Source organism: Lysinibacillus sphaericus (assembly GCF_000600105.1).
In the GTDB taxonomy this organism is placed as follows: domain Bacteria; phylum Bacillota; class Bacilli; order Bacillales_A; family Planococcaceae; genus Lysinibacillus; species Lysinibacillus sphaericus.
In genome coordinates this window covers 3114262-3229604 of record NZ_CP006837.1, presented here as the reverse complement: position 1 = coordinate 3229604, position 115343 = coordinate 3114262, and the positions used below count along the sequence as shown (strand labels likewise).

The 115343-nt window shown below is 38.2% G+C and carries 126 protein-coding genes, 1 other RNA gene, 1 pseudogene and 3 other annotated features (2 of these 131 only partly in view); of the genes and pseudogenes, 113 read left to right on the top strand and 15 right to left on the bottom strand.

Features of this window, described 5'->3' with window-relative positions; translation table 11 throughout:
• From T479_RS15580 to T479_RS15445, 30 genes are all read left to right on the top strand, one after another.
• A protein-coding gene (locus T479_RS15580; protein ID WP_025220154.1) for a class I SAM-dependent methyltransferase crosses the window boundary here: on the top strand, positions 1-370 show its 3' portion. Its footprint begins 86 nt before the window's first position; 370 of the gene's 456 nt are visible here — the last part of the coding sequence; the start codon falls outside the window, past its left edge; its stop codon occupies positions 368-370.
• Between the two features lie 25 nt (positions 371-395).
• Complete coding sequence (locus T479_RS23950) at positions 396-569, top strand: hypothetical protein (protein ID WP_167331269.1); 174 nt, start codon at positions 396-398, stop codon at positions 567-569.
• A 30-nt stretch (positions 570-599) separates the two neighbouring features.
• Entirely contained in the window at positions 600-1001 is a 402-nt protein-coding gene (locus tag T479_RS15575) for a hypothetical protein (RefSeq protein ID WP_038509846.1), read from the top strand.
• 36 nt (positions 1002-1037) lie between these two features.
• Positions 1038-1424, top strand: coding sequence for a hypothetical protein (locus T479_RS15570; protein WP_025220152.1), 387 nt, complete (start codon positions 1038-1040; stop codon positions 1422-1424).
• A gap of 323 nt (positions 1425-1747) precedes the next feature.
• Positions 1748-2386 carry a hypothetical protein gene (locus T479_RS15565; RefSeq protein ID WP_025220151.1) on the top strand — a complete coding sequence of 213 codons (639 nt, stop codon included), beginning with the start codon at positions 1748-1750 and terminating at the stop codon, positions 2384-2386.
• Between the two features lie 111 nt (positions 2387-2497).
• A complete protein-coding gene (locus T479_RS15560; RefSeq protein ID WP_025220150.1) occupies positions 2498-2797 on the top strand; it encodes a hypothetical protein in 300 nt (99 codons plus the stop codon).
• 4 nt (positions 2798-2801) lie between these two features.
• Complete coding sequence (locus tag T479_RS15555; protein WP_025220149.1) at positions 2802-3251, top strand: hypothetical protein; 450 nt, start codon at positions 2802-2804, stop codon at positions 3249-3251.
• A gap of 3 nt (positions 3252-3254) precedes the next feature.
• A complete protein-coding gene (locus tag T479_RS15550) occupies positions 3255-3572 on the top strand; it encodes a hypothetical protein (protein WP_025220148.1) in 318 nt (105 codons plus the stop codon).
• Positions 3562-3933 (top strand): HNH endonuclease, encoded by a 372-nt coding sequence (locus tag T479_RS15545; protein WP_025220147.1) that lies wholly within the window; start codon positions 3562-3564, stop codon positions 3931-3933. Before T479_RS15550 ends, T479_RS15545 begins: the two co-directional genes overlap by 11 nt.
• 125 nt (positions 3934-4058) lie before the next feature.
• Positions 4059-4577, top strand: coding sequence for a phage terminase small subunit P27 family (locus T479_RS15540; protein WP_025220146.1), 519 nt, complete (start codon positions 4059-4061; stop codon positions 4575-4577).
• The gene (locus T479_RS15535; RefSeq protein ID WP_025220145.1) at positions 4574-6277 is read left to right on the top strand and encodes a terminase large subunit; all 1704 of its coding nucleotides are present in this window, start codon (positions 4574-4576) and stop codon (positions 6275-6277) included. The genes T479_RS15540 and T479_RS15535 overlap by 4 nt, the downstream gene beginning before the upstream one ends.
• A gap of 16 nt (positions 6278-6293) precedes the next feature.
• Positions 6294-7535 carry a phage portal protein gene (locus T479_RS15530; RefSeq protein ID WP_025220144.1) on the top strand — a complete coding sequence of 414 codons (1242 nt, stop codon included), beginning with the start codon at positions 6294-6296 and terminating at the stop codon, positions 7533-7535.
• Positions 7528-8259 (top strand): head maturation protease, ClpP-related, encoded by a 732-nt coding sequence (locus T479_RS15525; protein WP_052599515.1) that lies wholly within the window; start codon positions 7528-7530, stop codon positions 8257-8259. The genes T479_RS15530 and T479_RS15525 overlap by 8 nt, the downstream gene beginning before the upstream one ends.
• A 14-nt stretch (positions 8260-8273) precedes the next feature.
• On the top strand, positions 8274-9416 hold the full coding sequence (locus tag T479_RS15520; RefSeq protein ID WP_025220142.1) for a phage major capsid protein: 1143 nt from the start codon (positions 8274-8276) through the stop codon (positions 9414-9416).
• 45 nt (positions 9417-9461) lie between these two features.
• Positions 9462-9698: a hypothetical protein gene (locus T479_RS15515; RefSeq protein WP_025220141.1), complete on the top strand. Its 237-nt coding sequence runs from the start codon at positions 9462-9464 to the stop codon at positions 9696-9698.
• The gene (locus T479_RS22940; protein WP_025220140.1) at positions 9698-10030 is read left to right on the top strand and encodes a head-tail connector protein; all 333 of its coding nucleotides are present in this window, start codon (positions 9698-9700) and stop codon (positions 10028-10030) included. Before T479_RS15515 ends, T479_RS22940 begins: the two co-directional genes overlap by 1 nt.
• Positions 10008-10340 (top strand): phage head closure protein, encoded by a 333-nt coding sequence (locus tag T479_RS22935; protein ID WP_025220139.1) that lies wholly within the window; start codon positions 10008-10010, stop codon positions 10338-10340. Before T479_RS22940 ends, T479_RS22935 begins: the two co-directional genes overlap by 23 nt.
• Positions 10341-10745 carry an HK97-gp10 family putative phage morphogenesis protein gene (locus T479_RS15500; protein ID WP_025220138.1) on the top strand — a complete coding sequence of 135 codons (405 nt, stop codon included), beginning with the start codon at positions 10341-10343 and terminating at the stop codon, positions 10743-10745.
• Positions 10742-11086, top strand: a complete 345-nt coding sequence (locus T479_RS15495; protein WP_052599513.1) for a hypothetical protein — start codon at positions 10742-10744, stop codon at positions 11084-11086. The genes T479_RS15500 and T479_RS15495 overlap by 4 nt, the downstream gene beginning before the upstream one ends.
• A 20-nt stretch (positions 11087-11106) precedes the next feature.
• Positions 11107-11691, top strand: a complete 585-nt coding sequence (locus T479_RS15490; protein ID WP_025220136.1) for a major tail protein — start codon at positions 11107-11109, stop codon at positions 11689-11691.
• Positions 11692-11763: 72 nt separating this feature from the next.
• Positions 11764-12075 carry a phage tail assembly chaperone G gene (gpG, locus tag T479_RS15485; protein ID WP_025220135.1) on the top strand — a complete coding sequence of 104 codons (312 nt, stop codon included), beginning with the start codon at positions 11764-11766 and terminating at the stop codon, positions 12073-12075.
• A gap of 195 nt (positions 12076-12270) precedes the next feature.
• A complete protein-coding gene (locus T479_RS22930) occupies positions 12271-17268 on the top strand; it encodes a phage tail tape measure protein (RefSeq protein WP_025220134.1) in 4998 nt (1665 codons plus the stop codon).
• Between the two features lie 15 nt (positions 17269-17283).
• Positions 17284-18162 carry a phage tail domain-containing protein gene (locus T479_RS15475; protein WP_025220133.1) on the top strand — a complete coding sequence of 293 codons (879 nt, stop codon included), beginning with the start codon at positions 17284-17286 and terminating at the stop codon, positions 18160-18162.
• Positions 18163-18164: 2 nt separating this feature from the next.
• The gene (locus T479_RS15470) at positions 18165-19262 is read left to right on the top strand and encodes a siphovirus ReqiPepy6 Gp37-like family protein (protein ID WP_025220132.1); all 1098 of its coding nucleotides are present in this window, start codon (positions 18165-18167) and stop codon (positions 19260-19262) included.
• Positions 19263-19264: 2 nt separating this feature from the next.
• Positions 19265-20164: a hypothetical protein gene (locus tag T479_RS15465; RefSeq protein WP_025220131.1), complete on the top strand. Its 900-nt coding sequence runs from the start codon at positions 19265-19267 to the stop codon at positions 20162-20164.
• The gene (locus T479_RS23775; protein ID WP_025220130.1) at positions 20164-21153 is read left to right on the top strand and encodes a hypothetical protein; all 990 of its coding nucleotides are present in this window, start codon (positions 20164-20166) and stop codon (positions 21151-21153) included. Before T479_RS15465 ends, T479_RS23775 begins: the two co-directional genes overlap by 1 nt.
• A gap of 5 nt (positions 21154-21158) precedes the next feature.
• On the top strand, positions 21159-21530 hold the full coding sequence (locus T479_RS15455) for a hypothetical protein (RefSeq protein ID WP_025220129.1): 372 nt from the start codon (positions 21159-21161) through the stop codon (positions 21528-21530).
• 49 nt (positions 21531-21579) lie between these two features.
• Positions 21580-21747: a hypothetical protein gene (locus tag T479_RS23770; RefSeq protein ID WP_158497895.1), complete on the top strand. Its 168-nt coding sequence runs from the start codon at positions 21580-21582 to the stop codon at positions 21745-21747.
• Between the two features lie 198 nt (positions 21748-21945).
• Positions 21946-22362: a phage holin family protein gene (locus tag T479_RS15450; RefSeq protein ID WP_025220128.1), complete on the top strand. Its 417-nt coding sequence runs from the start codon at positions 21946-21948 to the stop codon at positions 22360-22362.
• On the top strand, positions 22359-23027 hold the full coding sequence (locus tag T479_RS15445) for a M15 family metallopeptidase (RefSeq protein ID WP_025220127.1): 669 nt from the start codon (positions 22359-22361) through the stop codon (positions 23025-23027). The genes T479_RS15450 and T479_RS15445 overlap by 4 nt, the downstream gene beginning before the upstream one ends.
• A gap of 127 nt (positions 23028-23154) precedes the next feature.
• Here T479_RS15445 and T479_RS15440 read toward each other — a convergent pair whose 3' ends face one another.
• Together T479_RS15440 and T479_RS23765 are read right to left on the bottom strand one after the other, a co-directional pair.
• On the bottom strand, positions 23155-23394 hold the full coding sequence (locus T479_RS15440; RefSeq protein WP_024364127.1) for a helix-turn-helix domain-containing protein: 240 nt from the start codon (positions 23392-23394) through the stop codon (positions 23155-23157).
• A 256-nt stretch (positions 23395-23650) separates the two neighbouring features.
• The gene (locus T479_RS23765; protein WP_158497894.1) at positions 23651-23800 is read right to left on the bottom strand and encodes a hypothetical protein; all 150 of its coding nucleotides are present in this window, start codon (positions 23798-23800) and stop codon (positions 23651-23653) included.
• 167 nt (positions 23801-23967) lie between these two features.
• Here T479_RS23765 and T479_RS15435 point away from each other — a divergent pair, with 167 nt between their 5' ends.
• Together T479_RS15435 and T479_RS15430 are read left to right on the top strand one after the other, a co-directional pair.
• Positions 23968-24192, top strand: a complete 225-nt coding sequence (locus T479_RS15435; protein WP_052599509.1) for a transcriptional regulator — start codon at positions 23968-23970, stop codon at positions 24190-24192.
• Complete coding sequence (locus tag T479_RS15430; protein ID WP_025220126.1) at positions 24185-24544, top strand: YhjD family protein; 360 nt, start codon at positions 24185-24187, stop codon at positions 24542-24544. Before T479_RS15435 ends, T479_RS15430 begins: the two co-directional genes overlap by 8 nt.
• Before the next feature lie 21 nt (positions 24545-24565).
• On the opposite strand, the gene T479_RS15425 is transcribed toward T479_RS15430, so the two are convergent.
• From T479_RS15425 to T479_RS15410, 4 genes are all read right to left on the bottom strand, one after another.
• Positions 24566-24979, bottom strand: coding sequence for a type II toxin-antitoxin system HicB family antitoxin (locus tag T479_RS15425; RefSeq protein WP_025220125.1), 414 nt, complete (start codon positions 24977-24979; stop codon positions 24566-24568).
• A gap of 26 nt (positions 24980-25005) precedes the next feature.
• Complete coding sequence (locus tag T479_RS15420; protein WP_174412978.1) at positions 25006-25197, bottom strand: type II toxin-antitoxin system HicA family toxin; 192 nt, start codon at positions 25195-25197, stop codon at positions 25006-25008.
• A gap of 113 nt (positions 25198-25310) precedes the next feature.
• The gene (locus T479_RS23575) at positions 25311-26183 is read right to left on the bottom strand and encodes a hypothetical protein (protein WP_025220123.1); all 873 of its coding nucleotides are present in this window, start codon (positions 26181-26183) and stop codon (positions 25311-25313) included.
• Between the two features lie 76 nt (positions 26184-26259).
• A complete protein-coding gene (locus T479_RS15410; protein ID WP_025220122.1) occupies positions 26260-26481 on the bottom strand; it encodes a helix-turn-helix domain-containing protein in 222 nt (73 codons plus the stop codon).
• A 191-nt stretch (positions 26482-26672) separates the two neighbouring features.
• Between T479_RS15410 and T479_RS23760 the strand changes: the two genes are divergently transcribed.
• The 19 genes and pseudogenes from T479_RS23760 to T479_RS15325 all read left to right on the top strand — a co-directional run bounded on the left by T479_RS23760 (position 26673) and on the right by T479_RS15325 (position 39590).
• Positions 26673-26849, top strand: a complete 177-nt coding sequence (locus T479_RS23760) for a hypothetical protein (RefSeq protein WP_158497893.1) — start codon at positions 26673-26675, stop codon at positions 26847-26849.
• Positions 26850-26871: 22 nt separating this feature from the next.
• Entirely contained in the window at positions 26872-27768 is an 897-nt protein-coding gene (locus T479_RS15405) for a helix-turn-helix domain-containing protein (protein WP_025220121.1), read from the top strand.
• Between the two features lie 165 nt (positions 27769-27933).
• Entirely contained in the window at positions 27934-28101 is a 168-nt protein-coding gene (locus T479_RS23755; protein ID WP_158497892.1) for a hypothetical protein, read from the top strand.
• Between the two features lie 53 nt (positions 28102-28154).
• Positions 28155-28457: pseudogene (gene radC, locus T479_RS15400) on the top strand (RadC family protein); the annotation flags it as partial.
• A 689-nt stretch (positions 28458-29146) separates the two neighbouring features.
• Complete coding sequence (locus T479_RS15395; protein WP_024363189.1) at positions 29147-30166, top strand: rod shape-determining protein; 1020 nt, start codon at positions 29147-29149, stop codon at positions 30164-30166.
• Positions 30167-30179: 13 nt separating this feature from the next.
• On the top strand, positions 30180-31091 hold the full coding sequence (gene mreC / locus T479_RS15390; RefSeq protein ID WP_024363188.1) for a rod shape-determining protein MreC: 912 nt from the start codon (positions 30180-30182) through the stop codon (positions 31089-31091).
• A complete protein-coding gene (gene mreD, locus T479_RS15385) occupies positions 31091-31615 on the top strand; it encodes a rod shape-determining protein MreD (protein WP_024363187.1) in 525 nt (174 codons plus the stop codon). Before mreC ends, mreD begins: the two co-directional genes overlap by 1 nt.
• A gap of 29 nt (positions 31616-31644) precedes the next feature.
• Positions 31645-32313, top strand: coding sequence for a septum site-determining protein MinC (gene minC, locus T479_RS15380; RefSeq protein WP_025220120.1), 669 nt, complete (start codon positions 31645-31647; stop codon positions 32311-32313).
• A gap of 1 nt (position 32314) precedes the next feature.
• Entirely contained in the window at positions 32315-33112 is a 798-nt protein-coding gene (gene minD, locus T479_RS15375; RefSeq protein WP_024363185.1) for a septum site-determining protein MinD, read from the top strand.
• 127 nt (positions 33113-33239) lie between these two features.
• The gene (locus tag T479_RS15370) at positions 33240-33794 is read left to right on the top strand and encodes a M23 family metallopeptidase (protein ID WP_025220119.1); all 555 of its coding nucleotides are present in this window, start codon (positions 33240-33242) and stop codon (positions 33792-33794) included.
• The gene (locus T479_RS15365; protein WP_025220118.1) at positions 33784-34395 is read left to right on the top strand and encodes a site-2 protease family protein; all 612 of its coding nucleotides are present in this window, start codon (positions 33784-33786) and stop codon (positions 34393-34395) included. The genes T479_RS15370 and T479_RS15365 overlap by 11 nt, the downstream gene beginning before the upstream one ends.
• 45 nt (positions 34396-34440) lie before the next feature.
• Positions 34441-34516 (top strand) — a sequence feature (ribosomal protein L21 leader region).
• A 14-nt stretch (positions 34517-34530) separates the two neighbouring features.
• Positions 34531-34839 (top strand): 50S ribosomal protein L21, encoded by a 309-nt coding sequence (gene rplU, locus T479_RS15360; RefSeq protein WP_010860053.1) that lies wholly within the window; start codon positions 34531-34533, stop codon positions 34837-34839.
• 14 nt (positions 34840-34853) lie between these two features.
• A complete protein-coding gene (locus T479_RS15355; protein ID WP_024363182.1) occupies positions 34854-35210 on the top strand; it encodes a ribosomal-processing cysteine protease Prp in 357 nt (118 codons plus the stop codon).
• On the top strand, positions 35207-35506 hold the full coding sequence (gene rpmA / locus T479_RS15350) for a 50S ribosomal protein L27 (protein ID WP_024363181.1): 300 nt from the start codon (positions 35207-35209) through the stop codon (positions 35504-35506). Before T479_RS15355 ends, rpmA begins: the two co-directional genes overlap by 4 nt.
• A 137-nt stretch (positions 35507-35643) precedes the next feature.
• The gene (locus T479_RS15345) at positions 35644-36171 is read left to right on the top strand and encodes a Spo0B domain-containing protein (RefSeq protein WP_025220117.1); all 528 of its coding nucleotides are present in this window, start codon (positions 35644-35646) and stop codon (positions 36169-36171) included.
• A 5-nt stretch (positions 36172-36176) separates the two neighbouring features.
• Positions 36177-37466: a GTPase ObgE gene (gene obgE, locus T479_RS15340; protein WP_025220116.1), complete on the top strand. Its 1290-nt coding sequence runs from the start codon at positions 36177-36179 to the stop codon at positions 37464-37466.
• A gap of 24 nt (positions 37467-37490) precedes the next feature.
• Positions 37491-37946, top strand: coding sequence for a transcriptional regulator ThrR (locus T479_RS15335; protein ID WP_024363178.1), 456 nt, complete (start codon positions 37491-37493; stop codon positions 37944-37946).
• A 341-nt stretch (positions 37947-38287) separates the two neighbouring features.
• On the top strand, positions 38288-39169 hold the full coding sequence (gene pheA, locus T479_RS15330; RefSeq protein ID WP_025220115.1) for a prephenate dehydratase: 882 nt from the start codon (positions 38288-38290) through the stop codon (positions 39167-39169).
• A 22-nt stretch (positions 39170-39191) separates the two neighbouring features.
• Positions 39192-39590 (top strand): thiol-disulfide oxidoreductase DCC family protein, encoded by a 399-nt coding sequence (locus tag T479_RS15325; protein ID WP_024363176.1) that lies wholly within the window; start codon positions 39192-39194, stop codon positions 39588-39590.
• Positions 39591-39738: 148 nt separating this feature from the next.
• Here the strand turns inward: T479_RS15325 and T479_RS15320 are convergent, their stop codons facing one another.
• Positions 39739-40272, bottom strand: coding sequence for a transcription repressor NadR (locus tag T479_RS15320; protein ID WP_024363175.1), 534 nt, complete (start codon positions 40270-40272; stop codon positions 39739-39741).
• Between the two features lie 143 nt (positions 40273-40415).
• Here T479_RS15320 and T479_RS15315 point away from each other — a divergent pair, with 143 nt between their 5' ends.
• The 8 genes from T479_RS15315 (at position 40416) to T479_RS15280 (ending at position 47572) form a co-directional block, all read left to right on the top strand.
• Positions 40416-41429: a LysM peptidoglycan-binding domain-containing protein gene (locus tag T479_RS15315; protein WP_025220114.1), complete on the top strand. Its 1014-nt coding sequence runs from the start codon at positions 40416-40418 to the stop codon at positions 41427-41429.
• Positions 41419-42297, top strand: a complete 879-nt coding sequence (locus T479_RS15310; protein ID WP_320407259.1) for a phosphotransferase — start codon at positions 41419-41421, stop codon at positions 42295-42297. The genes T479_RS15315 and T479_RS15310 overlap by 11 nt, the downstream gene beginning before the upstream one ends.
• Before the next feature lie 113 nt (positions 42298-42410).
• Entirely contained in the window at positions 42411-43031 is a 621-nt protein-coding gene (gene ruvA / locus T479_RS15305) for a Holliday junction branch migration protein RuvA (RefSeq protein ID WP_025220113.1), read from the top strand.
• 18 nt (positions 43032-43049) lie between these two features.
• Positions 43050-44054 carry a Holliday junction branch migration DNA helicase RuvB gene (gene ruvB / locus T479_RS15300; RefSeq protein ID WP_024363171.1) on the top strand — a complete coding sequence of 335 codons (1005 nt, stop codon included), beginning with the start codon at positions 43050-43052 and terminating at the stop codon, positions 44052-44054.
• Positions 44055-44072: 18 nt separating this feature from the next.
• Entirely contained in the window at positions 44073-45116 is a 1044-nt protein-coding gene (gene queA, locus T479_RS15295) for a tRNA preQ1(34) S-adenosylmethionine ribosyltransferase-isomerase QueA (RefSeq protein ID WP_025220112.1), read from the top strand.
• A 118-nt stretch (positions 45117-45234) separates the two neighbouring features.
• A complete protein-coding gene (gene tgt, locus T479_RS15290; RefSeq protein WP_024363169.1) occupies positions 45235-46380 on the top strand; it encodes a tRNA guanosine(34) transglycosylase Tgt in 1146 nt (381 codons plus the stop codon).
• Positions 46381-46527: 147 nt separating this feature from the next.
• Positions 46528-46794 (top strand): preprotein translocase subunit YajC, encoded by a 267-nt coding sequence (yajC, locus tag T479_RS15285; RefSeq protein ID WP_024363168.1) that lies wholly within the window; start codon positions 46528-46530, stop codon positions 46792-46794.
• Positions 46795-46936: 142 nt separating this feature from the next.
• On the top strand, positions 46937-47572 hold the full coding sequence (locus tag T479_RS15280) for a DUF421 domain-containing protein (protein WP_024363167.1): 636 nt from the start codon (positions 46937-46939) through the stop codon (positions 47570-47572).
• Here T479_RS15280 and T479_RS15275 read toward each other — a convergent pair.
• A complete protein-coding gene (locus T479_RS15275; protein ID WP_024363166.1) occupies positions 47569-49086 on the bottom strand; it encodes a putative polysaccharide biosynthesis protein in 1518 nt (505 codons plus the stop codon). The genes T479_RS15280 and T479_RS15275 overlap by 4 nt on opposite strands.
• Before the next feature lie 93 nt (positions 49087-49179).
• Here T479_RS15275 and T479_RS15270 point away from each other — a divergent pair, with 93 nt between their 5' ends.
• From T479_RS15270 to T479_RS15205, 13 genes are all read left to right on the top strand, one after another.
• The gene (locus T479_RS15270) at positions 49180-49518 is read left to right on the top strand and encodes a post-transcriptional regulator (RefSeq protein ID WP_024363165.1); all 339 of its coding nucleotides are present in this window, start codon (positions 49180-49182) and stop codon (positions 49516-49518) included.
• 356 nt (positions 49519-49874) lie between these two features.
• Complete coding sequence (gene secDF / locus T479_RS15265) at positions 49875-52142, top strand: protein translocase subunit SecDF (protein WP_025220111.1); 2268 nt, start codon at positions 49875-49877, stop codon at positions 52140-52142.
• A gap of 209 nt (positions 52143-52351) precedes the next feature.
• A complete protein-coding gene (locus tag T479_RS15260; protein WP_025220110.1) occupies positions 52352-52912 on the top strand; it encodes a hypothetical protein in 561 nt (186 codons plus the stop codon).
• An 806-nt stretch (positions 52913-53718) separates the two neighbouring features.
• Positions 53719-54033 (top strand) — a binding site (T-box leader).
• Positions 54034-54134: 101 nt separating this feature from the next.
• Positions 54135-55499, top strand: coding sequence for a chorismate-binding protein (locus T479_RS15250; protein ID WP_025220108.1), 1365 nt, complete (start codon positions 54135-54137; stop codon positions 55497-55499).
• Positions 55499-56530 carry an anthranilate phosphoribosyltransferase gene (trpD, locus tag T479_RS15245; protein ID WP_025220107.1) on the top strand — a complete coding sequence of 344 codons (1032 nt, stop codon included), beginning with the start codon at positions 55499-55501 and terminating at the stop codon, positions 56528-56530. Before T479_RS15250 ends, trpD begins: the two co-directional genes overlap by 1 nt.
• On the top strand, positions 56527-57318 hold the full coding sequence (gene trpC / locus T479_RS15240) for an indole-3-glycerol phosphate synthase TrpC (RefSeq protein ID WP_025220106.1): 792 nt from the start codon (positions 56527-56529) through the stop codon (positions 57316-57318). The genes trpD and trpC overlap by 4 nt, the downstream gene beginning before the upstream one ends.
• Positions 57315-57929: a phosphoribosylanthranilate isomerase gene (locus T479_RS15235; RefSeq protein ID WP_025220105.1), complete on the top strand. Its 615-nt coding sequence runs from the start codon at positions 57315-57317 to the stop codon at positions 57927-57929. The genes trpC and T479_RS15235 overlap by 4 nt, the downstream gene beginning before the upstream one ends.
• Positions 57929-59137 carry a tryptophan synthase subunit beta gene (gene trpB, locus T479_RS15230; protein ID WP_025220104.1) on the top strand — a complete coding sequence of 403 codons (1209 nt, stop codon included), beginning with the start codon at positions 57929-57931 and terminating at the stop codon, positions 59135-59137. Before T479_RS15235 ends, trpB begins: the two co-directional genes overlap by 1 nt.
• Complete coding sequence (trpA, locus tag T479_RS15225) at positions 59134-59928, top strand: tryptophan synthase subunit alpha (RefSeq protein ID WP_025220103.1); 795 nt, start codon at positions 59134-59136, stop codon at positions 59926-59928. Before trpB ends, trpA begins: the two co-directional genes overlap by 4 nt.
• Before the next feature lie 157 nt (positions 59929-60085).
• Positions 60086-62425 (top strand): single-stranded-DNA-specific exonuclease RecJ, encoded by a 2340-nt coding sequence (gene recJ, locus T479_RS15220; RefSeq protein ID WP_038509834.1) that lies wholly within the window; start codon positions 60086-60088, stop codon positions 62423-62425.
• Positions 62426-62439: 14 nt separating this feature from the next.
• A complete protein-coding gene (locus T479_RS15215; RefSeq protein ID WP_024363155.1) occupies positions 62440-62952 on the top strand; it encodes an adenine phosphoribosyltransferase in 513 nt (170 codons plus the stop codon).
• A gap of 257 nt (positions 62953-63209) precedes the next feature.
• Positions 63210-63878, top strand: coding sequence for a hypothetical protein (locus tag T479_RS15210; RefSeq protein ID WP_025220102.1), 669 nt, complete (start codon positions 63210-63212; stop codon positions 63876-63878).
• A 26-nt stretch (positions 63879-63904) separates the two neighbouring features.
• The gene (locus T479_RS15205; RefSeq protein WP_025220101.1) at positions 63905-64255 is read left to right on the top strand and encodes a DUF3139 domain-containing protein; all 351 of its coding nucleotides are present in this window, start codon (positions 63905-63907) and stop codon (positions 64253-64255) included.
• A 193-nt stretch (positions 64256-64448) separates the two neighbouring features.
• Here the strand turns inward: T479_RS15205 and T479_RS15200 are convergent, their stop codons facing one another.
• Positions 64449-64901, bottom strand: coding sequence for a MarR family winged helix-turn-helix transcriptional regulator (locus T479_RS15200; RefSeq protein WP_025220100.1), 453 nt, complete (start codon positions 64899-64901; stop codon positions 64449-64451).
• A gap of 173 nt (positions 64902-65074) precedes the next feature.
• Here T479_RS15200 and T479_RS15195 point away from each other — a divergent pair, with 173 nt between their 5' ends.
• The 6 genes from T479_RS15195 to T479_RS15170 all read left to right on the top strand — a co-directional run bounded on the left by T479_RS15195 (position 65075) and on the right by T479_RS15170 (position 71724).
• Positions 65075-66343: an MFS transporter gene (locus tag T479_RS15195; protein ID WP_025220099.1), complete on the top strand. Its 1269-nt coding sequence runs from the start codon at positions 65075-65077 to the stop codon at positions 66341-66343.
• Positions 66344-66538: 195 nt separating this feature from the next.
• Entirely contained in the window at positions 66539-67630 is a 1092-nt protein-coding gene (locus T479_RS15190) for a carbohydrate kinase (RefSeq protein WP_038509830.1), read from the top strand.
• Between the two features lie 4 nt (positions 67631-67634).
• The gene (locus tag T479_RS15185; RefSeq protein ID WP_025220097.1) at positions 67635-68549 is read left to right on the top strand and encodes a pseudouridine-5'-phosphate glycosidase; all 915 of its coding nucleotides are present in this window, start codon (positions 67635-67637) and stop codon (positions 68547-68549) included.
• 206 nt (positions 68550-68755) lie between these two features.
• A complete protein-coding gene (locus T479_RS15180; RefSeq protein WP_024363150.1) occupies positions 68756-70951 on the top strand; it encodes a RelA/SpoT family protein in 2196 nt (731 codons plus the stop codon).
• Between the two features lie 52 nt (positions 70952-71003).
• Complete coding sequence (dtd, locus tag T479_RS15175) at positions 71004-71444, top strand: D-aminoacyl-tRNA deacylase (RefSeq protein WP_024363149.1); 441 nt, start codon at positions 71004-71006, stop codon at positions 71442-71444.
• A gap of 70 nt (positions 71445-71514) precedes the next feature.
• Complete coding sequence (locus T479_RS15170; protein WP_024363148.1) at positions 71515-71724, top strand: DUF2642 domain-containing protein; 210 nt, start codon at positions 71515-71517, stop codon at positions 71722-71724.
• Positions 71725-71778: 54 nt separating this feature from the next.
• On the opposite strand, the gene T479_RS15165 is transcribed toward T479_RS15170, so the two are convergent.
• Entirely contained in the window at positions 71779-73359 is a 1581-nt protein-coding gene (locus T479_RS15165; RefSeq protein ID WP_025220096.1) for an N-acetylmuramoyl-L-alanine amidase family protein, read from the bottom strand.
• Positions 73360-73522: 163 nt separating this feature from the next.
• Positions 73523-73765: a binding site (T-box leader), on the top strand.
• Positions 73766-73890: 125 nt separating this feature from the next.
• Between T479_RS15165 and hisS the strand changes: the two genes are divergently transcribed.
• From hisS to T479_RS15085, 17 genes are all read left to right on the top strand, one after another.
• Positions 73891-75153, top strand: coding sequence for a histidine--tRNA ligase (gene hisS, locus T479_RS15160; protein ID WP_025220095.1), 1263 nt, complete (start codon positions 73891-73893; stop codon positions 75151-75153).
• Positions 75154-75181: 28 nt separating this feature from the next.
• Complete coding sequence (aspS, locus tag T479_RS15155) at positions 75182-76951, top strand: aspartate--tRNA ligase (protein WP_024363145.1); 1770 nt, start codon at positions 75182-75184, stop codon at positions 76949-76951.
• Positions 76952-77088: 137 nt separating this feature from the next.
• A non-coding RNA gene (ssrS, locus tag T479_RS23300) (6S RNA) lies at positions 77089-77291 on the top strand.
• A gap of 347 nt (positions 77292-77638) precedes the next feature.
• Positions 77639-78799: an N-acetylglucosamine-6-phosphate deacetylase gene (gene nagA / locus T479_RS15150; protein WP_025220094.1), complete on the top strand. Its 1161-nt coding sequence runs from the start codon at positions 77639-77641 to the stop codon at positions 78797-78799.
• Positions 78800-78825: 26 nt separating this feature from the next.
• Entirely contained in the window at positions 78826-79548 is a 723-nt protein-coding gene (locus tag T479_RS15145) for a GntR family transcriptional regulator (protein WP_024363143.1), read from the top strand.
• A gap of 4 nt (positions 79549-79552) precedes the next feature.
• Positions 79553-80272 (top strand): sugar isomerase domain-containing protein, encoded by a 720-nt coding sequence (locus T479_RS15140; protein ID WP_025220093.1) that lies wholly within the window; start codon positions 79553-79555, stop codon positions 80270-80272.
• Positions 80273-80289: 17 nt separating this feature from the next.
• Entirely contained in the window at positions 80290-80559 is a 270-nt protein-coding gene (locus T479_RS15135) for an HPr family phosphocarrier protein (protein ID WP_025220092.1), read from the top strand.
• Positions 80553-82265 (top strand): phosphoenolpyruvate--protein phosphotransferase, encoded by a 1713-nt coding sequence (gene ptsP / locus T479_RS15130; RefSeq protein ID WP_025220091.1) that lies wholly within the window; start codon positions 80553-80555, stop codon positions 82263-82265. Before T479_RS15135 ends, ptsP begins: the two co-directional genes overlap by 7 nt.
• 39 nt (positions 82266-82304) lie before the next feature.
• Positions 82305-83480 carry a GNAT family N-acetyltransferase gene (locus T479_RS15125; protein WP_025220090.1) on the top strand — a complete coding sequence of 392 codons (1176 nt, stop codon included), beginning with the start codon at positions 82305-82307 and terminating at the stop codon, positions 83478-83480.
• A 300-nt stretch (positions 83481-83780) separates the two neighbouring features.
• Complete coding sequence (locus T479_RS15120) at positions 83781-84092, top strand: PTS sugar transporter subunit IIB (RefSeq protein ID WP_038509826.1); 312 nt, start codon at positions 83781-83783, stop codon at positions 84090-84092.
• 13 nt (positions 84093-84105) lie between these two features.
• Positions 84106-84426 (top strand): PTS lactose/cellobiose transporter subunit IIA, encoded by a 321-nt coding sequence (locus T479_RS15115; RefSeq protein ID WP_025220088.1) that lies wholly within the window; start codon positions 84106-84108, stop codon positions 84424-84426.
• Positions 84427-84472: 46 nt separating this feature from the next.
• Positions 84473-85801 (top strand): PTS sugar transporter subunit IIC, encoded by a 1329-nt coding sequence (locus T479_RS15110; RefSeq protein WP_025220087.1) that lies wholly within the window; start codon positions 84473-84475, stop codon positions 85799-85801.
• Positions 85802-85827: 26 nt separating this feature from the next.
• Positions 85828-86910, top strand: a complete 1083-nt coding sequence (locus tag T479_RS15105; protein WP_025220086.1) for a DUF871 domain-containing protein — start codon at positions 85828-85830, stop codon at positions 86908-86910.
• A 72-nt stretch (positions 86911-86982) separates the two neighbouring features.
• Positions 86983-87966 (top strand): N-acetylglucosamine kinase, encoded by a 984-nt coding sequence (locus tag T479_RS15100; RefSeq protein WP_025220085.1) that lies wholly within the window; start codon positions 86983-86985, stop codon positions 87964-87966.
• A 178-nt stretch (positions 87967-88144) separates the two neighbouring features.
• The gene (locus T479_RS15095; RefSeq protein WP_024363133.1) at positions 88145-88906 is read left to right on the top strand and encodes a tRNA threonylcarbamoyladenosine dehydratase; all 762 of its coding nucleotides are present in this window, start codon (positions 88145-88147) and stop codon (positions 88904-88906) included.
• Between the two features lie 295 nt (positions 88907-89201).
• Positions 89202-89588, top strand: a complete 387-nt coding sequence (locus T479_RS15090) for a hypothetical protein (protein WP_024363132.1) — start codon at positions 89202-89204, stop codon at positions 89586-89588.
• Positions 89589-89766: 178 nt separating this feature from the next.
• Positions 89767-90324: a hypothetical protein gene (locus T479_RS15085; RefSeq protein WP_227665366.1), complete on the top strand. Its 558-nt coding sequence runs from the start codon at positions 89767-89769 to the stop codon at positions 90322-90324.
• 221 nt (positions 90325-90545) lie between these two features.
• Here the strand turns inward: T479_RS15085 and T479_RS15080 are convergent, their stop codons facing one another.
• Positions 90546-91826 carry a replication-associated recombination protein A gene (locus T479_RS15080; RefSeq protein ID WP_024363130.1) on the bottom strand — a complete coding sequence of 427 codons (1281 nt, stop codon included), beginning with the start codon at positions 91824-91826 and terminating at the stop codon, positions 90546-90548.
• Positions 91827-91961: 135 nt separating this feature from the next.
• Here T479_RS15080 and cymR point away from each other — a divergent pair, with 135 nt between their 5' ends.
• The 4 genes from cymR to T479_RS15060 all read left to right on the top strand — a co-directional run bounded on the left by cymR (position 91962) and on the right by T479_RS15060 (position 95682).
• Positions 91962-92381 (top strand): cysteine metabolism transcriptional regulator CymR, encoded by a 420-nt coding sequence (gene cymR / locus T479_RS15075; protein WP_024363129.1) that lies wholly within the window; start codon positions 91962-91964, stop codon positions 92379-92381.
• A 152-nt stretch (positions 92382-92533) separates the two neighbouring features.
• Positions 92534-93679 (top strand): cysteine desulfurase family protein, encoded by a 1146-nt coding sequence (locus T479_RS15070; protein ID WP_024363128.1) that lies wholly within the window; start codon positions 92534-92536, stop codon positions 93677-93679.
• Between the two features lie 105 nt (positions 93680-93784).
• A complete protein-coding gene (mnmA, locus tag T479_RS15065) occupies positions 93785-94909 on the top strand; it encodes a tRNA 2-thiouridine(34) synthase MnmA (RefSeq protein WP_024363127.1) in 1125 nt (374 codons plus the stop codon).
• Positions 94910-95022: 113 nt separating this feature from the next.
• Entirely contained in the window at positions 95023-95682 is a 660-nt protein-coding gene (locus T479_RS15060) for a tetratricopeptide repeat protein (protein ID WP_024363126.1), read from the top strand.
• Positions 95683-95926: 244 nt separating this feature from the next.
• Here T479_RS15060 and T479_RS15055 read toward each other — a convergent pair whose 3' ends face one another.
• From T479_RS15055 to hisA, 3 genes are all read right to left on the bottom strand, one after another.
• Positions 95927-96667: a GTP pyrophosphokinase gene (locus tag T479_RS15055; protein WP_024363125.1), complete on the bottom strand. Its 741-nt coding sequence runs from the start codon at positions 96665-96667 to the stop codon at positions 95927-95929.
• Between the two features lie 248 nt (positions 96668-96915).
• Positions 96916-97203 (bottom strand): hypothetical protein, encoded by a 288-nt coding sequence (locus T479_RS15050; protein ID WP_024363124.1) that lies wholly within the window; start codon positions 97201-97203, stop codon positions 96916-96918.
• Complete coding sequence (gene hisA / locus T479_RS15045; protein WP_025220083.1) at positions 97200-97967, bottom strand: phosphoribosylformimino-5-aminoimidazole carboxamide ribotide isomerase; 768 nt, start codon at positions 97965-97967, stop codon at positions 97200-97202. The genes T479_RS15050 and hisA overlap by 4 nt, the downstream gene beginning before the upstream one ends.
• Positions 97968-98160: 193 nt before the next feature.
• Between hisA and recD2 the strand changes: the two genes are divergently transcribed.
• Together recD2 and T479_RS15035 are read left to right on the top strand one after the other, a co-directional pair.
• Entirely contained in the window at positions 98161-100605 is a 2445-nt protein-coding gene (gene recD2, locus T479_RS15040; protein WP_025220082.1) for an SF1B family DNA helicase RecD2, read from the top strand.
• A gap of 28 nt (positions 100606-100633) precedes the next feature.
• The gene (locus T479_RS15035; protein WP_025220081.1) at positions 100634-102343 is read left to right on the top strand and encodes a polysaccharide deacetylase family protein; all 1710 of its coding nucleotides are present in this window, start codon (positions 100634-100636) and stop codon (positions 102341-102343) included.
• A gap of 120 nt (positions 102344-102463) precedes the next feature.
• On the opposite strand, the gene T479_RS15030 is transcribed toward T479_RS15035, so the two are convergent.
• On the bottom strand, positions 102464-102652 hold the full coding sequence (locus tag T479_RS15030; RefSeq protein WP_024363120.1) for a hypothetical protein: 189 nt from the start codon (positions 102650-102652) through the stop codon (positions 102464-102466).
• Positions 102653-103002: 350 nt separating this feature from the next.
• Between T479_RS15030 and hpaB the strand changes: the two genes are divergently transcribed.
• The 12 genes from hpaB to T479_RS14970 form a co-directional block, all read left to right on the top strand.
• Positions 103003-104439: a 4-hydroxyphenylacetate 3-monooxygenase, oxygenase component gene (hpaB, locus tag T479_RS15025; protein WP_024363119.1), complete on the top strand. Its 1437-nt coding sequence runs from the start codon at positions 103003-103005 to the stop codon at positions 104437-104439.
• Positions 104440-104872: 433 nt separating this feature from the next.
• A complete protein-coding gene (alaS, locus tag T479_RS15020) occupies positions 104873-107533 on the top strand; it encodes an alanine--tRNA ligase (protein ID WP_025220080.1) in 2661 nt (886 codons plus the stop codon).
• 87 nt (positions 107534-107620) lie between these two features.
• Complete coding sequence (locus T479_RS15015; RefSeq protein WP_024363117.1) at positions 107621-107887, top strand: IreB family regulatory phosphoprotein; 267 nt, start codon at positions 107621-107623, stop codon at positions 107885-107887.
• A gap of 2 nt (positions 107888-107889) precedes the next feature.
• A complete protein-coding gene (gene ruvX / locus T479_RS15010) occupies positions 107890-108306 on the top strand; it encodes a Holliday junction resolvase RuvX (RefSeq protein ID WP_024363116.1) in 417 nt (138 codons plus the stop codon).
• Between the two features lie 17 nt (positions 108307-108323).
• Positions 108324-108632: a DUF1292 domain-containing protein gene (locus T479_RS15005; RefSeq protein ID WP_024363115.1), complete on the top strand. Its 309-nt coding sequence runs from the start codon at positions 108324-108326 to the stop codon at positions 108630-108632.
• Between the two features lie 129 nt (positions 108633-108761).
• Positions 108762-109289, top strand: coding sequence for a DUF1292 domain-containing protein (locus T479_RS15000; protein ID WP_025220079.1), 528 nt, complete (start codon positions 108762-108764; stop codon positions 109287-109289).
• Positions 109290-109723: 434 nt separating this feature from the next.
• A complete protein-coding gene (locus T479_RS14995) occupies positions 109724-110530 on the top strand; it encodes a MetQ/NlpA family ABC transporter substrate-binding protein (RefSeq protein WP_024363113.1) in 807 nt (268 codons plus the stop codon).
• 48 nt (positions 110531-110578) lie between these two features.
• Complete coding sequence (locus T479_RS14990; RefSeq protein ID WP_025220078.1) at positions 110579-111658, top strand: methionine ABC transporter ATP-binding protein; 1080 nt, start codon at positions 110579-110581, stop codon at positions 111656-111658.
• Positions 111600-112253: a methionine ABC transporter permease gene (locus T479_RS14985; RefSeq protein ID WP_025220077.1), complete on the top strand. Its 654-nt coding sequence runs from the start codon at positions 111600-111602 to the stop codon at positions 112251-112253. Before T479_RS14990 ends, T479_RS14985 begins: the two co-directional genes overlap by 59 nt.
• Before the next feature lie 14 nt (positions 112254-112267).
• On the top strand, positions 112268-113104 hold the full coding sequence (locus T479_RS14980; protein WP_025220076.1) for a MetQ/NlpA family ABC transporter substrate-binding protein: 837 nt from the start codon (positions 112268-112270) through the stop codon (positions 113102-113104).
• A gap of 18 nt (positions 113105-113122) precedes the next feature.
• On the top strand, positions 113123-114466 hold the full coding sequence (locus tag T479_RS14975; protein ID WP_025220075.1) for an LLM class flavin-dependent oxidoreductase: 1344 nt from the start codon (positions 113123-113125) through the stop codon (positions 114464-114466).
• Positions 114466-115343: the 5' portion of an acyl-CoA dehydrogenase family protein gene (locus T479_RS14970; protein ID WP_025220074.1), read on the top strand. Its footprint extends 313 nt past the window's final position; 878 of the gene's 1191 nt are visible here — the first part of the coding sequence; it begins with the start codon at positions 114466-114468; its stop codon lies off the right edge, out of view. The genes T479_RS14975 and T479_RS14970 overlap by 1 nt, the downstream gene beginning before the upstream one ends.

Here is a 115343-nt window from a genome sequence, read left to right as displayed (position 1 = left end):
TGAAGAAGAAGCTACATTGTGTGATGGTCGCCGATTAGTTGTGAAACCAGATATTGTCGCTGATTTCCGTAACATGCCGTTTGAAGATGACAGTTTTCACATGGTGGTATTTGATCCGCCGCACTTAGTACGTGCTGGAGATAATTCGTGGCTAGTTAAAAAATACGGCAAATTGAATGAAGCTTCTTGGAGAATGGATTTGATGCAAGGTTTTGATGAATGTATGCGTGTACTAAAACCAAATGGCACATTGATATTCAAATGGAACGAAGACCAAATTTCTTTACGAGAGGTTTTGGACTGCTTTGGCCACAAACCGTTATTCGGGGATAAACGCAGTAAGACACATTGGGTAGTGTTTATGAAATAAATTTATAGAGGAAAGTGGTGATTCCATGGCAACTGAATACGCATTGTACAAAGGTGATGAACTACTATCAGTTGGAACTATTAAGGAGTTAGCAGAACAATTTAAAGTTGGTGAAAGGACAATTTTTTTTTACATGTCACCAACTTATAAAAAGCGTACTAGTGATAGAAAAGGAAGACGATTAGTAAAGCTTGATTAATGAAATAAACAAACAAGGTAGGTGCTGCACATGCATTACGAGTGGTTAAAAAACTATCAAAAATTAGAGGATGAAATTGCAGGCATCGAATTTAATTTAGAACGTAATAAGAAGGAATTGAAGCGCTGGGTACATGGTGATTTAACAAAAGTAAAATTAACTTCGGAAAGCCATGGTGCTCAATTAGAGGAAATTATTGAAGCCGCTGAACAAGAATTAGCGCATAAAATGAATGATTTAGAAGAAATGAAAAATCTGATTAGCTCATTCAGAGGGTTGGATAATCAGATACTGTACAAGCATCATGTGGAAGGCAAAACGCTCATTTCCATTGCTGATGAGTTAGATAAAAGTCCGAATTATATTTACAACAAGCATGCACAGATTATGAAGATGGTTAAGTATAAATATGCTGAGAGTGTAAATGGATGATTGAAAGAAAATAATTAATAGAAAAGGAGAATGGAAATGGCTAACATTAATGAGTTTACAGTTGAGGAAAAGCAAAATGCACTGAACGATGCTTTTAAAATAATGAATATGAAAGTGTTCCGCATGGACGATTATCAATGGATAGCTCACTATTCAAAGGACGAAGCCCTAGCTTTTTATCATGAACAATCTGGAGTTCCTATGGATGATTTAAAAGAAGCTTTTAATGATTGGGGAGAAGTTCCACTGACAGATACGATGTATTGGGAAGCAACTGACATTACAGATGACGAAGCCAATATGGCTGGCGTGGACTATGTAGGGCAAACTGATTTTGGAGACTGTTATCAAGTTACATTTGATTGGGTAATCCAAAATCGAACACATAAGTATCCTGGATACATTGCATGTACAGAATGTTAAGTTACTGAATAGAATGATTATACTATCCCAAACCTAACTTAATGTAATGTTAAGTTGTAATTAAATTATAGAACCTATTGATTAATCGAGATATTATAGGAGTATCAAAAAGCGCACGGAAATGCGTTAAAAAATATTATCTACAATAATAAACACGTTCGCTTGTACGTGTGTTGCTAATAACAAGCATTTAACTTAATAAGACGATTGCGGAGTCGTCAACACTAGAGAATGAGAGACTGCTAAATTTGGTAGTCTCTTTTTATAATGACAATCCATTCCATTTACATTATCATTTAGATAATTAGGAAGGGGAATAAAATATGGGAATACCTTTTGGAAAAGCAAGAGAACTAGAAATTATAGGATTTTCTTTAGTCGAAAATGGTACAGACTCAATAAAAAAAGCGCATGAATGTATTGAAAAAATAGATGAACTTGTTAAAGGGGTTGACCACACATTAAAAGACGCTGTAATTTTCTTGAATCATGGTATTGAAATTTTATTGAAAGTGATGTTGGAAGAGAAAAATTCGTTTTTAATGTTTAGCGATATTGACAAGTATCAAAATGCAAAAGTAAAAATGAAAAAAGAAAATAAAAAAGATATCTTTGAAGCAAATCCGAATCTACAGACCGTTTCATTAAAAGAAGCGTTAAGACGTCTAGAGTATTTATGCGATATAGAAATAGATGTCAATATGAATCATGCTATTTTAAATCTAAATACTACTAGAAATAAACTAATGCATTCTAATTTGAAACTAAATGAAGAAGAACTTACTAAACTAATTACAGAATTAAAGTTTTGTTATAATGCAGTGGATATTTTCTTTAATAGACATATAAAATCTTATAATATTTATATCGCTGAGGCTAGATTTGAATTTACTAAAGAAGAAGAAAGAGAACATAACGAAGCATGGGCAGAAGCTTATGATTTAGGTTTACTTGATTATTAGAAATATATATAAGAAGTCACATCTAATATGGTGTGGCTTTTTATTATGCTTTGTGAAGGTCTGGTACATGATGTACCAAAGCTATAACTATGAATTGTGGAGGGTGAGGAAATGAACAATAAAGAGTTGTTTGAATCATGTGGTAAAGCAATTGTAGGAAGGTTCGTTAAAGGAATTACCGAAATAGCCCAAGTATTTAAAAGAAAAGAAACACTGAACTGTGGATACATTAAACAATTTGAGAAACGAGAATTATATTCTCAGATAAATATTACATTCAGTTCACCAATCATTAAGAAACGGTATGACGATATCTGTACAGCTCTTAAATATACCAAGCATAGCAAGAAAAGAGAACGATTATTAAAAGCTAAAAGAATGTATGAAAAGCATTTAATTGTGGAGGGATGATTGTATGTTTTACATCAAACCAGAAGACTTTACAGTCGAAAAATTAAAAGCACGAAATGAGTTAATAAAAACACGAATCGAGGAGTGCCAAGTAAAACTCGAAGAAGGGGCATTTCATTATTTCGGTGGATATGATTTGGAAATTAAATTGTTGCAAGAAGAGTATCAACTTAATCGAGAAACGATTCAAGCGCTAGAACGTAGATATAAAGAATTTAAGACATTGTTTACGAACTTAATGGCAAACGAAATTACCATTGAGATGAGTTCAGCCAACAAACCACCGAAGATTAAATTGAATGGTAAAGATATTGATGCCATCATTGACCTTCAATACAATTATGAAACTAAAGATTGCAAATCATCAGGACAACATAATTTTACAGTGAAGTATTTCGATAAAGATTCAGAATGTATTCGCACTGTATCAACAAACAAAATACGGGAGGGCTGAACGATGGAACCAATCTTTGCTAAGTGCAACAAGTCATGCGGTCACAAGTTCTATGTGCAACACTTCAAAGTAGACAAACTTCATAACTCAATTGAGAAGACATACTTCACCTGTCCTAACTGTGGACGTGAGTATGTCTGTTTTTATACTGACGAATCAATACGCAAGCTTCAATCAAAGATGCGAGAGCTACACCGCAAGATGAAGTGGGCTGATGGCGACAAGCTAGAGCAGTTGAAGCATGAGGAGTCCAAGCTAAAGGCAGACATCAAGAACCGCATGGACATCATCAAGCAAGAGATGACAACACATGAACAGTAAACCTTTACGACCATGTAACAAGCCTGCTTGTGGACAGCTAACTCGAGATGGCTACTGTGACCAACATAAGACAGCCAAAGCAGAAAACAATCGTTATTACGATAAGTATCACCGAAGCGATCAAAGCAAACAATTCTACCATTCATCTGCGTGGAAACGAGCGCGGGATTTAATTCGGATTCGTGATAACGGATTGTGTATTGAATGTCTAAATCAAAAACGAATAACAGTCGGAACTATTGTCGACCACATCATTCCAATCAAACAAAACTGGAATAAAAGATTAGATGAAGATAACTTACAACTACTTTGTCAGTCATGCCACAACAAGAAGACAGGTTCGGAGAGAAAAGAGGGATAGCCCCCCTCTTGAATTGTGTGAAAATCACAAACAACTTACACCGGATGCCAAAAAAGCGTGCAGAAAAACCCGTTTTTAAAATATTTTTTCGGAAATCTAACGAAATATGAAAGTGAGGTGATAGTATGGCAGGTCGAAATAAGCAGCCGTTGCAAGTGATTCTAGGAAATGGGCGTTCAAAACATTTAACAAAGGATGAGATAAAAAAGCGTCAAAATCATGAAGAAAAGATGCGTGGGCCTACAGAAAACATTGAAATTCCGTCGTATTTAACAGCAGCGCAAAAGAAAGAGTTTGCTGATATTGCTGAAAAGCTGGTTGCCCTTGAAATATTCAGTGAGCTTGATATTGATTCATTAGCAAGATACTTGGACTCAAAACATCAGTATTTACAGCTGGTGAAAGATATACGAAAAATAAAACCAACTGAAACAATCGAGCAGGAAAACGGTAAGAAAATAGTGATTGCAAATGAGGATTACCCAAAACTACAGCGTACCAAAAATACATTGTTTAACGAATGTCGTTCTGCAGCTGCTGATCTTGGTCTTACTATTACATCTCGCTTGAAATTGGTTATCCCTTCCCCTTCAACTGTGGAAGGCAAAAGCGAGGCGCAGAAGCGGTTTGGTGATAGGTTATGAATTGGGTTTTAGAACGAGTATTTAATTATTGTGATGATATTCTGAGTGGAAAAATTAAAGCTAGTATTAAACATAAATGGGCCATTCAACGCTTCTTAAAAGACTATGAGGATTGTCAAAGTGATGACAGTCCCTTTTATTTTGATGAAGAAGTGGCCGAGGATTTCTATTGGTGGGCAAATGAGTTTGAACATGTTGAAGGTGTATTGGCTGGTCAAAAGGTTGAGTTAAATGATTTCCAACTCTTCATATCTGTAAATATCTTTTGTTTTAAAAAGAAGAGAAATGGTGCTCGTCGTTTCCGTAAGGTTTATATACAACTCGCACGTAAAAATGCGAAATCACAGTTCTTAGCAATTGTCGGTTCATACATTGCATTCCTAGGCAATGAAAAACAACGTATGTATATTGCTGGATGGCAAAAAGACCAATCGGATGAGGTATATATTGCAGTTCGTGACGGAATTAATTCAAGTGAACTTTTGGACGGAAGATGGAAAGAAGCATACGGGAAAATTGAAGTCTTTAACAACGGTTCTGTCATTGTTCCGTTATCCCGTGAGACTCGTAAAACAGGTGATGGTAAAAACCCGTCAGTAGGCATTGTGGACGAATATCATAATCATCTAACGTCTGAAATTTACGATGTATTGTTATCAGGGATGGTTGCTCGTAAAGAGCCACTAATGTTTGTTATTACCACAGCGGGATTTGATTTAAGTCGGCCGTGCTTTGTTGAGTACGAGTATGTATCTCGAATTTTAAATCCTTATGATGATACAGAGAATGATGATTACTTTGGCATCATTTGCGAATTAGATCCAGGGGATGACATAAAGGACGAGAGTAATTGGATAAAGGCAAATCCTATTGTAGCTACATATGAAGAAGGACTTGCTTCTATTCGTTCTGATTTAAAAACAGCTTTGGATGTTCCGGAAAAGATGCGATCCTTTTTAACAAAAACAATGAATGTATGGGTGGATATGAAAGAAGGGGGCTACATACCCGCGAATAAGTGGAAAGCTGGGGAAATAGAATCTTTTGAGATGAATGGCCGTGATGTTTATATAGGGGTCGACTTATCGAAGAAGATTGACTTAACTTCAGTAGGATATGTTTTCCCTACTGACTATGGCTTTCATGTTGGACAACATTCATTTATGCCTGAAGAAGCACTTACAGAGCGTAGAGCGAAAGATAAAGTGCCATACGATGTGTGGATAGAAGAATGTTGGATGGATGTTACACCAGGTGCAGTAGTAGATTATAGTTTCGTAGAGCAATGGATAATGGATTTTATCAATAACAATGAATTGAATGTAATTCTATTTTGCTACGATCCATACGGTGCCACGCAGTTTGCTCAAAACATGGCTAACTATGGGCTAACAATTGTTGAAGTTCGTCAAGGTTTCCCTACATTATCAGAGCCAACAAAAGAATTTCGAGATTATGTTTATCAAAATAATGATCATCAAAAGAAAATTACCCATGTAGGCGATAAGGTATTATCATGGGCAGTCGGTAATGCAATTGCTGAAATGGCAGCCAATGAAAGTATTAAACTTTCAAAATCAAAATCTAGAGAAAGAATTGACCCGGTAGCAGCCATTATAACTGCTTTTGTTCAAGCTAGATACGCAACATTCGAAAGTGGAGAAGGCAATATCAGCTTTATTTCAATTCATGATTTATAAGGGGGAGGTGAAAAAATTGAAACTATGGCAACGAATTAAAACTTCTGCCTATATGGCATATGCGGGGGCTACTACAGGTTGGAAGGGTTCCACATGGGATTTCTCCAATTGGTTTGGACGAACCTTTTGGGGTATCGATAACAGCCAATTAGCAACAAATGAAACCATATTTAGTGTTATTAGTCGCCTTGCTAATACCATTTCGGCATTACCTATTAAATTACATCAAAATTATGATGTGATACAAAACGATATTTCAGATGTACTCATAAATGAACCAAACCAAAATATGAGTAGCTTTGATTTATTAAATGCTTTAGAAGTAAGTAGAAATGAAACAGGGAATGGTTACGCGATTATTTTGCGTGATATACGCATGCGACCAAATGAAATTGTTCCCCTGGACCCATCATGTGTTACTGAATTTATAAACAAAGATGATGGTCTGTTGTGGTACCAAGTCCAAGGAGAGCGAGGGACGATATTTGTAGCAAATACAGACATGGTACATGTTAAGCATATTCGAGGGCCTGCGCGCATACGGGGGTTATCGCCATTAAAAGTATTAGCCAATACCATTAAATACGACAAGGCAGTCCAAGAGTTTTCGCTTTCGGAAATGGAGAAAAAAGAATCTTTTACATTGAGCTATGCATCAAATGTTGATGAAGAAAAAAGGAATCGAATTATTGGTGACTTTAGAAGGTTTTACTCTGAAAATGGGGGTATTCTATTTAAAGAACCAGGTGTTGAAATTGATCCAATCAAAAAACAATATTTTGCATCAGATACATTGGCATCAGAGCGGATAACGCGCTCAAGGGTAGCCAATGTTTTTAATGTGCCTGTGTCCTTCTTAAATGATGTAGAAGGCGGAACAATGGCGTCCAATGAGCAATTAATGATTCAATTCGTAAACATGACATTGTTGCCTATCGTAAGACAATACGAACATGAATTTAATCGAAAGTTACTTACGAAAGCAGACCGAAAGCAAGGTATGTATTTTAAATTCAACCTTGGTGGCCTTTTACGAGGAGATACTGCAGCGCGTACAAATTTCTATCAAGCTATGTTACGTAGTGGCGCAATGAAGCCAGATGAGGTACGGATGCTTGAAGATTTAGCACCTATGGGTGGTAAGGCGAATGTACTTTGGATTTCTGGAGACTTATATCCACAAGAAATGGATCCTGCATTGCGGAAGTCCACTGCTACTGCTTCAACTGTGGAAGGAGGTGGAAATGAGAATGAGTAAAAAGAAAACATTTTTTGATGTTAAAGCATCGGTTGATGGTAAGTCAGCGGATGTTTTTATTTTGGGAGAAATTACTCCATGGGCATGGGAAGAATATGGCGAAATGTCATCAGTGGTTTTCAAAGAAAAACTAGATGCTGTTGGTGACGTCAGTGAACTGCATATATACGTAAATAGTCCGGGGGGTTCAGTGTTTGAGGGAATCGCCATTGGAAACATGCTGAAACGGCATAAGGCACGTACAATCGCTCATGTTGACGCGTTAGCAGCATCTATTGCGAGTGATATTGTGGCTTGCTGTGATGAAGTACGAATGCCCTCGAATGCAATGTTGATGATTCATAATGCAATGACAGGGGCTTTCGGTAATGCTAGTGAATTACGCAAAGTAGCGGATGATTTAGATCGAATTAATGGCATGCAAATTGAAACTTATATGTCAAAAATCGATGGTAAGACTTCGCAAGAAGAAATACAACGAATGATGGATGAAGAAACGTGGTTGTCAGCTCAACAAGCTTACGATATTGGTTTGTGTGACGTTGTAGAAGGTGCGAATAGGGCTGTTGCTTGTTTATCAAATGAGCAGACAAAACAATTTAAAAACCTTCCAAAAGCATTGGTAAAGCCAAGTGAAGAAGCTCTTACTGAAGAAGAAAGACAAAACATTATTGCAGATTCTAAGGCGAATCTTACTTATTTACATTCACTAAATTTAATCTAAAGGAGGGCATATAAATGCCAACATTATACGAATTAAAACAAAACATGGCTACTATTGGTCAACAAGTAGCGAAAATTGATACAGATTTAACAGCGAAAGCTATTGATCCACAAGCAACACGTGAGGAAATTAAAGGCTTACAAGAACAAAAAGCCGATATGCAAGCACGTTTTGATGTAATCAAGGCACAGCATGACCAAATAGAGGCAGAACAAAAGGCGAAGTTTGCTCAAAATTCATTAGCACAGATTGATGATCCGAAACAAAAACGCACAGAGGCGTTTGCCTCTTTAGTACGCTCTACGGTGCGTAATCAGCCAGTTGAACATGAAATTTATGCTGCATTGGGTGATAACACAAATCCAGCAACTGGTGGTGAAAAATTCTTACCTAAAACAGTTGCACAAGAAATCATTACTGAACCAATGGTTAAAAATCCAATGCGTGAGTTGATTACGGTTACTAACATTGTCAACCTTGAAATCCCTAAACTGGCGTACACAATTGATGACGACAATTTCATCGCAGATACTGAGACAGCTAAGGAATTAAAGCTAGAAGGTTCAACAGTGACATTTGGTCGCTTTAAATCCAAAGTATTTGCAGGGGTTTCTGAAACTGTTCTTGCAGGGACACATACAAACTTAGTTTCACATGTTGAAAATTCATTACGTTCTGGTTTAGCTGCAAAAGAAAAGAAAGTACAGTTTGCAGCAACACCAAAAGCTGGTGAAGAGCACATGAGCTTCTATTCAACGCAAAATGCAATCAAAGAAGTAGAAGGTGCAAATCTTTATAAAGCTATTAAAGCTGCTATCGCTGATTTACATGAAGATTATCGAGAAAATGCAAAAATCGTTATGACTTTTGCTGATTACTCGGAAATTATTGAAACATTAGCAAATGGTAATGCAACATTATACGCTGCACAACCAGAGCAAATTTTAGGTAAGCCAGTCGTGTTTGTGGACGCTGCAACAAAACCAATTGTTGGTGACTTCTCATACGCACACTTAAACTACGATTTAAATGTACTTTACGAAACAGATAAAGATGTTAAGACAGGCGTAAATGCTTTCGTTTTAACAGCATGGTTTGACCACCGTATTAAATTAAAGTCTGCATTCCGTATCGCGAAAGTAACTCCTACTCCTTAATAAAAGGAATAGGGGTTTTTATTTTAACGAAAGAAGGTGAATTAAATGCAGTATGAAGTAATTAATCGATTTCAAGAAAAATACCATGATGGCCATGTTTATGAAGTAGGGAAACCTTATCCAGCCGATGGTGAAAAGCTCGTCAAGGCACGTGCTGAGTCTTTAACAGAAATCCATGAAGAATATGGGGTAGCATTCTTAAAAGCTGTAGAAGAGCCTAAAAAGGCTACTGCAAAGCAAGCACCTAAAGAGCCTTCCACAGATGAAAAGAGTGATGCTTAATGCAATTACTTGATGAACTAAAAGAATATTTACGAATTGATGGGGATGATGAAAATCGTTCCCTTTCTACTTTTATTCAATCAGCACAATCTTACCTTGAAAATGCAGGGGTTAAGCAACCAGTTGACTACTATTTGAGTGTGGAGGGCAAAGACGTATTTGCACAGCATCGATTAGCCATTATGACGCTCGCTACACACTTTTATGAGAATCGTATAGCAATTACGCCATCCACAATTAAAACGGCACAACAGCCCATTCCTTATGGTTTACAGTCGATGATTCTGCAGTTGAAGTGGGTGAATCCTAATGAATTATCAGTACAACAATAATGCTGCTCGATTAAATAAACGTGTTACATTCTTTAACCCACCAGGGCAAATCGTAAATGGTTGGCCGAGTCAAGATTGGACACCGTATAAAAAATTATGGGCAGAAGTAAAATCGCAAAAAGGTTACAAAGTTTTTAATTCAGACGCTACACAATGGCAAGGTAAACGGATTGTGGGTATTCGCTATCGAAACGATATTCATGAAGAAATGCGGGTTGAAATAGCAGGCAAGTTTTATGAAATTGAATCGTTAGTGAATGATGACGAACGTAACCAATGGCTCACAATCATTGTTACGGAGGTGTTGTAAGTGCGCTTAGAACTTAATGGGATGGAAGCAACACTACAGAACTTAATGAATTTGCCACTAGAAGAGGAAGACGAAAATAGAGCGCTTAATAAGGCTGCTAAAATTGTCAAAGAAGCTGTTATTGAGGAAGTACCTGTAGATGACGGAACATTAAAGAAGAACATAAAAGCTAAACGTGCAAGAGATGGAGAAGCTAAGGTTCACACTGGAGGAGCTTATCATTCGCATTTAGTTGAGTTCGGGCGTTCCGCAGGTAGTAAATACGCTCTTAAAAACGGCAATCATCAATTAGTAACATGGGGTGCTACAGCACCGAATCCATTCTTCACTCGTGGCCTTGAAAGAAGTAAGGAAACAGCAATAAATGCTATGGCTGATGAAATTAGAAAGGCGTTGAGATTATGATTGATATTGTTGAACATATTCCGAATACACTTACGTCTTTAAATTTGCCAGTCATTTTTAACAGCGTTCCAACAGGCTCGAAAATTCCTAATCAATATATTACGTTCTTAGAAGTTAATGCAAATCCAGCCCTTGAAGCAGCGGATGTAGAGTTTGAAATAAAGCGACTTATTCAAGTAAACGTTTGGTCGAAAACAAACTACTATCAACTTGTGGAGGGCATTAAAAGATTAATGGAATCAGCAGGTTATGAACGAACATTTGAATACGATGCACCAAAACAAGAAGGCGATTCGCACTTTAACAAAGTGTTGCGATTCGTCTTTTTTGATGAATATTAAAACAATAGGAGGTCATGTAAATGGCAGCGACAACGGTAAATGAAAAACCGCAAAAAATTAGTTTAAAAAGAATCCACTATGCTTTAATGACAAATGAACAAACTGAAACATGGGGTGACGTTAAAACATTAACGATGCCCATTTCATTAACACTAACACCTAACTTTTCAGAGGCATCCTTAGATGCTGGGGATCGCGTAGTGGACCAAGAAGCACAAATGGATTCCATTACAATTGCAGGTGAAACCGCTGATTTACCAACGAAAGTTTTAGTTGATTGGTATGGACATAAAATGTCTGCAGAAGGTGGTATTATCACCAACTCAAATGATTCACCTAATGCTATTGCTATCGGATTTGAATCAGGATCTAAATTGGTTTGGTTCTTCAAAGCAAAATTAAAGCCGGGTGAAGAATCCAATGCAACACGTAAAAAAGGCGAAACAAACTATAAAGTATATCCATTTAGTGGTGAAGCTTTACCGTTAATTGACGGGAATATCAAACATACAGTTGATACGCGCGATGAAGGGGTAACAGCTACGGCAGAAACATTCTTTGCTTCAGTTGCAAAACCTACTGAACCAACCGTTCCTACTCCTTAATACAGAAGTCCTTTCGAGGGCTTCTTTTCTTTTAAATAAAATTACGTAACTAACGAAAAGGATGGATGAAACATGCAAATCACATTACGAATTAACAATGAAGAAAAAACTTTTACAAACGACTTTATCAAGGCACGTATTTTCCGAAATGCTCTAAAGATGAATGAAGAAATGCGCAAAGAAGGTAATGAAATTTCAGTAGTAACATTTGATGAAATGATGGGCTTTATAGTTAATGTCTTTGACAATCAATTTACTGTGGATGAATTATGGGACGGACTAGAAACTGGTAATTTCCAAGATGAAATCATGCGAGTATTTAACAGCGTACTTAATATGGGTGGATTAGAAACTAAGCCCTCCACAGATAATGAGGGAAAGTAAGAAGTCCATATCAGAGTATTAAACAGTTTTATAGAAGCCTGTTGAAAGAGGGCTATAAATTACATGAAATCGATGAAATGGACATCCATTTTTGGTTTGAGCTTTCAGATGAATATGAAGAAATAGAAGAAGTCACAGCCGACGAAATTTCGTGGTTGTGATTTTTATTTTTTGCCAAGAAGGCGGTGAGAATATATGGCGGAAATCGGTTCTTTAGAAGTCAGTCTTAGTCTAAATGCAGCTAATTTTAACGGCTCAATTGCCCAAGTGAATAGAAGAATGACAGCAATGGGAAGTGAACTAAGGGCTTTATCGGAAAGAGGAGATGCTTATGGTAGATCCGTAGAAGGTTTAGGCCAGAAGCAGAACATTCTAACTCGTCAATTCGATGCGGCAAGTATAAAGCTACAGGAGCAACGTCGCCGTTATGATGAATTAGTAGCTAGTGGAACAGCGTCAGAAGCTGCAATTGAACGACAAGCAAACGCTGTTAACCAGGCACAAGCTGAATACAATCGATTGGAACGACAACTCGGAGAGGTAACAGAAGAATTGCGTGTTCAATCTTCCCAATGGACACAAGCAGGTCGACAATTACAAGAAGTCGGTAACAAAATGCAAGCCATAGGGGGCAATCTTTCTTCACTAGGTAAAGACTTATCGATGAAGGTAACTGCGCCTATTGCTGCATTAGGTGCAGGTGCATTTAAAGCGGCCGTTGATTTTGAATCAGCTTTTGCAGGTGTTCGTAAAACTGTTAATACAAGCGAAGAAGGATTCAAAAAACTTGAACAAGGCATACGTGATATGGCGAAGGAACTACCCGCAAGTGCATCAGATATTGCTGCAGTGGCTGAATCAGCAGGTCAATTAGGAATTGCAGAAGATAAAATTTTATCTTTCTCGCGGACGATTATTGATTTAGGGGAATCCACCAACTTAACACGCGAACAAGCAGCTACAGAGTTTGCTCGTTTTGCCAATATCGTAGGTATGAGCCAAGACAATTTTGATCGTTTAGGTTCTTCGATTGTTGGACTAGGTAACACAATGGCTACAACCGAAGCAGAAATCATGTCTATGGGAATGCGTCTAGCAGCGCAAGGTAAACAAGTAGGTATGTCAGAAGCGCAAATTATGGCGTTAGCAGGTACTATGTCCAGTTTAGGTATACAAGCTGAAATGGGTGGTACTGCGATGACAACTGTGCTTAAAAAGATGCAAACAGCCGTAATGGATGGTGGAGCAGCTTTAGGAACGTGGGCAGAAGTCGCTCAAATGTCTAGTAGTGAATTTAAGAAGCTTTATGACGAAAGTGCTATCAATGGTTTAGATGCTGTTATCAAGGGTCTTGCCACTATTTCTTCACGTGGTGAAAACCTTGCAGTAGTACTAGAGGATATGGGCATCAAAGGTATATACGAATCAGATGTAATGATGCGTATGGCCGGAGCTAGTGATTTACTATCATCCGCGGTAGCAACGTCCACAGATGCATGGAAAGAAAATACAGCATTATCAAACGAAGCTTCACAACGATATGCTACTACGGCATCTCAAATGGCAATGTTGAAAAATAAAATCGTGGATATTGGAATCACTTTAGGTAACATCTTGATACCAATGGTAATGAGCGTACTTGATGTGATACAACCATGGATAGAAAAATTTGCAACACTTAGTGAAGGCACTCAAAAATTAATTGTTATTATCGCTGGAATAGCCGCAGCTATAGGACCAATAATTGTTGTGATTGGAACACTCATATCCAGTATAGGGACTATTGTTTCTACAGTTGGAACGTTTGCATTAGCAATAGGTGAGGCGGGCGGAATTGTAGCTTTACTGACTGCTAAACTATCATTTTTAGCACCTGTATTTACCGCGCTAACTGGACCAATCGGATTAACTGTTGCAGCTATAGGAGCAATTGGAACTGGGTTAGTTATAGCTTATAAAAAAGTGGATTGGTTCCGAGAAGGCGTTTTAGATACATGGGAAAAAATAAAGAACCTAACTAGTAATGCTTTTTCTTCAGTAAGTAATTTGATAAAGAATTACATTGATGATGCTGTAAAATTCGCAACAGAAATCATGGATCAATTCAAAGCGTTTTGGGAAGAAAACGGTAAAACAATTACTGCAATAGTTCAATTATATTTCGGACAAATAAAAGCGAACATTGAAGCAGTAATGATGATTATCAAAGGGATATATGAAGCTGTTTGGCCTGTTGTAACAGGTATTTTTAAAATCGCTTGGGAAACGATGAAATTAACAGTGGGTAATGCGTTAGATGTAATCCTTGGAGTTATTCAAACTGTAATGAAACTAATTCAGGGTGATTGGAAAGGTGCATGGGAAACTATTCAACAAACCGCAATAAATATTATGGATAATGTTAAGGAGTATTTCCAAAATGTTGATTTAGTGCAAATAGGAAAAGACATTATTCAAGGATTTATTGATGGTATTGGAAGTATGATCGATGGCGTTAAAACAAGTGCGTCGTATATGATGAGCCAAATCCAAGAACAGTTTACTGAAAAATTTGAAGAACTTAAAACAACAATTACTGATTGGTTTACATCGATACCTAGTGTGATTGAATCAAAGTTAATTGAATGGGGTACAGCCATTTCAAATTGGTTTACAAGCTTACCTGAAAATACAGCTACTAAATTAGATGAATGGTGGACATCCATTTCTGATTGGTTTACTAGTGTCCCTGAAAAAATATTTGCTAAGCTAGGAGAATGGGGAGTAGCAATACTCAAATGGACTGATGAACAAAACGAAGAAAACAAAAGACAATTCGATGAGTGGTGGACGACCATCTCAGATTGGTTTACTGACATCCCAGGGAAAATTACCACCAAATTAGAAGAATGGGGGGCAGCCATTAAAAAATGGTTCGAGGAAATACCGGGAACCATAGCAGAAAAGTTAAGTGAATGGTGGACAACAATTACTGATTGGTTTACTAACACATACCAAGAAATAACCAAAAAACTAGAAGAGTGGGGAACAGCATTTAAAAAATGGTTTGAAGATATGCCTACTAACATTAGTAAATGGTTATCAGACTGGTGGACGAAAATATCAACATGGTTTAGTGAAATTCCTGAAATGATCACTACCAAACTTGAAGAATGGTGGACTGCAATTAAAGAATGGTTTGAGGGAGTACCAGATAAGCCAGAAATAAAAAACATGGGAAAGAACATGATTGATAAGGTATCTGATGGTATTACAGAAAAGAAACCAGAATTACTTGATAGGTTAGGGGAAATTATTGTTGATGTTGCATTGGGGGCTTTAGCTGTAGCAGGAGTTGCATTATTAGCTACAGGTCGTGAAATCATCAAACGACTAATTGATGGTATTCAAGAAGCTAAGACTCTTCTAGAAACCAAAGTGAAAGAAATAAAAAGTTTGATAGAAAATAAAATTAAAGAAGTCAATTTACTTCAAATTGGTAGAGATATTGTAAATGGCTTAATTAAAGGGATTGGTGAAAAGTTTGAAGGTGTAAGACAAAAAGTTGAAGAATTAGCTAGTAAATTACCAAAATGGGCTAGAGATAAGTTAGGGATTAAATCGCCATCTCGTGTCATGATGGAAGTCGGTAGATGGACTGGCGAAGGTCTAGCTGTAGGTATTGAATCAACCCAAGCCCGTAATGAAAGTGCAATGAAAGAACTTGGCCAACTACTAATTGATACAACAAAGTCCAACCAAGCTGAAGTAACTAAAATAGCGGATGAAGCTGAAAAAGAGCGTACTAAAATTCAACAAGATGCAGCTAAAAAGAAACTTGAAATTGAAAATAAATTAGGTGTAGATCTTAAAAAAGCAAACAACACAATAAGCGCTAAGAAAAAAGGTGCTACAGCAAATGACAATATCAAGATTCAACAGTTGAAAGAAAATGCGAATGCAAAACTTTTAAAGCTTGAACAAGACACGCAAGAAAAATTAAAAAAGGTCAACAACAAAGCTTGGTCTGATATGGTCAAAAAAGAAGAACAAGCGTCTGGTGAGCGATTGAAGGTTCTTAAACAATACATTGCTGACAAAGATTCATCAAACGAACTTTCATTGGCTACTGAACAACACATTTTAGAACAGTCATTAAAGCTGTTTAAAGATGGCACAGCAGAGAAAATTGAAGTTCAAAAAATGTATAAAAAAGTTACTGAAAGTATCAATAAAGAAAAAGAGTCCATTGATAAAACTTACGTTGATAACGTAAAAAAACTAAATGATGATTATATCAAAGAAGAAGAACGATTAACTAAGGTTTATGAAGACGAATTTGAAAAGCGTAGAAATGCTTACTATTCATTTGCTGGTTTATTCGATGAGGTTCAGAAACGAGATGTTACCGGTGCCACTCTTATTGCTGCTTTACAGTCGCAAGTTACGGCTTTTGAAGATTGGCAGAAGAATATAGCGAGTCTTGCTTCAAAGGGCATTAACGAAGGGCTACTCGCTGAATTACAAGCAATGGGGCCTAAAGCTGGTGCAGAGATAGCGGCATTAAATACTTTGACAGAGGAACAATTAGCCGAGTACACAGGACTGTGGAAGGCAAAGAATGAACTAGCACGTACGCAAACTGAATCAGAGCTTACAGAGTTGAAACAAAATACAGAAAAACAAATCAATGAGTTGAAAATTAAAACTTCTGAACAGTTACGTATTTACCAAAATGAATGGCGTAACAGTATGATTGCATTAAAAGGAAATGTAAAAACGGAAATGGGTGAAATGCCTGATATCGGTGTTTATGCTGTCAGTGGTTTAATTAATGGAATGCTGTCTAAACAAACAGATCTAATTAATGCTGCACAATCACTTGCTGCTATTGTTTCAAGTGCATTTGCAACAGCATTAGATATTCATAGTCCATCACGTGTTATGCGTGGTTATGGTGTGAATATTGGTGAAGGTCTTGTATTGGGTATCAATGATATGGTTGGAAAGGTTGCAGGAGCTACTAAGCGATTAGCGAAAGCTGTAACAGATGGTTCTTATAAATCGGGACCAGGAGCAACTACATCGTCTTCCACAACACACAATACAGAAAATAACTATAACCTAACAGTGAATAGTACTAAGCCACTTGATCCATACGAAACAGCTAGATTAAGCAAAAACGGTTGGAAAGAGATTGCATTACAAATTTGATAACGAGGTGAAAATGTGAGAACATCATTTGGCTTTAATGAAAAATTAATCTTCCACAATAACAAGGGACAGTCATTAGAAATATCAGTGACGAGTCCTTTTTTCTTGCAATCAGCAGATGGTATTGACTCGTTAGAAAATGAATTTTATAACGTTAAAAACTATAACGAAGATGGCACAAACATTAAAGGTTCCAGTGTTCGCGAAAGGAATATTGTTGTGGGGGGCCAGTTGAGACGACAGGATAAAGAAATGAATCGGCAAAAGTTAATTCGTTTCTTTAATCCAAAAAACAAGTTTACATTAGAGTTCACAAACGGTGACTTCACTCGCTTTATCGATTGTCGTGTAGAAAAATCACCTGTCGTCAGTAAACATATATGGCCAGAGTTTATGATTTCGTTTTTATGCCCCAATCCTTGGTGGTACACAGAAGAACAAAAATATGAAATTGCTATGTGGGTGGCAGCCTTTGAATTTGAGCTTGAAATAGATGCGGAAGGAGACGGTATTGAAATGGGCTATCGTGAACCGAATAACGTGGTTAATGTATTCAATGATAGTGATACTGCATCCCCTTTACGCATTCAATTTAAAGCTATTGGAAGTGTGGTTAATCCGTACATCGAGGTAGTGGATACAGGAAGAATTGTAAAAATAGAAGCTACCTTAAAAGGTGGGGATGTTGTTACTGTTAATACAAAACGTGGGGATGAATATGCAATCCTTGAACGTAACGGCCAACAAATAAATTACTTCAATTATCTTTCTTATGACTCCGATATTCAATTAAGTGTAGATGTTGGAGACAATCTGATTCGCTATGATGCTGCTGAATTTGTATCTAATTTAGAGGTGTCTATTTACTTCACACCTCAATTTGTGGGGGTGTAGCGATGCTCTATGTATGTAATGAGAAATTTGAACGTCTAGGATACATTGGCAACTTCTCGTATTTACTGTGGAGGAAAAAGTATGGTCCTGGTAGTGAGGCGGAATTACATGTAGATGTAACACCTAAAAATATTGAACAACTGAAAAAGGGTAATATTATTTTCCGTCAAGATGATGACGAGGCTATGTATATTTACTATCGCCAATTTGATGACAGTAATGGTGTGGATCAGTTAGTTATAAAATGCTACTCACTTACAAGGTGGACCGATAGAAGAATACTATGGAGGCAATATGATTTTTACACAACTCCTGAATTGATTATGAGACAACTAATTAACGAAACGATGGTTAGCCCTGCTGACCCAACTCGTAAAATCGCCCAAGTGAAACTTGCTACAGTGAAGAATATCGGCAAAGCCATTCAACAACAAATATCCTATAAGCAAGTTTTTGAGGTGTGTGAAAATTTATGTACAACTCATGATATTGGAATGCGCTGTTTATTCGATGGACGAACACTCAAATATGATTTTTACGAAGGGACAGACAGAACGATTAATCAAAGTTTGAATCCTCGTATTATCTTGTCAAAGAATCGTAGTAACTTGCTTAAGCGAACGTATGAGGATGCTGATAATGATTTAAAAACAACAGCTCTTATAGGCGGTGCTGGTGAAGGTCCAGCTCGTAAGATGGCGAGCATCGGGGCATCTATTACAGGGTTAAATAGACGTGAAATATTTATTGATGCACGAGAGATTTCGGATACAAGAGATGGTGACGGTGAGCAGATACCGATTCCAGACGGTGAATACAACAATTTACTTGTAGCTAAAGGCAAAGAGAAGATTGCAGAATATACGGAGTTCATCGGGTTTGATTGCGAATTAGATGTGACCAAAGAAAATACAAAATACAACGAAGATTTCTTCTTGGGTGATTTAGTCACGATTAAAGATGATGATTTAGGAATTTTAATGAATAGTCGTGTGATGCAAGCAGATGAAGTATTTCAGGAAGATGGAAAATCCATCTACGTGACGGTTGGTAAATCAGTGCCTACCCTTCCACAGGCTATAAAAAGGATGGTGAAGTAGTAATGATGAAATTTGGGATGTTTAACTCCATTAATGGAGATAGACGATATAAAGCAGAAGATTTTGCCCAGTACTTTGCCACGTTTATTGGCAATGGTATTTTCGTTAAACCTTCTGATTGCTTACAGATTCGAGCAAATGGAGATTCAATGAGTGTAATTGTTCGCCCAGGTAAAGCGTGGGTCAATGGTTATTATTTAATTAATGATGAGGATTATAATTTAGCTCTTTCCGCTGGAGATACAACACTTAATCGTATTGATCGTATTGTCATTCGATTAGATTTTATTCAAAGAAAGATGAGTGTGGAGGTCAAGAAAGGTGTGCTCTCTGCTTCACCTGTTGCACCAACATTAAAGCGTGATGCAGATGCCTACGAGTTAGCGTTAGCAGATGTGTATATTGCTAAAGGTGCCCTAACAATTAATCAAGCTGCTATTACGGATACACGATTAAACAATAACTTATGTGGTCTAATGCATAATCCAATTTATCAAGTAGATACAACTTCAATCTTTAATCAGTACCAACAATGGTTTGATGATTATTCAGTTACAAAAGCAGCCGAGTTCTTACAATGGCAAAACAAAGTGACTAGTGAACTAGAGGCATGGATTGATGCACAGGAGAAGGACTTTGAAGCATGGAGACAGGCAGAAGAAGCATTGTATTACACGTGGCTAGAAGGACGTAAGAATAACTTCGACGAGTGGTTTGCCACTGTAAAAGATATTTTGAATACAACAGCAGATGGGAATTTATTAAATAAATTCAATGACCATGAGGATGCTAGTATGCCTCATAAATATCTAGATAGTAAGGATAACAAGCTCTACAAATATGGCTTGCAACGTAACCCATTGTTAAACTGTGTAGCTTTTATTTACGAGGAGGATGTGTAATGCCAAATGTAATAAATTTACCAACATATGAGCAAATTGAAGAAGTGAAAAATACCGTTGAAGGATTACCTTCTAAGGTTGCTCAAAAATCAGGGCACGCTATATTTACTGAGCCTGGTGTCTACACTTTTAATATTCCAGAAGGTGTAACTAGATTTCTAGTAACTGGCTTTGGAGCAGGCGGGGGCGGTGCAGGAGGAGCTGGTGGTGGAGCTGGTGGTGGGAGTCAGAGTAATCAACCAGGTGGCTCTGGTGGAGGTGGTGGCGGAGGAGGTAATGGAGGACATGGATCATTCGGTTTTAAAATTCCTGTTTCTGTGCCATTAAATGTAACCGAAGTAATTGTAACTATTGGTGAAGGTGGTGCTGCTAGTGTTGGGGGCAAAGGTGGAGTTGGGGTTATTAATTTAACCGGAAACTCAGGACAATTACCTCAAAAAGGTTCAAATGGGACACCGACATCTTTCGGCACATACCTAACATTTATGGGTGGCACTGGAGGTAATATACCTGCATCAGAAGCCAAAGGTGGGACCAATTCAACATTTACAGGTACAGCTAATGTAGCAGGGTTAGGTGGCGTCGGTGGTCAAGGTAGTCCCTATACGAATCACACTACAATGACAACAAACGGGGTTACTTATGAAAAAACAATAAATTTACTACCAAATATGTATGTTTGTAACATAACTTCAAACAGTGGAAGTAATGCTGGTTCTAACGGAAATAATGGCGGGGGCAATGTTGGTATAGGTGGTACACCTATGTCATTTGCAAATAATGCCTCTGTTGAAAGAATTTTAATTAATAATTACATCCGTTTATTTTATTCATTACCTAATGAAAATACAGGGTTAGGAGGAACAGGAGGAAAAGGCGGAAATGGAGGAATTGGAGTTAGTATTCAAGGAATCCCCGGAGGGAATGGAGAAAAAGGGCAAGATGGAACTGCTGGTAATTCAGGTTTACTACTCATTGAGTGGGGGTGATATTTATGTTTAAAGTAGCCATTGTACTTGATAAAGTTGTAAGGAATATTGGTCATTATGAAATATTACCAGAATTCTCACATCCAATTATTGTTGTAGATATAACTAATTATCAGGATATTATCAAAGAAGGTTACATTTACGATGTAGAAACTGGAAATTTTACTGAATCACTAGATACAGGAGAATCTCCTGACATTAATACACCAACTGAACCCGAACCAATTGAAACACTTGAAGAAAAAATAGCAAGATTGTTTACAGTTACAGAACAAAATAATCTAATTACTGTCGACGCTGTATTAGGCGTTTATGAAGAAGTACTTGCATTGCGTGAAGAAGTAGCTGCATTAAAAGGAACATCCAACAATGCTTAGAGCGCTGTTGTTAAAAATAAAATTAAAACTAAAATTGGAGGTCTGCAAAATGATAGATGGATATGTATTGTTAATTGCAAACACAGACAAAACAGGCTCAACGATTGAACGTGTGCCAGCGAAATTAAAAGCTCCAGTACTTACAAAACTAGAGGCGTTAGGGTTAGATGGTTATGGTAATCCAATTGAAGAAGTGTTAGAGAAAACGCAAGTATAAGCTTAGCGTTATTTTTATTGTCAAAAACGAGGTGAGGAAATGCAAGCTGTATATGAGCATCCAATTTTAACATTGTTATTTATTAGTACAATTGGCTTTTGGGTAACAGCTGCTTGTAGTCAAATAAATAACCATTGATTTTATGCCTTCCACAGATAATTGTGGAGGGCTTTTATTATACGAAAAGGAAGGTGTCAGATGAAAACAGATACACTATATACATCAATCGTTGGCGGCTCCATGGCATGGGTCGCTTATTTTGTTGGAGGAATTGACCATTTAATTAAAGCCTTTATTATTTTTTTAGCTATTGATTATGTACTGGGCTTGATGGTGGGATTTGCATATAAAAATATTGAGAGTAAAAAGGCGTTTAAGGGCTTACTCAAAAAAACTGCCATGATATTAATGGTCATTGCTGCGGTGCAATTAGACTTAGCAACTGAAAGTGGAAACTTCATGCGTAATGCCATGATTCTTTTTCTTATCGGTATGGAAGGAATCAGTATGATTGAGAATCTTGGTAAGTTAGGAATCAAGGTGCCTAAGTTTTTATCTAACGCATTTACACAACTTCAAATTGACAATGATGAGAAAAAGGATGATGCAAAATGACAAGCGTTACAACTACATGTCGAGACTTAGCCGAGCTTTTACCTGGTGCACAAACTGCGTGTCGATTGCTATTTCAGGAGTGTTACAAGGCGGGCATTAAGAACATCTTCATCACTGAAACATATCGCTCACAAGCGCGGCAAAAGTACCTGTATGCACAAGGTAGGACACGCCCAGGGAAAGTTGTTACATGGACACTAAACAGTAACCATAAATCACGTCTAGCATGGGATATTGCTGTTGGTCCTCCACAATCATTGTATGATGTCACTACATTAAGTAGAGTAGGAGCCATTGCGAAAAAGCTAGGTATTGAATGGGGCGGAACATGGACAAAAGCCATTGACCGTCCACACTTTGAAGTAAAAGCGAATTGGAAGATGCCTAAAGGCTATAAGTTAGAAGGACAAGTAATTGTACCAAGTAACAGCAAATTGAAAGTCCAATTAATTGTGGAAGACAAAAAGGAGGAAATTACAGTGGCAAATACAAATTGGAATCCGGGTTCTCCAGCTATGAAAACTGAAACAGAAAACTTTATTGCACAGGCTGTGAAGGATGGTATTATACATGAATCACACTTGAAGGATTTACAAAATGGTGCAATGACAACGGATCGTTTGGTGGGGTTATACATTACAATTCAACAACGACGAAACAAGTAGTATTGTTCAGTGTTTGTTCAGAACACTGTAGTAGTCTATTAATGTCATTGTAAACAAACGAAAGAACACGCATATACCAATGACGAAGCCCAGGTACTCAATTAATTTTGAGCCTGGGCTTTTTTGTTTATTCATCATAAGGTCTATATTTTTTTCGAAGCGATTCAAGCTCATCTTTTTTCTCAAGCAGTACACTTTTTAAGAACATTTTAGGCTGGTCTTTAGCTGCTTTTAACTTTCCGTCTTTCATCAATTGTCCGAGACGAACTTTCGATATTTCCAATACCTCTGCTGCTTCGGCTGCGGATAGTAATTCAGTATTTAAAAATTCAAGGAGTTCTTCAGTTGTGGAAAATTCATATTTCATGCAATCACCTTTCCTTTGGTAACATAAATATTATCAGCCTTGTGAAGTGAATTAAAACAGTTGTTCCATATAGCGCTAATAATACATAATCAATTGTTGAAGGACTTTGGAAATCAACATATTTGAGTATTATAGCAGTACTCGCAATTAGTAAGGCGATGTTTGTATAACCAAATCGTTTAAGCATTCTTTTCATACATGTAAGTGGATGTGTTATAATTTGATTGAGAAGGAGGCGCTAACCTCCTTCGGGATATTACTTGCGACGTTTCTTCTTTGCGGGAGGGCGTCGCTTTTTCTTTGTTCCTTGCACCATGTCGTAAATGTCTTTCAAGCCTGATGTGAAAGCTTTAAAGGTTGTTGCGACTAGCGCTACTGTTGCAAGGACTTTTTCAAATTCATCCACTCTTGTTCACCTCCTTTCTATACTCTTATTATACAATATCTATTTAAAAAAGTAAATAGGTTTATTCATTTTATTTCATATATTAACAAACTTTACACTTGTTAAAATAAGAACGATTGTTCTATTATAAGTACAAACGAATGTTCTTATTGAAGGAGCGTACAGTGATGAAAGAACAACTGCTAAAAGCTATGAAACATAATCAAATAGTAAACATGATGTATATGTCAAAGAGCGGTGAGATTACAAAGAGGAAAGTAAAGCTTGTAAAGATTGCAGGTGATTCATTTCAAGCTTACTGTTTTACAAGACGAGCAAAGCGTACTTTTACTATCAATAATGTGTTAGTAGTTGTTCAATCATACACAAGGAGCGTTCGGTGGTATGATTAGCTTTGAACAAAGAGGACTTCTTCATAAGTATGTCATTTACGATATGGCAGTACAGACATTACAACGTGACTACAAGGTGATTGAAAACCTTAAAATGAGCAATGTATATTTACCAATACTCGATAAACTTTTAGATGACATTACACAGGAATGTTACAACTCTAAAAGGCTATTAGCTAAAGATAAAATTAGGGTAGTGAAATGGGAAAAGATAGATGAATACTTTAGTGATTTAACCGTTGCTACAGCTGGCGAAGATTTAGTATTAACGTATGCAAATATGGCTTTGAAAACACAGGTTGAAAAATTATTGTTAAGCCACCAAAACAAAGAACCAGGCACTCATAGTTAATTGAGTACCTGGTCTTTTTGTTTATTGCTTATTTATAATACCTAAACGTTCCTTAATTGCGAACTGAAGTAATTGAGAAAAATTAATATTTTCTTTTTCTGCTGCATCATTTAACCATTTAGGAATTGTTAAAGTTTTTTTTACAGCCTTGTTTTCAATCTCATCTCTTATATAATCTGTTCTTACTTCTATAATCGAGATAAAAGCACCTTTTGGAAGGTCGATATTACTTGGATTTGAAGGGGTAGGAATTTGTTCTCCATCTTCCTCCATTCCATATAAAAAACCTACTAATACATCTTTAGCCATGTATACTGCTTCATCCATATCAGAACCTTCTGTAATACATCCTGGTAGGTCAGGGAATGTTACTGTAAAACCATTCTCGTTGTCTGTGTCTGGATCAAAAATTGCTGGAAAATAATATTTAGCCATCTATATAAAACCTCCTTGCAGGAGGACTATTTAAGTCCTGCCTGCTTTAGTATTGAGTTTGTAGTTTTTAGTAATAGGTCTTTCCTTGGATGTGGAACTGTTACAATTCCTTTTTTAGTAGGATGTTTAAAGTGGTGATGACTTCCAGCTATCCTATGTAAATACCATCCGTCTTTATTAATTATCTTTATCATTTCCCTTGATGATATGTCTTTCATCTCCTTTCTATACTCTTATTATAACACGTATTATTTATACGTGCAATATGTATTTTTAAATTATTACCTTTTTAACTAAAAAAATCAAAATAAAAAGCCACTCGATTGAGTGACTATTTATTAAACGCTTGGTGTTCAAAGTAATTATTAACGACATTAGGAATGTTATCAGTTAAGAAGTTATCCCAATTGATTTTGTTTAATGTTTCTTTATTGATTTCAAAAGACATAACTATACCATCTTTTTCATTTCCGTAAGTATCAACAAGTGGGAAGTACCAATGAATAATAATTATATCCAGTCCATTGACTTTACTTAAAGGTTGGAGAATATCTTTAGAATCCTTCCACATGCCTTTTTTAGTCATATTAGTTGTTAAGTTTTCATTAGCGTTTAAAGCGATAATTGCACCTTTATCGGATGCTACATATTGAACATCTTTAATAGTGTTCTTTTTTAGATTATTCTTCTTTCCTAGTTCATCAGTAACTATTTTTTTTATATCGTTTACTAGGATTGTGCTTGTATCCGTTGTACTTACTGTAGTAGGAGGAGGGGGTGTTTCTGCTTTACCATTTGATTCTGCTTCTTCTTTTAATTTAGATTCATCGGCTTTTACTTTTTGTTCTTCTTCTTTTTTATTTGCTTCCTCATTAGCTTTTGCTTCTTCTTTAGCTTTTTGTTCAGCTAATTCTTTTTCCTTGACTTTACGTTCTTCCTCTTCTTTAACTTTGTTCTCTTCTTCTTTTTTAGCTTCTGATGTAGCCTTTTCTTTTTTTAGTTCTTCCTCTGTTTTGCTTGCCACTTCAACCTTTTCTTTGCTACCTTCTGGTGCAGGCATCATAAAGGATACAATGAATAACAAAATTGAAACACCCAATACAATGCCGCCTTTTAATTTTTTCTTCTTAATAAGTCCAAGTATCAGCAATACTACACCAGCCATCATACCTAAAAGACTTATTCCAAATACAAATAAAGTCATCGTTAAATTCCTCCCTTTATATTTCCATTTTAGGAAACTTGGAGATAAAAGTACATAAAAAAACAGACAACCCTAATTAGTTATCTGTTTCCTCGTCCACACGTTGCAGTAAGTCACCTAAGTTCTTTATGTCCAATGTAAACATTATTTTCTCTAATGCATCCTTTGGATACATCTTCACTTTATTATTGGCAATTTCACTAATCAAACGTGTAGTAAGCCCCGTCTGTTCAGCTAAATCCTTCTGACTCATATCTCTTTCAGCGAGCAATACTTTTAACCTCGATTTTAAATACATCTACACACCTGCCTTCATTCCGATTTTCTTAATTTAATTATAGATTAAGAAATAAAATTACGCAATTAGTAATTGACATTACGAATAAAGTAATTTACTATTTGAGTAACATAGTTACTTTAAAAGTAATTTTATTATTTTATTAATGAATGAAATGAAGCGATTCGTAATCGGAAAGAGAGGTGAACGAATTGAAAACAATTCAACAACGCAATGAGTACCTTCAAGCAAAGATGAAACAACATGATGCAATATCTGATGCTCATAAGTATCAGCGACGCTTGAAATGGATTATAAGGTATCACAGTCTGTTGACTGATTTAGAAGTAAAAGAGATACGTGAGAATTTACAAAAAGCATTTAAGTAATATGAAAGTGAGGTGGAAAACGATGGCATTTGAATACTTAGCACAATATACAACATTCGATTCAGTAGCAGATATGGATAAGAGTGTGGAAGACCACATGGCAGTTCATTACTATGACTTAACAGAATCAGAGCGTGCCATCGTTTACAAACTTGCTTCTCACAGCTTAGAACATACTGGAGCATGTCATTTAAAAGCTTCTACAATTGCTGATGCATTGGAGATCAGTACAAAGACAGTTTATCGTGGCATCAAAAAGTTAGAATCGTTAGGCATCATCAAAAAAGAAACGACTGTAAAAGGTAAAGGTGGACAAGGTGCAAGCATTTATATCATTTTGCCTTACAATGTCTCACCGTCAATGTCCGACCGTTCAAAAGCTGAAAAGCCTTGCGAGAGTAACGTTTGTCGTCCACAATCTGAAAACCAACCATCTAGTTCTTTTAATCTTTTAAGTTCTAAACAAGCAAATAATATTATGAGTCTTGGTAATGAATTGGCTTTGCAAGCTGAAAAGAAAAAAGAGTATATGAATGAGTACCAGGTAATGCTGTTCGATTTCATGAATAGCTTACCGTTAGCTGATAACTTGAAAGATGAAATGCACAAGGTTGTATTGGCTACACAGGTTCAAAGTGTACCTGACTTTATTAAAGCTAAAAATGTTCTATTCAAAATTGCTATGGATATTAAAGAAGGTACGTTAACTGTAGCAAGTACATTAAGAGCCGTATTTGTAGGGGCATATAACAAGGTTGTAGTGCGTTCAAATAGTAAGCTATATAAATCATCATCTATAGAAGAAACTCCATATAAAGAACGTCCTGTACCTTTTTACAATTGGTTAAATGAACGTGATAGCCTTCCTCAATCAATGGTGCATAGTGAACCATCGTTAGTTAATTGGCTGGAATGGTAATTAGTTAGGTACTGACGGAAAGGGAAGTACCTGAATACATTTTGTAGGTGCACATTTATTAACCGCACATATATATCTAAATCATCACGTTTCAACTACGGACAAATCGTCAGTACTTGAATATAGCTACCTTGATTTTTTAGCACATAAAAAGGAGATGTATATATGACTCATTTCGAATATATGGAACAACAAGGACAGTTAACGATATTTGATTTATTGGATCAATATGAAGAAATGCAATTTAAAAAGCTTTCCACAAATGTTAATAAGCCTGTTGATAAAAAGAGTTTCATTGTAACTCATAAGGTAGGGTATATTGTTAGGAGATAAGGAAAAAGACCACTTCATAAAAGTGGTCGACGGTAATATGTATTTATGTAAGGTTTGTCGTCCTTTTCCTTAATGTCAAAAATCAAATTATGCATAAGCAAACGATATTTATCGGGAGCCTAAATGCTTCTATTGTGCATCCGAGAGAAATCTTCCGTGAGGCTGTCAAGCGATCTGCCGCTTCTATTATTTGTGCGCATAATCATCCAAGCGGTATACCTACCCCAAGTCCAGAAGATATTGAGGTAACGAAACGAATTCAGGAGGCTGGCTATATTATTGGCATTGAATTACTGGATCACATCATCATCGGCGACCATCAATTTATTAGCTTAAAAGAAAAAGGTTATTTTTAGTTTTAATAAAGTAAAGGCTTTCCTACATACGTTTGTGCATTGAAATGTTGTTGAATGAAGGAATGGGCATGTCAACTCCTACGCGAAGTGAAGGCAAGGGCGTTAACATTCTCCATAAGCGTGTGCAATAGGTAACAGGACAGGTACGAAGAGGAAGTGCAACGAACCCAAGAAAGCGCTTGACGCGGCTCGTTGGTTTTTTCATTCAGATACATCATAATGCGCATTGAAGTTATTTGGACAAGCTTAAGCTCTGCATATATTTGCAGAGCTTTTTAGATTTCTGCAGAAGGTCTCAAAGTCTTTAAGTGGTTGTAAATACTTCCAAAGAAGATATCAGTTTTTAAAAGATAAAATTTTTATAGTATAATCTAGAAGTAGTATAGTTGTAGCAAATTTAAAAGTGGGTTAACTCAAAACGAACCTTTTTAATTGGATGACGTTATTGTATTCATAGAAATATCTATAGCATTCACAAAAATTGGTAGCCTATAATGCGTTGTCTTACATGAAAAAAAATAATATGCTAATCTATACGTACTATTTTTAGTTTACGAGGGAATTAAAATAGTAAGTTTTCTGCAAGAAGCGGTATGTGGCACTACAAATTCTTGCATTTATCCGTTATAATGAACGGTATGATTTTATGTCAACGATAGTATGGCTTAAATAGAAAGGGAGTACACAATTTGTTTGGATTAGGTAGTAAAGATGTCGGGATTGACCTTGGCACAGCGAATACATTAGTTTTTATTAAAGGGAAGGGCATCGTTTTACGCGAACCTTCTGTAGTAGCAAAGAATACAAAAACAGGAGATATCGTTGCAGTTGGTAATGATGCAAAAAATATGATTGGCCGTACACCTGGATCTATCGTGGCGATTCGTCCGATGAAAGATGGCGTTATTGCTGATTTTGATATTACAACAGCGATGATTGAATATTACTTAAAAGAAGCTTGTAAAAATTCTGGGGGTAATTGGAAAAAACCGAATGTGATGATTTGTGTGCCATATGGTATTACATCGGTTGAGCAACGCGCAGTTATCGATGCCTCTCGCCAAGCAGGTGCAAAAGAAGCGTTTACAATTGAGGAGCCTTTTGCAGCAGCTATTGGAGCAAATTTACCTGTTTGGGATCCAACAGGGTCTATGGTAGTTGATATCGGTGGTGGTACAACAGAGGTAGCAGTTATTTCTTTAGGTGGTATCGTAACAAGTGAGTCTGTACGTGTCGGTGGGGATGCAATGGATCAAGCGATTATTTCATATATCCGTAAATCGTATAACTTAACGATTGGTGAGCGTACGGCTGAAGCAGTAAAAATGGAGATTGGTACAGCATTTGCTGAAGGTCCAGATGAAAAAATGGAGATTAGAGGTCGTGACCTATTAACGGGCTTACCAAAAACGATTGAAATTTCATCTAAGGAAATTTCAGAATCATTGCGTGAAGCGGTATCGTCAATTATTGACGGTGTACGAAAAACGTTGGAACAAACACCTCCAGAGCTTTCTGCTGACGTTATGGAGCGAGGTATCGTGTTAACAGGTGGTGGCGCGTTATTAACGAACTTAGACAAAGTTATTAGCCGTGAAACCAATATGCCTGTGTTTATTGCTGAAGATCCATTAGATTGTGTAGCTATTGGGACAGGTAAAGCATTAGATCATATTGATTTAATTCGTCAACAACAAGTAAAAGGGTAAGGAGGTTTAGGCAATGCCACAGTTTTTTTTCAATAAGAAAGTAATACTGCTACTTGTGGGCATGGTTTTTCTTGTGGCATTGATTAGCTTCTCATTACGAGATCGGACGAATGCAACTTTACCAGAGCAAATTATTAAAGATACAGTCGGCGTCGCACAATCTATTGTTGCGAAGCCGGCAAATTACATAACTGGTATTTTTAATAATATTGACTCCCTCTTAAACACGTACGAAGAAAATAAACGTTTAAAAGCACGCTTAGAAGATTTTGCAGCTGTACAAGCCGAAGCATTGGTTTTAAAATCTGAAAATGAAAAGCTAATGGAACTTTCTAAAGCGGAAAGTTTAAAAGCTTTTAATCCAATTCAAGCAACGGTTATTGCTAGAAATCCTGACCAATGGGAAGAAAAAATTATTTTAGATAAAGGTTCTTCTCATGGGGTAGAAAAAAATATGGCAGTTATGACAGCGAAAGGGCTAGTTGGTAAAATCACGCTAGTAACCCCTTTCACATCTGAAGTAGAGCTTTTATATACAAACAATCCTAACTACCGTGTTTCCGCGATGGTATTAGGAGAAAAAGAGGCATACGGTTTAATCGAGGGCTTTGATAAAGAACGAAATGAACTCATTATGAAGCGAATCGATTCTAGCTTAACGGTGAAAGAAGGAGAAAAAGTAGTTTCTTCTGGTCTTGGCGGTATTTTCCCTAAAGGTGTACCAATTGGAGAAATTACAGAAGTAAGTACAGATGATTTTGGCTTAACCAAAATGGCTTATGTAAAACCATCTGCTGATTTTTCAATTTTAGAAAATGTTGTGATAGCTAAACGAACATTGACAGTTATTGATGGTTCAGATGGTGACGCGACAAATGTAGATTTATCAAATCCACAAAAGGCTACTGTAGAGGGGGAAAAGTAATGGTTCGATTTCTCATTCCCTCTGTTGCAGTATTGCTATTTTTACTAGAACCAGAGTTTGCTATGCTTTCACCGATTGAAGTAAGTGGACATATCTATTATCTAGTACCCCGATTTTTAATTTTATACTTAATATTTATATCCATCTATTACAGCCGTCAACGTGCGGTAATGTATGGACTTTTTTTTGGTGTCTTGTATGATGTGTTTTACATTGATATTATTGGATTATATTCGGTACTCTATCCACTTATTTGTTTTTTAGCAGGGTCTATCGTGAAAATAATTCATCAGCACTTAGTTGTGACCACAACTATTTCAGTTGTTTTAGTAGCAATTTTAGAATTCGTACTCTATCAATTCTTCTATCTAATCGCTTTTACAACAATACCGTTAACGGAATTCTTACAATCACGACTACTACCAACAATCATTGCTAATACATTATTTTTAATGATTCTTGGTTGGGCCTTCAAGTATCTAATTAATGCGCGTGTCTTACAGAGAGCACGTGAAGTTTCTTAATAACAAGAGCAACGTGAGGTGAGGCATTCATGAAAAAACAATTAGTTAATATGAAGGGAACAAAGGACGGTTTTGTTCTTCGTTTAGACGATCAATGTTCGTATGCCGATTTAGTAGAAGAGCTAAAACGAAAAGTTTCAGAAGGCGGTATCGATGGCAAGGTGGATGTTCAATTACATTTAGGCTATCGATACTGTTCTGATGAACAAGTAAAAGAGCTAGTAAAAATTGTTCAAGAATCGGAACAGCTAATTGTAGCAAAAGTGCAAAGTGAAGTACTGACTGTCCATGAAAGCAACCAGAAAATGATTGAAAGCCAACAAGATACATATGTAGGAGTGGTCAGGTCGGGACAAATTCTACGTGCCTCGGGGGATATAGTAATTGTGGGGAATGTGAATCCGAATGGACGTGTAGAAGCTGGTGGTAATGTATATGTCCTTGGTAGGCTCAAGGGAATTGTGCATGCAGGTGTACATGGCAACAAGGAAGCGATTATTGCGGCATCTCGTTTAGAAGCCACACATATAATGATTGCCGATCAAGTTGAGGCAATGTCAGATGAACATGTAAAAGCGATTAATCAAGCAGACATGGCTTGTGCATTTATCGGCTATGATGGGCGTATTACGTACGATCAAATTCATGCGTTAAAAAATATTCGACCATTGTTAAATGTGTCTAAGGGAGGAAGCTAGTGTGGGAGAAGCAATCGTCATAACCTCAGGTAAGGGCGGTGTCGGTAAAACGACAACAACGGCTAACCTCGGGACTGCATTGGCTCTACAAGGGAAAAAAGTATGTTTAGTAGATACAGATATTGGCTTGAGAAATTTAGATGTTATTCTAGGTCTCGAAAACCGTATTATTTATGATTTAGTTGATGTTGTTGAAGGACGTTGTAAAATCCATCAAGCGTTAATTAAAGATAAACGTGTAGATGATAAACTATTTTTATTACCTGCTGCTCAAACGACAGATAAGAATGCTGTCACACCTGAGCAAATGGAGAGCTTAATAGAGGAATTAAAAAGAGACTATGATTATGTTTTAATTGATTGTCCAGCTGGAATTGAGCAAGGCTATCGTAACGCAGTAGCTGGTGCAGACCATGCTATTGTCGTGACGACACCAGAAATTTCTGCTGTTCGTGATGCGGACCGAATTATCGGACTGCTTGAGCAGGAAGAAATTACTGCGCCGAAACTGATCATTAACCGTATTCGTCAGCATATGATGAAAAATGGCGATACGCTAGATGTCAATGAAATTACAACACACTTGTCAATTGACCTGTTGGGGATTATCGTTGATAGTGAAGGTGTTATCTCTTCCTCAAATAAAGGTGAGCCAATCGTAATGGATCCAGCGAATAAAGCATCTTTAGGATACCGTAATATTGCGCGCCGTATTTTAGGTGAATCTGTGCCGCTCATGGCTATTGAGGATGAGCAAAGAGGCATGTTCTCAAAAATTAAAGCATTGTTTTCAAGATAATTTAAACCTTTTCGTGCGTTTGCGCGGAAAGGTTTTTTATGTTCCGTTGAATTGTGCGAGTGACTGGCACGTTTTTTGTGCATGAATGGACATGCTGCCTCATATAGTGTGAAAAAAGGATGAGAGCTTGTTTAAAAAATGGAAATGGGTTGTTATGATCTTGCTTGTGGCTACAATCATACTAGTAATTCGATTAGAAGACCAAGGTGTAATAGCAACACCGGTGCGAAAGCTTGTAACAACATCGGCAGATATGACATATTTAAGCGAGCTCGGAAAAAGTTTGCTTAAAAAAGAGGATGAAACGATAATGGTTTCAAGTGATGTGGGACAAACTGAGCTATTAACATTCGCCAATGCGCAAGTTTTTAAAGAAGGTTTTTTGTTGCAATATGAAGTGGGTCTCCCTGTTTATGCGGGGCAAAGTGGACTCGTTGTTTTTACAGGTCATACAAAATATACAGGTAAAACGATGACGATTAGCTATGAGGATGGTACAACGGTCACTTATGGCATGCTTGATAGTTTAGCACAGCTTCCATATACGACTGTACAGGCAAATGATTTAATTGGCATGAAGCAGACTGGACAACTCTATATTTCGATTGAAAAGGAAAAAACTCATTATAATCTAGAACAAATTGTACAGTGGCTTGAATCGACGGAGACCGATGAAAGTTAAATTGCACTTACTCTGTATCCCTCTGATCTTTTTCATGATTTTGAGTGGCCAAATTGCTTACTATGCAATTATTTTAACTTCGTTGCTCTGGCATGAAGCGGGCCATTTATTGGTCGCAATGCTTTGCGGTGTTAAGATAAAATCATGTGTTATTTCACCTTATGGAGGGGAAATTGAATTTGAAAATCCAGCAGCTGTGCAGACATCTTCACTACTTTGGATTGCACTAGGAGGACCAATCGCCACAATACTGGGGATTGGCCTTGCTTTTTTCATGCCAGAGTTAATTGCAACACGATTAATTACTGTACAATTGGTGTTGCTAGCAATCAATCTCTTACCAATCATTCCACTCGACGGTGGCAGAATAGTGTTAGCATGGTTATTTTTATTTTATCCAAGCGTGCGATTAGTTGAATATTATTATTCGCTTTCTCTTATTTTTGCCTCTATACTATTCATAATAACTTTAATAAATTTACCACAATCCATTTTTTTAGCTGTTCTTTGCCTATTTATATGGCTACAAGTACTAAAAGAATGGAAATATCGCAAGTATCGTGTAGCATTTGAGAAATATGTAATGAACAGGTTGACTTGATAGAATTCGTGTGGTAGTATTTTAATGTTATTGTTTGTAGCACCCGTGCTACTACAACCGCTCTGGGAAGGTTTAAGTATCTTTGGATCACCTTCATATACAGGCGAGTCTGAGTCTAAGAGGAGGTGCAGTAAAATGTACGCAATTATTGAAACTGGTGGTAAACAAATCAAAGTAGAAGCTGGTCAAGAAATCTATGTTGAGAAATTAGGCGTAGAAGCTGACGAGGTTGTAACTTTCGATAAAGTTCTATTCGTAGGTGGCGAAAACGTAAAAGTTGGAGCTCCATTCGTAGAAGGCGCTACAGTAACAGCTAAAGCTGTGAAAGAAGGCCGTCAAAAGAAAATCGTTGTTTTCAAATTGAAAGCTAAAAAGAACTACCGTCGTAAACAAGGTCACCGTCAACCTTATACAAAATTAGTTGTTGAATCAATCAATGCTTAATTGTGAGGTGTAACATGATAAAAGTTACGATACATCATGATGAAAATAGACATGTGTCTGCATTTGAATTTTCAGGACATGCTGAGTACGACGAATCAGGTAAAGATTTAGTATGTGCAGGTGCATCTACCATTGCGATTGGCACGGTAAATGCAATTTATGCGCTACTACAATTACAACCAGAAGTTGAACAAGCAGCTGAAGGTGGAGGCTACCTAAAGGTAGATTTACCAACAGATTTAGAGCCTGAAATTGATACAAAACTACAATTAATTGTCCAAGTAATGACTGCTCAAGTGTATTCTATGGTGCAAAATTACGGACAATATATCCAAATCAACTACAACCAAGTAGGAGGTGGAACAGAATGAAATTGTTATTAGCATTAGACCTTCAACTTTTCGCATCGAAAAAAGGGGTAGGTTCTACTAAAAACGGACGTGACTCTGAGTCTAAACGTCTTGGCGCTAAACGTGCTGATGGCCAATTCGTAACTGGTGGTTCTATTCTTTACCGTCAACGCGGTACAAAAATTTACCCAGGTACAAACGTAGGTCGTGGTGGTGATGATACACTATTTGCTAAAGTGGACGGCGTTGTTAAATTCGAACGCTTAGGTCGCGATCGCAAACAAGTATCAGTATACCCAGCTACACAAGAAGCTTAATTTTAATAAAGTAGACATAAAGCGGAGGACTGCATTTATTGCAGTCCTTTTTTTGGCTAAATTTCAATGAAGAATTAAGGGAAAAATACATCAAAACTTGTTATACTAGTTAAGATAACTTTATTGGAGTGAATGGGATGAACAATCAATCACTAACCATTAGTGAGGTACTACGTTTTGCAAATCATGATTATGTGAATCAACTTCAACTGATTCGCATGAATTTAGATTTAGGTAGAATTGATGAATCGAAAGAACTTATTCAACATTATTCGGAACAGCTACGAGTATTGTCTATCATGAATCGTCTACAATTACCACAAACAATGGAGTGGCTACAAACAGCAGGATGGCGCTATCCGGCGTTACCGCTGGAGCTTAATGGTGAGATCAAAAAACCAGTCACAAATAATATTGACAAGGATGTTGTAGAGTACTTAAACAAAACAGTTATGCATGTTTATGATACATTAGATCCATTTACGGAGCAGAGCTTAGCGATTGATGTACGTGTTGACGATCATACATTTGTTTTGGCATTTACGCTAAATGGACTGTGGAGTGCAGACGCATTCACCGAAAAAGGTTTGAAACAATTCGACATTCAAACAATTGTGCAGACAAATACGTGCTGGCAATATGTGTTGAGTGCAAATAGGGAGTGAAATAAATGTTTGTCGATCACGTAAAGATATATGTAAAAGGTGGCGATGGCGGTGATGGAATGGTTGCCTTCCGCCGTGAAAAATATGTACCAAATGGTGGTCCAGCTGGAGGCGATGGTGGTCACGGAGGGAACGTAGTATTTGAAGTAGAAGAAGGTCTACGTACGTTAATGGATTTCCGTTATAAACGTCATTTCAAAGCTGATCGTGGAGAGCACGGGATGAGTAAAGGGATGCACGGAAAACGCGCTGAAGATTTAATTGTTAAGGTGCCACCAGGTACAGTTGTAATGAATGAAGAAACAGGGGCTGTTATCGCGGATTTAGTTGAGCATGGTCAACAAGCCATTATAGCAAAAGCAGGTCGTGGTGGACGTGGGAATTCTCGTTTCGCAACACCGGCGAACCCTGCTCCTGAACTTTCTGAAAAAGGTGAGCCAGGACAAGAATTAAATGTTATATTAGAGTTAAAAGTGCTAGCAGATGTTGGGTTAGTAGGTTTCCCAAGTGTTGGTAAATCAACACTATTATCAGTTGTGTCTGCTGCAAAACCAAAAATTGGTGCTTATCATTTTACAACAATCGTACCGAATTTAGGCATGATTGAAACAGAAGATCACCGAAGCTTTGCCATGGCAGATTTACCTGGGCTTATTGAAGGAGCGCATGAAGGGGTAGGATTAGGGCATCAATTTTTACGTCATATTGAGCGTACACGTGTCATTGTGCATGTAATCGATATGTCAGGTATGGAAGGTCGTGACCCTTACGAAGATTATTTAACAATTAACGAGGAGTTAAAACAATATAACCTTCGTTTAACGGAGCGTCCTCAAATTATTGTAGCAAATAAAATGGATATGCCAGAAGCAGAAGAAAACTTAGTGGAATTCCGCAAAAAGGTGGGCGAAGATGTGCAAATCTTCCCAATCTCAGCGATTTCACGCCAAGGCTTAAAAGAATTGTTATTTGCAATTGCCGATTTACTTGAAGTAACGCCAGAGTTCCCTCTATTTGATGATTTAGAGGAACAATCGGACGCAACAGTAATGTACAAGCATGAATCACAAGGTGAAGATTTCGAGATTACACGTGATGATGACGGCACATTTATCATTAGTGGTTACTCGATTGAACGTTTATTTAAAATGACTGACTTTAGTCGTGAAGATGGTATTCGCCGTTTTGCTCGCCAATTACGAGGTATGGGTGTGGATGAGGCATTGCGTGAACGTGGTGCACAAAATGGTGATACAGTTCGTCTGCAAGAGTTTGAGTTTGAATTTGTAGATTAAGACAGGTGTTTTAGGGGGAAGCGTATGAAGAATGTTGCGAATCAGCGATATTATTTAGTTCGTGAAGATGTATTAACGGATGCTATGCAAAAAACGTTGGAGGCGAAGCACTTACTTTCGAGTGGTTCAGTATCCTCCATTTGGGATGCGGTCAAGCAAGTGGATTTATCGCGCAGTGCGTTTTACAAATATCGTGATGCTGTATTTCCTTTTCACTCCATTGTACAAGAGCGCATTTTAACAGTCTTTTTACAGCTTCAAGATCGAAAAGGAACATTGGCAAAGCTATTAGAAACTGTGACAAATTCGCATTGTAATGTACTGACAATTCATCAAACAATTCCAATTCAAGGACGTGCAAATGTTACATTATCATTGGATGTGACGAGCATGACTTCTGAACTTGATGACTTAATACAGCAGTTAAAAAGGTTAGATTTCGTAGAGTCAGCTGAGGTCATTAGTTCTGGTGCGTTGTAAAGGGGCAGTTTGTAAAGCCCCTTTGTCTTTTAGTAGTTCATGCTGGTAGATGTTGATACAAAATTTCGCTTCCTTTCCGCATGCGATGAGCAAGCCTCGCCGAAGTAAAAACCTCAGTGGGGTTTCGCTTAACTCGCTATCCTGCAGAAATACTGCGGAATTTGTAAAAGTTGCTATAGAAATGTACAATTCCATTTCAAACAGCTAGCAAAAGCAGTACGTATTTTCACAATACTTTTTAGAGAAGGCTGTTTTACATAGCCTCTTCTTTTTTAGCAAGAGTTTTCCAAACATTATAAATGTTTAATATACTACGCATTGTAGCGGAGGAGGTCATTTTGATGACAGAGCAACAGTGGGAAAAGCGTATTGCATATTTAGGACCAGAAGCTTCATTTACATATTTAGCAACAAAATCTATTTTTCCAACTGACTGGCTTGTCCCATGTGCAACAATTCCAGAATGCATTGAGGCAGTGGCAGAGGGGAAAGTTGATTTAGCAGTTGTACCATTAGAAAATGCACTAGAGGGCTCAGTTCCGCTGACGCTGGATTATTTATTCCACGAGGCAACGCTTTATGTAACAGGTGAACTACAGCTGAAAATTCAACAACATTTAATGGTCAATGAAGCGCAGAAGAACAATTGGGAATCGATTGAAGGTGTTTATTCGCATCCGCATGCATTAGCTCAATGCCACAAATATTTATTTTATCGTTTTAGTGATGTGCCGTTACATCAAACAACATCAACAGCAGCCGCTGCAAAATATGTATCCGAAAATCCTGAAAAATGTATTGCTGCAGTTGGTAATGCAGCAGCCGCAGCAAAATACGGTTTAACTATCGTGCAAGACAATATTCATGACTTTCATTTTAATCATACTCGTTTCTTTGTATTATCAAAGCAAAATAAGCGGTTACCACAGGAATTATCAGAAGGGCAAGCAAAGACAACTTTCATGATTACATTACCGACAGATCGATCAGGGGCTTTGCACCAAGTTTTATCCGTATTTGCATGGCGACAATTAAATTTAAGTAAAATTGAATCACGCCCATTAAAAACAGGTCTTGGAGATTATTTCTTCATGATTGATGTTTTAGCAGATGAAAAAGACCCGATGATGCGTGGAGCTATGGAGGAACTGGCGGCACTTGGTTGCAAGGTGAAGTCACTTGGTACATACTTTACGTATTTAACAACGTCTGACGAAGAATAACAGCAACTTAGGGGTGATTGATGTGGGTGGCATTATATTATTTGATGGCATTTGTAATTTTTGTAATAGTAGTGTGCAATTTATTATTAAACGTGACCGAGCGGCGTTTTTTAAGTTTGCTTCGATTCAAAGTGAAGTTGGTCAAGCACTTCTTGAACAATACAAGGTACCAGCAAATATAAATAGTGTGATTTACATTGAGCAAGGAAAAGTATACGTTGAATCGACGGCAGCACTTAACATTACTAGACACTTAGATGGCTTATGGCCTGTGTTTTATGTGTTGATTGCTATACCACCTTGTATACGAAACACTGCCTATCAACTTTTTGCTAAAAATCGCTATCGTCTTTTTGGTCAAAAGCAAGCTTGTTTATTACCTTCACCATCACAACGCGAGCGTTTTCTGGAACAACGATAATCAGCACAAAAAATCCACTGCGAATTCTACAGGAACGTAAGTCGCTACAAGCTATGTGCTAGCTGGCTGCTTACGTTGTGCTGTATGGAAATCGGAGTGGATTTTTGCGTTTAAATTTTCAGAATTGTTTGCGTGTCTGGCACGCCAATTATTGATCTGTGATTAGATAGCCTTTTTTTTGTAGGGACTGCTCTATTAAGTCTAAAATTTCCATGGATGGAGCGGAAATAACATGAAGGTGTGTGCCGCCTGTAAGTGCAGATAAGTAATTGGCTTGTGTGTCGTCTACACGTTGTACAAATTTATCGACATCATGACGGTTGGAGACCATTAAAGAAGCGGTAATTTCTCCGTAGATGGGGTGCTCAACAATCACATTTTTAACCGTACCACCGCAGTCCACGATTGTTAACAATTCGTCTTTGGCGTCTTCAGGTGTGTGAAAACAAGGGATCGTGCGTTCAACAGTTTGATTGAGTTGCTCTTGGTGCATATAAATATAGCCTTGGCTTGTTGCAATGATTGGTTCGTTTCTAGCCTTTAATAATGTCATATCATTTACAATAACTTGTCTAGAAACATTTGCAAATTTAGCGAAGTCTGTCCCAGTAATAGGTGTGTTGCTTTTTTTTAGCAGTTCTAGAAGTTGCAGTCGGCGTTCCTCGCCTAACATTTTTTTCATAAAAGATCACCTCTGCCGTGTAATAAAGGAAGTAGTATTCCTTATGCATTAGTGTACCATGAAGCATTTCCACCATGCGTGAATTTTTTGTATCCAAATGAAACATTGAACATATGATACGTAGAGAGGAAGGGAGGAAAAAATTGCGTATTCATATTGTTCAAAAGGGAGATACATTGTGGAAGATTGCGAAGGAGTACGGTATTTCATTTGAGGATTTAAAACGACTCAATGCCCATCTTGCCAACCCTGATTATATTGTTCCGGGCATGGAAATTATTTTGCCTGAAAAAATAAATAAGGAAACTCATAAAGAAACACATAAGGAAACACAAGTCCATAAAGAGATGCCTACTACTCAAACAAGGCCAAGTAAGGAAAGTGTAAAAAAAGAGGTGCAAAAGCCGATGCCGGCACCACCTCCGATTGTGGTTCAACCACCAGCACCGATGCCGATGCCAGAGCCGCAAATGATACCAATACCATTCCCGATGCCGATGCCAATGCCGATGCCGCAACCACAGCAACCGATGTGGGTGCCACAGCCAGTAGAACTTAGCTGGAATCAACAATTAGTAATGCCGCAGCAACCGGCACCTATACCAGCACCACCAGTAGCACAACCAGCACCACCACCACCACCACCACCGCCGCCGCCAGCACCAGCACCAGCGCCACCAGTTCAACATGTACCGCATATGCCGATGGTGCCTCATTGTTCTAGTTGCCATCAGCCAGTGCATCATCAAATGTGGTGGCATATGCCAATGCAACCACAAATAGAGGCTTACACAATGCCGCAGCAACCGATGCCATGTGCAATGCCTCAACAACAACCGATGCATTGTGCAATGCCAGCTAATGCGGTTGGAGGAGAAAATTTCCTAGAATCGAGCACATCACCATTCTTTAATCCGAATGCCGGACAAATGCAACCTCAATTTGAGCAAATGCCAATGATGCCAATGATGCCAATGAATCAATCTTGTGGATGCGGCGCACAGCACGGAATGGGGCAATCTTGTGGATGTGGCTCTCAGCCGGTAATGATGCCGAATTGGCAATTTGACCCATGCCATTGTCCGCCACCATGTTCAGCTGGACCATGGATGTCACCGCACTTTTTCCCAGGCGGGATGACGCCTTATCGATGGTAAAAAAGCCTATATTGTCGAGGAAGTAAAGCCTAATATTTGGAAGTATAAATATCAATCTAAACATTATTTTGTAAAACGAGCAAAGCAGTTAGAAATAGCAGATAAAGTGAGGGCAATTCATCGCCATTTGGGACGACTAGAACCCTCACTCGTCCTGCCGTTAGTAAAAAGTGATGATGATCAACTCATTGTTCAAATGTGGCAAGAGGGAAGTCATAGTGCGAATTTTGCTTATAAAAAAGATAGAGAACAATCTTTAAAGCTATTAATCGATTTGCATGACACGAACCAAAAAATTGCGTGGCAACGAGTACCAGGTTTGCATACCTTTTCTCAGCTTTTAAAATGGCAGATGCGTCATATGCGTTTTAAAAGTAGGCGAAATGACTTGCGAGCATTTTTAACGAGAGAAGAAGTGGAGCAAATTATTCATTTTAGCGAAAAGGCTTTGCAGTTAATGGAACTAGAAGATGTGCCGGAAAAAGACATCACGCTATTGCATGGTGATGTTGTGCACCATAACTTTTTATGGTGTACAGATGGTGAATTACGTTTAATCGATTTTGACTTAGCCCATCTCGGAGAAGCGGATGATGAGTATATATTATGGCTGCATCGCGTGTTGCCCGCAGTAGATTATGATCTTGCTAGTATTTTAAGAGAATTGCCAGCGCTTGAACGGTTAGATAAAAGGAAGTTCCATCGTTTAAAGTTTCCAAATGAGCTGTTGCGAGAATGGTTATTTGCTATAGATTTACCTTTAGAACAACAGCTAGTATTTTTAGATTATTTGATACCATTTACTAAGCGAGCGCTAACATACTGGCCGAAACTGTGGTACGATATTGATAGAGTGATGAAGAGATGACCGTCCCCGAGGCGGTCATTTTTGCATGGAATCGGCACTATTGCTATTGCATATAGTCGAGCATTCGTTCGCTATATGCTATAATCGAAGACGATGAATGTGAGGGATATACTATGTATGATTATTTAAAAGGTCAAGTAGTGCGTATTACGCCAGAATATGTCGTGCTTGAGCAACAAGGGATAGGTTGGCAATTGAATACACCGAACCCATTTGCATTTCGTGCGTCGGCAGCTGAACAACAAATTTACGTACACTTGCATGTTCGGGAAGATTCACAAGTGCTGTATGGTTTTCCGAATTTAGACCAACGAGAGTTATTCCGAAAATTAATTTTAGTGTCAGGCATTGGACCTAAAGGTGCACTAGCAATCTTAGCGACCGGTAACCCGCAACAAGTTATCGGTGCCATTGAACGAGAAGATGAAACGTTTTTAGTGAAATTTCCAGGTGTTGGCAAAAAGACCGCGCGTCAAATGATTCTAGATTTAAAAGGTAAACTTGGATCTTTACTAGACACAATGGAACTACCTAGTTCGGAAGATGAGCTGCCTTTATTCGGCGTTAATCCATATAAACATGAACTAGAAGAAGCCATTCTAGCATTAATGGCTCTCGGATACTCGGAAAAAGAACTCGATAAAATCCGACCACAACTAGAAGATAATGACAAGCTGGAAACAACAGATGCGTATATGAAGCAAGCATTGCAGTTGTTATTAAAGCTGAAATAATAGAAGGGAGGCAGGTACATGTCGGAACGTATGATAGCGAGTGAAGCTGGCCGTTATGATGAACAATTTGAATTATCTCTTAGACCTCAAAGATTAGCACAATATATTGGGCAGCAAAAGGTGAAAGAAAATTTACAAATTTTCATTGAAGCGGCAAAGCTTCGGCAGGAAAGTTTAGATCATGTACTATTATATGGTCCTCCTGGATTGGGAAAGACGACATTAGCCGCGGTTATTGCAAATGAAATGAATGTTAATGTTCGTATGACAAGTGGTCCTGCCATTGAGCGTCCAGGAGATTTAGCCGCGATTTTAAGCTCGTTGGAGCCTGGGGATGTATTGTTTATTGATGAGATTCATCGTCTTCCACGTGCAATTGAAGAAGTGCTATATCCAGCTATGGAGGATTTTTGCTTAGATATTGTTGTTGGAAAGGGACCGGAAGCGCGTTCGGTTCGTCTTGAATTGCCACCTTTTACGCTTGTTGGTGCAACGACAAGAGCCGGTGCGTTATCAGCCCCGCTACGAGATCGATTTGGTGTACTGCTACGTTTAGAGTATTACGATAATACATCACTTGCTGAAATTGTCGTTAGAAGTGCCCATTTATTTGATGTGGATATTGAGCAAATAGCGGCAGGCGAGATGGCGAGACGTTCTCGTGGTACACCACGTATTGCTAACCGTTTACTGAAACGAGTGCGAGATTATGCACAAGTGCTTGGAGATGGTATGATAACGGAGGACCTTGCTAAGCAAGCGCTAGAGCTTTTACAAGTGGATCCTAGAGGGCTTGACCATATTGACCATAAGCTTGTGACCAATATGATTGAGCGCTTCAGTGGTGGCCCAGTAGGCTTAGATACACTTGCTGCTTCCATTGGTGAAGAACGTGTGACGATAGAAGATGTGTACGAGCCATATTTAATGCAGATTGGCTTTATTCAACGTACACCGCGTGGACGTGTCGCAACGCATCTGGCTTACGAACATTTTGGATATGATTATCCACAACAAACATAAAAGAAGGAAGTTTTTTTCATGCGTGTAGAAGATTTTGATTTTGAATTACCAGAGGAGCTTATCGCACAAACGCCCCTTGTCGATCGTACGGCAAGTCGGTTAATGGTTGTGACACCGGGCTCAGAGAAAGTCGAGCATCATCATTTTGCTCATATTTTAGAGGAGTTACATGCTGGTGACTGTCTAGTACTGAATGATACAAGAGTATTACCTGCTCGTTTAATGGGTGTAAAAGAAGAAACGGGTGCCCATATTGAAGTATTGCTCTTAAAGCAAACGGCTGGAACGGATGAATGGGAAACACTTGTAAAACCAGCGAAACGTGTTAAAGTAGGTACCGTTGTCACATTTGGAGACGGTTTACTAACAGCAACTTGTACAGCAGAGTTAGACCATGGTGGTCGTATGTTTGAATTCAAATATGAAGGTATTTTCTATGAAATTTTAGAGCAACTTGGCGAAATGCCATTACCTCCATATATTCGCGAAAAATTAGATGATAGTGAGCGTTATCAGACTGTCTATGCGAAAGAACGTGGCTCGGCAGCGGCACCTACAGCTGGTCTTCATTTTACACAAGAATTATTAGAGCAAGTACGAGTAAAAGGTGTCGAGATTGTTTTTATTACACTACATGTTGGACTTGGAACTTTTCGTCCAGTAAGTGTAGATTCAATCGAAAACCATGAAATGCACGCTGAATTTTATAGTGTGACAGAAGAAGCTGCGGCTACGATTAACCGTGTAAAAGCAAATGGCGGACATGTCATTGCTGTTGGTACAACATCTACTCGAACACTTGAAACAATTGGTTCTAAATATGGAGAAGTCCGCGCAGAGCAAGGATGGACATCTATTTTTATTTATCCAGGCTATCAATTTACAGTGGTGGATGGTTTAATTACAAACTTCCATTTACCAAAGTCAACATTAGTAATGCTTGTCAGTACACTTGCGACGAAAGATACGATTTTAAGCGCCTACCATCAAGCAGTAGAAGAAAAATATCGCTTCTTTAGCTTTGGTGATGCTATGTTTATACGTCCTAGTTTACAAAAATAATTCACTTCTGTTGCATCATCATAAGAGATGCAACAGGATTTTGATTTGTTCAATAGCATAATCAAGCAAGAAATCGGAGTACTGTTTTTACTTTAGATAAGAGAGGATTTAACATTTTATGACACAACCAGCAATTCGTTATGAACTACTTCATACATGTAAGCAAACAGGAGCACGTCTTGGCATTGTCCATACACCACATGGCTCTTTTGAAACACCAGCATTTATGCCTGTAGGGACACAAGCAACTGTTAAAACAATGTCTCCAGAAGAATTAAAAGAAATGAATGCAGGCATTATTCTTTCAAATACGTACCATTTATGGCTGCGTCCAGGTAATGATATTGTGAAGGAAGCAGGTGGCCTGCATAAGTTTATGAATTGGGATCGCCCAATTTTAACGGATTCAGGTGGCTTCCAAGTATTCTCGTTAAGTCAATTCCGTAAAATTGAAGAGGAAGGTGTGCACTTCCGTAATCATTTAAATGGGGATAAGCTGTTTTTAAGTCCAGAAAAGGCGATGGAAATTCAAAATGATTTAGGCTCGGATATTATGATGGCGTTCGATGAATGTCCGCCTTACCCTGCAACATATGACTATATGCTCAAATCCGTTGATAGAACGACTCGTTGGGCAAAGCGATGCAAAGAAGCACATGCTCGTCCAGAAGAGCAAGGATTATTTGGTATTATTCAAGGTGGAGAATACGAAGAATTACGACGTCGTTCTGCGGAAGCGTTAGTAGAACTCGATTTTCCAGGCTATGCAATAGGGGGCCTATCAGTAGGCGAACCGAAAGATGTGATGAATCGAGTGCTAGAGTTTACAACACCGTTAATGCCGACAAATAAGCCGCGCTATTTAATGGGTGTAGGTTCTCCAGATTCTCTCATTGACGGCGCTATTCGAGGCATTGATATGTTTGACTGTGTATTACCGACAAGAATTGCCCGTAATGGTACATTAATGACGTCTGAAGGTCGTTTAGTTGTTAAAAACGCTAAGTATGCCCGTGATTTTGGTCCAATCGATCCGAATTGTGATTGCTATACTTGTAAAAACTATTCACGTGCATATGTGCGTCATTTAATTCGCACGGAAGAAACATTTGGTATTCGTTTAACTTCTTATCATAATTTACATTTTTTACTGAAGTTAATGGAGCAAGTGCGTGAGGCCATTCGTGAGGATCGTCTAGGTGATTTTCGAGAAGAATTTTTCGAAAAATACGGTTTTAATGGACCGAATGCAAAAAACTTCTAAAATTGGAATGGCACTTAGCGAAAATTTACCTGTTATAGAAAAACTATTGATAATATAGAAAAATTTTGGGCTTGTTCATCGCTTTTTTAGGGTGAAATAGTCTATACTAAAAAAGTGAGATTTGGAAAGGGGGCTAGCATTTTGAATATGGAATCAATATTAGGATTTGCACCGATCATATTGATGTTCGTGGCGATGTGGTTCATTTTAATCCGTCCTGCAAAAAAAAGACAGCAGGAAACGCAAAATATGCAAAGTAGCTTACAGCGTGGAGATAAAGTTATTACAATCGGTGGCTTACATGGTGTTATCGACTCAATTGAGGACACAGCTGTCACTTTAGTAATCGCTGATAATGTGCGCGTTAAATTTGACCGTCAAGCAATTGGACGTGTCGTAAATGATCAAGTTTAATATGATTAGGCGTTGTCCCAAATAACCTTTGGACAACGCCTTTGCCATTTTAAAGGCTATGTCGAAATGCGTATAATTTTGCCACACTTTTTTGTATAAAAAGCAACAGATACGGTCACCTTGATAGAGTGGGGGTGTTCGTATGGAAGAATATTTAGCAATTATTTTTAGGACATGCTTTTTATATGTTTTTATACTTATTGTTTTTCGATTAATGGGCAAGCGAGAAGTCGGTGAACTATCTGTTATCGATTTAGTCGTTTTCGTCTTGATTGCAGAAGTAGCTGCCTTTGCGCTAGATGATTATGAAAACCCATTATTTAATGCTATTTTACCGATTATTATTTTGCTCTTTATTCAAATATTGAGTGCTTATTTATCGTTGAAGAATAAGAAAATACGTGATTTAGTTGATGGCGATCCAGCTCTGCTTGTCAAAGATGGAATTATCCAAGAAAGCGAGATGCGAAAACAGCGCTATAATTTAGATGACCTTTGCCAGCAACTACGTGAAAATGGCATCTCCTCTGTTACGGAAATAGCTTATGCCTATTTAGAGCCTTCTGGTAATCTTTCCGTTTATAAAAAAGATGAAAAGGCTTTTGTCTATCCGCTTATTATCGATGGTGATATCCAAGACCGACATTTAATGCTTATCCATAAAGATGAAAAATGGTTAATGGATGAGTTAGCTAAAAGTAATATTCATGATAGTAGTACCGTGTTCTTTTGTATATGGGAGGACAATCGACTTCATATTCAATTGAAGGAACATTAGACCTTCTTCGCTAATTTCCGAATATAGTGGAAATCTGTAAAACGCAATTGATTGGACATTAATAATAACGTAAATAGTAAAAATAATGTGACACAACTACTTAAAATAAAAGGTAGTGGCAGTATTTGCATAAAGAAATATTGGGCAATACAAACGGCAATGAAGCAACTATAAGGGACAACAAACATACGGAAGCCGGCGCGTAAATTTTTGCGCTGTCTGACCGTAGCAATATGCAAGAATGATGTAAGTAAAACGCCGAAGCCAATGGCTACAACAGCTCCTTTTTCTTGGATGCCAGGTTGAGAGGCCAGTACAAACATAACGAATAGTTTACCGAGTCCACCATAAATGGAGTTCATCATGGCAGCGCGCGCCTCACCAACGGCCTGCAAAATGGAATGTAATGGACTTTGAATATAATAAAAATAAAATATAGGTGCTAAAATTTTCACATAGCCTCGGTTTTCTTCTAGATGAAATAATTTCATGGCTAGCTCGTCACCGTGAACGAAAAAATATGTGGCGGCAATGCAGCCTACTAAAGAAGATAAGCGCAACGAAACGGAAATACGTTCCTGTAAAAGCGCATTGTGTTGGCGTGCAACAGCATCACTAACAGCAGGAATAAGGACAATAGAAAGTGCTGTAGACACAAAGGCTGGGAATAGTAGCAAGGGCACTAAAACACCAGAAATGACCCCATATAAAATAGTAGCGGCAGAGGCCGTTAATCCTGCCATCGTTAATGCTTTTAAAAAAATAATCGGTTCTAAAAACCAAGTGAAGGAGCCAAATAGTTTGCTTCCTGCAGATGGGATGGCTACCCGAAGCATTGGTGAAGCTGGATAAGACTCCACTTTGCTTTTCTTTGGTAATAATCTCCTCTTTGAAACGGCGTAATGTAGCCATAAATACAGGAACGCAACAACTTCAGCTAAAAGGGTGATACCCATAGCAGAAGCCGCCGTTATGGAAGCATTATTATAAGCTGCAACCAATGGTAGCATAAAGGTAATAAAGCCGATGCGGACAACTTGTTCAAGCATTTGTGCCCATGCAGTTGGTGTAATTTTAGCAACGCCCTGTAAATAAGCGCGGAGCAATCCTGAACCGACCGAAACAGGCACGGCAAACAGTGCAATCCAAAGTGTAAATGTTGTTTGTTCATTATGTAACAGAGTAGTAGAAATATAAGGTATTGTTAGTGCTAAAAGTGGCATAAAAACAATCATGCCAATAAATGACCAAATGATTGCCGTACGCATCACGCCAAAAATGCTTTCACGTTTATTTTTTGCTAGTAATTCTGCCACAATTTTTGCTACAGCGATAGGTAGTCCAAGTTGAATGAGTGAGATGAAGAAAATAAATGCAGGATAGGCGGTCATATAAATACCGACTGCTTCTTCACCAGCAATGCGCATAAACTGCATTCTATAAAAGAAGCCAAAAAGTTTAGATAAAAAAATAACAAACATTAAAAATAGTGTACCTCGTACAAAAGAACTCATGCCATCCGTCCCTTCTCAAGCCGCAAAAATTCATTTACACTATTTGTATGCAAACACTTCTTACGATACAACTTTGATTGGAGATGATTCAAAATGAGTATGCAACATGCACAACTATTTGAAAAAATTCGTCCGGCAATTGATAGTAAGATTGCAGAGTTTAAGTATTATAAATATGATGCGATTTCCGCAGAAGAATTATGGCGTTATTGTGTAGAAAAAAAATGGCGCAAAAAAAATGTTGAGCAATTACGATTATATGAAATTATCGCAACTATATTTGCAGTATCGCCGTCTGATATTGTATCATTCAATCAAGTAGAGTTTTTACAAAGTGATAATTGGTTTGCAGAAATAAACACCGAGGAATTAAAATCATTGCTTGGGCCATTAAAAACACAAGAAGAATATGTCGTTTCTGTAAAAGATTAATAAGAATACTACAGTGTTGAATTGACACCAAGCGCAACGTGTTTCATAATGAGTGTGTTGCGCTTTTTTACTTTGTACAAGCCATGTCTAAAAATAGGCTGTAAAAGATTGTAAGGGACTTTGCTTTCCCTACATAATTGTTCCGCTTACTATTCATAATGAAATGGAAGACGCATCTTCTATTGGTACGGAATTTGCGCGTTATTGAACGATTGAAATAAGTAAAGCAAACCTTTTGAAGCACGAGCTACATAATTCTAAAGGAAAAGGAGGAATACACGTTTCAAAAGGTATTGCTAGTATACTTGTTTGCAGTGTAAGGGATGCCCTTGCACCAATTCGAGGAGGATTTATAGATGAAATTAAGAAGTCGAATTGTTGCATTCGTGCTACTTTTGGTGCTATTTGCAGCTTCCATGGGTACGACTGTAGATGGCGTCTTAAAGGACATTAAGCTTGGTCTTGATTTACAAGGCGGGTTTGAGGTACTTTATGAGGTCAATGAATTAAAAGAAGGACAAAAAATCACACCAGAAGTTGTAACCGCAACGGCAACTGCTCTTGGTAACCGTGTCAATGCAATTGGGGTAAGTGAACCAAGCATTCAGGTTGAAGACAAAAACCGTATTCGTGTGCAATTAGCGGGGGTTGAAGACCAAGAATCTGCTCGTAAAATGTTATCTACATCTGCGAATTTAACATTCCGTGATGTCGATGATAATTTATTATTAGATGGTGATGATTTAAAAGCTGATGGTGCGACGGATTCCTTTGACCAACAAAACCGTCCAATTGTTTCGCTAACGTTAAAAGATGCGAAAAAATTTGCAGATATTACAAGTAAAATTGCTGCCAAACCACAAGGTCAAAATTTACTTGTTGTATGGCTAGACTTTGAAGAGGGTGTCGATTCTTATAAAGCGGAATCACAAAAAGCGAAGCCTCGCTATGCATCTGCAGCAACAGTGAGCCAAACATTAAATACAACGGATGTTATGATCAGCGGTAATTTTACAGTTGAAGAAACTAAAAATTTAGCAGGCATTTTAAATGCTGGTGCACTTCCTGTGAAGCTTGATGAGATTTATTCTACATCAGTGGGCGCACAATTCGGTGACCAAGCATTGAAAAGTACAGTGTTTGCAGGTATTGTAGGCGTAATTGTTATTTTCCTATTTATGCTATTCTACTACCGTTTACCGGGCTTTATCTCAATCATTACACTTGCTATTTTTACATTCTTAGTTCTTGTTGTGTTCGACTGGATTAATGCCGTATTGACATTGCCAGGTATTGCAGCGATTGTGCTCGGAATAGGGATGGCCGTGGATGCGAATATTCTAGCGGCAGAACGTATTCGAGAAGAGCTGCGTGTTGGTTATTCGGTTAAACAAGCATTCCAGCTTGGTTCAAAACAATCTTTATCAGCGATTGTCGATGCACAGTTAACAACATTATTAGCTGCAGCCGTATTATTCTACTTCGGGACAAGCTCTGTTAAAGGATTTGCTACAACATTAATCATTAGTATTTTACTAAGCTTCCTAACGGCTGTGTGGGGTTCACGTGTACTACTAGGGTTACTTGTAAATAGTGGTTATTTCAATAACCCAGCATGGTTTGGTATCCCGAAATCGAAACAACATAGCTTAGATGAAAATATCGGTACATTAAATTTATCAACTAAATTTGATCGTTTCGACTTTGTACACAACCGTAAAAAGTTCTATACGTTCTCGTTAGCTATTTTTGTAGCAGGGATTGTTGTACTAGGGATTTTCCGTTTAAATCTTGGTATTGACTTCTCAAGTGGTACACGAGCGCAAATAGAAGCAGATCAAACGTTAACAAAAGAAGAAGTTTCAAAATATGTGACTAGCATCGGTTTCCCATCTGATGATATCGTGCTTTCAGGTGAGAAAAATAACATGGCGGTTATCCGTTATAAAGATGACTTATCACAAAGCGACATTTTAAAATTCAAAAAGGTAGTTGGTGAGAAATATGGCCATGAGCCTGGAGTAAGTACAGTTTCTCCAACTATCGGTAAAGAGCTAGTGAAAAATGCGATTAAAGCATTATCACTTGCTGCACTTGGCATCATCATTTATGTAGCCATTCGATTTGAATGGCGTATGGGTGTAGGTGCGATTATGTCACTGCTACATGATGTATTCTTAATTATCGCTGTCTTTAGCTTTATGCGCTTAGAAGTGGATATTACGTTTATTGCTGCCGTACTGACAATTGTTGGTTACTCCATTAACGATACAATTGTTACATTTGACCGGATGCGTGAAAACTTAGCGCAATATGATACAATTAAAGACCGTGAAGTATTAGCGAACATTGTTAATAAATCGTTGCGTCAAACGATGGGACGTTCGGTGAATACGGTGTTAACTGTAATTATCGTAGTCGTGTCACTCCTTATTTTCGGTGCACCATCTATTGAAACGTTCTCTATCGCATTATTAATCGGTTTAATTACAGGTATGTATTCTTCTATCTGTATCGCAGCCCAAATCTGGTACTCATTAAAAGTACGTGAGATGAAAAAATCAGATGGTCAACTGCGGAAAAAAGAGAAAAAACAATGGGGAACAGACGAACCTACTGTTTAATAAATACTTAAAAGAGCCATCTCAACATCAGTTGAGATGGCTCTTTTTTTTGAAAAAGACCTTCATGCCGCCCAATCTTTGTTTTAGCTATTAATTAAGAATCTCCATTTACTACTAAAAAGCAGACTAATTTATATATTCTTAGAGTATCAATTGATTTTTAAAAAAGGTTTTGCTAAATTTTAAATAAAAAAAGGAGGTCTTATTTTATGCGTAAGAGTATTACCTTTATAACTTTTTTTGGGATATTAGTATTTCTACCTCTTGTAAATATTTTAGTTGAAGAAGTTTCTGCTTCAACTAAAACTACAGAATCCGGATACATAGAGTATAGAAAAAATATTTTTGTAAATAAAGAATTGATTGATGAAGATGGAAAATTAGTATATGAAGCCGCATGTCTACTTGAACTTCTTAATTCTCAGCAAACTCCAAAATTTATTCAATATGCTATACCACAAGAGGAAAATTGCGTTTTTTGGTATAAACAAGAATTTGATACTACACCATACAATTATGTTAATGGATTGATAAATGGTCTCCCTTGGTCTATAGCATCAGTTGAAATTAAAGACCCTAGAATTACGATTCCATTAGGTTTAATTGTCGGTATGTTAGAAGCCATTAAAGCACCTAATACGATGTATGGGGCAATAGAATATTATAATTGTTATTATCCTAACGGTGGTGATTTTAAGAAAGTTATGAAATTAACGAAATACTATTGGGATCCAAACAGAACCGCTCAAGCAAAAGTATATGTTGGATAAATTAGAAAAAATCTCTCTAATTAATTTGATAGTCTTTCTTGTTATATACAGAGAAAGAGGGTGAATTTATTATAAAAGCAAACTTTTTTATGATGTTTTTGGGCATAATGATTGGGTTAACAACCGGTTTTCTAATCATTAATAATGAAATAGAGGTAACTACAAGCATATTTCTAATAGTATTCTTGATATTGGCAGTGCTCATGTTAATGGCTCTGTTATATAAAAATTATAAAGTTAAACTTCAAGAAAATAATCAAGATGACTAGTAAAACTGGTGGTTTCGGGGTGTAGACAAACTCCGAGGTTTTCACGTTTGTCTACAGTCCGTTTTATTTTAATTATTGAAAATACTGCTGTTGATTTTTCCTGCGTGCTGAAGCTTTATGCAAAAAAGATTACTAAATAAAGGTAAACTGTGACTAATAGGAGACCTTGTTGGTCAATATCAACTCCTAACTTAATGAATGGGCAAAGTTTAAATGAATTGAAGTGAAGATTTGCTCGACTCTTGGGGAACAACATGAGACGTAAGACACCAAACGCAACGGAGGAGTGCCCAAAGGAAGCAAGCAGCGCAGTAACACAAATCAATAAGTCCTATAAAAATTGAAGTGATAGTGCTTATAATTCACTAACAAATGCGAATAGAAATAAGCAGCTTTTTAATCTTTTTATCAGAATTGGTTGACAATTATTGTAGGTTGGCATAGAATAAGGCTAACTTTTCGTTCGGTATATGGTAGAAGGTCTCGGGAGCGAGATCGACCTTAGAACAGATGAGCAGAGCATAGATGAGAATAGCTGAGAAATTGTTGAATAAGAGTAGTAGCATAAGTGTGCAATGTAGAGAGTCAGTGGTCGGTGTAAACTGATTTGTAGCTTATGTGAATGGACTTATGAGAGTTGCTATATAATAGCAAACGGATTCCCCACGTTATCGGGGGTGCTTCCATCATGACGGTTGTGTGTTACACAACTGTTGATTAGGCGCATGCCTGAAAATCCTTCGCCTGAAACCACAGCGATTGATTTAATTTACGATAAAATGGTTGAAGCACATAAGTGAGAGCTTTTTAGCTCTAATATGAGGTGGCAACGCGGTCATGATCGTCCTCTGTAATTAGGAATTTTCCTTTTTGCAGAGGGCTTTTTTGTTTTGTTTTGATGCTTTTCCCAACTCGTATATGCAAATTTATTTTAATAAAGGGGTTTTGTCGATATGCAAACAACCAGTTCAAGAACAAAGATGAAAACAATCAATGGGGATTCATTAACACCAATCTTAATTTTTAGACGCTTGCAAGGCACCCATAAATTTTTACTGGAGAGTTCAGCACAGCATGAAGGCGCAGGACGTTATTCTTTTATCGGCGCTAATCCACGAAAAACCTATAAAGGTGTGGGCGATGAGATAGAGGAATATTCCTATAAAACAGGAAAAACGTATACACATAAAGGTGATCTTTTTGTACTGTTGAAGCGCTTGATGCCACGTATTTCTAATACAACCGAATTTCCTTTTTCAGGTGGTGCCGTTGGTTATATTGGTAGTAATGCAACGAACATCGTTTTAAATCATCAAGGAATGTTAGAACTACCAGATGTTCATTTCCATGTCTATGAAACCATTATTGTGTTTGACCATCTAACGGATGAGGTGACTTGCATTCATACGAACATCGATGCAGAAAAAAAAGAGCCAAATTTAGAGGAGCTAGCTCACCAGTTGTTAACGGGCAATGAAGGGGAGGATACTACATGGAGTTACGATGGACTAACAACGCTATCAAATCAAGAACTTGAATCCACTGTGACATCGTTAACTAAGACGTTAAGCGAAGAGCATACACGTGTTGTCCTGTCCAAACGCTTTATTGCCAATATACAAGGAGATGCATTGGCGCTCTATCGCCAATTACGTAAAAAAACGCCTGCGCCGTACATGTATTTTGTCACTTTCGATGATCATATTGTGCTGGGAACATCACCTGAAAGTTTAGTTCGAGTACAAGATGAACATGTCATTGCGACGCCAACGGAAGGCTCTTGTGCACGAGGTGCAACAAACGTAGAAGATTTAGATAATGAACGTCAGCTATATGAAAATGCTGAGGTAAGGAAATCGCATGCAAGTCTTGTTTCGGCTGTACAACAAAAACTAGCCACTGTTTGTTTCCCTGATTCTATCAAGCTAGTTGAAACGATGAAAATTGAGCGGTCAAAGCAAGCAATGCATATGACATCACGTCTGGAGGGGCAGCGCTTACCGATGCTTCATGCAGTAGATGTATTGGCTGCTATGATGCCAACATTCGCAGCTATTAATATCGCAAACGAGCAAACAGTAGAAAAAACAGCTCAAACAGCAGGTGTTTTTGGTGGAGCTATTGGATTTATAGGGTTTAATGGGCATTTAGATTTTTCATTAACAGGCAAATCCATTGTAGTGGAAAACGAAAAGATGCATACACAATCCACTGTTATGGTAACTAAATATTCAAATGTCGGCAGTGTATTGACACATGTAACAGCAGAACAACAGTTGTTTTTACAACATTTAGAATATGAAGGTGGGGCTAAATGATGGACAGTATACAACAAAAGGTACAGCAACGACAGCATTTAATGTATGAAGAAATGATTGAAGCAGCTCAATGGATGTTCCAACAGGCGACGCCAAAAGATGCTATCGCCCAATTTTTAATAGCCTTATCTGCAAAGGGTGAAACGGCACATGAAGTTGCAGCATTAGCCACAGTAATGCGTTCGTTTGCGCTCCAAGTGCCAGCAGAAGCTGGGGTTTATATGGATAACTGTGGTACAGGCGGAGACGGCTTAAATACATTTAATATTAGTACTGCATCAGCCTTTGTCTTGGCAGGAGCAGGCGTTAAAATGGCGAAGCACGGGAATCGCAAAATTTCTTCTGCATCAGGTAGTGCAGATGTGTTAGAGGCTTTAGGTATTCATACGAATATATCGATTGAACAAACACTGACACTTTTAGAAACAGAAGGAATTGCCTTTTTATATGCTCCAAATGTCCATCCGAAATTAAAACGCATTGGGGAAGTACGACGTGCCTTAGGAAAGCCTACTATTTTTAATCTTGTCGGCCCACTGACAAATCCCGTCCCTTTAGCCACACAATTTACGGGCATTAATCGTCCCAACTTTGTAATGGAATATGCCTCTGTTTTACAAATGCTTGGACGGGAGCGGGCGATTGTCGTTTCTGGTCCGAAAGGGTTAGATGAAGCATCACTTGCCGGTCAAAATACAGCCATCTTAGTAGATAAAGGTGACTTAATTCCATTTGCCTTAACAGCAGAAGATGTCGGGCTACACTATGCACCCCTAGAAGCGATACGCGGTGGCAATGCTGATGAAAATGCAACTATTATGCGTAAATTACTCGCTGGTGAACAAAGTGCCTATTTCGATACGGTATTGTTAAATGCCGCAATAGGTTTGTTCAGCCAAGGAACAGCACAAACCGTTCAAGAAGGTGTTGAAATGGCAAAAGATAGTATTTTCAGCGGCCGTGCATTGCAGAAATTAGAGGCAGTTGTTGCCTTTAGTGAAAAAATAAAAGAAGTGGAGATTGGGCTATGAATATATTAACAAAAATAATTGAACAGAAGAAAATAGAAGTAGACGCATTGCTTACACAGCCAGATCCATTAGCCAATTGCAACGAGATAAAACGTAACGCTCTTTTTGCAACGTTAAAGTCTGCTGATACGTTACAAGTTATCGCCGAAATGAAACGCGCATCTCCATCCAAAGGTCTTATTGCAGAGGGCGCTAATCCAGTAAAACAGGCAAAAATTTATGCACAAGCTGGTGCAGCCGCCATTTCGGTTTTAACAGATAAAATGTTTTTTCAAGGCTCGTTTGAAGATTTAGCAGCCGTTGCGAAGGCGGTTCAAACGCCACTTCTGTGTAAAGACTTTATGATTGACCGTGTGCAAATTCGCTTTGCGAAGGCTGCTGGAGCATCAATCATTTTACTTATCGTTGCAGCACTTGACGATGTAATGTTACAAGATTTATATCGCTTCGCCACAAGTTTAGGTCTTGAAGTATTAGTCGAAGTGCACGATATTGAAGAGCTTGAACGAGCACTCGCTGTTGGGGCAAAGCTAATTGGGGTCAATAACCGAGATTTGCGTACATTTGAAGTGGATTTAGAGCGAACAAGAGAAATTGCAAAAGTCTTTCCATTTGGGGAGCAACGTATGCTTATTAGCGAGAGCGGAATTTGGCATAGTGATGATGCCAAAAAGGTTGCAGCGATGGGAGCAAGTGCTGTTCTTGTAGGAGAGTCATTAATGCGCAGTGGTAATGCAGGTGTAGCACTTCAACAATTACAAGTAAATAAAGCAGGTGCATTACTATGACGAAAGTGAAAATTTGTGGTTTGAAAGAAGTCCAGCATGTGCAAGCCGCAGTGCAGGCAGGTGCAGATGCCATCGGTTTTGTCTTTGCGCCAAGCAAACGTCAAGTAACCATTGAACAAGCGCAACAATTGGCCAAACATGTACCCGATGGAATAAAGAAAATTGGTGTCTTTGTCAATCCAACGCCTGAAGAATTACGTTCGGCAGTATTAACTGTGCCATTGGATTATGTACAGTATCATGGTGAGGAATCTCCAGCGTTTATTATCCAACAAGGCTATCCATCCATTAAGGCTTTGTCTGTGCATTGCGCTGAAGATGTGCAGGCAGCTACTAACTATGATGTGGATTATTACTTATTTGATGCACCTGGCACAGATTATAAAGGTGGTAGTGGACATACATTTGATTGGACATTACTTGAAGCTGCTGGTATTCCACAACATAAACTAATTTTAGCTGGTGGTTTAAAATTAGACAATATTCAAGAGGCACTGTCACTCGTATCACCTTTTATGGTAGATGTTTCAAGTGGTGTGGAAACAGAGGGTAGTAAGGATACAGCAAAAATAACAGCATTTCTACAAGCAGTAAAGAGGGGGAGAGTATAATGCATTCATTGGCAAATAGCGTACCAACAAAGGAAGGGCGCTACGGAAAATTTGGTGGGCAGTATGTCCCAGAAACTTTAATGACAGCATTAATTGAATTAGAAGCAGCATTTGATGAAGCGATGGCAGATCAGGCATTTACAAACGAGTTAGCATATTACTTAAAGGAATATGTAGGACGTGAGACGCCACTGTACTTTGCTGAAAATTTAACGAATGAGCTTGGTGGTGCCAAAATTTATTTAAAACGTGAAGATTTAAACCATACAGGCGCACATAAGATTAATAATGCGATTGGCCAAGCACTTCTTGCTAAGCGTATGGGAAAAAAGAAAATCGTCGCGGAAACAGGTGCAGGGCAACATGGTGTAGCGACAGCGACTGCTTGTGCTTTATTGAATTTGGAATGTGTCGTATTTATGGGTGCAGAAGATATTAAACGACAGCAATTAAATGTTTTCCGTATGGAGTTACTTGGCACAAAGGTAGAGTCTGTAGAGACAGGATCAAAAACATTAAAAGATGCTGTCAATGCTGCACTACGTTACTGGGTGACGAATGTTGAAGATACACATTATATTTTAGGTTCAGCTCTAGGTCCACATCCATTCCCAAAAATTGTACGTGATTTCCAACGTATCATTGGTGTGGAGACAAGAACGCAAATATTGGAAAAAGAAGGGCGTTTACCCGATGCAGTAGTCGCATGTATAGGCGGTGGTAGCAATGCGATTGGCATGTTCCATCCATTTGTAGATGATGAAGCGGTCGCATTATATGGTGTAGAAGCAGCTGGCAGTGGTATTGACACTGGAAAGCATGCAGCAGCTATTGCTGGTGGGCAGTTAGGCGTTCTACACGGAGCGTATATGTATTTACTGCAAGATGACAATGGTTTTGTGCAGGAGGCTCATTCCATTTCGGCTGGCCTTGATTATCCTGGTAAGGGGCCTGAACATTGTTATTTGCATGATATTGGTCGAGCAAAGTTTGATTCGATCACAGATACTGAGGCGCTTGAAGGTTTACAATTACTAAGTCGGACGGAAGGAATATTACCTGCATTAGAAAGTGCTCACGCCATTGCCTATACTGCGAAGATTGCACAAGAAATGGATGCAGATGATATTATTGTTGTTTGTTTATCGGGTCGCGGGGATAAGGATGTCCATACGGTACGTGCAGTACTTGGAGGTGAGCAATCATGACCAATTTACAACAGGCAATTGAACAAGTAAAAAATGCAGGGAATAAAGCTTTTGTGCCCTATATTATGGCGGGGGATGGAGGACTTAGTACAGTAAAGCCCACCATCTTGTCGCTACAAAAAATGGGGGTAACAGCTATTGAGATCGGAATTCCTTTTACCGATCCTGTTGCAGACGGTCCTACTATTGAGCAGGCTGGTGAGCGCGCATTAGCAGAAGGTGTAACATTGCGTAATGTTTTGGAGACACTTGCATCATTCCGTCAAGAAATTACTGTGCCATTAGTCGTGATGACCTATTTTAACCCTGTTTTAGCTTATGGCTTAGAGCAATTTGCTAGTGCTTGTGTGGCAGGGGGTGTCAAAGGATTAATCGTCCCTGACGTACCACTTGAAGAAAGTGCCATACTGCGTCAAACGTTAAATCCCCATGGTGTGGATATTGTGCAGCTTGTATCATTAACAAGTCCACCAGAGCGAATTGCTCGTATTGCAGCGGCTAGTCAAGGCTTTGTCTATGCTGTAACGGTGAACGGCATTACGGGAGCACGTCCAAGTTTTGCGGATGATTTAGAAGGTCATTTTCAACGTCTGCGAGAGATGTGTCACATACCGGTATTAGCTGGCTTTGGTATTTCAACACCACAACAAGTTGTGAGCATGGGAGCACTTGGGGACGGCGTCATTGTAGGCAGTACAATAGTAGAGGCCTTGCATAAAGGCAACGTTGCGAAGGTCGAGGCATTAGTCGCTGCCTCAAAAGGAACGATTGAGACGTCAACGCCTTTATAGCAAATTGTGTGAGAATTGTTTGCGTGCCTGGCACCGAGTCTACTCTTATTTAGAGTAGGCTTTTTTATGGACGTCATGAGGATAAAACTAGTAAGCTAGTGAATAGTGCGTATAGGCGCGATTTTCGGTATAATAGCCTTCGTGAGGAAGTGAGAAAATGATTTTATCGAAAAAAAGATGGCAGGTCGAGCGTCCAGACGCACAACTTGTCCAAACATTACAAAATGACTTACAACTTTCTGCTATTGCGGCAAAAATTTTAGCAGCACGAGGCTGTACAACATCAGCTGATGCAGAAAGCTTATTAAATATGACAGAAGCAAATATTCACGACCCATTTTTAATGCATGGTATGGCAGAAGCGGTAGCGCGCATTCAACAAGCGCTTGAAAATAACGAGAAAATATTAGTGTACGGAGACTATGACGCGGATGGTGTAACAAGTACGACGGTAATGCTCCATGTCTTACTAGACCTTGGCGCAGATGTTTCCTTTAAAATACCGAATCGCTTTTTACATGGCTATGGTCCGAGTGAAGCATTATTTCGTGAAGCCCATGAAGAGGGCGTTCAATTAATACTAACGGTTGATAACGGTATCTCTGGGATTGAGCCAATCCGAGTGGCCAAAGAACTTGGAATGGATGTCATCGTGACAGATCACCATGAGCCAGGGGAGGAGTTACCGCAAGCAGATATCATTTTACATCCGCGTGTACCTGAAGGACATTATCCATTTGGTGAATTAGCAGGTGTTGGCGTGGCGTTTAAATTAGCACATGCCCTTTATGGTGAGCTGCCAACCCATTTATTTGAATTTGTAGCAATTGGTACGGTTGCAGATTTAGTTCCGTTAGTGGATGAAAATCGTTATCTTGTAAAGCGTGGCATTGAGGAAATGCGTCGTTCACTTAGTCCATGGATTCAAGCGTTATGTGAGGTGGCAAGTGCGGAACAAGCCACAATTAATGAGGAAACAATTGGCTTTTACTTTGGACCGCGCTTAAATGCAGTTGGGCGTTTGGGCGAAGCATCGCCAGCTGTTGAGTTGCTCATGGCAGAGGATACAGCAAAGGCGACAGCATTAGCCAAACAACTAAATGGATGTAATGCAGAACGCAAAGATATTGTGAAAAGTATTACCGATGAAGCGATTGCCTTCATTGAAGCAGATAAGAAAATTGGTGATTCTCTTGTGTTAGTTGTTGCAGGGGAAGGCTGGAATGCTGGTGTTGTAGGGATTGTCGCATCTAGACTTGTTGAACTTTATTATCGTCCAACAATTGTCCTGTCACTAGATTTTGAGAAAGGGACAGCAAAGGGGTCTGCCCGTAGTATTGAAGGGTTCCATTTATACAATGAATTGGCAAAAAATAGAGATATTTTACCGCATTTTGGCGGGCATCCGATGGCAGCGGGGATGACATTGCCATTAGAGCACGTTGATGAACTGCGCACACGCTTGGATGCGCAAGCAAGAGCTTGTTTAACCGAAGAGCAATTAATGCCAGTTCTTTCTATTGATATACCACTTAAAATTGATGAGATTTCCGCAGATGCTATTGAAGAAATTGCCATGCTCGGTCCATTTGGCACTGATTTTCCAAAGCCAGTATATGTACTTGAGGATGTGGAAATCGCATCGATGCGAAAAATTGGTGCTGCAGAAAATCACATTAAAATGGAATTAACTGACGGTCTTGAAAAATTGGATAGTGTAGGATTTAACAAAGGTCATTTATACCATGAGTTGACTTACGGTATTAAAGTGTCGTTTACTGGCGATCTTCAAATTAATGAATGGCAAGGACGTAAAAAGCCTCAGTTTATGATTGAAGATGTTCAAACGACAGAGTGGCAATTATTCGATATTCGTGGCATACGCCAAACATCTCGATGGTTACACACGGTACCAAAAGAGGAAGCGGTCTTTTTGGCGTTTCGTCCTGAGACAATCAGCTATTATCATTCATTGCTTGGTGTGTCAATTCAGTTAGTAGATGCTGAGCTGTCCAATGTAGAGCAAACAGATTATATTGTGTTGCTAGATTTACCGCACAATGTTCAATTATTAGAAAATGTGTTAAGCAAAACAGCACCTACACGTATTTATGCCCATTTCTATATGCCAGATTCCCAGTACTTTAATGGCATACCTACACGTGAGCAGTTTGCGTGGTACTATAAATTTTTAAAGCAACGTCCTGCATTCCCACTAGACATGCATTTACCGGATTTAGCCAAACATACTGGTTGGCCATTAGAAGCATTAAAATTTATGACACAGGTGTTTTTTGAGCTTAATTTTGTTAGAATGGAGAGTGGACTGACGACTGTCAACGTGAATGCGCCAAAAACGGCATTAACTGAGGCACCGTCTTACAAACAACGTTCTGAACAGATTGAAATAGAGCAAAAACTTGTCTATGCGCCATATATAGAGTTAAAGCAATGGTTTGATGAACGATTAAATTTATATGCGAATACAGTTTCGTAGGAGGAGCAAGAACTATGGATTTAAAGCAATACGTGACAACAGTTGAGAACTGGCCAAAAGAAGGCATCAGCTTCAAAGATATTACAACAATTATGGATAACGGTCCAGCTTACAAATATGCAACAGATCAAATCGTAGCTTATGCTAAGGAAGTAGGCGCAGAAATTATTGTAGGTCCTGAAGCACGTGGTTTCATTATCGGCTGCCCAGTTGCCTATGCGCTTGAAATTGGCTTTGCGCCAGTTCGTAAACCAGGAAAATTGCCACGTGAAGTCATTAGTGCAGATTACGGTTTAGAGTATGGTAAAGATACTTTAACAATGCATAAAGATGCCATCAAACCAGGTCAGAAAGTACTTATCTGTGATGATTTACTAGCTACTGGTGGTACAGTCGAGGCAACAGTACGCTTAATTCAACAATTAGGTGGAGAAGTTGTTGGCTGTGCATTCCTAATCGAGCTAAAAGAACTAAATGGCCGTGCAAAACTTGGCGATTTAAGCGTAAAAACTTTAATTCAATATTAATACTAAAAAAGCTGTCCCTATAATTGGGACAGCTTTTTTAAATAATTAATAAAAAGCTGCTAATCTATTTCGACGAACACCATCATCTCTATGAGCTAGTTTATGAGCATTTCAATCCTGCTCTAATCACCAAAAAATCCCTAATATTATGAAAAATAACTTTAATATTAGTTCTTTAAAATTTGTATATACTTAAATATTTATTTATGTTATATTTTACCATATAACTTTCGCGATAGATAATTAGGGGGAGAAAAATGAAGAAGATAATCTTTTCAATACTATTTTTAGTAAGTTTTTTTGTAATTTCGACGGAACACAAGGTTTTAGCGAATGAATTACCAGTTGATTCATTTATTAATGAGAATACCGAGATTATTTATGCTGATCAGATAGAAATTCCGAATAATGGGATTTCCCCTAATGCTGTAGAAAATGAAAATTACTATCCTGGCACAAAAACATTAATGAAAATAGGGGATGTTTTATATTCTTCAAAATCATTAGTGACGTCTACAAAAATTGTTGGTCATGTAGGTATTGTCGGTCCTGACTATAGAATATATCATGTTAATCCTGTAGATGAAGTGGCTGGGAAGAGAGATACAGTCGAAACGTATAGTAGTCGACATGGAGCAAATGAAACAATTTATATTTACCGACCTCGTTCAGGAGGACAAGGGGCAGCGGATTGGGCAGCGTATGCTTATTCTTATGCTAAAGTTTATGATATTATTAATTTACAGCCTTTGAACACACTTTCTCCTAATTACTGTTCTAAGTTCATTTGGCAAGCATTTTTCTATAGCAATTCTGGAGATATTACTAATTTAAGTCTAACAGGTTCTAGTACAGCCTTCGTAACACCTGGTCACATTAAAAATGCTAGTATTTTTACTAATGTAGGTTCGTTCAACACTAAATAAAACAAGCTTTCACTATATTAGGGAGAGTGGTTATTATTAAAAAATTTTTAATTATCCTGTCTATTGTACTTCTATTATGTTTAACACCTTTTGTGTACATTCAAGTAAAAAAGCACATTTCACTTAATAAAGTAATGGAGTATCTAATTGAAGAAAAAGGTTACGATGAATCTGATATTTTTATGATTGAAAGTAAATGGACTACCGGGATACCTAATTATTATGTAAAAGTAACTTTTCAAAATGAACCTAATATAGTATATCTTTATTTTGCACATGATATTAAAGGACAGTTTGAGTATTATGATATTCGCGGAATAAAAGTCCCAATAGAAGATTTGAAAAATTATGACCCTTATAAAAACAATCGTTCCTAATTCATGGTATATAAAGGTTTTAAAGTTTTGTATACGACTAAATAGCACTAAGTAACATTATTAACATGAGCCCGTGATATTTCTAGTAGAAATACCATGGGCTCTTTGTGATTTAACGACAAATTGTAGGAATTTTTATGCATTTACCTCAAAAATACCATCCAAGTGCCAGGTACTCAAACAATTCTGATAATTACTCGTAGGATTTCACTACTTGTTGTATTTTTTTTAGCGTTTCATAAAAGTCTTTATATTTTTCGGGTCCGATATCATGGATGATTTTCTCCTGAATGTCCATCCAAATAGGAGCTGCTTCCGTTAATTTTTGCATGCCTGTAGCCGTTAAAGAAATAATTTTTGTTCGGCCATCTTGTGAATCTTGGGTAATAGACACATAGCCATTTTTTTTCAAAAGATTGACATTGCGGGTTATCGTCGTCTGGTCAAGTGAAAGAATAATGCCTAGTTGACTAACTGAAACGGCCTGATGCTTTGCTATATTGGCTAACAGAGCGTATTGCGTAACTTTTAAATTAGTAGGTTCAAGAATTTTATCGTATAACTGCGTTACAACTCTAGTCTTCTTTCTAAGATTTGTACATACGCAAATTTGAGTATAGTCAATGTCTGTGTATACTTTCTCCATCAAATAAGCTCTCCTTTTATGTTTTTTAATTGTTTATATTATAGCACTTAATTGGAAAATATTTCTTGACATAAAAAATAACAAGTTATTATTATATATGTATATACATGTATTTTTATTTTATATGAAAATATCCTTAAAGTGTTACATTATCTGAGAATGTAGGTGGCTTTATGAAACGTATTCATTACAGCTGGTTTGTTTTAGCGATTACTTTTTTCTCCATTATTGTAGCGGGTATTACTTTATCTTCATCCGGTGTTTTTATTGGTCCGTTTGAACAGGAGTTTGGCTGGGATCGTTCAATCATTGCAATGGCTTTTGCCATCAGCCTTTTTTTATATGGCATTTCAGGCCCATTTATGGCAGCACTACTTGAAGTGATTGGATTAAAGAAAATGGTGTTAGCTGCGATGATAATATTAGTCATAGGGATCTCGTTCACATTGTTGATGCAGCAAGCATGGCAATTAATGATAATTTGGGGCTTTATTATTGGGTTAGGAGCTAGTCTCTTTTTAACAGTATTAAGTCCTTTTGTGGCGAATCATTGGTTTGAGAAAAGAAGAGGGCTTGCATTAGGAATACTAACAGCTAGTACTGCAACAGGCCAATTAGTACTGCTCCCAATTTTAGCGATGATGATTGAAAATTACTCATGGCGTTGGGCAATTGCATTAATCATTGTGTTAAGTTCGATCATGTTAATGATTATTGCATTGTTTATGAAAAATAAACCGATGGATGTGGGGCTTCTTGCATATGGTCTTGACGAAGAACGATTGGAAGATGTAGTAGAAAATAAGAAAAATCCAATCGTTATTGCCTTTAATGGTTTATTTGAGGCTGTGAAAGTGAAAGCATTTTGGCTTTTGGCTGGTAGTTTCTTTATTTGTGGATTATCGACTAGTGGCTTAATAGGTACTCATTTTGTATCGTATTGTATTAGTTTCGGTATTCCGTTAGTAACAGCAGCATCTTTTCTATCCTTCATGGGAATTTTTAATCTAGTAGGAACAACATTATCAGGCTGGTTATCGGATCGCTTCGATAATCGTTGGTTACTATTTTGGTATTATCTTTTACGAGGGGCTTCCTTAGTTTTACTGCCGTATGCATTAGTGCAAGGCTCTTTACTATTGCTCATCATGTTTACTGTCTTTTATGGACTAGATTGGATTGCAACTGTACCGCCAACTGTTAGTATCTCAAGGCAAATTTTTGGTACCCAAAAAAGCGGAGTTATTTATGGCTGGATATTCGCTTCCCATCAGGCAGGTGCAGCAGTAGCAGCATATGGGGGAGGTCTTATCTATAAACTTTTCAATTCTTATACTTGGGCATTTTTCTTGGCTGGCGTTTTTTGTGTTTTCGCTGGTTTGTTTGTCATCATTGTAAAAAAACAAGTACCGAATGTCATGCATAATGCTGATACAGCATAATAGTATAAACAATATGGAACGGACAAATAGTACGCTAGAAAATTAATCTAGTGTGCTATTTTTTATTGAAAATATTTGCATTTCATTTGAAGGGAAAATATAGAAGTGGGAAGCTTTAAACAAATCGTATGAAATGTTTTGACTTCGCTCAAACAAAAGTTTATAATACAAACAAATATAATAAAAGGTGATGCTATGAATGAAAGAGAACAAGCGGTACTGGCTTTAATTCGCAAAGATCCGTTTATGTCTCAGCAAGAGATGGCAGATAAGATGAATCTGTCCCGTCCAGTACTTGCGAACTTAGTGTCGAGCTTAACGAAGCAAGGGAAAATTGTTGGCCGTGCTTATATTTTACCTGAGGAAAATGAAATTATTTGTATCGGTGGCGCCAATCTCGATCGCAAATTTCATGTAAAAGGGACTGTTCAATTAGGTACTTCGAATCCTGCTAGTTCCTCATTCAGTGTAGGTGGAGTTGGACGCAATATTGCGGAAAATTTAGGCCGACTTAATCATCAGGTGACGTTATTAACGACAGCAGGGAAAGATGCGGATTGGCAAGTAATCCAAGAAGCATCAGAATCATTTATGAATTTGCGCTATGTCGAGCAGTTACCAGATGCTTCAACTGGTTCTTATACGGCGATTATGGACGAGCAAGGTGAGCTTGCATTAGCTGTGGCAAATATGGAAGTTTATGATTTATTGTTGCCGAGTTTGTTAAAGAAATACGAGGCAATGCTTATGAATGCTGGCTGCTTTATTATGGATTTAAATTGCCCGAAAGAAACGGTAGTGTATATCCAACAAGTCGCGATTGCGCGCGCTATTCCATTTGTTATCGTTCCTGTATCTTCTCCCAAAATGAATCGATTACCGGATACATTGCAAGGTGTGACGTGGTTTATATGTAATACGGACGAAGCAGAGACGATTGTAGGTCATACAATCAATACCGAGGCAAACTATGACAAAGCGATTCAAAAGCTTCTACAATTAGGAGCAGAGCATGTCATTATTACGGCAGGTAGCAAAGGAGTCTATGCTGCCTCTACCACTAGTCCACCACGTCATTTTACTGCGAAAGCAATAAAGAAAATTGAAGATGTAACGGGTGCGGGTGACGCTTTTGTAAGTGCTGTCATTCATAGTTGGTTAAGGGGGCAATCGTTTGAAGTTTGCATAGACGCAGGCTTAACGAATGCCAAAAATACACTGGCATCCCCATATACAGTAAGACCTGAACTATCAGAAGAATTGTTGAAAAGTGAAATGGAGGAATAACATCATGAAAGAATTCATCGTATTATCAGAAGAAGTAAAAGCTGGACAAGCACAAGGACTACCAATTGTTGCATTAGAGTCAACAATCATTTCACATGGTATGCCATATCCTCAAAACGTACAAACGGCACGTGAAGTAGAGCAAATTATTCGTGATAACGGTGCGGTGCCTGCAACAATCGCGCTGATTGATGGGAAAATTAAAATCGGTTTATCTGACGAAGAACTTGAAATGTTTGGGAATGCACAAGGTGTTGCAAAAACTTCTCGTCGCGATTTAGGCTATTTATTGGCTACGAAAAAATTAGGTGCGACAACAGTTGCTGCAACAATGATTTGCGCTGAGCTTGCAGGTATTGAGATTTTCGTTACAGGTGGTATCGGAGGCGTACACCGTGGTGCTGAAACAACAATGGATATTTCAGCAGACTTAGAAGAATTAGCACAAACAAATGTAGCTGTTATTTGTGCAGGTGCGAAATCTATTTTAGATATCGGTTTAACATTAGAATATCTTGAAACAAAAGGTGTACCAGTAGTCGGATATGGCACGTCTGAGCTTCCAGCATTCTACACTCGCCAAAGCGGATTTGATGTCAACTTTAAACTAGATACACCAGAAGAAGTTGCATCAATGTTGCGTGCTAAGTGGGATTTAGGCTTACAAGGTGGCGCAGTTATTGCAAACCCTATCCCTGAAGCGGATGCACTAGAGCATGAATTTATCACAAGCATTATTGAAAAGGCTTTACAAGAAGCTGAAGAAAATGGTATCCAAGGTAAAAACGTAACACCATTCTTACTTGGTAAAGTAAAAGAGTTAACAGCAGGTAAGAGCCTTTATGCCAATATCGCATTAGTGAAAAACAATGCAGTAGTTGGTGCGAAAATTGCAGTGGCTTACAACAAAGCAAACTAACAAGTAAATGAAAGACTCTTTGCGAAGCAAATCAGCCTAGCAAAGGGTCTTTTTATTTATAATAATGAATATTTTTTCCATTTATAAAACTTGTTCACGATATTATCTAAACTATATGACACAGTCCCTTTACAATCGCCCTCTATTTTTTATACAATTAAGTTTATATCTAATCTGAAAAATTTGACGAGCAAGGTGGACATGTTATGGCGAAAGAGCAAATTTTGACTCCTGAGGACGTTTTTGAGTTAGTCAAATCCTACATGAATGAGGAAAATGTCGCATTCGTGAAAAAAGCATATGAATTGGCAAGAGATGCGCATATTGAGCAATTCCGTAGCTCTGGTGAACCGTATATTATTCACCCAGTGCAAGTTGCCGGTATTTTAGCTGAATTACAAATGGATCCAGAAACTGTGGCAGCAGGCTTTTTACACGATGTTGTCGAAGATACGGAATTTACACGTGATGACCTAGTCCGTGAATTTGGCGAGGAAGTAGCAATGCTCGTTGATGGTGTGACGAAGCTGGGGAAAATAAAATATTTATCGAAAGAAGCACAGCAGGCGGAAAATCACCGTAAAATGTTTGTCGCTATGGCACAGGATATTCGTGTTATCTTAATTAAGCTTGCGGATCGTTTGCACAATATGCGTACCTTAAAGCATTTACCTGCTGAAAAACAACGCCGTATTTCAAAAGAAACGCTTGAAATTTTTGCTCCCCTTGCACATCGTCTAGGAATTTCGACAGTAAAATGGGAGCTGGAGGATACTGCACTACGTTATTTAAATCCACAGCAATATTACCGTATTGTCAGTCTTATGAAGAAGAAGCGAGATGAACGTGAGGCTTATTTAGACAATGTTATGGGAGAAATGAAATCCCAACTTTCTGAAGTGGAAATCGATGCGGATATTTATGGTCGTCCGAAACATATATACAGCATCTATCGTAAAATGGTGCTTCAAAAAAAGCAATTTAACGAAATTTATGATTTGTTAGCCATTCGCGTTTTAGTTGATAGCATAAAAGATTGCTATGCAGTGTTAGGTATTGTGCATACATTATGGAAGCCGATGCCTGGGCGTTTTAAAGATTATATTGCAATGCCAAAGCAAAACTTATATCAATCATTGCATACAACGGTCATTGGTCCATACGGTGATCCACTAGAAGTACAAATCCGTACAAAAGAAATGCATAAAATTGCCGAATACGGGATAGCAGCTCACTGGGCTTATAAAGAAGGTAAAAAGATTGATATTGAAAAACAAAATGTCGATCAAAAATTAACTTGGTTTAGAGAAATATTAGAATTCCAAAACGAGTCTTCAAATGCCGAGGAGTTCATGGAATCTTTAAAATTCGATTTATTCTCTGATATGGTGTACGTGTTTACACCAGAAGGGGATGTAATAGAATTGCCAGCTGGTTCTGTACCTATCGATTTCGCATACCGTGTGCATTCAGAAGTCGGTAATCGTACAATCGGTGCAAAAATTAATGGCAAGATGGTGCCGCTCGATACACCATTAAAAACGGGTGATATTATTGAAATATTAACATCAAAACAATCTTTCGGCCCGAGTCGTGACTGGCTAAAAATTGCTCAATCATCCCAAGCAAAAAACAAAATTAAGCAATTTTTCAAGCGTCATCTTCGTGAAGAAAATATCATCAAAGGCAAAGAGATGATTGAAAAAGAAATTCGCGCGCAAGATTTCGACATGAAAGAAACAATGTCAGCGGAAAACTTAAAACGTGTCTGCGATAAATTTAATTACACGAATGAAGAAGATTTATATGCCGCAGTTGGTGTAAATGGTATTACAGCGCAACAAGTTGTTAATCGTTTAGCCGAAAAACGTCGTAAAGAGCGTGAACAAGAAGAAGCACTTGAAAAAATTGAGCAAAAAATGAAAAATCCAATTCCGCAAAAGCGCACAGAGTCTGGCGTTATTGTAAAAGGAATTGACAATATGCTCATTCGATTGTCTCGTTGCTGTACACCAGTGCCGGGTGATGACATTGTCGGTTTTATTACGAAAGGACGAGGTGTTTCTGTACACCGTGCAGATTGTCCAAACATCCAAATTGAGGATGAGCAGGAACGTATTATCGAAGTTGAATGGGAGAATGGGCTTACACCTGAGAAAAAAGAGTATCCTGTCGATATTGAGGTATCTGCCTTTGATAGACCTGGTATTTTAAATGAAATTATGCAAATCGTCAGCGAGACGAAAACGAACATTTTAGCTGTGAGCGGCCGTGCTGATCGTGATAAAATCGCCACTATTCACCTAACGATTTCAATTTCAAATATTTCTCATTTGCATAAGGTTGTTGAACGTATAAAACAAACACCTGATATATATTCTGTGCAGCGTGTAATTAACTAAAGGCTGAGAAAAGAATAGTGTAGATTTTTTATAGATTGAGGGGTTTAACATTATGAAAGTAGTTTTACAGCGGAGTAAGGCTGCATCTGTTACGGTACAAGGAGAAGTAACAGGTGCTATTGATAGCGGCTATGTGCTTCTTGTAGGCATTACACATGACGATACAACCGAAGACGTGGCCTATCTAGCAAAAAAAGTCGCTAATCTACGCTTGTGGGAAGATAGTGAAGGGAAAATGAATCACTCTATTTTGGAGCATGGTGGGGCAATCCTATCAGTGTCTCAATTTACATTGTATGGAGATACGAAAAAGGGCAATCGTCCAAGCTTTACAAGTGCGGCAAGACCAGAAATGGCGGCCCCTTTGTGGGAGGCATTTAATGATGCATTACGAGGCTATGGTCTACAGGTGGAGACAGGAATTTTTGGTGCTATGATGGATGTGGCATTGACAAATGATGGACCTGTTACAATTCTACTTGAGTCAAAATAGAGGTACATTGTCTAGCATTCCTTCATATACTAAAAAGAATGGCTAAATGTGGGAAGGAAGTGTAATTTCGATGACGCAAATAGGAAGGATGTCGAATCCTTATTTATATGAAACACTGAAACTGATGATTGGCCAAATGATCGTTGTTCAAACGAAGAAGAATATTCAGCAAGGTAATTTGACCTCCATATTACCAGACCATATCGTTATCGAAATTAATCGCACACCCTTCTTTATTCGCATGGAGGAAATTGTATGGGTCACATTAGCGATAACATAAGTAAATCACATATAAAAACCTTCATTTTCTTTAATTAGAAAATGAAGGTTTTTTTTATTCGTTTGCATCAAAATAATCTAAAATGCCTTGATAAATGCCAAGTGAGGCTTGTTCTCGGAATTTAGCTGTTGTAATAACTCTTTCTTCATTGGCATTACTTAAAAAACCGAGTTCGATCAGCACTGCTTTTTGTCGATTTTCACGTAGTACTAAATAATTTCCTTGTTGTGTACCACGATCTTTTAAGTTGATTTTGCTAGCTAGCCCATTGTGTATGGCTTCAGCAAGCCCTTTTTGATTGTTGTTTAAATAATAGGAGGTAAAGCCAGAAATTGAGCTATTGTCAGTCGCATCATAGTGAATACTGATAAAAGCGTCTGCATCATGCTGGTGAGCAATAGACACACGTTTGCGAAGTGCAACATATTCATCTGATTCACGTGTCATGACAACATTTGCACCTGCTGCACTTAACTTGGAAGCAAGCAGGGATGCCGTTTTCAAAGTAATGTCTTTTTCATCAGTACCGCGCTGTCCAGTCGTCCCATGGTCATTACCACCATGCCCAGGGTCTACAACAATTGTTAGTCCATTTAAAGTCCCGTTTTTTCGAGGCTCAGACTTTGTTTTGTTAGTTGTTTTTGTCGCTGCATTATTTTGTGAAGTGGTCACAACCCAATTGGCAACGAAAGCGGTTTTATCGCCTAATTGAATTTCATAAAAATCATCTTTAGCACCTACAATGGGAAAAGTTTCACCTGCATCTACACGTTGCACAACCTCCGCAGTGGTTGTCGCATCTGTGCGTAAGTTGGTGCCATTATAAATAATTGTGACAGATTCAAGCGTTGATGATGAAGATGATGTTGTTGTTTTCGAAGTCGTTTTTACCGCATTTGAAAATGTCCCATAGAAACTATAAACCCAACCGGCTTTTTTATTACTATACTGAATTTGCACCCAATTGTGCTCTTGAGCAAGCACCTTAAAAGATTGTCCTTTGGAAACAGTCCCTAAAATTTTGGATGTTAAATCAGCTTTTTTTCGGACATTTAACGTATCGACTAAAATCGTAAAAGTAGTCCCTTTTGATTCGGTTGTTGTAGACACTTCAACTACTGGTTCAGTTGTTGTTTTTTCCGTTTTTTCATTAATCGTCACATAGTCTGAAGATACCCAACCAATTAGTCCATTCCAATTAATCTTCGCCCATTCACCATGTTCTGTTATTAATGTGGCTTGATTACCTGTTGACAGTTGTCCAAGAACAGGGGACGCAATATCTGGTTCCGTACGAATGTTTAGACGATCAACTTGGGAAATAACAGTTTTATCTATTGTTTGTTGCTCATTTATGGATGCTGTTAGCCATGAAGCTACCCATCCTTCGTAATCGCCTGTTTTTACTTGAATCCAGTCTCCCTCGCGACCGATAGATGTTAATGAATCGCCTTCTTCTAATGTGGTAATAATGGGGTAAGAGAGCCCAGGTCCTTCGCGTAAATGAAGTATGGTTCCAGTTACTTTTAAATCACTTGTATCGGCAAGCGCTAGTTCTTTGTCGCTGATATGTGGTATCATAAATGCTAATAATAAGACAAAGATAATGGTTTTATGTATAAGTTTTGTCGTCATCGAACCCCTCCTTTTCTTGTGCTATTTTACCATGTTTTTATGCTAAAATTCGAGGGAAAAAGGTAACAGAAATCGTTTTTTTAACAACTGTATGATGAAAAACAAGAAAACAGTTGACATTACCTTATGTTGTGACTAACATAAAGGGTAATCAAAAAATGATTAACCGCTTATGACCAAGCAAGTAGCGTATACCTCTATTGGAAAAGAGAGGGAAAGACTTAGGCTGCAATCTTTCCTACAAAAATGTATAAGGCGAATAACACTTGAGAGGCTTTTTTCTGAAAAGGAATACTTAGTAGGAAAAAACGGAATCGGCCGTTACCCGATTATGAGGAGGACGCAATATACGTTATGCGTCAACTAGGGTGGAACCGCGGAAGCATATACAGCTCTCGTCCCTTGCAATTATGCAAGGTGACGAGGGCTTTTTTTGTTGGATTTCTTCTGTACAAGGTCGGTCTATCTACAGTATGTTCGTATTTTACATACGAAGGCTAGCTCATAAGCAATTGAAAAGGAGGTATTTTCATGACTTTTAAAGTGCCACGAGGAACACAAGACATATTGCCAGGTCAATCAGAAAAATGGCAAAAGGTCGAATCGATTATTCGTGATATATGTCGTGTCTATCGATATAACGAAATTCGTACACCGATTTTTGAACAAACAGATTTATTTGCACGCGGTGTTGGTGAAACAACGGATGTTGTCCAAAAGGAAATGTATACATTTGAAGACCGCGGGGGTCGTTCATTAACATTGCGCCCTGAAAATACAGCCGGCGTTGTACGTGCCTATGTAGAACATAAAATGTTTGGTGCACCTGATCAGCCTGTCAAGCTATCTTATATTGGACCAATGTTCCGTTATGAACGCCAACAGGCTGGTCGTTACCGTCAATTTGTGCAATTCGGTGTTGAAGCAATTGGCTCAGCGGATCCTGCAATTGATGCTGAAGTCATTGCGTTAGCTATGGACATCTATGAATCAACAGGCTTAAAGGATTTAAAATTAGTAATCAACTCTCTTGGGGATAAAGAAACACGTGATGCCCATCGTACAGCGTTGATTAATCATTTCGAGCCACATATTCACGAGTTTTGTGCAGATTGCCAAAATCGTTTGCAAAAAAATCCCTTACGTATTTTAGATTGTAAAGTAGACCGCGAGCATCCATTAATGGCTTCTGCACCGGCATTAACTGATTTTTTAACAGACGATTCAGCGGCATATTTTGCTCAAGTTAAATCGTATTTAGATACACTTGGAATTACGTATGAAGTAGATCCAAACTTAGTACGTGGCCTTGACTACTATAACCATACAACATTTGAAATTATGTCTACTACTGATGGCTTTGGTGCTATCACAACACTTTGTGGTGGCGGTCGTTACAATGGGTTAGTAGAGGAAATAGGCGGTCCTAATGTACCAGGTATAGGCTTTGCGTTAAGTATTGAGCGTTTACTATTAGCGCTTGAAGCCGAAGCAGTGGAGTTAGATACAGAATCTGCTCTAGATGTTTACATGATTGCCATGGGTGCTGAAGCGAAGCTAAAGGCAGTAGAGCTAACAAGTTCATTCCGTGCAAAAGGCATTGCAACCGACATGGATTACCTAGATCGTAAAATGAAAGCCCAAATGAAATCTGCAGACCGATTAGGTGCTCAATATACAATCGTCTTAGGTGAAACAGAAATGGAAGAACAAGCAGCGACAGTCAAACATATGGCAACTGGGGAGCAACAAAAAGTCGCTTTCTCAGAATTAGTGAACTACTTACTTAAATAAATGAAATAGATGTTGGAGGAAATACAAAATGGCAAAAAGAACTCATGCTAGTAACGAACTTTCTGAAACGTTACAAGGCGAACACGTTGTATTAAAAGGTTGGGTGCAACGCCGTCGCGATTTAGGTGGTCTAATTTTTATCGACCTACGTGACCGTACAGGTATTACACAAGTAGTATTTAGCCCAGATGTAGCAGAAGCACATGCTTTAGCTGATAAAGTGCGTAGCGAATACGTAATCGAAGTTGAAGGGAAAGTTATTCTTCGTGCAGAAGATCAAATCAACCCAAATGTGCCAAACGGAAAAATCGAGGTTGAAGCAACAAGCCTAATCGTTATTAATACAGCAAAGACGCCGCCTTTCCAAATTGAAGATCGCACTGACGTTTCAGAAGATTTACGATTAAAATATCGTTATCTAGATTTACGTCGTCCAGTGATGTTTGATACGTTCAAAATGCGCTCAGACGTAACACGTACAATTCGTAACTTTTTACAAAATGAAGGTTTCTTAGAAGTAGAAACGCCAATTTTAACAAAATCAACGCCAGAAGGTGCTCGTGACTATCTAGTACCATCACGTGTACATGAGGGAGAGTTTTATGCATTACCGCAATCTCCACAACTATTTAAACAATTATTAATGGTAGCAGGTTTTGAGAAGTATTTCCAAATTGCTCGTTGTTTCCGTGACGAAGATCTACGTGCTGACCGTCAACCTGAATTTACTCAAGTGGACATTGAAACAAGCTTCTTAACACAAGAAGAAATTTTGGAAATGAATGAACGTTTAATTCAAGCTGTTATGAAAGATGTAAAAGGCATCGACATTCCTGCACCGTTCCAACGTATGAAATACCAAGAAGCGATGGATCGCTATGGCTCAGATAAACCAGATGTTCGCTTCGGTTTAGAGCTAGTAGCATTAAATGATATTTTTGATGGCTGTGATTTCAAGGTGTTTGCTGATACAGTAGCGCAAGGCAAGCAAGTGAAAAGTATTAACATCAAAGGTGCGGCTGATAAATATTCACGTAAAGATATGGACGAGCTGACAAAATTCGTTGGTATTTACGGGGCAAAAGGTCTTGCTTGGTTGAAAGTAACAGAAGAAGGTTTAAATGGACCTATCGCTAAATTCTTCGATGAAGCGTTAGCAGCTGCTTTAATTGAGCGCATGGGTGCTGAAATTGGTGATATTTTAGTATTCGTAGCTGACAAAGCTCCTATAGTGGCGGCATCTCTAGGTGCTCTTCGTACAAAATTAGGTCAAGATTTAGGCTTAATCGATGAATCACAATTTGCCTTCTTATGGATTACAGACTGGCCGTTATTCGAGTACTCAGAAGAAGATGGTCGCTTCAAAGCAGCCCACCATCCATTCACACGTCCATTTGACGAAGATATCGAGTTAATGGATACAAATCCTGCTGCAGTACGTGCACAAGCTTACGATATCGTGTTAAACGGTTATGAGCTTGGCGGTGGTTCACTACGTATTTATGAGCGTGATTTACAAGAAAAAATGTTTAAACTACTTGGTTTCACGGAAGAAGAAGCACAAGCGCAATTCGGCTTCCTGTTAGAAGCGTTTGAATACGGCGTTCCTCCACATGCAGGTCTTGCATTTGGTCTTGACCGTTTCGTTATGCTACTTGCAGGACGTACGAATTTACGTGATACAATTGCATTCCCGAAAACGGCAAGTGCAAGCTGCTTATTAACGGATGCGCCAAGCGAAGTATCTCCTGAGCAATTAAGCGAATTAAGCCTCGCGATTAAATCTTTTAAAAGATAAAAATAATGCGGAATACCTAGATTCTCTAACAAAAAATGTTGGGAATCTAGGTATTTTTTGTTTATTTCGAAAGAATTTGTTTTTTTGCTATAAATCGTTTGAATTATCTGAAATATGGTGTTATGATATCTGTAATACGAATCCTGATGTGTTTGTCTAACTGCTAACTCTATTTAACAGTTTTGACCGAACACTATATCGTCGGGAGCCATCTAATTTTGTAGTGGCAAACAAGCCCCATATGGAGAGGGACGTTTAAAGCTATGAAGCGGGCACCCACCTGCAAATTGCGGGTTCAAAACGAATGTTTCATTGGCATTACGGCACTATCGGGATTCGTCCATACATAGAGTGCTAGAGGATGCTAGAGCAAAGTAGTATTGTGCTTGTATTATTTACATTTACCCAATTTACAAGAGTGCATTCGTTGATAGAAGCGAATAGCGACATTTAAAAAGTGTTAGGTCGACATTAGGTCAATCTAACACTTTTTCTATTGGGATTAGCTTATTTTAAGTCAGGACTTTTTTGTTAAATTGAAAGAAAAATAAGAAAAATTGTAAAAATTACTTTTTATTTTCAAATGAACATACTATAATTGGTATAGACAACTAGACCATGATGCAAATAGATGTCTTTTTCTTGAACAGCAAAGTTGTTAAAAGCAAAGGCAGTGGAGGTGTTGAATTGAGCAACAGATTATTAATTTCCAATGTCACGATCGTCAATGATACCGATTTGCCGTTCAAAGGTGATGTTTTCATCGCGAATGGTCGAATTATGAAAGTAGGCAATGAATTAATCGAACAGGCAGAACAATATATTGATGGTAAGGGAAAAGACTGGTTGCTATTCCCTGGTTATATTGATATGCATATTCATGGTTCTGCCGGAAGTGATGCGATGGATGCCACAGAGCAAGCGCTGCATCAAATATCCCGTTCCTTAGTACAAGAAGGTGTCACAGGCTATCTTGCTACGACCATGACACAGGCACAAGCAAGCATTGAGCAAGCATTAAAGACGATAGCACAATTTGAAAATGATGAAGATGAAGCCACGTTGTTAGGCGTGCACGTTGAAGGTCCATATGTGTCACCGAAGCGAGCTGGTGCCCAACCAGTAGACTATATGATTTTACCATCAATCGAGCAATTTGCTTATTGGCAGAAATTAAGTCACAACCGTATTAAACAAATAACTGTCGCTCCAGAGCTGGAAGGTGGCATAGCGTTTATCGAAGCGCTACATAAGCAAGGCGTAATTGTTTCAATTGGTCATTCAGATGCAACATTTGAAGAGGTCGATAGAGCAGTGGCGGTTGGTGTGAGACAGGCAACGCATTTATACAATCAAATGAGACCATTCCATCATCGCAATCCAGGGGTAGTCGGTGGCGTACTTCTTGAAAATACGGTGAAAGTTGAAATTATCGCGGATTTTGTTCATTGTCATCCTATGTCAATACAACTTGCTTACCGACTAAAGGGGGCAGCGGGAATTATCTTAATTACGGATGCAATGCGTGCGAAAGGATTGCAATATGGCAATTATGATTTAGGTGGTCAAACGGTCCATGTTACAGCAAGCGGAGCGCATTTACCCAATGGAGCATTAGCTGGTAGCATTTTAACGATGGAGCAAGCAGTGAAAAATATGAAAGCGGTCACAAACTGTTCATTGTCAGAACTTGTTGCCATGTCTTCTGCAAATGCAGCACAGCAATTACAGCTATGTACAAAAGGTCGTATCGCAAAAGGTTTTGATGCGGATGTGATTTTGTTAGATCAACAGCTAAATGTAGAAAAAACTATTTGTCGGGGAAAAGTTGTATTTGAGAAATCATAGTAGAACGCGTTAGGAAGGTGTCAAACTTGTTAGATAAAAATTCTCATATACCAATCTATATACAAATAGAGGAAATATTAAAGCAAAGAATTTATTTAGAGGAATACAAAATAGGAGAAAATATTCCATCAGAGCGTGAGCTATCAGTGCAATTTGATGTGAGTAGAATGACGGTACGCCAATCTATTACCAATTTAGTAAACAGTGGGTTGCTCTATCGTGAAAAAGGAAGAGGAACGTATGTAGCCAATCCGAAATTGGAACAACCATTAATGGGATTAACAAGTTTTACAGAAGATATGCGTGCAAGAGGAATGGAACCGAGCAGTAAAGTTTTGCGCTTTGAAAAAATTGTGCCACCTCTAGACATAGCCGGTGACTTATTGTTAGAACCTGGGGAGGAAGTATTTTTTGTTGCACGGATACGAAATGCCGATTCTAAACCGATGGCAATAGAAAGAACGTATATTCCAGTGAAAGTTTATCCTGAATTAGATGAGAAAAAAATTATGGGCTCATTGTATGCACTGATTGAAGCGAAATTTCATCAGAAGATTGGCAATGCTATACAACAAATGGAAGCAGCTATTGTGGCGAAGGAGGACAGTAAATATTTGCAAATTAATAGTACAGCACCAGTGTTAATTATTAAACGAACAAGTTATTTAGCAGACGGTGTGCCATTCGAACTTGTACGAAGTACTTATCGTGCAGATCGATACAAATTTATAAGCGAAATTAAAAGGTGATGCGATGCGTGCTTATTTTCATGAACTTCAAAAACTATTAGATATTGTGCTAGAGCAGGAAAATGCACTGATAGCTGAAGCGGCACAACAGATTGTTTTGCGTCTCCAAAGTGGAGGGGTCGTGCAATTGTTTGGGTGTGGGCATTCACATCTATTAGCACAAGATGCTTTTTATCGTGCCGGGGGGCTTGTGCCTGTACGTCCTATAACAATAGAGCCATTAACTTTACATGCAGGTGCTTTGACATCTTCGAAAAATGAAAAAGACCCAACAATTATAGCGCGTCATAAAGAGCATTTTCATTTTCATGAGCACGATGTATGTATTGTTATTTCAACATCTGGACGCAATGATGCCCCAATCGATGCCGCATTGTTAGCCAAACAATCGGGTGTCCTCGTTATGTCTATGCAATCACTTGCGTATCGCCAACAACCAACTCGTCATCATAGTGGTAAGCGATTAGAGGATGTCGTTGATGTTGTTATTGATACACATATCCCTGTAGGAGATGGCTTATTACAACTACAGCGGATGCAATATGCACCAGCGTCAACGGTTATTGGTTCTGCTATTCTTCATGCGTTATTTAGCCAAGTTATTGAAATAATGGCGGATTGTCAGGACATAGTACCTGTTTTTGAGAGTAACAATGTAGAGTCGAATTTGCATCATAATGATGTTATGATTGCGAACTATCAAACTCGGATTAATTTTGAATGAAATTTGGAGGGGTATCGATGAAAAAAACATTTAAGATTACAACACCAGAAGGCTTACATGCTCGACCAACAGCATTATTAGTAACTGCTGTAACACCATTTGCTTGTGATGTTCAGTTAACTTACAATGACAAGTCTGTCAATTTAAAATCAATTATGGGTGTTATGGCACAAGGAATCGTAACAGGAAGTATTGTGACGATTTCGGCACAGGGGACAGATGCAGATCAGCTGATGCAAACGGTGACAGAGGTGATCATAACGAAAGGAATTGGTGAAGAATGTTAGAGATAAAAGGTATTGCCGTTTCTGAAGGCATTGCCTTTGCTGATGCTTATTGTTTAGTGGAACCAGATTTATCATTTGAAAAAGAGACGATTACCGATGTTCAGGCTGAAATAGAACGTTTTAAACAAGCGCTAGCGCAATCGAAAGTGGAATTACAAGAAATCGTAACAAGCGCGCAGGACAAATTTGGTGAAGAAAAAGCGGCGATATTTGTTGCCCATTTACTCTTATTAGAAGACCCTGAAATGTTAGCTGCTATTGAAGAAAAAATGAAGCTAGGCAGTAATGCAGAGTATGCACTACATGAAGTTTCAAAAATGTTTATCTCTATGTTTGAAGGAATGGACAATGCTTATATGCAGGAGCGAGCAGCGGATATTCGTGATGTAACGAAGCGATTATTAGCACATTTATTGCATGTGGAATTACCTGATATTCGTCGTTTAGCATCAGATGTCATAATCGTTGCTGAAGATTTAACTCCATCGATGACAGCACAATTAGATACCAAATATGTCAAAGGTTTTATTACAGATATTGGTGGGAGAACATCGCATTCTGCTATTCTCGCACGCTCTCTAGATATTCCAGCCATCGTGGGAACAAAAACGGCTACAAAGGAAATTAAACACGGCACGCCCCTTATTATGGATGGCACAAATGGCAACATACTTATGAATGTAACACCAGAAGTGACTACTTTTTATATGCAACAGCAACAACTGCAACAGCAACAACGAAGTGAGCTCTCACAATATCGTACGTTGTCGAGCATAAGTGCTGACGGGCACAGTGTAGAGATTGCTGGGAACATTGGCAAGCTGGAAGATGTAGAGAAGGTACTGCTTGCAGCGGGGGACGGTATCGGGCTATTTCGAACGGAGTTTTTGTATATGGAGCGGCAGGAACTCCCGAATGAAGAAGAACAGTTTCAAGCCTATCGTACCGTTCTTGAAAAAATGCAAGGGAAGCCTACAGTTGTTCGTACACTAGATATTGGTGGTGATAAGCACCTTCCTTACTTAAAGCTACCATCTGAAATCAATCCGTTTTTAGGCTACCGAGCGATTCGAATTTGCCTAAATCAACAAACCATGTTTCGTACACAACTGCGTGCCTTACTAAGAGCAAGTGCCTATGGTAATTTGAAAATTATGTTTCCAATGATTGCAACGTTAGAGGAATGGCGCATAGCGAAGCAAATGTTAGTAGAAGAAAAAGCTCAATTGCAAGCACAAGGGGTTGTAATAGCCGATGCAATAGAAGTGGGCATAATGGTGGAAATACCTGCAGCCGCGATGATTGCTGATTTATTTGCACAAGAAGTCGATTTTTTCTCCATAGGGACAAATGATTTAATACAATATATGTTAGCTACAGATCGTATGAATGAAAAGGTTTCTTATTTATATCAACCATATCATCCGGCTGTACTAAGACTTATTAAACATATTATTGATGCGGCACATCAACACGGGAAATGGGTAGGAATGTGCGGTGAAATGGCAGCGGATGAAATGGCGATACCAATTTTACTGGCTCTCGGTTTAGATGAATTTTCTATGAATGCTACTTCTATTCTCAAAGCAAGGGCACAGATTGCAAAGCTTTCAAAAGAGCAATTAGGCCAACATATTGAGGCTATTTTAATGTTAGCAACCGCTTCTGATGTTGAAGCATATATAAAACAACAGCTAATAATGTAATTATTTAATTCAGAATATTTTGTGAAAAAGGAGGGTGTCATGGATATTAAATGCGTTCCATCAACGGATTACCTACAAATTCATCGACTAAGGGACTATTGCTTTCCAAATAAATATACTGGTGCACGTCGTGACGATTTTCATTATTGGATTGAACATAGTACAACACTGGGAGCTTATGATGGGGATAAAGTCGTAGGTCAGCTCTTAATACTGCCACTGAATATGACGATACATGGTGAAAATTATGAAATGGGGGGAATTGGATTTGTGGCAACCTATCCAGAGTATCGTCAGCAAGGGATTATGAAGAAGTTGATAATAGCTTCGCTGAAGGAAATGCGACAAAACGGGCAAACCATTTCAGTACTGGCACCATTTTCTGTCTCTTTTTATCGCTACTTTGGCTGGGAACTATTTTTTGATAAGCTTCAATATACCATTTCACAGTCGAAGTTTCCTGATTTCGGTAAACAATACGATGAGGTGAAACGTATGAGCTTTGAATGGCCAGATACAACACTATTTGAAGCAATTCAGCAGTTTCATAATGCACAGGCACACCTGACGAATGGTAGCATGCTTCGAGACGCTGCTTGGTGGAAACGGATTGCAAGAAGATCGCCGGACAGTCACTTTGCCGCGTGTTTTTTTGCAAGTAGCATAGCTGGCTATATGCGCTATACGATTCAAGATGGTATTTTTACTATCCATGATTTTATTGCGCCACATCATCTGGCTGAACAAGCACTATGGCGTTTTGTCTCATCCCATGCTGCAAGTGTAAACACGATTGAGGGAGTAACAGCAAATGATCGCTATTTTGGCTTTAATTTTAAAGATCCACAAATTGAAAAAAAAGTAACACAAGATGTCATGGTTCGAATAGTGGATGCTTTCGCTTTTATGAAACGTTACCCTTGGAATAACTTACAGCACACGTTATACGTGCGTCTTAAGGATCCATTTTGTCCTTGGAATGAACAAATATACAGGATAAATAAAGATGGTCATGTTTCGATTAGGGAGGCAAATTCAGTGTCTGAACAGCATATGTTAACATTACCAATCAACTTATTTTCAGCAATGATGGTCGGCTATCTTCGTGTTAAAGATGCAGTTGTTTTTAGCCAAAAAGAACTAGCAGAGGAAGAAATACAACATTGGCAACAGGCGATTCCGTCAAATAAGCCTGCATTTTACGAATACTTTTAACTTGATTTCTGTTGCAGATAAGAAAAGGAAAATAACTAAACGTAATACGAGAGGCGTTTAAAGGTAAACGCAAAAATTTTTGAAGTTTTTTCTGGACTATACCAGTTGCGCAAATGCATTTATTCGCAAGTAATGAGGCGATAGCCCAATTATTTCAGCATGCAATATAGGTATAAAATGGAGAAAAATCTATATTGTGGTATATACCAATAGGTGCTATTCTCAGTATAAGTAAGCGATTTCATGAAAGTCGTCACAAGGATATGAAAAACGAAAAAGACAAAAAGGAGAGTGCTGACAATGAAAAATATTATGTTAGTGTGTGTAGCGGGAATGAGTACGAGTTTATTAGTTTCCAAAATGCAGAAAGCTGCGCAGGAACAAAATATTGAGGCTGATATTTTTGCCATAGCTGAAAGTGAGGTAGATAAAGTGTTAACAAATAAAAAGGCGGATGTCCTTTTACTTGGTCCGCAAGTTCGCTACTTAAAATCGACTTTTGAAGCAAAATTCAAGGAATTAAATTTTCCAATTGATGTTATTAATATGGCTGATTACGGCATGATGAATGGTGACAATGTATTGAAACAGGCATTGAAACTAATTGGATGAGGAGGCTAGCCCGATGGAAGAAACAGCGATGATGCAGTCCATTATGGGGTTAATCGTCCATAGTGGAAATACGAAAAGTGAATGTATGGAAGCGCTTCAGTTAGCAAAAAAGGGGCAAATCAATCAAGCAAAGGACAAAATAAAGCTGGCAAATGAGGCGTTAATCGAGGCTCATCATGCGCAAACAGCATTGTTAACCCAGGAAGCAAGGGGAGAAAAAGTCGAAGTATCGATGCTATTAATTCATGCGCAAGATCACTTAATGAATGCTATAACATTTCGAGATTTAGCGCAAGAAATGATTGAACTGTATGAACAAATTAAAGGGGAGTAGCATCATGTATTTGATGTCACAATAAAAAGCAAAGGGAGTGTGTGGAATGTTCCGATTTTTAGAAGAAAAATTTGTGCCGGTAGCTGCTAGAGTTGGGAGCCAGCGTCATTTAGTTGCCATTCGTGACGGTTTTATTACGATTATGCCATTGACAATTGTAGGTTCGTTGGCTGTACTAATTAATAACTTACCAATTGATTTTTATCAAAATGCACTTGATTCTATTTGGAAGCATGAAACATGGACACAATTTGGTGGTAACATTTGGAATGCTACATTTAATATTTTGTCGCTGTTACTTGCCTTTACAATTGCTTACAACTTGGCGAAGGGTTATAACAAGGATGGTCTTTCAGCTGGCGTAATTAGTCTATCTAGTTATTTAACATTTGGAACGTTTGGTGAAGGTGGTTTAACAGGATTAACAACAGGTACGGGCGGAATATTTATCGCCATTCTTGTGGCCTTGTTATCTACCGAACTATTTTGTAGATTAGCAGGCAATCGTAAGCTGCTAATTAAAATGCCTGATGGAGTACCACCAGCTGTTTCGAAATCATTTGCAGCATTGCTGCCAGCCATTATAACGATTGGGATTTTCGCATTAGTACGTACCATTATTACGGCAGGTTTTGGTATTCCGGATATTGTGGGATCGTTTTATTCAACAATTCAGGAGCCATTTATGGGCTTAACAAATACATGGGTAGCGGCATTAATTTTAGCCTTTATCCCAGCATTCTTATGGACGTTAGGTGTCCATGGCGCTAATATTATCGAGCCATTTATGCAAACGATTAATTCAGCTGCAATTCAGGAAAATGTCAATGCCATTTCGGCTGGAAATGTTGCACCTTATATCGTTAATAAGCCATTCTTTGATGCGTTTGTCAATATGGGCGGATCGGGTACGACCATTGCACTGATTATCGCCATCTTTATTTTTGCAAGAAAGAATAAGCAATATAATACCGTTGGCAAATTATCAGCCGCACCAGGCCTATTCAATATTAATGAGCCATTACTATTTGGTCTTCCAATTGTATTGAATCCTATTTTGTTTATCCCGTTTATTTTAACACCAATGGTTAACGTAACCATTGCATTTTTTGTAACAAAATGGGGTTGGGTTCCAGCGGCAACGGTTGTAGCACCTTGGACAACACCGCCGATTATTAACGGATTTTTAGTAACGCAATCGTGGACTGGAGCTGTTTTGAGTCTTGTGCTCATAATCGTGTCAGTTTGTATTTACCTACCATTTATAGCGATGGCTAACCGTATTGCTAGACAAGAACAAAAGCATGATCTAAAGGAAGAAACACAAGCACTACAGCCTGAAAAAGCAACAGAGATTCCGAAAGTTGAAGTGTAATAGCTTAATATTGGAGGTATTGTCATTTGAGAAGGTTAGGAATTTCACTATACCCACAGCATAGCACGCTAGAAGAAATGCAACAGTATGTGCAGCTAGCGCATGATAATGGTTTTGACCGTATATTTACATGTCTTTTGTCTTTAAAGGATGACAAAGAGAAACGTAAGTTACAGCAAATCAATTATTTTGCAAAACAGCTAGGCTTTGCTATTTCAGCGGATATTGCACCAGCAGTTTTTGAAGATTTAGGCTTAACGTATAAAAATATTGCTTATTTTAAAGAACACTACCATCTAGCGACATTGCGCCTAGATATGGGATTTTCAGGTCATGAGGAAGCATTGATGTCATTAGATAATAGTGAGTTAAACATTGAGCTCAATATTAGTAATGGTACGAAATATGTGGATAATATTTTATCCTATCAACCGAACCGTAATCATATTATAGGCTGTCATAACTTTTATCCACGACGCTATACGGGACTATCACGACAACATTTTTTAGCAACATCCAAAAATTTTAAAGCAAACCATATACGAACAGCGGCGATGATTTCTTCTCAACATGCAGTGTATGGTCCTTGGGAAAAAACAGAGCATGGTTTACCGACATTAGAAGAGCATCGTGATCTACCAATAACTGTGCAGGCGAAAGATTTATGGCATACAGGCTTAATTGATGATTGTATTATTGGTAATATGTATGCTTCAAAGGAAGAACTTAGCGCATTAGGCCAATTAAATCGCAATAAGCTAGAGCTAAAGATTGTCCCATCTTCCGAAACAACTATTTTAGAACAAGCGGTGTTATTTAAAGAGCCCCATTTTAATCGGGGTGATGTATCGGACTATGTTATTCGAAGTACCCAATCGCGCGTGAAATATAAAGATGGTGATTTTCCAGCTCATGATACACACCCATTACAGTTAGGTGATGTGACAATCGATAATAATTTAGATGTGCGCTATAAAGGTGAGCTACAAATAGTGTTAAAAGCAATGCCCAATGCAGGCTCTACAAATATAGTGGCAAAGGTCGTGGAAGAAGAACGCTTCTTATTATCTCAAATTCAACCTTGGGCGTCGTTCGGCTTTACAAAATAATTGAAACAGGAGGGGATTAAGCCGACAGTAGACTGTGCTTAATCCTTTTTTATATCGAAAGGAGTAAATAGAATGTACGTACTAGCGATAGATGGAGGCGGTACAAAAACCTGTGCTGTTATTTGTGATGAGCATGGCAATTTGTATGGCAAAGTAGTGACGTCACGTAGTAATCCGACTGCGTTGGATAGGCAACATTTTGAGTCGACGCTGCATGGACTATTGCAGCAACTGCAACAACAAGCGCCACAAATATTTTCAGCAATACATAGTTGCTTTGTTGGTATGGCTGGAGTGAAGGAACAGCAAGTAGAAGGCGTAGTAGAACGAATTATTCGGCAATATGTTCATAAGGATACGACAGTTATCATTGAAAACGATGCCTTAATTGCGCTCTATGCTGGGACGTTAGGACAAGAAGGCATTGTGCAAATTGCTGGGACAGGTGCAATTACGATGGGGTTTAACTATCAGGGCACGAGCAATCGTGTCGGTGGTTGGGGATATCTTTTTGATGATGAGGGTAGCGGTTATGATTTAGGGGTTGAAACGCTAAAGGCCGTTTTTCAAAGCTATGATCAGCGAGCCACACCAACAGCCTTAACGGATGTCTTGTTACAACATTTCACTGTTGACCATGTTCCACAATTAATAGAGTGCATTTATGGAGTGGCACATCCAAGAACAGTGATTGCTCCACTTAGCAAATATGTCTTTCAAGTGGCAGAAAAAGGAGATACTGTAGCCAATCACATTATGCGAGAGGCTTGTGTGAAGTATTACAAGGCAATCAAAACTTGCTATGTGAATATGGCATGGAGGCAAGAGCATGTACCGGTAGTTTTAGCGGGTGGCGTATTTGCAAATAACCCGATGCTTGTGTCACAGCTTGAAAAATTAGCGTTAGACGAGCAGATGCCACTGCACTTTATTTTACCTGTTTTAGAGCCGATTGGAGGAGCTGGTATAGGAGCGTTTAAAATGGCCCGCGTTCCATTGGATAGATCATTTATTGAATCGTTTCAGGCTAACTATGCAACATGGGGTGTTGACTAAATCAACGATTTTACGATGCTCTTTAGATGTCTATGCGAATTTTTACTTATACGGTAGCATAATACTTTTGAGAATTTCCACTTGAACAATATCATGATAAAATGTAATATAGGTTTGATTTTATCTTAGTATATAACTAGGTTTACTAATAAAAATTCGATAGATGGAGAGTGTAAGGATGTTACATCAATTTTCTCGTAACGAGCTCGCGATAGGTACTGAAGGACTCGAAAAATTAAAAAATACAACCGTAGCCATTTTAGGTGTAGGTGGCGTCGGCTCATTTGCTGCCGAGGCATGTGCTAGAAGTGGTATTGGACGCATTATTTTAGTTGATAAGGATAATGTAGATATTACAAATGTTAACCGTCAATTAGTAGCGTATCTTTCAACAGTAGGAAAATCCAAATCTGGTGTGATGAAAGAGCGAATTGCAGATATTAATCCAGAATGTGAAGTGATTGATATGCATATGTTTTACACAGAAGAAACGTATGAGCAATTTTTTGCACAAGGAATCGATTATGTTATCGACGCGAGCGATACGGTAATTTATAAAATTCACATTATGAAAGAATGCTTAAAGCGTAACATTCCTATTATTTCAAGTATGGGCGCCGCCAATAAAATGGACCCTACACGCTTTAAAATTGCTGATATTTCCAAAACACATACAGACCCATTAGCAAAAGTGATTCGTACAAAATTACGAAAAGATGGTATTCATAAAGGCGTAACCGTTGTATTCTCGGATGAAAGCCCAATTGTTGTACGTCCAGATGTCGTAGAGCATGTGGGAAAACCAGATGCAGCTATCCGCAAAGCGAAAATGCCACCATCTTCTAACGCGTTTGTACCCTCTGTTGCAGGTTTAATAGCGGCAAGTTGGGTAGTCAATAAAATTGTGGAAGACGTGAAAATTACCCGCGTGCAAGGTTAACCCCGTTCAAGCAACATGTAGTTTATATATAATTTAGCAATTTAAAAATGCTAATTAGAAGAGGAATCTGTAAAGTTTTCCATTAGGAACAGTGAGCTTACATGGGCACAGCGTGTCTGTGAATACGAGTTTGGCTGGCTTTTTCCTAAAATGGCTTGCAGATTCTTTTCTTTTACGGCATGTCTATCAGTAGGAGAAATGACGTAAAATGCTCCCTTATGTTATTTATGCGGCTGATGCTCACTTTTTCTATGATACAATAGGGCTGTTAAAAAAGAGGGGGCATTCATTAATAATGGAGCAAATTTATCAAATGGAATATAGAGGCTTAAATCTATTCGATGAAATTAGCACAGTGGAATTAGCGATTGATGAGGCGAACAAGACGATACATATTTATGATGTTGGACAGGTTGTGACACCTGTTTTTAATTTTGATGTATCTGCTTATGAATTATCAGATGGTTTTTACAAAATGGCGGATATACTTCGCCACAAAAGGATTTTAACAGAACAGCAACCAGCAACGGAGCTGACGTTAAGCCAATGGTTAATTACAAATAATGTGTATTTTTATAGTCCGAAACAAAGAATAAAAAAATATGCCAACGGTTGCATTATTGAAATAATTGATCGAGACAAAGAACAATTTTTGTTTGACTACTATTTACAAAGAGTTTAATTTTACCAAAATAATTAATCTTACGTACACAAAATGCTAACAATTCACGAAATTGCCTTATTTTTTTCATGAGCTCACTTCTTCTTTTGGTTTATTGCTATAATTTGAATAATTCCAATATATATATACAAAAGGTCGCTTTGTTTGGAATGTTCAAATCTGCTTAAGGGGAGTAGAAATGGCGTTTGCCAAAACAAATGAGAACATGGGAGAGTGGAAAATGGAAATACAAGTAATTCGTGATCACTTAGATATTGTAAAGCTTCAAGAAAAAATGAATAGTATTGTATTTGACTATTTGGATACGTCTAATAATTACACAAAGGCTATGCGATCTTTAACGCCTTTATATACACAGGTTACTACGTTTTATAAGGAATACTTAGGGGCAAGAGCAGGAGAACTTCCGAAAGCCAATACATATTGGCATTTGTTTATAGATTGCAGTGCAAAGTTATGTTATTTCTTAGCTGCATCCATTTTTTATGCGTCCAATGAGCTACAAAAAACACCAGAAAAAGTAGAAAGTTTATTAACGATTGCGGCCTATTCTTTACCGAGTATTGAACAGGAAGAGAATGAGGAATTTTTAACGGCCATTTTTGCGTTGTACGGGGATGTCGTAGAAAATCATGAGAAAGTATCTGCTTTAAGAGATGAAGTGCTTGCTCAACAAGGTGACGCTAAACAGTGTTTACAACGCTTTAAATTGTTTGTAGAGAAAGAAATAGCTTAAAAAATATATTAAGAAATAACTATCTACCATTGTCGAACTTTAAAACGACAATGGTTTTTAATATTGTGGAGATGTTTAGGAAGAAGCCTAACAGGCAAACTGTAGACAAACAAAGAATGTCCTGTTGTCTACAGTTTTTCTTTTTAGAGAAGCCGATGACTGCTTTGAAGCCTTGCAGGCATGGCTTCAACAAATTTTCATAATTGTTTCAGTGCCTGGCACTAATTATGGAATGATTTAAGCTTGTTGTATATACTTGCCATCCGTTTTTCCTCTCCTGCAATAACGGGCTTATAAAACTCTGTCCCTACAAGTTCATCTGGTAAATATTGTTGGTCTACCCAGCCACCAAATGTCCCAATAGGGTTGTTATGCGGATATTGGTAGCCCACATGCCCTAAATCTTTGGCACCTTCATAATGTGTATCGCGTAAATGTAGCGGAATCTCTCCTGTTTTACCTGCATGGATGCTTGCAATTGCAGCATCTATTGCGGAAATGGCTGAATTTGATTTTGATGCAAGGCACATTTCAATAACAGCGCTAGCAAGTGGAATCCGTGCTTCAGGTAACCCTAGACGCTCTGCTGCCTGAATAGCTGCAAGCATATGTGTACCAACTTGAGGGTTAGCAAGACCAATATCTTCGTACGCCATAACAAGGAGTCGGCGACTTACGGCAACTAAATCACCTGTTTCAAGTAAATGTGCTAAATAATACAACGCTGCATTTGTATCACTGCCACGGACGGATTTTTGCAAAGCCGAGAGCAAGTTATAGAAATGTGAACCATTCTTATCTCCGTAGACACCAATTCGACCAATCAAATGTTCTAAAATATGGTCAGAAGCAATCGTTTGTCCGTTCACTTCATCACTTGCATAATAAAGCGACTCTAGCAAAGTTAATGCCTTGCGTGCATCTCCGTGAGCTGCAGTGGCGATTTGCTCGATTTGAGTTGCTGTTAGTACAAAATGATATTTCCCTAGTCCCCGTTTGTCATCAGCAAGTGCTTTTTGAATAAGTTCTACTAAGTTAGCTGTAGTTAATTTTTTTAACTGATGAATTTCACCGCAACGCGAACGAATGGCTGGGTTAACATCATGATAGGGGTTTTCTGTTGTAGCCCCGATTAAAACGATAGAGCCATTTTCTACATGTGGTAATAAAGTATCCTGCTGTAATTTATTGAAGCGATGAATCTCATCTAAAAACAGTAAGACTTTTCCTGAAATTCTCGCTTCTTGTACAATATCTTCAACATCCTTTTTGCCAGCACGTGTTGCATTTAGTGCAAAAAAAGGGAGTTTTGAGCTACCTGCGATGGCATTGGCTATCGATGTCTTCCCTATACCTGGCTCACCGTACAGTAGCATAGAAGGAACATGTCCATTTTGAATCATTTTATATAAAGCCGTATCAGGACCGACAAAATCTTGTTGACCAACGATTTCATCAAGCGTTAATGGACGCATCCGATAAGCGAGTGGTTCATTATGCAAAACATTATCCCCTTTCGTACGTTTGTTCTAAATTATAGTATATCATAACCTTCCAAGAGTATTTCCGAGTTCTTCAAGAGGAGATTATGATATACTGTTGGTAGTATTTTGACTAGACTAATTGAGGGTGATAAAATGAAAATTTCTACAAAGGGCCGTTATGGTCTCACGATTATGATTGAATTGGCAAAACATTATGGAGAAGGTCCAATTCCGCTTCGTAAAATTGCTGCTGAAAAAGAGCTTTCGGAAGCGTACCTAGAGCAACTTGTGTCTCCATTACGTAATTCAGGATTGGTAAAAAGTGTACGTGGAGCGTATGGCGGTTATATGCTAGCGAATCCACCTAGTGAGATTTCAGCAGCAAACGTTATCAGTGTATTAGAAGGGCCAATCCAGCCTGTAGAAGGTATTGAAAATGAGGAAGCACCTCAACGAGAGCTATGGCTACGAATTCGTGATGCAGTAAAAAATGTATTAGATACTACGACTATTGAAGATTTAGCACAGTATACAGAGGAAAATGTAGTAGACGGCTATATGTTCTATATTTAATTTTATTAGACTAAAGCACCTCCAACGGTTTATATGCTGCCATGTTTTCGCCACTCTGCATGTTGTGCAAAGATGGACCATTTAACATGCAGCGTTTTCGCCTCTTGGGAATAGACAGTACTTTAGTGTTTTTGTATAAAGGAGTTTTCAACATGAATGCAAACATCTATCTTGATCATGCGGCTACATCTCCGATGAATGACAAGGTAATAGACGCCATGACTTTAGCGATGCGTAATGTATTTGGCAATGCATCGAGTATTCACGGAGCTGGGCGTGAGGCGCGAAAATATTTAGATCAGGCACGTGATATATTGGCACAATCCATTGGAGCAAAGCCAACGGAAATTATTTTAACAAGTGGCGGTACGGAAGCGGATAATACGGCAATTATTGGCACAGCTAATGCTCGTGCTCATGAAGGTAAGCATATTATTACAACTCAGATTGAGCATCATGCGGTGTTACATACTTGTGAGAAGTTGGAGAAAGATGGCTTTGAAGTGACCTATTTACCAGTAGATGCCAACGGGCGCATAACTGTAGAAGCGGTGCGACAAGCGCTACGTGAAGATACAATTTTAGTAACAATTATGTACGGGAATAACGAAGTGGGTTCAATTCAACCGATTGCTGAAATTGGTCAGTTGTTACGGGAACATAAAGCGACGTTCCATACGGATGCCGTACAGGCTTACGGTTTAGAAAACATTGATGTAACTGCTTTGCAGGTTGATTTATTAAGTGTCTCAGCGCACAAAATTAATGGACCAAAAGGAATTGGTTTCCTTTATCAAAAGACAGGTACACCACTTGCAAGCTATGCATTTGGCGGTTCACAAGAGAAAAAACGTCGTGCAGGTACGGAAAATATTCCTGCTGCTATTGGCTTTGCTACAGCTGCTCAAAATGCAAGTGAGTTGCGTGAAAGTAAGAGAGCACTGTACAATCGCTTTAAACAAATTATGTTGGATGTTTTTTCACATGAAAAGTTAGCATTTCATGTCAATGGTGATCCTCAAAATGTCCTGCCGCACGTATTAAATATTAGTTTTGCTAATATGGAGGTAGAGTCATTTTTAGTGAACCTAGATATGGCTGGCATTTACGCATCCAGTGGCTCTGCCTGCACAGCAGGTACTATTGATCCTTCACATGTGTTAGTAGCGATGTATGGAAAAGGGGCAGATGAGTTGCGAAACTCTATTCGCTTTAGCTTTGGCCAAGGACTAACTGAAGAAGATGTACGTCAAGCAGCAGAAAAAACAGCTACGATTGTGAAAAAATTGGCAAAATAATTTGCTATAATAGATAACTTTAAACCCTTATCAAAGAAGCTTTTACTATAAATAAAGCCAAAAAGTAAGGTTTAAATGAATTGAATAAAAGAAAAGGTGACCACAATGATCGAAACACGTGACCCATCACAAATCCGTGTCGTCGTCGGCATGTCAGGTGGGGTAGACTCTTCCGTTGCTGCCTATTTGTTAAAGCAACAAGGGTATGAAGTAATTGGTATTTTTATGAAAAACTGGGATGATACAGACGAAAATGGCGTTTGTACCGCGACAGAAGATTACGAAGATGTAATTAAAGTATGTAATCAAATCGGTATTCCTTATTATGCTGTCAATTTTGAAAAGCAATATTGGGATAAAGTTTTCACATACTTTTTAGAAGAATATAAAGCGGGACGCACACCAAACCCGGATGTAATGTGCAATAAAGAAATTAAATTTAAAGCATTCCTAGAGCATGCCATGAATCTTGGTGCAGATTATCTAGCAACAGGTCACTATGCACGTATTGATCGCAGTGGGGATGGCGAAGTACGTATGCTTCGTGGTGTAGATGATAATAAGGACCAAACGTATTTCCTTAACCAACTATCACAGGAGCAATTAGCGCATGTTATGTTCCCAATTGGGGATATCGAGAAAAAAGAAGTGCGTAAAATTGCAGAAGAAGCAGGGCTTGCTACAGCTAAGAAAAAGGATTCAACAGGTATTTGCTTTATCGGAGAGCGTAATTTCAAAGAGTTTTTAAGTCAATATTTACCTGCTCAACCTGGCAAAATGGAAACGATGGATGGCGTAGTAATGGGGCAACATGATGGGTTAATGTACTATACATTAGGTCAACGTCATGGTCTTGGCATAGGTGGAGACGGTGAGCCATGGTTTGTCCTTGGAAAAGATTTAGAACGTAATGTGTTGCTTGTCGGTCAAGGATTCCACCATGATGCTTTATACTCAACATCGCTAACAGCAGTGAAAATGGGCTATACTTCGACAAAAAAATTGCCCGGGAAATTTTCTTGTACTGCGAAATTCCGCTATCGTCAAACAGATACTCCTGTAGAGGTAGAAATTTTAGAAGATGGTCGTACACATATTGTGTTTGCAGAACCTGTACGTGCTATAACACCTGGACAGGCTGTTGTTTTATATGACGGTGAAGTTTGCTTAGGTGGCGGTACAATTGATGAAGTTTTTAAAAACAATGAAAAACTAACATACGTTGGATAACTCGCGAAAAAGACTGCGACGCTAAACTTTAAAGTGCATCGAGCAAATAATCTTGGTGTACACGAAATAGCGATCAGATGTGCAGTCTTTTCGCTACATAGAGGTGAAATGATTTGGATTTTAACGAGCAAGGAATTCTAGCGTTTCAAGAGAAACGTTATGAGGATGCTGCACAGCTTTTTACCAAAGCAATTGAAGCAGAGCCTGAAAATGCAATTGGCTATGTGAATTTTGGGAATTTATTGGCGGTCCTAGAAGATACAGAACGAGCAGAGCGTTTTTTTCAAAAAGCAATTACTGTAGATGAAACGGCAGCTACAGCCTATTATGGTTTAGCTAATTTATATTATAATGCGGAACGTTATGCCGAGGCGTTAAAACTTTATGAGCAAGCTGTGAAGCATAAAATTGCAGGTGCGGATGTTTATTATATGATGGGCAAGTGCTTTGAACGAATGGAAAATCCGAAGCTTGCTTTGCCATACTTACAACGTGCGGCAGAAATTGCACCAGAGGATACACAAATTCGCCTAGCATATGCAATCGTGCTCTGTGCATTAGAAATGTTCGAAGAAGGTAAGAAGGAGTTAGATTATTTAATCGAACAGGATTGGAATAATGCAGATGCTCATTATAACTTAGGTGTGCTGTATGCTGTATCCACTGAACAAACAGAAGATGCGATGTACCATTTAAAGCAGGCATTTACCATTCAACCTGAATACGATCAAGCTCGTTATATTTACGATATGATTGCACAACGATTTAATTAAAGCGGGCGAGACAAAACTTGAAGAGATGAAACAAGGACAAAGTTGTCAGCCATTCTTTCTTTTGCAAGAATAGAACGCTAGTTGATGGTAGCGAAGGCAGACTCCTGCTTGGGCATTCCGCGCACTAGCGAGGGTTGCGGCTTACTGTACTGAGCGGAAAGCGCCGTCGAAGCAGGCATCAATGGTAACAAAAAAGTGATAGATTGACGGCAGTCAATCTATCACTTTTTATTTGCTTGAGTCATTATTTGTTGTCTTTAACTGCGCTGTCAAATGTCAGTTGTGATAAGTATTGTGCTAAATGCGCAATAGGTGTTGTGTCTAACAGGGACGATTCAGTATCATTAGCCTTTAAAATATTGATTTCTTTATTGAGACGTTCCATTTTACGATCTAATTCAGCAGCTTGTAGCGCCGCTTCTTTTAGTTCCTTACGAATATGTGCTGGCACTTCCTTATTGTATTTATAGTAAATTTTATGCTCGAGACTTGCCCAAAAATCCATTGCAATCGTTCGTATTTGAATTTCCGTATAGACTTTTTCCATTCGATCGGACATGAAAATTGGAATTTTAATAATAAGATGTAGGCTTTGATAGCCATTCTCTTTTGGATACGCGATGTAGTCTTTTACGTCCACTATTTCAATATCATTTTGTGCTTGCAACATCGCACTTACTTTATAAATATCTTCTACAAAGGAGCACGTAATACGGACGCCTGCTATATCCCGAATATTTTCGCGAATACTATCGATGGCAGGTGTCAGCTCTTTTTTCTTCATCTTTAATAAGATGCTTTTTGGTGACTTCACTCGAGTGGAGACATGTTCAATTGGATTATATTCGTGCATAAGCTTAAATTCTTCTTGCAAGATATTGATTTTTGTTTCCACTTCGTTTAACGCAAATTTATAAGCTAAGAAGAAGCGAGTAAGTTCTGTTTGGAGTGTCTTAATAGTTGTGGCTTCAAGTTCATTTGTCATCTTAAAAAATCCTTTCTTTTAGTGCGAGGTAGGACACGTATTGGTTAATTGGCTACAACATATGTATTTCTTCTTCTAAGCTTAACAAAAAGGACGGGAAATTAGAAATTTACACTCTACGAAAAAGTGTAATTTCTTGTTAGTATGTCCTGTTTCCACTCATTGCTGTGCAAGATGCATTTTCTTCAAAAAAAAGACAACATACTTTAAGAGAAAACACTCAAGTATGTTGTCTATAGTTTGGGCTATTATACAATAATTTTTGCATTTAAATTGTAACGCTTATTGAATTCTTCAACAAAAATTTGCAAGTCGATATAAGTGCCAATATATGGCTCATTTTCTTGATCGCGTAGGAAACTACAAGTTGCTTTTAATGATTTTGAAAACTCAAGTAGCATTTGTTCATTATCAAGTTGAATCTGTAATGATAAGGAATCATCTAACGTGTTAACTTTGAAATATTTGCCATCAATAATCCGTTCTAAATTGGTTTCTCTAAATGGAAAAACATAATCTTTATAGATAAGTTTCACAGTATCCCGCCTTTTTTACAATAGTTCACAACTTCCGTATAAGGTAAATCTCCACCAAAAATAGAAAGTGAGCTACCGATTGTGACATGTAGCTTTCCATTTGAAATGGCTTTGAATTTTTCTAAGTCCTCTAAAGAACGAACGCCACCTGCATAGGTTGTTGGAATAGATGTCCAAGCTGCTAAATCTCGCACTAAGCTTTCCTGCATCCCACCTTTTTTTCCTTCAACATCCACTGCATGAATCAATAGTTCATCACAAAATTCTTCAATGTAGGAAATGTTTTGTGGGTTGACTTCAAAATCACTAAATTTTGTCCATTTATCTGTGACTACAAACCACTTTCCATCACGCATCCGGCAACTTAAATCGATTACAAGATGTTTTTTACCGATTAGCTTAACGAGTTGCACTAAGCGATTGACGTCGAGTTGTCCATCATGAAAGATAAACGATGTCACGATTACATGCGAAGCACCTGCATCTATGTACTTTTTAGCGTTTTCAGTCGTTATGCCACCGCCGACTTGTAAACCTCCTGGGTAAGCTGTTAAGGCTGCTAGTGCGGCTTGTTCATTGCCACTACCAAGCATAATAACATGCCCGCCTACTAATTGATCTTTTGCAAACATGTTGGCATAATAACTAGGCTCATATTCTGAAATGAAGTTTTCGATAACTTCTTGATCTGCATATCCTAGCGTGCTTCCAACAATTTGTTTTACTTTGCCATCGTGTAAATCGATGCAAGGTCTAAATTCCACTAGCTTCACAATCCTTCCAAACAACAAATTCTTACTGTATATCATAGCATGCTTAGTGTTAAAATAGCCGTAATTCATCATTTGTCAAAATAATGTTAAAAAATTTGAGGATTTTCTAGATAAAACGATTTTTCTTCATGCGCTGTGGTAAAATAATAGGATTGAAATATACAAGCAAGGAGACGAATCGATAATGACAGAAAATCTAGATTTATTTGAACTGAATAAGCTATTTATTCTTGGACGTCCGATTGTCTCTATTTTCCATAATGTTCAAAATATGTATTCTATTGTGCGCGTGAAAATTCAAGAAACAAATTTGCAATATGAAGATAAAGAAATTATTGTCGTTGGTTATTTCCCACAATTGCAAATGGACGAACAATATCGTTTTACAGGAACGATGAGACAGCATCCAAAATATGGTGTACAATTTCAAGTTGAAACCTTTACAAAAGAAGTGCCCGCAACTGAGCAAGGTATCGTTCATTACTTATCGAGTGATTTATTTGTTGGTATTGGAAAAAAAACGGCTGAAACAATTGTAGAGAAACTTGGACCCAATACAATCCGTCTTATATTAGAAGACCCGAATGTCCTTGATGGTGTACCACGACTATCTGCTGAAAAAAAGGAAGTTATTCATCGTACCATTGAGCAAAATCTTGGATTGGAACGGGTTATGATTCAGTTAAATGAATGGGGATTTGGCCCGCAGCTCGGTATGAAAATATATCAAACATATCGTACAGAGACGATTGATTTTTTAACTGAAAACCCTTATCGACTCATTGAAGATGTGGACGGTGTCGGTTTCTTTCGGGCAGATGAGCTTGGTGCAAAATTAGGTATTACAGGCAATCATCCTGACCGTATTAAGGCGGCTATTTTACATATTCTAAATACAGCAGCGTTATCGGATGGTCATGTATTTTTAGATGCGGAACATGTATTACCACAAGTGAAAGATATGCTGGAGCAAAGTCAACGCCAAGAAATACCATACGAAGCAATTTCCAAGGCATGTATCGATTTGCGTGAGGAAAATAAAATCTATGGTGAAGAAACGAGACTATATTTGCCATCTCTATATTTTTCGGAGATTGGTATTGCCTCAAAAATAATTGCGCTAACGGAACGCAATAGTCAAGCGAAGCATTTTAGTAAAGATGAAATTCGCAAGGCAATCGGCGAAACAGAAGCATTGTTAAGTGTCACATATGCAGAAACACAAGCTTTTGCAATTGAACAAGCACTTAATTCAGCTGTCATGATTTTAACAGGTGGTCCTGGTACAGGAAAAACGACGGTTGTTAGGGGCATTGTTGAAGTATATGCCAAACTTCACGGGCTTTCACTAAATCCAAAGGAATATGCGCAAAAAGAAGAGCCATTCCCTATTATTTTATGTGCACCAACAGGTCGTGCAGCTAAACGTCTAGCTGAGTCTACGGAACTACCTGCGATGACTATCCACCGCTTATTAGGCTTTACAGGTCAGGAGAAAGAGGAAGAAACGGAGCGAGAGGTTACTGGAAAACTGATCATTGTCGATGAAATGTCCATGGTAGATACATGGCTTGCCCACCAATTATTAAAATCATTACATGAGGATGTACAAGTTGTTTTTGTTGGCGATCAAGATCAGCTACCGCCAGTAGGTCCAGGACAAGTGCTCAAAGATTTACTTGCTTCGCAACAAATACCGACTGTTGAACTGACAGATGTTTATCGTCAGGCGGAAGGTTCAACCATTATTGAACTCGCCCATCAGATTAAACGTGGTACAATTCCAAATGATCTAACGATGAAAACATCGGATCGTTCCTTTATTAAAGCTTCTTCAGAGCAAGTGGCAAATGTTGTAACACAAGTTGTGAAAAGTGCAGTAACAAAAGGGCAAGAAATCCGAAATATCCAAGTTTTAGCACCGATGTATAAAGGACCAGCCGGAATCGATAACTTAAATAAATTGATTCAAGCGCTTGTCAATCCGAATGATACTGGTACAAGAAAGGAACTTGTCTTTGGTGATGTAACGTATCGCATAAAGGATAAAGTATTACAGCTTGTAAACCAGCCAGAAAGCAATGTTTTTAATGGAGATATGGGTGAAGTCATTAGTATTATTAAAGCAAAGGAAACGGTGGAGAAGCAGGATTTACTTGTCGTGTCTTTTGATGGAATTGAAGTAACTTATCAGCGCAGCGATCTTAATCAATTAACATTGGCTTATTGTTGCTCCATTCATAAATCACAAGGTTCAGAATTTCAAACGGTGATTATGCCAGTGGTGCGTGGCTATTCGAAAATGCTACGTCGTAATTTATTATATACTGGTATTACACGTGCGAAAAATTTCTTAATTTTATGTGGTGAACCAGATGTGCTAGCTAGCGGTTTACAACGAACAGATGATTTACAACGCTTCACGTCTCTGCGCGCACGACTTAACCCAATGGAAGCATCTAATGAGGTTACATTAGTGGAGGAGACGCAAACGCAACAAAATGAAGAGAACAATCAACAAGAGGATGCTACGACTGTGCTACAGCTAACGGTCGAAACCTTACCATCCATCCATCCAATGATTGGAATGGATGGCATATCTCCATATGATTTTATGGATGAATCATAAGAAAAATTAGTTTTATGAGGTGAAGAAATTGAAACGCATTGTGTACTTGCTCCTATTCATGCTGCTATTGCCATTCGTGCACAAGGTACATGCCAGTAGTATAGTTATTCAAGTGAATGAGGAAGCAACTGTCTTTGATAATCGTTCAGGCTCACTTGAACAAGTAGGAACATTATCAGCAGGACAAACATTTGAAGTGACAAAAGATTATGGGCCTAACTGGTGGCAAATTCGTTGGGGAGGTAACTACGGTTATGTAGATAAACGATACACGACTGTTGTTCCATCCAAGACATATCAAAATAACGTACCTTCTGTTGTCAAAGTAAAAGATTACATTGTAGCAACAAAGGTAACGCCTGTTTATGATAATACCGGTAACAAACTAGTGCAATTTGCAACATTATCGGAAGGTGTTCGTTTCCCCTTATATAGTAAAATGGGCAGTTGGTACGGAATTGCTGTGAACGGACGACTGGGTTTTGTACATAGTAATTTTGTTACAGAAGAAAAAGGGCAGGACACCACTGATCCATCAACAAAGCCGGTTGAAAAACCTACGCCGACACCACCAACATCACCAACAACCCCGCCAAGTAAACAAAATGGCTATATTGAAGCGTTGGAAAATGCTGTTCTCTATGATCTTCGCCGAGAACAACCAATGTCGATTGCGACACTGTTAAAAGGGCAACAGTTAGAAATTGCCAATGTTATAGATGAAATGTATGTTCAAGTACGGTGGGGCAAAACGTTCCTTTATGTGGAAAAATCAAAAATAAAATTTGTCAATACGCCGTCTTTTAAAAATAGCGGTAATGATAATGCAGGAAAAAATCAGTATTTCATCCCAATATCAGGGAATAATGAAATTTACGATCGAACAGCGAAAAAATTACAGCCATTTGCAAAGTTGGATGTAAATCGACGCTACCCCATTTTACGAAAAGAGCAGAATTGGTATGTTACGACAATAGGTGGACGTGAAGGTTATATTCACAGTTCTAAGGTAGCATTAGATCGTGGCGTACCTGTTATGATGTACCATCATTTCTTAAAGGAGCATGAATTAGGACGCTTTAAAAATGTAAGTACAACGATAACAGATACCCAATTTGCTCATGAAATGAAGTATTTGAAAGATAAAAAATATGAAACGGTTAGTACTGATGATTTAGTGCGCTTTATGCGCAATGAAATTACATTGCCTGCTTATTCCATTGTTTTGACATTTGATGATGGTTTATTATCTACAAGAGAATATGCCTATCCAATATTAAAAAATTATGGATTTCAAGCAACTCAATTTTTAATTACGTATCGTAATGAATATTCACCTGCAGAACAACTGTTTAATTATAATGATTTGCAAGCACTGTCAAAACAAGATATGGATTATATGCAAGATGTCTTTACGTTTGAATCGCACACCTATAATTTACACGATATGATTGGAAATAAAGGGAAAATGTTGTTGATTCCTTACCATGAGGTCGTAGAAGATTTAAAGCGCAGTTTAACGTTTATACCGAATGCAAAAGCATTTGCCTATCCATTTGGTCAATATAATGCCAATATTATTTATGCGGTGAAAGAAGCTGGGTTTACAATGGCATTTTCAACAAAGCCTGGCTACAACAATCCATATGATGATATCTACCAAATTAAACGCCTTTACAGCGATCAACAAACGAGCTTAGCGCAGTTCAAAAAAATGGTATCACCTTTTGCGCAATAAAAGAGCGTGGACTGGACTAACTGCTTTTCGACGAAAAACTATATGTACAAAAAACAAACCCGCATCTTCAGGGAAGATGCGGGTTTGTTTTGTAGTAGATGTTATTTTACATGGATGGGATTAATGCAAGCCGATTAAGTGATGTTTTACCACTTCATATGCTTGGCAAACATTTTCGTATTGATCTTGTTCTTTTGCAATCATATCAGAAGCAATAGAGAACAATAAATTTTCTTCATTATGATCTTCCATTTGGTTCATTAAAGCTGCTTCCATTTGAGCTACATAGGAAATAATTTGTGTATTCATTTTTATTTTCTCCTTTATTGGACAAATGATGTTTTTCTTTTCTTGATGTCTATATCTTACTCCAGTTAGTCAAAAGAAATCTAGAAAGTTGTACTAATGAAATGAGGTATTTTGATGAATGTGACACAAAAATGAACTTGTTTGAAAAGTGCTTTTTGAAACCGTTTTTATCTAAAATCACTGATAATTCAAGCTTTATCGTCAATTTTGTTGTGTATTATTAAACTAGTACAGTTTGCTGTGAAATAACGATTGATATAGTACAGATAAGTAGTTGTGGAACGAAAAAACGTAAAAGTTCATATACTACATGGAATGAAAACATAGGTAACTTTTTTAGGGGTGAATGTATGCCAATAATAACAGGCCAGCAGTATATTAAGCGCATCGATGCATTGCAAACGCATATCTCAATAGATGGCGCAGTCGTTACGGGAAAGGTTTCAGAACATCCAGCATTTAAAGGCGTAATGCAAAGTCAAGCAAAGCTTTTTGATTTGCAGCATGATGAGTCGTTACATGATAGCTTGACCTATGTATCACCAAAGAGTAATGAACGAGTAGGTATGTCTTTTCTACAAGTGACAAAGGTTGAAGATTTAGTAACAAGACGTCAAGCTGCGCGAGAGTGGGCTTTATCTAATCATGGCTTAATGGGAAGAAGTCCTGATTATATGAACACTACTTTAATGGCATTAGCATCTGCCGCTGAATATTTAAAAGATAAGCCAAATTGTTTTCCAGATCATCTGCTAAATTTTTATGAATATGCACGTGAAAATGATTTGACGATGACACATACGTTTATTGAGCCACAAGTAAACCGTCAACGATATCATTATGAAGATGAAGAGGTCATCATTGCGGCTAAAATTGTAGGGAAAACAACTCAAGGACTGGTAATTAAAGGGGCAAGATTGCTTGCCACACAAGGTGGCATTACAGACGAACTACTTGTTTTATCAACAAATGGCTTTGATAAGGAAAAAGGGTTTGGTTTTTCTATACCAAGTGATACGAAAGGATTGAAATTTTTATGTAGACAGTCATTTGTCGGAGGGGAATCAACGTTCGATCATCCTTTAAGCGCACGCTTTGAGGAAATGGATGCGATTGTTGTCTTTGATGATGTCGTGGTACCGTGGGAGCGCGTTTTTTATTATGAAAATAATGAGGTTGCCAATAACTTCATGAATGTGAGTGGCTTCCAAGCGTATACTTTACATCAAGTATTGTCCCGACAAATTGCTAAAACAGAATTTGTTTTAGGTGTTGTCCAATCAATTGTTAATACAATCAATATTGGTGAATACCAACATGTACAGCAAAAAGTAGTGGAAATCATTGTAACATTAGAAACGATGAAAGCTTTATTGCTCAAATCCGAACTAGAAGCTAAAAGAGACGACTTTGGTTATATAAGACCTGACCATCCAACATTACAGGTAGCCATTCAAATTTTCCCTAAAGTCTATCCAACCTTTACAGAAATCATTCAATTATTAGGTGCAAGTGGCTTAATGTCAATTCCGAGTGAAAAAGCATTTGGCGCAGATGATGGGGATTTGGAGCATTATTTACAATCATTTAGGGATGGTGGAGAGGAGCGTGTCAAAAAATTCCGTTTAGCATGGGATTTAACGATGAGTAGTTTTGGCACGAGACAAACGCTATATGAGCGATATTTCTTTGGAGACCCAGTACGTTTATCGAGCTTACTCTACCAATCGTATAATCGGGAGCCATTTATACAAAGAGTAGAAAATTTCTTAAAAAATAAAGATTAAGCGCTATTCGAAATGTTGTACTTTGGTTAATTTTAGATAGCTGACATATTTTTTAGCTGACTGCCATCATTTCATATCAATATAGAAATGCAATGATTGACAGAAGGCCATAATTTTTTTATAATGTGCGTTAGAAAATAGAAAAAACGATGATGGAACAAGTACGTATTTGTGCGTGTAGAAGAAAGGGATTTCTAGGCTGAAAAAATCCTCACGTCAACAAGTGCCGAAAGCTACTCCAGAGTGCAGCTAATCCCTGCCGTTCACTTACGTTACAAGTGCTAAAGAGGTAAGTATACACAATACTTACAACTAGGGTGGTACCGCGAGACAATATACAAAGTCCTCGTCCCTTTTTGGGGATGAGGGCTTTTTTATGCGTATAAGCGGCTTCATATCGTAATTTTACACTATTAGAGGAGGAACTTTTCACATGAAAGCAGTAGAAATTCGCCGTATGTATTTAGAATTCTTTAAAGAAAAAGGACATCACCATGAACCATCAGCACCTCTTGTGCCAATTAATGACCCTTCATTACTTTGGATTAACTCGGGTGTAGCAACATTAAAACCTTATTTTGATGGTCGTATTATTCCTGATAATCCGCGTATTACGAATGCACAAAAATCGATTCGTACGAACGATATTGAAAACGTAGGGAAAACAGCACGTCACCATACATTCTTTGAAATGTTAGGTAACTTTTCTATTGGTGATTACTTCAAAAAAGAAGCAATTCATTACGCTTGGGAATTTTTAACGGATAAAAAGTGGATGGGCTTTGATCCTGAACTTTTATCGATTACCATCCACCCAGAAGACCAAGAAGCATATGACGTATGGCATAACGAAATTGGCATTCCAGAAGAACGTTTAATTCGATTAGAAGGGAATTTCTGGGATATTGGGGAAGGTCCATCTGGTCCAAACTCTGAAATTTTCTACGATCGTGGAGAAGAATATGGTGCAGATGAAAATGATCCAGAAATGTATCCTGGCGGAGAAAACGAACGTTATTTAGAAGTTTGGAACTTAGTGTTCTCTCAATTTAACCACAATCCTGATGGTACTTATACACCATTACCAAAGCAAAACATTGATACAGGGATGGGACTAGAACGTATTGTATCAGTTGTACAAAATGTTCCAACAAACTTTGATACGGATTTATTTATGCCAATCATTGAAAAAATTGAACAATTTGCCAATCGCAAATACAAGCGTCCTGGTGAAGTCTCGTTAAGTGAAATCTTCGGTTCAGAAGAAGACATTAATACACCATTCAAAGTGATTGCAGACCATATCCGTACTGTGGCATTTGCTATCGGGGATGGCGCTCTTCCTTCAAATGAAGGTCGTGGTTATGTATTGCGTCGTTTACTACGTCGTGCAGTACGTTACGCTAAACAAATTGGTATCGAAAAACCATTTATGTTTGAATTAGTACCAACAGTTGGACAAATTATGGTGGATTTCTACCCAGAAGTTACGGAGAAATGTGAATTTATCCAACGTGTGATTAAAAACGAGGAAATTCGTTTCCATGAAACATTAGATGGTGGTCTTGCTATTTTTAATGAAGTTGTAGAAGCACAAAAAGCAGCGGGTCATGATTATATTCCTGGAGCAGATGCATTCCGTCTTTACGACACATATGGCTTCCCAATCGAGTTAACAGAAGAATATGCAGAAGAAGTAGGCATGAAAGTGGATCATGAAGGATTCGAAGTGTCAATGAATGAACAACGTGAACGTGCGCGTGCAGCTCGTCAAGATGTGGATTCAATGCAAGTACAAAATGAAGTGCTAGCAAACTTAACCGTTGCAAGTGAATTTGTTGGCTATGATACATTATCAGTAGAAACGGAAGTTGCAGCAATGATTGTCAACGGACAAGTCGCGAAGGTCGCTTCAGAAGGTCAAGAAGCTTTAGTTGTCTTAGCAAAAACACCGTTCTACGCTGAAATGGGTGGACAGATTGCTGATAGTGGTGTAATTTCCAATGACGGCTTTACAGCAATCGTTAAGGATGTTCAAAAAGCACCAAATGGACAACCGTTACACACAGTTCTTGTTGAATCAGGTGAAATGCATGTTGAAGATGCAGTAAAAGCGGTAGTTAATCGCAGTGAACGTAATCTCATCATTAAAAACCATACAGCAACGCACATTATGCAACGTGCGTTAAAAGACGTATTAGGTGACCATGTTAACCAAGCGGGTTCTTATGTTGGCCCTGATCGATTACGCTTTGACTTCTCTCACTTCGGTCAAGTAACTAAAGAAGAGTTACAACAAATTGAACGTATTGTAAATGAAAAAGTGTGGGAAGATATTGAAGTCGTGATTGAAGAAAAGGCGATTGATGAAGCGAGAGCAATGGGAGCAATGGCATTATTCGGCGAAAAATACGGTGATATTGTGCGCGTCGTTTCCATTGGCGATTATTCAATCGAACTTTGTGGTGGTATCCATGTAAAACGTTCTTCTGAAATTGGCTTCTTTAAAATTGTATCAGAAGGTGGTATTGGCGCAGGAACGCGTCGTATCGAGGCTGTGACTGGAAAAGTGGCATATGAGGCGGTTAAAGAAGAAGAGGCGCTATTAAATGATGCAGCAGCATTATTAAAAGCAAATCCCAAAGATATTGTCACTAAAGTTCATGCGCTACAAGCAGACTACAAAGAATTACAACGTGAAAATGAAGGATTATCACAAAAAATTGCCAATGCACAAGCAGGTGCTATTGTAGATGCAGCCCAAACATTTGGTGATGTGACAGTACTTTCAACGAAAGTTGAAGCGAAAGACAATAACCAACTGCGTCAAATGATGGATGACCTAAAAGGTAAAATGACAAAAGCTGTTGTTGTCCTAGGTGCTATTGATGGCGATAAAGTCATGTTATGCGCAGGTGTAACGAAAGATTTAGTGGGTGGCAATTACCATGCAGGAAATATTGTGAAAATGGTGGCAGAAGCTTGTGGCGGTAAAGGCGGCGGTCGTCCAGATATGGCGATGGCAGGTGCTAAAGATGCTTCAAAACTTGATGAAGCGCTACTTTCTGTGTATGATTACGTTAAATCCATTTAATTAATACGTCAAATCGGTTATAATAAAGAGAAATCGGAGATGAGCTTCTTTGCACATCTCCTTATTTCTGAAAGCGAGGTGCTGGTCATGAGTTCATTTGATCAAACGATGAAATTTAATTTTCCAGAAGAATCAATGGAACAGGAAGTCAAGCAGGTAATGTTGAAAGTACATTCTTCATTAGAGGAAAAGGGATATAATCCTATCAATCAGATTGTCGGTTACTTACTTTCTGGTGATCCGGCGTATATTCCTCGCCATCAGGATGCTCGTAATTTAATTCGCAAGCTAGAGCGTGACGAAATTCTAGAAGAGCTTGTTAAATTTTATATTAAAAAGAATAACGAGGGCTAGAAATGAGAATTATGGGATTAGACGTTGGGTCGAAAACAGTCGGTGTTGCCATTAGTGATGCACTTGGCTGGACGGCTCAAGGTATTGAAACCGTAAAAATTGATGAAGCAAATGGCGAATTCGGCATCGACCGTATTGCTGAGCTAGTGAAGGAATATACTATCACTGAATTTGTTGTAGGATTCCCGAAAAACATGAATAATACGGTAGGACCACGTGGTGAAGCTTCTGAAAACTATAAAAAGTTATTAGAAGAGACATTTTCACTGCCGGTTAAACTTTGGGATGAGCGTTTAACGACGATGGCTGCCGAGCGCATGCTAATCGAAGCGGACGTAAGTCGCAAAAAACGCAAGCAAGTCATTGATAAAATGGCTGCTGTGATGATTTTACAAGGCTATTTAGATAGCAAAAACTAATTAATGAGGTGGCAAACATGGCTCACGAGCATAACCATGAAGAAGAATTACACGTACAACACATTACAGTGATTGACGAAAACGGAAACGAGCAACTTTGCGAAGTAATTCACGTACACGAGTCTCCTGAATTCGGTAAATCTTATGTATTTTACTCAATGGTAGGAGCAGAAGAAGATGAAGACGGCTCTGTAGAAATCTTCGTATCATCATTTGTACCTTCTGAAAACGGTGAAGATGGCGAATTAACACCGATTGAAACAGAAGCAGAGTGGGACATGGTAGAAGACGTTTTAAACGCTTTAGAGGACGAAGACGAAGAGTAATTGTTTTCATTTTAAAGTGTAAAGAACAAGGATGGCAAAAGCGGTCCTTGTTCTTTTTTTACGCCAATCAACTTGGACGTACAAGGGCAAGAACTAAAACAATCAGCTCATTTGTAAGGAGGAAGTTAAATGAACGAGGAAACACAAGAATTTATTATTATCGGAGAAAATGGTCAAGAGCAAACATGCCGAGTTGTATTTACATTTGATGCCGAGGAAAAATCATATGTATTGTTCTCACTGATAGATGAAAAGGGGCAAGAAATTCCTGGTGATGTTTCAGCCATGACATTCGATTATGATGATAACAGCGGGGAAATGATTAATTTGCAACCTGTGGAAACGGATGCTGAATGGGAAATGATTAATGAAGTTGTATTAACACTGTTAGATGAATTTCAGGAAGAACCACAGCTTATAACCGTGACGAATGAAGATGGCACAGATCAGGTGTGCGAGGTTATTCATACATTTGCTTCTGAACAATTTGGCAAATCATATGTACTTTATGTTGCTGTTTCAGACGAGCCAATGGAGGAGCGTGATATTTTCGCTGCCCAATATGTACCTGGACCAGATGGAACGATTGAGGACTTACTACCGATTGAAACAGATGCAGAATGGGAATTCGTAGAAGATATCTTAAATGACTTATAAAAAACATACTCAAAGTTATTGAACTGCCCCGTAAAAGTTAGACATCAATCTAACTTTTACAGGGGTTTTTTTTATATGAGTGCCAGTCACTCAAACAATTCAAATCATTTGCAACGATGTCTAATAGAAAATTTCTATCTGAAGCTAAAAAGGATTCTATCGTCCAACGAATATTGTGTTTAGTAGAGAGAAAAACGTGTGTAACATACAGAAAACAAGGGAATCTTCCCCTGCAAGATTACATAAAGATTGATGCATGGGAAAAACAAGAAAAAATAGCATTGACCAATTACAAGTAAACGGATAAGATTTGTTGTAATAAAAAAGAAAATTTCAAATAGTTTATTTTAAGAGAATTATTCAACTGTACATGAAATGCTCTATATTTATTTGCAATTAAACCAAGTAAATTAATAAAAATAGGAGGATATAATATGAAAAAATTATGGTTATGGTTTGCTAGCGTGTTAATCATTGTCCTTGCTGGCTGTACAGATTCGAAGCAGGTAAAACAAGACGACGTTGTTACATTAAATGTAGGGGCTGCAAGTGTTCCTCATGCGGAAGTATTAGAATATTTAGCGGAAGATCTTGCACAAGATGGTGTGAAGTTAAACATTTCCATATTAAAAGATGCTGTCCAAACCAATCAACAAACAGCGGACGGTGAACTTGATTTCAACTATTTTCAGCACATTCCGTTTTTAGAACAGACGAATAAAGAAAGTAATCTAGATTTGGTAAGTGTCAAAGGTATTCACATTGAGCCATTCGGAGTCTATTCAAAAACAATTCACGATATTAAGGATTTACCACAAAATGCAAAAGTAGCTGTGCCAAATGACATTGTCAATTTTTCACGCGCATTACTACTGTTTGAACATAATGACCTTATCCAATTAGATGATGCAAAGGACAGTGATTTCACAGTTGAGGATATTACAAAAAATGAAAAGAACATTCAGTTTATAGGTGTTGATCCATTGTTATTAGTGCGCTCATTAGATGATGTAGACGCGTCTGCTATCAATACGAATTACGCATTAGAAGGAGGTTATAATCCACTCGAGGATGCACTTATTATGGAAGGGCCGGAGTCACCTTATGTCAATATTATTGCAACGACGAAAGAAAAACAGCAAGATGCTGCCATTCAAAAAGTAGTGAAATGGCTGACAAGTGAAAAGGCGAGAAAATTTTTTGAAGATCAATATAAAGGGGCTGTCGTTCCAGTATTTTAGCATGTTGAACAGATTATACGGATTCAAGTGCATAGGAGGGAAATCTGAATGATTGAATTTATAAATACGACGAAGGAATTTCATGTTGGGCAAGCGACTGTGAAGGCGTTAAATCACATTAATTTAACTATTCAGAAAGGCGATATATTTGGCGTAATTGGTTTTAGCGGTGCTGGGAAAAGTACTTTACTTCGCACAGTGAATTTATTAGAAGAGCCGACATCTGGTGAAGTGCTTGTCAATGGTAAAAATTTAACCAAACTAAGCAAAAAACAATTGCGGGAGGAAAAGAAAAATATTGGAATGATTTTTCAACACTTTAATCTCCTCCACTCTAAAACGGTTTTTGATAATGTGGCAATGCCTTTAGTGTTAAGTGGTGCTAACAAATCGAAAATAGCAGCTCAAGTGCAAGAGGTCTTAACATTTGTCGGCTTGCAAGATAAGGCGCATCGCTTTATTGATGAATTATCAGGTGGTCAAAAGCAACGTGTAGGGATTGCAAGAGCATTAATTACAAAGCCGACAATTTTATTATGCGATGAAGCGACATCTGCTCTGGACCCCCAAACGACAAAATCTATTTTAGCGTTGCTCAAGCGTGTCAATAGTGAATATGGCATTACCATTTTGATGATTACACATGAAATGGAAGTGATTCGAGATATATGTAATCGTGTGGCGGTAATGGAGAACGGGCAAATAATAGAAGAAGACAATGTCCTACACATTTTTTCTGCACCAAAGCAAGACACAACGAAAAACTTTGTGCAATCAGTTGTTCGAAATGAAATACCGCAATCTGTTTATGAGCAATTGAATGTCATCGATGGTTCGAAACGAATTTACAATATGAAATTTATTGGGGTGGATGTCGGTCAGCCTGTTGTATCACAAGTAGCCAAGAAATTCGCGGTCGATGTCAATGTACTATTTGGCAATATTACGGAGCTACAAGGCATTCCATTCGGTCATTTAATTGTAGAGCTAGTGGGTTCAGCACCGGAGATTCAAAAGGCGTTTTTATATATTCAAAGTAAAAATATTCATATGGAGGAGGTCGTTGCACATGAAGGTGAGCACACAGATTATCATCGACGCACTGTTGGATACGCTGTACATGGTTAGCATTTCATTAATTTTTGGCGCTATTTTAGGGTTTATATTAGGCATCGTTTTAGTTGTTACGCGCAAAGGGCACATACTTGAAAATAAAATTATTTTCTCGATTGTCAATCCAGTTGTCAATACGTTACGATCTATTCCTTTCATTATTTTATTAGTAGCTATCATTCCATTTACACGTCTACTTGTTGGGACAGCGATTGGCACAACTGCTGCTATCGTACCACTTGTCTTGCATATTGGACCGTATATTTCAAGATTAATTGAAAATTCTCTGCTTGAGGTAGATGAAGGCATCATTGAAGCGGCAAAAGCAATGGGAGCTTCTCCATTTCAAATTATTCATAAGTTTTTACTTCCTGAAGCCTTTCCATCTTTAATTTTAAGCGTCACAACAGCAACGATTGGACTTATCGGGGCAACAGCAATGGCAGGAGCAGTTGGTGGAGGAGGTCTTGGGGATGTTGCCATAACTTATGGCTACCAACGCTTTGATAATGTAACCATTCTCGTGACAGTTGTACTATTAGTCGTTGTTGTTCAAATTATTCAAAGTATCGGCAATACCATTGAAAGAAAGCTGCGAAGAGTAGCTTAAAAGGAGAGCTAGCAATGAAGAAAATACAGTATATTATCGGACTCTTGTCATTATTATTTTTACTTGTAGCATGTACAAAAGCTGAGGAAAACGATGTTGTGAAGGTTGGCATTCGCAGCTCGGAAATCAAAACGTGGGAATATATAAAAGAACAAGCAACAAAGGAACATATACATTTAGAATTAGTGACATTTTCGGCACAGTATGATCCCAATCAAGCATTAGCAGAAGGTGAAGTCGATATAAATGCTTTCCAACATGTCGCATATTTAAATTTATTTAATAAGAATAACGGCACAGATTTACAAGCGATTGGCACAACGATTATGGCGCCCATCGGCTTGTATTCGAACAAATACAAACGGATAGAAGAGATAAAGGATGGGGCCAAAATTGCAGTGCCAAATGATCCTTCTAATTGGGGGCGAGCATTGTTACTGCTGCAAGAATATGACCTGTTAACGGTTACCGATAATTTTGATGGCAATGGAGGCGAAGATCGTATACAAGACAATCCTAAAAATTTAACGATTGTGCCCGTAGATGGGGCGACGACGCCTCGTGTCATGGAGGATACTGATTTTGCGGTTATTAATAATGGAGTAGCTGTTGAAGCAGGTTTGCTTTTAAAGGATGCGATTATTCATGAAAATGAAACAGCAAAGCCTTTTATTAATGTCATAGTGGCAAAGCCTGAAGATAAGGACAACGCAAAATTGAAAAAAATTGTGGAGATATATCAGCGTAAAGAAACAGCAGATTTTGTCTCTAACATTTCAAAGGGGAACTATATTCCTGTCAACATGCCATTGGATGAACTAGCAACATGGAAGACGTTTTATTCATATTAAAAGGAGAGATGATGAAAAATGGCGGAGAACAAACAATTAAAGTTAGCTTTATATTTAATCGGGGCAGGCATGCATGTTGCGGCATGGAAGCATCCTTTAGCGCAGGTTGATGCAAGCATTGATATAAAAGCATTACAAAAAGTAGCAAAACTTGCCGAAAAAGGTAAATTCGACATGGCCTTTGTGGCGGATAGTTTAGCCATTAATCACGAATCCCATCCACATATTTTAAATCGTTTTGACCCACTGATTCAAATTACAGCGCTAGCTGCAGCGACATCCAAAATAGGGCTTGGTGCAACAGCTTCGACTACTTACAGTGAACCGTATGTATTAGCAAGACAATTAATGTCCATTGATCATATCAGCAATGGACGTGTTGCATGGAATTTAGTGACAACGGCAGATGCAACCGGCCAAACAGCTTTAAACTTTAGTCGTGATCAGCATTGGGAGCATGACCATCGCTACGAACGAGCAGAAGAATTTATTGATGTCGTGCAATCATTATGGGATTCTTGGGAAGATGATGCCTTTATCTATGATCGTGAAAATAATATTTTTTATGACCAAGAGAAAGTACATGAAACAGCATTTAAAGGTAAATATTTATCTGTGAAAGGTCCGCTAAACATTGCGCGTTCGATACAAGGGCAACCCGTTATTGTTGAGGCCGGAGCATCTAAGCCAGGGCAAAAATTAGCTGCACGAACAGCGGAAGTTGTTTTTGTCCATTGGGATGATATCGAAAAAGCCAAAGCACATTATCGCACTTTAAAGGCACAGCTAGCGTCGTTCGGTCGAACGGAGGAGGAGTTGCTTGTTTTACAAGGAATCTCGCCCATAGTAGCTGATACTGAGGAAGAAGCCATTCGTCAATACAATGAATTGCAATCATTGATAGACCCATATGAGAGCTTGAAGTTTGTTTCAGGTTATATGGGCAATGTTGATTTTTCAAAGTATTCGCTAGATACGCCAGCTATTGAAGTTGAGTTTCCTGCTGTCAACAGTATTCAAAGCCATTTTGACGAGCATTTAGAGATTATTAAAAAAGAAAATTTAAAGGTCGGTGAGTTGTATGCCCGCCTGTTTGGACCTGCTAAACGTGATGCCTTTGTTGGAACAGCGGTACAAATTGCTGACGAAATGGAACGATGGTTGAAGGAGGGGGCAGCTGATGGATTTATGCTGCAATTTCCGTTGTTACCACGTGATTTAGAAAACTTTGTAGAGAAGGTTGTACCAATATTACAAGAGCGTGGCATCTATCGTGAAGATTATACAGGGACAACATTGCGTGAACATTTAGGGCTAAAGAAACCTCAAAACCGATTTACGAAAAGTAAGGTGATCGATTAATGCGTGATGTTTTTATCCGGAATGAGCGAGAACAACAGCTCGTTCAATATGCTCGTAAACTTGCTGGGCAAATTGAAGAAACAGCTGCTATTTATGATGAAAGTGGTGCGTTTCCTTTTGACCATTTTAAATTGTTGGAGGAGGCAGGGTATTTTCGATTGACTGTACCGAAAAAATACGGCGGCGAGGAAATCTCTCTCTATGAAATGCTATTAGTGCAAGAGCAGCTTGCTAAAGGAGATGGGTCAACTGCTTTAGCGGTTGGCTGGCACTTATTAACGTTTTTAAATGTAAGAGAAGCGAAGTTGTGGCCGCAGCATATTTTTGCAGAACTAAGTCGTAAAGCTGTGGAGGAAGGTTCCCTGTTAAATATTATTAATAGTGAACGAGGAAAGGGCAATATTTCACGGGGTAGTTTGCCTGGCACGACTGCCAAAAAAGTTCCAGGTGGTTATATCATTACCGGCGAGAAAGCTTTTGCTTCACTAGCACCAATTTTAAAGCAATTCACGATTATTGCATATTTAGAAGATGAAAATGTAACTGCCGAGTTTCTTATGACAAAAAATGAGCAGGTTGAAGTGGTGAACACGTGGGATGCAATGGGCATGCGAGCAACAGGTAGTCATGATATCATTTTCCACGATACTTTTGTGCCAGATGAGGCATTATTATATCGTCACCGTCCGAATGAAGTGAATCGATTTTTAGCAGATGGACGTGTCTATTCTTTAGAAATTCCTGCGGTCTATTTAGGAATTGCAGGTGCGGCGAGGGATTATGTAGTCGAGTTTGCGAAAAATACGTATTCTTATAGCTTGGAAAATACAATTGCACACGCTAGCCATGTGCAACAAAAGATTGGAGAAATAGAGGT

Excerpts from the sequence above, each read along its gene's own strand:
- T479_RS23950 (WP_167331269.1), top strand. The coding sequence starts at position 396 with ATGGCAACTGAATACGCATTGTACAAAGGTGATGAACTACTATCAGTT.
- T479_RS15575 (WP_038509846.1), top strand. The coding sequence starts at position 600 with ATGCATTACGAGTGGTTAAAAAACTATCAAAAATTAGAGGATGAAATT.
- T479_RS15570 (WP_025220152.1), top strand. The coding sequence starts at position 1,038 with ATGGCTAACATTAATGAGTTTACAGTTGAGGAAAAGCAAAATGCACTG.
- T479_RS15565 (WP_025220151.1), top strand. The coding sequence starts at position 1,748 with ATGGGAATACCTTTTGGAAAAGCAAGAGAACTAGAAATTATAGGATTT.
- T479_RS15560 (WP_025220150.1), top strand. The coding sequence starts at position 2,498 with ATGAACAATAAAGAGTTGTTTGAATCATGTGGTAAAGCAATTGTAGGA.
- T479_RS15555 (WP_025220149.1), top strand. The coding sequence starts at position 2,802 with ATGTTTTACATCAAACCAGAAGACTTTACAGTCGAAAAATTAAAAGCA.
- T479_RS15550 (WP_025220148.1), top strand. The coding sequence starts at position 3,255 with ATGGAACCAATCTTTGCTAAGTGCAACAAGTCATGCGGTCACAAGTTC.
- T479_RS15545 (WP_025220147.1), top strand. The coding sequence starts at position 3,562 with ATGAACAGTAAACCTTTACGACCATGTAACAAGCCTGCTTGTGGACAG.
- T479_RS15540 (WP_025220146.1), top strand. The coding sequence starts at position 4,059 with ATGGCAGGTCGAAATAAGCAGCCGTTGCAAGTGATTCTAGGAAATGGG.
- T479_RS15535 (WP_025220145.1), top strand. The coding sequence starts at position 4,574 with ATGAATTGGGTTTTAGAACGAGTATTTAATTATTGTGATGATATTCTG.
- T479_RS15525 (WP_052599515.1), top strand. The coding sequence starts at position 7,528 with ATGAGTAAAAAGAAAACATTTTTTGATGTTAAAGCATCGGTTGATGGT.
- T479_RS15520 (WP_025220142.1), top strand. The coding sequence starts at position 8,274 with ATGCCAACATTATACGAATTAAAACAAAACATGGCTACTATTGGTCAA.
- T479_RS15515 (WP_025220141.1), top strand. The coding sequence starts at position 9,462 with ATGCAGTATGAAGTAATTAATCGATTTCAAGAAAAATACCATGATGGC.
- T479_RS22940 (WP_025220140.1), top strand. The coding sequence starts at position 9,698 with ATGCAATTACTTGATGAACTAAAAGAATATTTACGAATTGATGGGGAT.
- T479_RS22935 (WP_025220139.1), top strand. The coding sequence starts at position 10,008 with ATGAATTATCAGTACAACAATAATGCTGCTCGATTAAATAAACGTGTT.
- T479_RS15495 (WP_052599513.1), top strand. The coding sequence starts at position 10,742 with ATGATTGATATTGTTGAACATATTCCGAATACACTTACGTCTTTAAAT.
- T479_RS15490 (WP_025220136.1), top strand. The coding sequence starts at position 11,107 with ATGGCAGCGACAACGGTAAATGAAAAACCGCAAAAAATTAGTTTAAAA.
- gpG (WP_025220135.1), top strand. The coding sequence starts at position 11,764 with ATGCAAATCACATTACGAATTAACAATGAAGAAAAAACTTTTACAAAC.
- T479_RS22930 (WP_025220134.1), top strand. The coding sequence starts at position 12,271 with ATGGCGGAAATCGGTTCTTTAGAAGTCAGTCTTAGTCTAAATGCAGCT.
- T479_RS15470 (WP_025220132.1), top strand. The coding sequence starts at position 18,165 with ATGCTCTATGTATGTAATGAGAAATTTGAACGTCTAGGATACATTGGC.
- T479_RS15465 (WP_025220131.1), top strand. The coding sequence starts at position 19,265 with ATGATGAAATTTGGGATGTTTAACTCCATTAATGGAGATAGACGATAT.
- T479_RS23775 (WP_025220130.1), top strand. The coding sequence starts at position 20,164 with ATGCCAAATGTAATAAATTTACCAACATATGAGCAAATTGAAGAAGTG.
- T479_RS15455 (WP_025220129.1), top strand. The coding sequence starts at position 21,159 with ATGTTTAAAGTAGCCATTGTACTTGATAAAGTTGTAAGGAATATTGGT.
- T479_RS23770 (WP_158497895.1), top strand. The coding sequence starts at position 21,580 with ATGATAGATGGATATGTATTGTTAATTGCAAACACAGACAAAACAGGC.
- T479_RS15450 (WP_025220128.1), top strand. The coding sequence starts at position 21,946 with ATGAAAACAGATACACTATATACATCAATCGTTGGCGGCTCCATGGCA.
- T479_RS15445 (WP_025220127.1), top strand. The coding sequence starts at position 22,359 with ATGACAAGCGTTACAACTACATGTCGAGACTTAGCCGAGCTTTTACCT.
- T479_RS15440 (WP_024364127.1), bottom strand. The coding sequence starts at position 23,394 with ATGAAATATGAATTTTCCACAACTGAAGAACTCCTTGAATTTTTAAAT.
- T479_RS15435 (WP_052599509.1), top strand. The coding sequence starts at position 23,968 with ATGAAAGAACAACTGCTAAAAGCTATGAAACATAATCAAATAGTAAAC.
- T479_RS15430 (WP_025220126.1), top strand. The coding sequence starts at position 24,185 with ATGATTAGCTTTGAACAAAGAGGACTTCTTCATAAGTATGTCATTTAC.
- T479_RS15425 (WP_025220125.1), bottom strand. The coding sequence starts at position 24,979 with ATGGCTAAATATTATTTTCCAGCAATTTTTGATCCAGACACAGACAAC.
- T479_RS15420 (WP_174412978.1), bottom strand. The coding sequence starts at position 25,197 with ATGAAAGACATATCATCAAGGGAAATGATAAAGATAATTAATAAAGAC.
- T479_RS23575 (WP_025220123.1), bottom strand. The coding sequence starts at position 26,183 with ATGACTTTATTTGTATTTGGAATAAGTCTTTTAGGTATGATGGCTGGT.
- T479_RS15410 (WP_025220122.1), bottom strand. The coding sequence starts at position 26,481 with ATGTATTTAAAATCGAGGTTAAAAGTATTGCTCGCTGAAAGAGATATG.
- T479_RS15405 (WP_025220121.1), top strand. The coding sequence starts at position 26,872 with ATGGCATTTGAATACTTAGCACAATATACAACATTCGATTCAGTAGCA.
- T479_RS23755 (WP_158497892.1), top strand. The coding sequence starts at position 27,934 with ATGACTCATTTCGAATATATGGAACAACAAGGACAGTTAACGATATTT.
- mreC (WP_024363188.1), top strand. The coding sequence starts at position 30,180 with ATGCCACAGTTTTTTTTCAATAAGAAAGTAATACTGCTACTTGTGGGC.
- mreD (WP_024363187.1), top strand. The coding sequence starts at position 31,091 with ATGGTTCGATTTCTCATTCCCTCTGTTGCAGTATTGCTATTTTTACTA.
- minC (WP_025220120.1), top strand. The coding sequence starts at position 31,645 with ATGAAAAAACAATTAGTTAATATGAAGGGAACAAAGGACGGTTTTGTT.
- T479_RS15365 (WP_025220118.1), top strand. The coding sequence starts at position 33,784 with ATGAAAGTTAAATTGCACTTACTCTGTATCCCTCTGATCTTTTTCATG.
- rplU (WP_010860053.1), top strand. The coding sequence starts at position 34,531 with ATGTACGCAATTATTGAAACTGGTGGTAAACAAATCAAAGTAGAAGCT.
- T479_RS15355 (WP_024363182.1), top strand. The coding sequence starts at position 34,854 with ATGATAAAAGTTACGATACATCATGATGAAAATAGACATGTGTCTGCA.
- rpmA (WP_024363181.1), top strand. The coding sequence starts at position 35,207 with ATGAAATTGTTATTAGCATTAGACCTTCAACTTTTCGCATCGAAAAAA.
- T479_RS15345 (WP_025220117.1), top strand. The coding sequence starts at position 35,644 with ATGAACAATCAATCACTAACCATTAGTGAGGTACTACGTTTTGCAAAT.
- obgE (WP_025220116.1), top strand. The coding sequence starts at position 36,177 with ATGTTTGTCGATCACGTAAAGATATATGTAAAAGGTGGCGATGGCGGT.
- T479_RS15335 (WP_024363178.1), top strand. The coding sequence starts at position 37,491 with ATGAAGAATGTTGCGAATCAGCGATATTATTTAGTTCGTGAAGATGTA.
- pheA (WP_025220115.1), top strand. The coding sequence starts at position 38,288 with ATGACAGAGCAACAGTGGGAAAAGCGTATTGCATATTTAGGACCAGAA.
- T479_RS15320 (WP_024363175.1), bottom strand. The coding sequence starts at position 40,272 with ATGAAAAAAATGTTAGGCGAGGAACGCCGACTGCAACTTCTAGAACTG.
- ruvA (WP_025220113.1), top strand. The coding sequence starts at position 42,411 with ATGTATGATTATTTAAAAGGTCAAGTAGTGCGTATTACGCCAGAATAT.
- ruvB (WP_024363171.1), top strand. The coding sequence starts at position 43,050 with ATGTCGGAACGTATGATAGCGAGTGAAGCTGGCCGTTATGATGAACAA.
- queA (WP_025220112.1), top strand. The coding sequence starts at position 44,073 with ATGCGTGTAGAAGATTTTGATTTTGAATTACCAGAGGAGCTTATCGCA.
- tgt (WP_024363169.1), top strand. The coding sequence starts at position 45,235 with ATGACACAACCAGCAATTCGTTATGAACTACTTCATACATGTAAGCAA.
- yajC (WP_024363168.1), top strand. The coding sequence starts at position 46,528 with ATGGAATCAATATTAGGATTTGCACCGATCATATTGATGTTCGTGGCG.
- T479_RS15280 (WP_024363167.1), top strand. The coding sequence starts at position 46,937 with ATGGAAGAATATTTAGCAATTATTTTTAGGACATGCTTTTTATATGTT.
- T479_RS15275 (WP_024363166.1), bottom strand. The coding sequence starts at position 49,086 with ATGAGTTCTTTTGTACGAGGTACACTATTTTTAATGTTTGTTATTTTT.
- T479_RS15270 (WP_024363165.1), top strand. The coding sequence starts at position 49,180 with ATGAGTATGCAACATGCACAACTATTTGAAAAAATTCGTCCGGCAATT.
- secDF (WP_025220111.1), top strand. The coding sequence starts at position 49,875 with ATGAAATTAAGAAGTCGAATTGTTGCATTCGTGCTACTTTTGGTGCTA.
- T479_RS15260 (WP_025220110.1), top strand. The coding sequence starts at position 52,352 with ATGCGTAAGAGTATTACCTTTATAACTTTTTTTGGGATATTAGTATTT.
- T479_RS15250 (WP_025220108.1), top strand. The coding sequence starts at position 54,135 with ATGCAAACAACCAGTTCAAGAACAAAGATGAAAACAATCAATGGGGAT.
- trpD (WP_025220107.1), top strand. The coding sequence starts at position 55,499 with ATGGACAGTATACAACAAAAGGTACAGCAACGACAGCATTTAATGTAT.
- trpC (WP_025220106.1), top strand. The coding sequence starts at position 56,527 with ATGAATATATTAACAAAAATAATTGAACAGAAGAAAATAGAAGTAGAC.
- T479_RS15235 (WP_025220105.1), top strand. The coding sequence starts at position 57,315 with ATGACGAAAGTGAAAATTTGTGGTTTGAAAGAAGTCCAGCATGTGCAA.
- trpB (WP_025220104.1), top strand. The coding sequence starts at position 57,929 with ATGCATTCATTGGCAAATAGCGTACCAACAAAGGAAGGGCGCTACGGA.
- trpA (WP_025220103.1), top strand. The coding sequence starts at position 59,134 with ATGACCAATTTACAACAGGCAATTGAACAAGTAAAAAATGCAGGGAAT.
- recJ (WP_038509834.1), top strand. The coding sequence starts at position 60,086 with ATGATTTTATCGAAAAAAAGATGGCAGGTCGAGCGTCCAGACGCACAA.
- T479_RS15215 (WP_024363155.1), top strand. The coding sequence starts at position 62,440 with ATGGATTTAAAGCAATACGTGACAACAGTTGAGAACTGGCCAAAAGAA.
- T479_RS15210 (WP_025220102.1), top strand. The coding sequence starts at position 63,210 with ATGAAGAAGATAATCTTTTCAATACTATTTTTAGTAAGTTTTTTTGTA.
- T479_RS15200 (WP_025220100.1), bottom strand. The coding sequence starts at position 64,901 with ATGGAGAAAGTATACACAGACATTGACTATACTCAAATTTGCGTATGT.
- T479_RS15195 (WP_025220099.1), top strand. The coding sequence starts at position 65,075 with ATGAAACGTATTCATTACAGCTGGTTTGTTTTAGCGATTACTTTTTTC.
- T479_RS15190 (WP_038509830.1), top strand. The coding sequence starts at position 66,539 with ATGAATGAAAGAGAACAAGCGGTACTGGCTTTAATTCGCAAAGATCCG.
- T479_RS15185 (WP_025220097.1), top strand. The coding sequence starts at position 67,635 with ATGAAAGAATTCATCGTATTATCAGAAGAAGTAAAAGCTGGACAAGCA.
- T479_RS15180 (WP_024363150.1), top strand. The coding sequence starts at position 68,756 with ATGGCGAAAGAGCAAATTTTGACTCCTGAGGACGTTTTTGAGTTAGTC.
- dtd (WP_024363149.1), top strand. The coding sequence starts at position 71,004 with ATGAAAGTAGTTTTACAGCGGAGTAAGGCTGCATCTGTTACGGTACAA.
- T479_RS15170 (WP_024363148.1), top strand. The coding sequence starts at position 71,515 with ATGACGCAAATAGGAAGGATGTCGAATCCTTATTTATATGAAACACTG.
- T479_RS15165 (WP_025220096.1), bottom strand. The coding sequence starts at position 73,359 with ATGACGACAAAACTTATACATAAAACCATTATCTTTGTCTTATTATTA.
- hisS (WP_025220095.1), top strand. The coding sequence starts at position 73,891 with ATGACTTTTAAAGTGCCACGAGGAACACAAGACATATTGCCAGGTCAA.
- aspS (WP_024363145.1), top strand. The coding sequence starts at position 75,182 with ATGGCAAAAAGAACTCATGCTAGTAACGAACTTTCTGAAACGTTACAA.
- T479_RS15140 (WP_025220093.1), top strand. The coding sequence starts at position 79,553 with ATGCGTGCTTATTTTCATGAACTTCAAAAACTATTAGATATTGTGCTA.
- T479_RS15135 (WP_025220092.1), top strand. The coding sequence starts at position 80,290 with ATGAAAAAAACATTTAAGATTACAACACCAGAAGGCTTACATGCTCGA.
- ptsP (WP_025220091.1), top strand. The coding sequence starts at position 80,553 with ATGTTAGAGATAAAAGGTATTGCCGTTTCTGAAGGCATTGCCTTTGCT.
- T479_RS15125 (WP_025220090.1), top strand. The coding sequence starts at position 82,305 with ATGGATATTAAATGCGTTCCATCAACGGATTACCTACAAATTCATCGA.
- T479_RS15120 (WP_038509826.1), top strand. The coding sequence starts at position 83,781 with ATGAAAAATATTATGTTAGTGTGTGTAGCGGGAATGAGTACGAGTTTA.
- T479_RS15115 (WP_025220088.1), top strand. The coding sequence starts at position 84,106 with ATGGAAGAAACAGCGATGATGCAGTCCATTATGGGGTTAATCGTCCAT.
- T479_RS15110 (WP_025220087.1), top strand. The coding sequence starts at position 84,473 with ATGTTCCGATTTTTAGAAGAAAAATTTGTGCCGGTAGCTGCTAGAGTT.
- T479_RS15100 (WP_025220085.1), top strand. The coding sequence starts at position 86,983 with ATGTACGTACTAGCGATAGATGGAGGCGGTACAAAAACCTGTGCTGTT.
- T479_RS15095 (WP_024363133.1), top strand. The coding sequence starts at position 88,145 with ATGTTACATCAATTTTCTCGTAACGAGCTCGCGATAGGTACTGAAGGA.
- T479_RS15090 (WP_024363132.1), top strand. The coding sequence starts at position 89,202 with ATGGAGCAAATTTATCAAATGGAATATAGAGGCTTAAATCTATTCGAT.
- T479_RS15085 (WP_227665366.1), top strand. The coding sequence starts at position 89,767 with ATGGCGTTTGCCAAAACAAATGAGAACATGGGAGAGTGGAAAATGGAA.
- cymR (WP_024363129.1), top strand. The coding sequence starts at position 91,962 with ATGAAAATTTCTACAAAGGGCCGTTATGGTCTCACGATTATGATTGAA.
- T479_RS15070 (WP_024363128.1), top strand. The coding sequence starts at position 92,534 with ATGAATGCAAACATCTATCTTGATCATGCGGCTACATCTCCGATGAAT.
- mnmA (WP_024363127.1), top strand. The coding sequence starts at position 93,785 with ATGATCGAAACACGTGACCCATCACAAATCCGTGTCGTCGTCGGCATG.
- T479_RS15055 (WP_024363125.1), bottom strand. The coding sequence starts at position 96,667 with ATGACAAATGAACTTGAAGCCACAACTATTAAGACACTCCAAACAGAA.
- recD2 (WP_025220082.1), top strand. The coding sequence starts at position 98,161 with ATGACAGAAAATCTAGATTTATTTGAACTGAATAAGCTATTTATTCTT.
- T479_RS15030 (WP_024363120.1), bottom strand. The coding sequence starts at position 102,652 with ATGAATACACAAATTATTTCCTATGTAGCTCAAATGGAAGCAGCTTTA.
- hpaB (WP_024363119.1), top strand. The coding sequence starts at position 103,003 with ATGCCAATAATAACAGGCCAGCAGTATATTAAGCGCATCGATGCATTG.
- alaS (WP_025220080.1), top strand. The coding sequence starts at position 104,873 with ATGAAAGCAGTAGAAATTCGCCGTATGTATTTAGAATTCTTTAAAGAA.
- T479_RS15015 (WP_024363117.1), top strand. The coding sequence starts at position 107,621 with ATGAGTTCATTTGATCAAACGATGAAATTTAATTTTCCAGAAGAATCA.
- ruvX (WP_024363116.1), top strand. The coding sequence starts at position 107,890 with ATGAGAATTATGGGATTAGACGTTGGGTCGAAAACAGTCGGTGTTGCC.
- T479_RS15005 (WP_024363115.1), top strand. The coding sequence starts at position 108,324 with ATGGCTCACGAGCATAACCATGAAGAAGAATTACACGTACAACACATT.
- T479_RS15000 (WP_025220079.1), top strand. The coding sequence starts at position 108,762 with ATGAACGAGGAAACACAAGAATTTATTATTATCGGAGAAAATGGTCAA.
- T479_RS14995 (WP_024363113.1), top strand. The coding sequence starts at position 109,724 with ATGAAAAAATTATGGTTATGGTTTGCTAGCGTGTTAATCATTGTCCTT.
- T479_RS14990 (WP_025220078.1), top strand. The coding sequence starts at position 110,579 with ATGATTGAATTTATAAATACGACGAAGGAATTTCATGTTGGGCAAGCG.
- T479_RS14985 (WP_025220077.1), top strand. The coding sequence starts at position 111,600 with ATGAAGGTGAGCACACAGATTATCATCGACGCACTGTTGGATACGCTG.
- T479_RS14980 (WP_025220076.1), top strand. The coding sequence starts at position 112,268 with ATGAAGAAAATACAGTATATTATCGGACTCTTGTCATTATTATTTTTA.
- T479_RS14975 (WP_025220075.1), top strand. The coding sequence starts at position 113,123 with ATGGCGGAGAACAAACAATTAAAGTTAGCTTTATATTTAATCGGGGCA.